The sequence below is a fragment of the Janthinobacterium sp. BJB304 genome (assembly GCF_002735765.1).
Classification (GTDB): domain Bacteria; phylum Pseudomonadota; class Gammaproteobacteria; order Burkholderiales; family Burkholderiaceae_D; genus Janthinobacterium.
This window is the reverse complement of record NZ_PDZN01000007.1, coordinates 113595-228694: the sequence shown is the minus strand read 5'-3', so window position 1 is coordinate 228694 and position 115100 is coordinate 113595. Positions and strand designations below refer to the sequence as shown.

Below are 115100 nucleotides of genomic sequence, written 5' to 3'. Positions count from 1 at the left end.
GAGTACTGGCCCACCAGGCGCGAACCCTGCGGGATCAGCCGCCATTTGCCCGTCGCGGTGTCGAACACGTCCTGGCTGACCTGGGCGACGATCTGGCCCGGCAGGTCGGAATTGACGCCGGAAATGAGGACGGCCGGGACGATGAAGCCGGCGCGCAGTTCATACGGCGAGCGGGGCGCTTCCGCACGGGAATCGAGACGCCAGCGGTCGCCCTGGCCTTGGACGTCGAACTGGCGGTAGTCCTTGCCGCCCGCCGCCGGTTCGGCTGGCGGCACGGGCCTGGTCGCGGTGTCTCCCAAGCTTGCCGCCTGCAGCTGCTGCAGCCGGGCCAGGTAGGCTGCGGCAGGGTTGTCGCGGCCCTGCGCATCGGCCTGCTGCTGCAGCGCCGCCATCTGCGTCAGGGCTTCCTCGCGGCTGAGCGGGACGCCGCCAGGCGCGGAGCCGGCGCTGCGCGGGGCAGCGGCCTGCACCGTGGTGCGCGAGCGGACCGCTTCGTCGAGCTGGCGCAGCTTGTCCATGCGGCTGCGTTCGCGTTCTTCCATGCCGCGCTGCTCTTCCAGCGGCAGCGCGCCGCCGGGCGGCCTCGGCGGAGCTTCGAGGTCGTCGGGGCGCGCCACGATGATGGCGCCGGGCGGGGGGATTTCTGGCATTGGCGGGGCCGCTGCCTTTGCTGGCGCGACGAAACCGTCCTTTTCGCTGCCCGCGATCTCGCTGGCGAACATGCTGGTGCTGCCTGCCTTGGCTTCCAGCTGGTCAGCCGGGCGGTTTTGCTGGGCCGAGCGGTCCCAGGCTACCAGGGCCATCACCAGCAGGAAGACGCCCATGGCGCCGCCAACCAGGTAGACGGGCAGGTTGTTGACCCTCCTCACACCGCTTTTCCTGCGGACGCTGCCGGGCGAGGCCTCCGGCGACATGTCTTCATCGGCGCTCATTCCGCTGTCTCCCTGCGTATCCACGCGCTGGCCGGGCGCGCCAGGCCGCCTTGCAGCAGATAGGCGCGCGTCAGCGATTCGCCGCCCGCATACAGGGTCAGGCGGACCAGGTCCGGCTCGGCAGCCATGTCCAGCACGTAGCGCAGCGCGGTGGCGCCGGCTGCCGGTGGCAGCGGCGGTGCGGCGGGCGGCGTCTGGCTGCTGAATTCCCCGATGGCGTAGCCCTGCGACCGCAGCCGCTCCAGCAATTCCATGCCGAAGCCGTCCTGTGCCGCATGCTGCAGCGCAAAGCGCGTGCGTGCAGGCGGATAGCTGGCGATGAGCCGCGCGGCAGCATCGGCGGCGATGCCGTTTTCCTGCGCTGGCACCGGCGCGGCCAGCAGGTTGCCGTAGACGGACGCGTCAGCCATGCGGTTTGCCGCGCAGCCAGCAAGGCAGGCCAGCAGGAGGTACGTAAAAATCAGGCGTGCAAGCATCAGGGCGCGCATGCTATTTCTCCCGCGTGATGGTGATCTTGTCCTGCGTGCGGCCGGCGCCGGCTATCAGGATGGCCTTGTCGAAGACCGTATCGACGATGTAGCGGTCGCCCTGCAGGCGGTAGTTCACCATGGCCGTTTCATCTTCGCTGAACAGGCCGCCGTCCCTGCGTACTACCAGCAGGGTGGGTGCTTCCGTCTGCGCCATCGCCTGCGGTATCTGGATGATGGTCTTGCTGCCGTTGTTGTACACGCGGACGGGTTTCCAGGGGGCGGACCCCGTCACGGCATAGGCGAAACTGAGGTCGCCCAGGTATTCGCCGGTCTGCGCGATGGTGCGTTCCTGCTTTTCCCTGCTATCGCGGGTCTTGATGGCGTCCCATTTGGCGGCCGCATCTTCGACATAGGTGAAGGCGATGCGCGGCATGAACTCGCTGCGGTGTGAGCGCAGGCGGAAGTGGTAGGTGCGCCTGCTGGTGGTGACGATCAGCGAGGTTTCCAGCCCCACGTCGAGTGGCTTGATGATGAGGTGCTGGACTTCGGCGGGGCCGCTGCCCGTGATGGCCGGTTCCACGGTCCAGCGTGCCGTGTCGCCGAGGTGGATGGAATTGACCTGTTCGCCCGCCTGCAACTCGATATCGCATACCTGCAGCACGGCGCACACGATGCCGGGCTGCTGCGCGCCAAACAGGAAGCGGATTGCGCCGTCTTCCCCCGGCACGGGCTGCATGCCCGTCCCGCTGCCGGTGCGCCAGCGCTGCGCGATGGCGATCGCGTCTTTTTCCTGCCTGGTCAGTACCAGGTCTTTGCCCGAGAAATAGCTGTCGGCGACGCTCTTGCCGTCTGGCGCGGCCTGGGCCGCAGCCTGGACGGCGGCGAGTGCCAGCATCAGCACAATGGGGATGGGTTGCATGGCTGGCCTCCTCAGAGCTGTTTTGCCCAAGAAAAATCGCGGACATAGATGCCCAGCGGGTTGTTGCGCAGTTGTTCTTCCGTGGTCTGGGGCGTGGCGGCCACGGTGTACACGGTGAGCAGCGCGCGCATGCGGAATGGCGGCGCCTTCAATACGCCCTGGCGGTCGCGCACCGTTTCCGTCCAGTCCACCTGCCAGGTATCGGCCGTCTGCGGCAAGGCGGAGATGATCTCTGTGCTGACGGTTTCCCTGGCGGCCCGCTTGAGCGGGCTGCTTTCATCGGTGCCGTTCAGCCATTCGTTGGCCTTGGCCGTCGCCGGGTCATTGGCCGCCAGCATCGAATACAGCCGGTAGACGGCCTTGCGCTGCAGCGCGATGTCCGGCGTGACCAGGCGCGCGTCGCCCACGAACGACGCGACGGCGGCGCGCACCACGCGCTGGTCTGCTGCCGCTGCCTGCTGCGCCGGTGCTACCGCCACCGGCTGACCCAGCTTGTCGACCTCGACCACATAGGGCACGAAGCGGGACTGGCTGGCGACATGGACCATGCCGCCGACAGCAGCGAGGGCGACCAGCAGCGACAGCACGGCCAGCAGCTGCCAGGCCTGGCGCGAGGACGCGGCCTGGGCTGCGTGGTCGTTCCAGGTGCGCCGCGCGGAAAGGTAGGGATTGTCGCTTTCGCCGCTGCGCCGCCCGCCGTCAAGGAATCCGTCCTGTGCAGGCGCCTTGCGGCTTCCGGCCGTGCGCAGCGATCTGAATATGCGGGCAAGGTTCATGCTGCGCCTCCATAGTCGTTGAGGTTCAGTCCCCGGCTGGCCAGCCATGCGCCGGTCCACGCAGCGCCGTGCCTGGCCTCCAGCGCCTTGACAGCCGCCACCGACTCCTTGTCCGTGGCACCGACGAAGGCCATGGCCAGCGGCCCGAGCGCCAGGTCGTACAAGCGGCGCCCGTGCTCGGAGACATAGTAGTACTGGCGCTTCGGGATGGCCGTGGCGAGGATGTCGATTTGGCGCGCGTTCAGGCCCATGCGGCGGTACAGCGCCGCCGTGTCTTCGTCGCGCGCATACACGTTGGGCAGGAAAATCTTGGTGGCCGTCGATTCCACCATGACGTCGAGGATGCCCGAGCTGGCCGCGTCGGACAGGCTTTGCGTGGCCATCAGCACCAGGCAATTGGCCTTGGCCAGCACTTTCAGCCAGACGCGGATGCGGGAGCGGAAGGCGGGGTGGCCCAGTGCGAGCCATGCCTCGTCGAGGATGATGGCGGCGGGCTGGCCCTGCAGGCTGCGCTCGATGCGGCGGAACAGGTACAGCAGGGTGGGGAGCGCATATTTTTCACCCATGCCCATCAGTTCCTCGATCTCGAAGACGGTAAAGTCGGACAGCGACAGGCCATCGTCCTCGGCGTCGAGCAGGTGACCCATGCTGCCGTCGACCGTGTACGGACGTATCGCCTGGCGCACGGCTTCATCCTGGATCGTCAGCGCGAATTCGGACATGGTCTTTGCGCCGCTGGCATGCATGCTCATGATGGCGTTGCCGATTTCATTGCGCTGGGCAGGCGAGGTGTCGACATTGTTCAGGGCCAGGATCGTGTCGATCCAATCCATGGCCCAAGCGCGGTCGCTGCGCGTGGCGAGGAACTGCAGCGGACAGAAGGCGAGGCTGTCGCCGTCGCCCGCCACCGTAAAGTGGCTGCCGCCCATGGCTTTGGCCAGCGGATACATGGCCATGCCCTTGTCGAACACATACACCGACATGCCCTGGTAGCGGCGCAGTTGCGTGGCGATCAGGCCTAGATGCGCCGATTTCCCGCTGCGCGTGGGACCGAACATCAGCGCGTGGCCCAGGTCGCGCACATGCAGGTTCAGGCGGAATGGCGTGTCGCCGTGCGTCACGCAGTGCATCAGGGCGGGCGCCAGCGGCGGATACAGGGGGCAGGGCGCCTTGTCCAGTCCTGTCCAGATGGTGCTCGTGGGGAGCAGGTCGGCCAGGTTCATGGTGTTGATCAGCGGGCGTCGCACGTTTTCCACGCCGTGCCCGGGCAGGCTGCCCAAGTAGGCATCCATGGTGTTGACCGATTCCACCCGCGCCGCGAAGCCGGTGCGGTTGATGGCTTTTTCGACCTGGCGCGCGGCGGCGTCAAGCCTGTCCCGGTCCTCGTCCATCAGGATCACCACGCTGGTGTAGTAGCCCTGTGCCACCAGGCCGCTGTTGACCTCTGCGATGGCCGCCTCCGCATCGGCCACCATCGACAGCGCATCCTGGTCCACGGGGCCGGTGCTGGTGTTGAATACCTGGTCGAAGAAGCCGCGTATCTTCTGCCGCCACTTCTTGCGGAACTTGTCGAGGTGCCTGACCGCTTCGTGGGCGTCCATGAAGACGAAGCGCGAAGACCAGCGGTACTCGCATGCCAGTTCGCCCAGCGCGGTGAGGATGCCGGGCGTGGACTCCTGCGGAAAGCCCTCGATGGCGACCGCCTGGATGAATTTGCGGCCGATGCGGGGAACGACGCCGCCGAACAGTTCCTGGCCACCGATGACGGCATCCAGGTACATGGGATTGCGGGGAAGGATGACCGGATGGTTAAGGCCCGTGACGCAGAACTGCAGCCAGCGCAGCAACGCGTCGTGCGTGGTGCTGCCGCCATCTTCTCCAACCACCTGTACGCCGCGCAGGCGCTCGAGCGCCACGGCCGACGACAGGCGCGATTCGATGCTGGCGCACTCGCGGCTGAAGAAATCGATCAGGCCCTGCGTGCGCGCCCTGTGGCCGGGCGTGGCCGCTTCGTCGTCGAACATCAGTTCGACAAACCTGCTCTGTGCCAGCAGCGGCGGAAGATAGGTGGCGCTGAGGACGAAGTAGCCTTCATACATGGTGCCCATGCTTTCGAACAGGCGGCGGCGCTCTTCATCGATGGCGGCGGAAACCGGGTCCGGGAAGTGGGACAGGCCCGCTGGCGCATAGCCGGGCGCGGGCCGCCGCACCGCGTCGACGTGGATCATCCAGCCGCTGCCCAGCCCCGACAGGGCCTGGTTGATGCGGAAGGAGACCAGTTCGCGCTGTTCTTCCGTGCTGCTGGCGTTGTCCCCGCCACGGTAGATCCAGGCCGCCATGAAGGCGCCGTTCTTGCCGACGATGATGCCATCGTCGACCATGGCGGCATAGTTCAGCAGGTCGGCCAGCCCTGCATCGCGCGAGCGGTGCTTTTTTAGGCGCATGCCGGCGCCAGCCGAGCGGATGCGCGCGTACAGGATGGACAGCATCAGGCAGCCGCACGCCGCCATGGCGATGGAAATCGTCTCGGTCATTTGTACTGCCTCCCCTGGCTGCCCGTATTGACGCGGAATGGCGTGCTGCGCGCGGCATAGTAGCGCCGGTAGCGGCGGTGGCGCAGGTATACCTGGCGCAGCCGGGGATCGTGCGCCGCCATCAGGCGGCAGGCGAACAGGGCGCCCGTCCACAGCAGCAGCCCCACCACCGATGCCCGCAGCTCCTGCGCGCTGAAAATGAGCGCGAAGGCCAGGAGGCCGGAAAACATGACGAGTTCCCGGTCCCCGCCCATGAACAGGTTATGCCGGTTGCCTGCCCGGCGGATGGGGATGGCACGCAGGGCCATGGCTATGCCATCCGCGTGCCGGTGCACAGAACGGCATGGCGGATGCCGCCACACAGCATGTCGCCTGCCGCAGCGATTTCTGCGCCGCGCCCGAAGAAGGTGCTCATCACGTTTTGCGCACCCACCAGCAGCGCCATCACCAGCACGATGAAGATCAGGGTACGGAAGAAGCCATTCAGGTCGCCGCCGAAAATGAGCACGCCGCCGGCGATAACGATGCCGATGATGGACAGTGCAAAGGCCACGGGGCCGGTGACGGAGTTGCGCAGGTTTTCCAGCCAGCTTTCATAGGGCAGCGAGCCGCCGGTGCCGGCAGCGGCATGGGCCTGGTGCGGCAAGGACAGGAACAGCAGGATAATGACGGCAGCGCACAGCCAGACCTGCGCCTTGGCGTGCATGGGGCCCGGCGGGCCAGGCAGGTATGTAAGCATCGGGAGCTCCTCAGAGTAGGTGGGTGAGATAGCGGCCGTCCGCGTAGCCGGAAACCTCGAGGATTTCCTGCACGCGGCGGCCAGCGGGGGTACGGGCGATATGCACGACCATGTGGACCACCTCGCCGATGAGTGGCTCAATGTCGGCCGGGGCCGATGCGTTGCGGGTAATGAGGGACTTGAGGCGCACCAGGCCAGCCGCCGGATTGTTCGCATGCAGGGTGGCGGCACCGCCCTCGTGGCCCGTATTCCAGGCGTCGAGCAGGTCCAGCGCCTCGGGGCCGCGCACCTCGCCGACCAGGATACGGTCGGGACGCATGCGCAGGGCGGCTTTCAGCAGGGCTGTCATGGAGACGTCGAAGGAGGTGTGGTACTGCACGAAGTTCTCGGCAGCGCACTGGATTTCTCCCGTGTCTTCGATGATGAAGACGCGTTCGCCGGGATCGCAGGCCACCATTTCGTTGATGATGGCGTTGACCAGTGTGGTCTTGCCGGAGCCGGTGCCGCCCGTGACGAGGATGTTACGGTGGCCAGCCACCGCCTGCCGCAGGATGCTGCAGTGGTGTGCTGTCATGGTGCCGGCAGCGGCATACTCGTCCAGCGTGTAGATTGCCACGGCCTTCTTGCGGATGGCAAAGGTGGGCGAGGGGACGACGGGGGGCAGCTGGCCGGCGAAGCGGGAGCCATCGAGCGGCAGTTCGCCTTCCAGCAGGGGCTTGCCGCGCGTGACTTCCTTGCCATGGTAGCCCGCCACGGTCTTCACGATGGCCTCGGCCTGCGCCGCGCGCAGGGTGCCGATGCACTGCATCCGTTCGCCGAGCCGCTCCTGCCACAGCCTGCCATCTGCATTGAGCATGACTTCCACCGTGCGCGGATCGTTCAGCGCGGCCATCAGGAGGGGACCCATGTCGCGTTCCAGCTTGCGCCGGGCCCGGTCCTTCAGCGTGGAAAAGTCTTCGGTTTCAGCCATGATCGGTATACCCCTGTTGCATTTATGCCATGCCGCATATGCAAAGGATATATCGTAAAAAATCGGCTGAATTAGACCTAGCGCAAACCCTATCGGCAAATTTCTTGATGAGTTCGGTGTTTAGTGCGCGTATTGCTTGACTATTTCACGCAGGATATGGATTTCCGGCGCATTTTGCGCCTTGGGCGCTACCTGGCATCAGCCGTCTTCCGGTTTGGCGCCAGTGATATGCTTGCGGTTCGCATCATTCCACTGGCGCACCTGGAACGCCTGGTATTCCGTGAGCACGGCTGCCACGCGCACATAGCCGGGAGGCAGGCTGCTCGGCGCCTTGCCGCCAGCGAGCATGTCCAGCGATTCCTGGTCCAGGTCGGTAATTTCTAGCAGGGCAGGAAGCGCGACGTCGAGCGCCCTGGCGATCGACTCCATGATCTTGAGCGAAGGATTGGCCTTGCCGTTAGTCAGGTCGGACAGGAACGACACCGACATGCCCGCACGGTCGGACAGTTCGTTCTTGGAGATGCCCAGTTCGTCGAGCACGCGCAGGACGTTGGTGAAAAAGATTTGGTTGTACACAGATAGTCCGAGCCTCACGGGGATTTGGTAAAATGTATCTTAGTTCGCTGGCGTCGGGTAGCCCCTTCGGAATGTGGTTGAGTAACATCTTCACCTAGGCACTTAGGCACTTAGGTGCCATTTCTGAAAAGGGGGGAGGCATCCATTCCATTACCTCAGTGCTCGTAGTGCATTGTCCTCACGACGGCACGCCCTTTGGTTGTTAAATTAAATGAAGATGAATTCTTGGCATGGTGACACCTTACAGTAAAAGGTGCTGCACTTGGTTTTAGAGGCGGGCCTTCCTGTCATATCAATTAGACTCTTGGGTTGCTCAGCGCTATTTTCTGCTTAAGAATTCGTACTCGATCGGAATGCTAAAGTTCTCCCTAAGCAATTTCAAGTACAGCTCGCCTTCTGCGGTCATCTTCGCGGGCCCAACTATAATTAGTTTGTCAGCAGTGTCTGTTTTCCCCTGCCAGTAAGCGTATTCGAGCAACTGCGGGAGGGCTTGACGGATGCACGCCTTGATGGTGCGAGCTGTCTTGATCTCATAAAACCAGCAGAATTTCATAGTTCTCACGACCAGATCAATAGTAGTACCCGCACCAGTCGGCACTTCGGTCCCTACACACTCTTTGCCAAACTTTCCTGAGAGAGACTCAAAAAGCATGTTCTGCATCTTGTTATGAAGTAAATCCGCCGTCGTTCCTAGCTTGCTAGGTTTGACCCCCACCTTACCGGTTTTCTTCGGATTATGGCCACTTTTAAAGACGAATTCATGAGAAACGGGCGTGTCGCTTGCATTTTCGAAGAACGAAAGGTCAACCTCGGCTGTAGCGCGAATATCGCCAGTAGTTAACCAGTTTGCGAATTGCTCAGCGGTAATTGAAAAAACATGGTGGAACTCAAACGCCAACATTTCATCAACTGGGGACCCAACGCTATCCCAAGCCGCCGCCTTTAGCTTTAACACCAACAATTCGATGGCAAGTTCGTGTAGCCCAGGAATGTGAAACAGCTTGGTGAGGTCATACCGAACATGATTCTCTGAATGAGCTGTCGTGTATCCAAGTTCCTCTAACGTGTGAGCAAAATTTGTGAATGCCTTACCACCTAAGTGCTGATCTCGAACGATTGTGCCGGAAAACGCAACAGTCTCATCAGTACTGCGGATCATCGCGTTAATGAGTTGATAATGGCTAAAAATGATTCCGATGAGCACCAAGGCCGAAACAGTTTCGCTACCGCGCGCTCGCGCCTTATCCCAAAGGCCCGGCACCACTTGACCGCGCGCTGACAAATTTTTCTTTGCCTGCGCAAGTTCAATATTGACACCATCGACTGATCCCCACACATGATCAAGAACTTGAGTCGAATCGAAATCTTCAAAGAGTATAGCTAGCTTGTGTGCGCCGTGCTTGGTCAGTGATACACGAAGTAGAGTGAGGTTGGTCGGCATTATTTTCCTGAAAGAAAGGGCTCGCCGGAAATATAGCATTTTATTTGCACAGATAGTTACGAGGGGCGGTTCAACCTAGGGAGCCACTGATTTATTCACCGGGCACAGTTCCGTGCTGCGAGCTGACCAGAGACAATAACGCTACCCTTAACGCCCGCGATCCATCATGCAAAAGTGCTTCTCCGACTTCGGATACGCTGCAAAGAAGAAACTGACGCGGCGCGACCGCTTCTTGGCCGAGATCGACAACGTGACGCAGTGGGGGCAAACTAAACAAACTGATCGAGCCGCTCTATCCGAAGGTCGATGGTGCCGTCCGGCTACCAATCGGATTGGCGCGCATGCTGCGCATGTACGCGGCCCTGCAATGCTTCGGCTTGTCTGACGAAGGCGTTGAAGACGCTATCTATGACAGTCAGTCCATTCGCGCCATTGTCGGCATCGATCTGAGCCGCGAGTCAGCGCCGGACGCAACTACTTTGCTGAAGATCGCCTCCTGCTGGAAGCCAACGGGCTGACGCGCCAGATTTTCGACACAACCAACGGGCACTTGTCCGAGAAGCGGCTGATGATGCGTGAAGGTAACCATCGTCGACGCCACGCTGATCGCCGCACCGCCGCCGACGAAGTACAAGGACGGTAAGCGCGATCCTGACATGGACCAGTCGAAAAAAGGCAATGACCGGCACTTCGTCATGAAGGCCGATGTTGGCGTCGATGCATCTTCCGGTCTGGTGCTAACGTCACCGGCACCGCTGGCAACATTGCCGAGGTTACGCAAGCGCATGCGCTGCTGCATGGTGACGAGACCGACGTGTTCAGCGACGCCGGCTATCAGGGTGTGGGAAAGCGGCCGGAGAACATTGAATCGGCCCGGAAATTTCGGAGGCCGTTTCGTGTGAGTCAGGTGATATAGCTTGCTCGGAAAGTTGTCGGTAATAGTTTGCTGCAGCTTCGGCCGGCGGTATATAGCCAAGTGGTTCGACTAAGCGTCGATGATTGAACCATGTGGCCCATTCGAGGGGCGCCAGGTCGACGGCCTCGCGCGTCTTCCATGGAGCGCGGCGATGTATCAGCGTCGCTTTGTACAGGTCGTTATTGGTCTCGGCCAGCGCGTTGTGGTAGCTGTCGCCCTGACTGCCAACAAAGGGCTCAAACCCGGCTTCGGCCAGGCGCTCGCTGTAGCGAATGGAAACGTATTGCGAGCCTCTGTCACTGTGATGAATCAAGACGTCGTCACGTTCGGGTTGGCAGGCGTACAGCGCCTGTTCCAAGGTATCCAAGACGAAGTCGGTGCGCATCGAACTGCTGACACGCCAGGCAACGATGCGTCGTGCAAAGACATCAATCACAAAAGCCACATAGACAAGGCCTTGCCAGATCGAGACGTAGGTGAAATCGGAGACCCAGAGTTGATTGGGTCGCTGTGCCTTGAACTGGCGATGGACCCGATCCAGACTGCAACGTACGGCCGCATTGGGGACGGTGGTCTTCACGACCTTACCCCGCATCACGCCGCGCAAGCCAGCGCGGCGCATCAAACGTTCGACGGAGCAGTGGGCGATCTCGATGCATTCGCGGCACAGCTAGAGCTAGACTTTCTCCGCGCCATAAACCTGCATATTGGCTTGCCAGACGCGTTCAATTTGACCAGCCAACACCTCACCGCTCTTTGCGCGCACACAGCGCAAAGCTGGATTGCGCCGCTGCACGGCGTAACGCCAATAGCCGGACGGGGAGATCTGCAAGAATTTGCAAATCGACGCGACCTCTTACGCTGGCGGTGCTGGTCGATGAACGTACCCACGATTTGAAGCGGCGGTTGAGCTCCGCTTGGGCGAAAAACGCGCTGGCCAGGCGAAGGATTTCGTTCGTCTTGCGTAGCTCCTTGACTTCGCGCTCCAGCGCTTTGAGGTGCTCATTTTCGGCTGTGGTGGTGCCTCACGCCCTTGATATGGAGAGACCCTTCTGGAATTGAATCCGGTTGACTGGCGTGATGGCTCTCCCGTTGATTCTATCAAACAAGTTGTACAGCGGGCAGCGATCATAGTTCTGATCTTAGAGCATAATCAGGTTGATTTATGGCTTCGATTGTTAACGGATTCCGTGTACTGTAGAATGGTCGTTTTTGTTGTGCAATTTGAAGGTAAAGATGTCTGTTTTTGTCAACAATCATGTGGTCTCAGCATGCGACGATGGAGAGCGTGTTACCACCAATACGATGACGCGCATGCCCCGAAATTATCCTCAGGTTATCAAGTACATGGGGTCGAAGGCGGCCATACTGCCATTTATTGCCTCTGAGCTTTCTAAGGTACATGCTGCTGGACGTCCTCTTGTCGACCTGTTCGCTGGCGCTTGCGCTATTTCTGGTGGGTTTGGGCACGTTAGCAAGATCATTTCGAACGACATTCAGGAGTATTCGGCTGTTGTCGCCAGTACGTATCTGAAGCGGGCCAATCGGATCGGAAGATTTGACATTGTTGCGTTGGCGGCTGATATCGCTAACGCTAATCTTAGTGCATTGCCCGATGACGTACGCTATCCCGCAGAAAGCACACTCGCCGAGTTCAATGCTATCGAACAGCGGAATCGTGAGCTTTTGCACAAGGAATTCGCTTACTCGCATCATTTATTTACTCGTGTCTATTCGGGCACTTGGTGGAGCGCAGCTCAGTGTGTATGGATCGACGCGATTCGCGAAGTGCTGGACGATCTAAAAGACAAAGGACAAATTGACAAAGCCGATTTTGACTTCGGCCTCACTTGTCTCATGCATGCGATGGCATACACCAGTCAAGGAACAGGACACTATGCCCAATATCGTGATGCCAAGACCGAAGCGGGTATGGCCGACATCAATAAGTATCGATGCGCGTCTGTGCCTAGAATTTTTCAGAAAAAATTCGATTCGTTGCTGAGCTGGAATTTGGCGAACGTTGTAGATCTTGACCATCAGCTCGTGGCGATGGACTACAGGGAGTGTTTGGCAGGCCTATCACCATCTGTAGTGTACGCCGATCCTCCTTATGCCTTTGTCCATTACAGCCGCTTCTACCATGCCATGGAAACGGTAGTGAAGTATGATTACCCAGAAATTCAACATATCAAAAGCGAGATCGTGAAAGGGCGCTATCGAGTTGACCGACATCAGTCACCGTTTTGTATTGGTACGCAAGTGAAGGGCGCGTTCGTTGACCTGTTTCTCGGAGTAAAAGATTCTGGCAGTGACCTGCTGTTGTCTTACTCGAATACAGGAATGTTGGGTATCGATAATTTGAAAGCGCTCGCTCTGGAATCTCTCGGCTCTGAATACGATGTTTGGTTTGACCACATGGAACATACCCACATGACCATGGGACGGCGCGACGATAGATCGCGGCAAGTTCGTGAATCGCTGATTGTTGCAAAAAAACGGTAGCACTGCGCCGAACTTTTCTGCGTGTGCGGTCCCTACCAAATGCAGCCATCGAGTGGTAACAGCAAACTGTTCGCTTTCATCACGCGATAAAACCGTTTGTGATTGATTGCTGGCAGGCCCATCAAGGCGCGCGTGCGGTTGACCAGAGCGCCAGCCCGGCGATAGCCATAGGTCGGCAGCGCTGTAATCTCGGCGCGCACGGCGTCGACCAGGATGGCGTCGGCAGGCTGGTGGAACGTCTGAGTGGTGCGCCCGTCGATCCAGTCCGCGGGGCGAACCAGCAGCTGGATGACGTGTGAGCGCGCTACGCCAAGGGCAGAGCAGACCGGCTTCACTGGTCGTCCTTGCCCGACAAGGGCGAGCGCGCAATCCACTTTTTTTCGCGAGCGAACTCGACTGCCTCCTTCAGGATTTCCGCCTCCATCGTTTTCTTGCCGAGCATGCGCTGCAACTGGGCTATCTGTGCGCGCGCAGCGGCCAGTTCGCTCGCCGGTACCACCGATTCGCCAGCAGTGACCGCCGTTAGCGCGCCTTCCCGTTCGAGCTTGCGCCAGTTGAATAGCTGGCTTGCACCGACGCCGTGCTTGCGCGCCACCAGCGATACGTTCATGCCTGGCTCGTAAGTCTCGCGTACCAAGGCTGCTTTTTCCTCCGCAGACCAGCGCCTGCGGCGCTCCTGATTCACCGTCACCACCTCGATTGTTTGCTTGTTCCTAGTCATATGCACAGTCCTATTCCTAGCCGTAAGAATAACGCATAGGCTCTGTCTGGTGAATCAGGGGGCTATTTCAACAATCCGCTCGTCATGGTTTACGAACGACCAGCTTCAGATTCAGTTTACGCATGTCGCGCAGTGTGATTCTATAAATGCTTTCTAGTCATGTTGATCTACAAAAGAATACTTTTTGGCTCTCGTGTTCTAAGCGCTTTGCACAAGCGCAGTGCCATCTTCCGTACGTCCGTAGAGATGAAGGTAGCTAGTAGTGATGCCTGCGTTACGGCATTTGCGAAGGAAATAGCCAGCTTGTTCCATATCGTGTGTTGATACGATGATTTGATAGCCTTGGGACCTGATGAGATTGCGCACGACGTCGATAAATGCTGCTGCATGGATGCTATCGTTATGATGTAACGGGTCGTCCATCAATAGGCCTTTCCATCTGCTCCATGGGTAGGTGGCAGAGGCGCCGAACAGTAGGCAGAGACTCGTCGCAGCAAGTTGTCCTTCGCTCATATATAGCAGCGGATTCTTTGGCGCGCCTTTCCTCTCGGGTTGGAAACTCAGGAGCGCTTGAGCGGTGGTCGCGCTGGCAATGGCGCTCAAATTCACTTGATGGCTGCGATCAGACATGAGAGCTGCGCAAAACTTTTCGGTGTTGGCGTTGAGCGGGTCACTGACTGTATTGCGGATGTCCGTAGCTTTTTGCTTCAACTGACTCATCAAATGGGTGCGCTTCTGCCGCACAGTCGACAGCATATCCTGCCGCTTCTTCACTCCTGCCAGTTGGGTGGTTAGCTGCCCAATCACGCTGTCTATGTCCTTAGCCTGATGCTGGTCACATTCGGCCTTCAGTGTTGTCTCAAGTTGTTGAAGTTCCGCATTTGCTAGGTAACGACGGTACCCTTCCAGTAGAATGCTATGTTCTTGGGAAATACGCAGTAGACGTACGCTCCTAATTTCGTGTGACTCGTCGATACGACGTACGGCCTCAGGAAGCGGGGTGTTTTCATAACCCTGTCTGGTCCAACGCTCTGCCAGATCCTTTTCGACCTGATTAAACGAAGTAATTTGGGTGTCTATTCCATCTAGGCGCTCTAGCTTCTCGGCCAAGCGGACTTTTAACGAAGCCTCGTTGGCTTCCGCTGCATCGAGCTTTGCTTGAGACTCTAGGACATTCTGAGAAGAATGCTGCAACGTAGAGTCGATTTCCGACACCATAACTTGTAGCTGCTCGGCAGTCCTTCCCGAATTTGGCCAACTGCGAAGTTGCTCCAGTTCACGCTCCAGGTTCACCAAAACGGGGGCAAGTTTGTCTCGTTCGGAAATTGTCTCTTGCTGTAAATCGCTAAGTCGTTGGATTTCCGTCCGAACCGCTATTGCATCAGGATTCGAAGATATGGCTGAGACTAAGTCCTTAGTCTCTTTTTCATTTTGATCTCTTGCAGCTGTTAGTGTCGGCAGGAACGCGCGAATCTCCAGACCGGAAAGTATGGGCGCTCCCCTCAATGTATTCTCTAGCTGATCAGCGGAGAGAACAAGTGTAGTAAGCTCTTCGTGCCTCTTTTGAAGTCTAGCTAGGCTGGCGTTCAAATCAAAGATCTTCTGCTGAGTTGCGTTGATTTTTTCAGCTTGCCTTGATATTTTTTCTTCGATATTGACTAACCGCTCATCTGAATCATTCGCTTGCTGCGTAGCGAGTTCTTTTAATTGTCCCGTAAGCGCGAACGTAGTTTGGCAGACTGGGCAAATGCAATCTTCTTCACGCAGGGCTGCCGCAATCTGCGCTACACCTGCAGCAATGGCGTTGCTAACCGCGATCGCAGTCTCTTTCTGAAGCTTAAAATTATTTTCGTCAGCCTGAAGATGAGTTAGGATTTGGCGTTGCTCGTCCAGGGAAGCCCTATTCGTAGCCTCAGATGCGGGAAGTGATATGAGTTCGAGACGCGCAGCGCTACGCAGCACATCCTCCCTAAGCAGCCCCTCAGACTGAACAAAGAGAGCTTTGAGAGCTGCACTTCGTTCGAGGAGTTGCGCATGCTGACTGCGGCGGAGCTCAAGTGTTTCTAGGATTGCTTTATTGGTCGTAACAAATTCTGCGTATTCACTGTGTTTTGCCGTTAGATCGTTTGAATGGCGGATCGATGCTTGCAACCTCTCCGTCAACGTTAAGATTTGGCGATTTCGATCAACCTCGGCGATTAGTGCATCGCGAGCGTTTTGTTGGGTTGTATTCCGGTCGACGAGCGATTGATGGTCACTTGCAGTCAAGGTGATTTGGATTGAGGCCGCTGTCGCTGTTGCTTCCGCAGCGCCGTACTCATGAGCCGCTATCGCTCGCTCTTGGCGCAGCGATGTCTGTTTCGTCACCGAGTCGGAATAGTTCTGCGCTAGGCTGGTCCACTGTATCAATTGCGTGCGTTCATTTGCCAACTGCTGTTCGGCAGCCTCCATGTTTATGCGCTGACTTTGCAAGATACCATCAATGTCTATGGCCTCTGAGTCCGGACTATCTTGGGTTGTCGCTGTAGTTCGCAGTTCGATAGCTAGTTCGGCGTTAACGCGCTCGCAACGCGATTGCACCTCGTCAGGCGCCAAGATTTCATCCGCTCTTTCCAAGCCACGTTTGACGCGCAGTTGTTCTTGCATGTCTTGGATACGCTTGATGTCTTCTTGTAACTTCGCTTCATCCCGTAAGAAATTTTCCTTAACTCGCTCGAACCCCAAGTCGGTTTGTTTTCGACCTAATGTACCCTCGACTTTCCAAAGCGACTGCAGTCCTGCGGGACCTTCTAATAGCGCCCAGCGCTGCTTGCCGTCGAGATGGACAAACATTTGACGGGATGACTGTCCCAAGAAATGTGTTAGTTGTAAACAGTCCGCGATGCTACTCACTCCGCGCCATTTTTCTGCGGTGAGCCATTGGTTCACATTCGCGGCAGAGGTATTGCTGATTATTGCCTTGGTTTGGCTACGATAAATATGCGCTGCATCGTTGAACCACAACTCGACCTCTGGCTTTTTGCCTAATGCAGCCTTTTTTTCGGGCGCTTTCGCATCCATGCTATCCAGACGGCGTAGCTCGCCCGTGAGCCCCCATTCGATCGCATCGAACAGTGTGCTCTTACCGAGTCCATTTGGTCCTACTATAACCGTTAGTCCTGGACCAGCGGGGAAGGTCACCTCTCTCTCACTATTGTAAGAACGAAAGCCCTTCAACTTTAATTTTTCAAGATAGACGTTGGTCACGATGGTTCGTCCATTTCTATGCTCAATAGTTTGAGAACAAGATCCTCTCCCTGGAGGTCGTCATCAAGAAGAACTTCTTGCCATCCTGTCGGCATCGAGACTTGTTTCGTAAGCAGTTGCAACGCATCTGCACGCGTCTCGTCATCATCTGCTACAGTCCATGGGCGTGCTAGAAATGTTGTGCCAATAAAGGCGTCGAAATTTTCGCCTTCTTCATCCGGAAGCCAGACATGTTTGCGAGCCAATCTGTCATCACGCTCAATCTCTGCTGCTAGAGTGTTCCAATCAGAACTGTCTGCACTTCCGTATGGCGCCGCCAGCATGACGTATAGATCGCTTGCAGGAACTGCTTTCAGTGACTTTCTCATTTCTAAGACGTTATTCAGTATCTTATCTACCTCATCTAGTATTTCTTGTCGGTTGCACTCAGCAGGGAGTTTGCTAGTCCAGACAGCGTGGAAGTCCAGCCAAATCGTTGGGGCATTTTTGTCCTGAACGACTGTGTTGCAACCTGCTGCTTTCGCGGCATTCACTATCAAATTTTCGAATGATTCAAACATCTAGTGGCTCCGTTCTGCTTGGTACCTTGAGTGCGGCCAAGCGCGATTTTCGAACTGTTTCTTGTTTAAAGTAGAATTCGCTAACTCGCTGAGCTCCGCCCGCGAGAGCGTCTAGAAATTCGTCTTCTGCAGTCAACGCAATTGGGAGTATCTGAGCGAATGCATGGTCTTCGGTTCCGTCAGCGCGCGTTATTGGCGTGGATCTCTCGTATAGTTGGAGCAAGGATGTCGGTAGGTACGGTAAGAACACGACGTCTGATTTCCATTCAACGGACTTGGCAAATCGCCGCAGGTCTTGTTGGTCGCGTTTCGAAATACCGCATGCATGGCCTGAGAGTTCTGCCACGTTCAGATTTCCGATATCCCGCGCCTGTGGGGTAGTGGGTATGCCTGCAGCATCTAGTGCCAGTCCAAATAGAGTGGCGCGAAGAAGTTCTTGACGGATGCTCGTGCAAAATCCAATGCTCACAAAATTTGATTCAGTGACAAGCGCGTTGGCATTAACGTCGAAAACTCTGCTCAGAAAGTGCTGCAGTAAAGCAGCATCGGTTCGAAGCAAGGGTTCCCATTTCCCCCATCGGGTCCACATCTCGCTTTTAAGATTGGCCTCGATTTTTTCACCAATCTCAGTCGCTTTGTCATTCTTGAGGCAGTCGTATAGTTCATCGCTAAGCCACTCCAATATTTTTTTATCGAGCGCCTTGTGTATCAAGCTAGCTAATTCGGCCTTGTCAAATTCTTTCCAGGTGGCGGGGCAACTATCCTCTTCGGAGCTGGTGTCGAACTGAATGGGGGTGTCGGGTTGTCGATGGACGCTTTCCAATTTTTTCAATCCACGTGCCCAGGCATCTCCGTCAGGAATTCGAAGAGATCTCAAGTTGGCATAAGCGCTTAATCGAAGCAATGCATCGTCAGCTGGTCCAAGCTCGCGCAACTTAGACGTAATCGACATTCGCAATTGCCCCTGTTTCATTGGGTTGATATCCCATAACTGGCTGACCTCGGAAGGAGTGAGTGAGCCGGACCATTGGATGCGTCCGGACTCAGTTACTCGTAGAAGAATGCGGGGAGAGCGCATATCCACGTGAGGAGAGCGTTCTAGTGCGGCCTGGACTTGTGGAAAGCATTTGGCGATTTCGAAAATCGGGACGGCATGTAAGGTATTCCCATTTTGGGAGTCCTCTATAAGTAACCCAATTGCACTTTCGGAATCATCAGCTGTCTTTCTTGCGACGACCCCGCCTGACGCTCCTTGCAAGCCACTTGTTTGTTGTCCGCCGGAAGTACTTATCGTCGTGCTGTCTGAGCGCATTGAAACAGTCTTGAGATTCAGTGTCCCTTTAGTCCCGTTGTAAGGGTGGGCTGGATCTGTGACTGTACAGAAGACGCTTATGCCCTCTGGTGACGCGGATGCTGAGGCTGCAGGGTGTCCGTGGAGTGCTAGTTCATCATTTAGAGCCACAGCGCTACGCGACAGGCTTATTACGAGGGCATCAAAGTTAGCAAGACTTGTTTTCAATCTAAGTAAAGCGACGTCAATCCGTTCCACAGTCGCGACGATATCCACTTCCACGTGAATGGAGTGGCCATGGAACGCAAGAAATAGTTCATCACGAGCTACCCCATCATCACTTTGAACACAGTGAAGAGCAGTTAAAGCATATTCCCCGCAGATCAGCCATGCAGAGCCTTGGTGAGTGGTGCCAGCCATTAAGCGGGCGACTTTGCGTGCCAACATCATTTAGACATCGAGTATTGTTTGAGTTCTGCGCTCACGACGTGATCGTCATCAAGCGTGATGTCCGCATAAGATAGGCGGCGTACAAGGTATTTTTCTAGCCGGCTCGCTTTAAGGTCGTCTAAGAAATTCCGGAAATCGGCACCAGCAGTTGCGCCAGGCTCGAGTAAACTCAATGGAATCTGCATTGTGTCGGTCCAAGTCCCTGTGTTTATGTAGATGGCGGAACGCTTGTCTAGAGCGATGATCTCCCGCTTAGGTAAATGGGTGTGGCCAAAAACTACGCAGCTGAATTTTCCCTCAATAGCGAGTTCTTCTGCAGCGTTGCGATACGGTGAAACCTCTCGTGACTCATCGCGTGAGAGCTTGCCTCGCCATGCATTCAACCCCAAGCGAAGGAGTTCGTCACGTGCGCCAGCAGTTTGATCCGAGAAGAGGCTAGATTTCCCGTCGATGTAACTCTTGATGTTTGTGCTGAGCTCTCGCAGTTTGTTCAAAGAGTCTGCGGCACTGAGCTCTCCACCACATGTAGCTTGCACAGAGAACTTCGCAGCTGCCTGAGCGCCGATCAACTGTTGCAGAGCCGCCGCAAGCGTCGGCATAGCAACCTGATTCTGCGCCGACAGTTGAGCAGCCTTGGATGGTTCTGCCGCAGTAACATATTTGTTAGTGGTTTTGAAGCCTGCTCGCAAAGTAGCTTGCAGTGCGTGCTGAAGGCTTGGGTGCAGTGCCAGCAAGATAGGAAGTACCGCCTCACTCTCGGGCTTCAGGAGGTCTACAAATCGGTATTTTCGCTTGATCTCGTTGATCACCTTTATCACCATGAATGAGCCTGGTGGTGGGGTGAACTCATCCGACCTACGCTGTTGCATGCGTTTTCCCAAGCCTCGAGAAAGCATGGAACGCTCTTGGCGTAAGGCGCTGTGGTCGATTATGTTCCAATTGTCGTAGCGGTTGCCGTGTTCGATAAGCAGATCGCCCATCACGTACGCTTCTCCATCGTAAATGAACCTAAAACGCCCAGTTCCGCCTAGTTGGCGTTCAAGATAACGTCGGACTGCCGGTAAAGATAATTCGACGTCGTGATTCCCCAGCAGTAACGTCAAGTTTTGGCCTGCTTGTAGCAAGGAAGCCATAGCTTCAAAGGGCCCGTAGTCACTGTTGTTTTTAGTTCTGTCAATGATGAGTTTGAGTTTTTCAAGAGCGAGCGCCTCGTCTGACGTCCATGGCGACGCCGCGTTTCCATCTCCGTAGTCATCCTCCATCAAGAAGTCGACGATATCTCCATTGATGACCAACTCGACAGAGCTTGGCCCCTTCGCCTGGTCACGGGCCCAGTCAATAAAACTGGTTAGCTCGGGATAAGCGTGGCAAATCTGCGACCCCATTGGGCCTGAGTCGGTATGAGGGCGCCCACCAAGATGCAAGTCTGAAATGACGAATAGTCGCATTTTGCAAGTTGTAGTTAGTAAATTTTCATCCTAACACTTTTCTTGTCTATTGGGAAAGTGGCTAGATCATCTTCGTCTCCATCTTAGTCGTATAGTTTGGTCAAGGCTTCCGTGTAGCGCTTCCCACTCATGACTTCTCCTTTGCCTAAATTATGGCTCAGGAGTGTCTACAATGGTCGTGGCGATTCACTGCTGCGATCCGACCTGAGACAATAACTGTATCGCCACCGTCCGCCATCGACCATGCAAAAGAGCTTCTTCGACCTTGAATATGCTGCCAAGAAGAAACTGACGCGGCGCGACCGGTTTCTGGGCGAGATCGATAGCGTGACGCCTTGGGGTAAGTTGCATAAAGCCGTGGAGTCGTTCTATCCGAAGGCCGAGGGGGCCGGCCGTCCGCTAATCGGACTGGCGCGCACGCTGCGCATGTACGTGGCCCAGCAATGCTTCGTTTTGTCGGACGAAGGTATCGAAGACGCGACCTACGACAGCTAGTCCATTCGTGCTTTCGTCGGCATCGACTTGGGCCGCTAATCGGCGCCGGACGCGACGACTTTGCTGAAGTTCCGCCACCTGCTTGAGGCCAACGGGCTGACGCGCCAGATCTTCGACACGATCAACGGGCACTTGACCGAGAAAGGCTTGATGATGCGCGAAGGCACATCGTCGATGCCAGGCTGATCGCCGCGCTACCGTCAACCAAGAACAAGGATGGCAATCGTGATCCGGACATGCATCAGTCGAAGAAAGGCAACGACTGGCACTTTGGCGTGAAGGCCCCTGTCGGCGTCGATGCCGCTTCTGGCCTGGTGGATACGATCATCGGCACGGCCGGCAACTTCGCCGATGTAACCCAGGCGCACGCGTTGCTGCACGGCGACGAGACCGCCGCGCTCGGCGACGCCAGCTATCAGGGCGTGACAAAACGCTCCGAAAACATCGGCAAATCGGTGACATGGCGCGTGGCCATGAACTGTTCCAAACGTAAGGCGCTGCCTAATACTGGGGCGCCTGATGGAAAAGCTGGAGCATCTGAAGGCCAGCGTTCGTGCGAAAGTTGAGCATCCGTTTCATGTCGTCAAGAACCTGTTCGGTCATCGTAAAACGCGCTATCGCGGCTTGGTCAAGAATACTGCACAGCTTTCTACCTTGTTCGCCTTTGCCAACCTGATACTGGCCGGAAGGCATTTTACGGTCACTGAATCCCGTAATCCATCTTGACTGCAGAAAGACGCGCAGCATCGCGTCAAATTGAACGAAAAACGGGCTTGAATGGCGTGCCTGTGACCACTCAACGCGCCAACCTCGTTAGAAAACCGAATTGATCAGCGCTTCCCTAAGAAGAGCTGTATGATTTTACGAATAGGTGACAACCAGCTTGTAAATTTCCGATAGGTAGCAACGCGCTGAATCCTTCCATAGCATCCATGTGCGCTTTTAATCGCTGCCCTCTGATTAACAAATAACCGGACAACTACAATGGACAATTTGTCCGATACACCACTTGAATTCGACCTTAACAAGCTTTTGGAGCCTCCAGAAGTACGCAATTATCTTGCCTATGAGCCGAAGATTGGGAGTTTGCCTTTTGGTCAGGTCTCGTGGCAGACCTTTGAAAAACTGAGTGCCCGGCTGCTGGAGGCGACAGCTGTCGGGCGTCTAGTGCAAGCTTTTGTCTACGGAGGTCCTGGGCAGGCTCAATACGGAATTGATGTGGTCGCATTGACATCTGGCTCTAGCAAGCAGACAGTCATGCAATGCAAGCATGTCCAGAAAGTAAATCGAGGGCAGCTACGAGAGTGGGTCGCAATGTTCATATCTAAGAAGAAGCTTGGTGATGCTGATCGTTATATCTTATGTCTTCTATACCCAATCGAGAACGATAACAACTTGGTTGAAGAATGGAGTGCGCAAGTTGAGTTGCTAGAAAAAGAGGGCGTCTACGCTGAGCTGTGGAGCGAGAACAAGCTAAATGCCCTGTTGCGTGATCAGCCGGTGCTGGTAACAGAATTTTTTGGTGATAAGATCGCCTCCAATTTCTGTACGTCGGTACCGGTCCCCGATAAACGAGATGCGTCGAAGCCCCTGCTTGAACAATATCGAAAGTGGGTTATTGATGCGAATGACCATTTTTTCGTACCGGGAATTAAACGGAAGATTCCGCTAGCACATCTGCTGCCTATGAGCCTGCAGCCTCGAGAGTTGGAGACCGACACCATTGAAGATGCCGCTACCGCTCTGGAGCGCTATCATAAAGGTATCAAGCGTCCAATATACCGGGGTGAGTTTGATGCAATCTGGACCGCTCGCTTTAAAAGGCTTGCGGTTGTTGTCGCGGGACCGGGTTTAGGAAAGTCAACGTTGATTAGGCAACTGGCCGTCCAGTATGCCATGGACGGATATTTTGTTCTTAGTGTTGCTCTGCAACCTATCGCGGCTGCAATGACAGACGGTGGAGTATTCACGGATTTGCTTTTCAACCACGCACTTAATACATCGCCTTTGCGCCTAAGCAAGTCTGCAAGTTTTGCCGGATTGCAATTGGTTATTTTAGCTGATGGCTTAGACGAGTGCGGAGTTGAGCACAGTAAGGTTGCTAAGCAGCTTAACGACTTTGCATTGGGGCACCCAACTATCCGCCTAGTTGTAACCACAAGGCCAATTGGATATACAACTGGTGAGTTGTCAGATTGGGATCACTACACACTACTGGCTCCAAGGAAGGAGGAGGGCACCCGAAACCTTGCAAAGCTTGTACGCTCGCTTCAGGACCATAGTGCTTCCGAAATGGATAAGTTGAATACAAGTTCTAGTTCGGGCGGAACTTTTCATCCTAGCGACGCGATAGCTATTAGTCCGCAGCTTCTTTGCATGTCTGCATCGCTTGTATGTAGACGCCAAGCTTTGGCGAGTACGCGACTTGGACTTTATTCGCAACTAACCAGTCTATTTAAGCGGCCACCGGAAGGCAAAGCTGACACCTACGATACGATACTGAACATTGTAGGCTGGAAAGTGCTAAACAAACCGTTAATATTGTTTAATGAGCTAGTCGACCAAACTACGAAGTTCTTGAAGCCGCTTTTGGAAAAGCCCCCATTGGTTCTGAAAGAAGAGGTTAGACAAGCGATCGCGCATTGGGAGCGAGTCGGATTAGTCGAAAGAGTATTCCACGGCGAAATGGAGCTACTGACATTCATTCATAAGACGTTCTGCGAGTTCACCGCCTCCAGATTGTTGGCAGAGTATCCGGAGGATCTGACAGAGGAGATTATCGACTCACCCGACAAAAAGGAAGTTGTCGATTTTGCCGTTGGCCAGGGCCTAGCCGATCATTTGATTGCGCTGTTCCTGAAGAGGCACATTGAAGGCCAGCCTGCACAGCTGCCAAGTGCTCTTGCTTTGCTTGGCCAACAGGAAATAGCCGTGTCAGAAAAATCAGCACGAAAGTTGTTAGTGCTTTCGTGGAAGGCAGTTGAGGAAGGTTGCGCAGAAAAATTTATTATTGGACTCTCACTTGCCGAACTTGGTGGCAGGGCCTTCCACTTTGTTAAGACGATAGCTGAAGTAAACTGTCAGGCAAGCCAGCCACACGTTAGGCTCATAGCCTGGGCTATCGTGGTTAATGATCCAGGTCGCTTCAAATATGCTGACTTGTTTGGAGTATTGACAGACTTACTATCCTCTATAGCTCCGTTCGATGTTATTGATCTCTTCAATAAAAGAGATCGAAGTGATCAAAAATTAGTGCAAATTGTTGCGCTGGCAGTAATTAAAATAGAACCCATTGAGACTGTAAAAACGGTAGCGGATTGGGTGTTTCAACATAATTCCCTTCGAACCATTAGCTTTATGATAGATGTAAATCGTATTTTGCGTGCGCGTAATATGGAGGAAATTCCCTTTCCCTTCGGTAATGAGACGGAAAAAAAAAGTGCTCCGTACGCTACCCTGACTCCAATAGGGCCGACATTTATAGATGGCGGTATTCAAGCATGTCGAGAAATTTCTGAAGCGTTCGTGCCTGAAAGCTCGTTGGTAAAGGTGGCGCCCGTCGTGGAATCATCACTAATAGAATTCGCAGCTCTCATGCGTGCGGCTGGCTACGATGAAGTTCCGGTTTCGGATTTCTATGCTTGGCTAGAACCGCACGATGTACAAGCAGCCCAGGCGACGATGCAAGCAGTTGCAATGTTGACCTCGCTTAATTTAGAAAAATTGGCCTTAGATGCGCAGGTGATTCAGCATCGCATAAACGCTGGTTTAGAAACCTCAATTCTAAGGATTTTACCTTCCGTTGATGTGGGTATTCCTCGATGGCATATGGCTCCTTCTGTACCACTCAATCGCGAGGCTGTAATGCGAGGTCTTGCCCATCCATCCTTTTGGATTGCAAAGCTGGCGAGCTGCATTTTTGAATACCTTCCCATATCGAAAGAGCAGCTTGAAGTACTGTTGGACACTGCGAATGGTAATGCGATTGCTTACATCATTCAACTTGCCTCTAAGAATTGCAAGGAAGATATGATTCCTATGTTAAATAAGCGGCTTTGCAGAAGTCCCCTTGGAGATGTTAGTCCGATCTTCCATTTATTCTGCCAGCTGCCAATGCCGGTATCACAGAGCATGTTAAATAAGGCAGAAATATGCGTATGCTCAGATGATCAGAATACAGCTCAGGCAGCCGCCGACCTACTCCATCATTGGGCGGAGAAAGGTGTGCCAGTAGACTTGGAGGTGGTTACTAAAGCCATTGAACACTGGGGTGGAGATGACGGAATGAATAGTTTGATGATTTCTCCTATCGGAGCACTTATCTCGCTTCGGGAAACGCTTAAGGTCACATCGAGAAACCTCGGCCAAGATACTTGAGGCTGAGTAAAATCCTGATATCGAACCAAGCCAGCGAGTACCGTCACTATGAAACCCCGGCTCAGTCTGTTTGCCTAGCATGAGCGTGAGGATCGGCGCGCTAAGCTGAGTGAGCCATTGTTGGGCCTGGCTGAGCATGGGGACTTCGAGGCGTTGGCGGCGCGTATTGATGCCGCTGCACCGCGCCCTTCGCGTGTAAAGGGCGGTCGTCCGGCGTACCCGACGGCACGGATGATTAAGATTCTGGTGCTGCAACAGCTTTACAGCCTTGCCTATGACACGCTGGAATACCAATTGCTGGACCGCCGCAGCTTCCTGCGTTTCTTGGATATGACCGAGAGCAGTAGCATCCCCCACTCCAAAACTATACGGCAGTTTCGTGATCGTCTGGCGCAGGCTTGCTTGGGCAATCAGGTCTTCGGGCAGGTCCAGCAACAGCTTCTGTCGCAGGGCTACAGGAGTGTTGAAGATGAAACAGAAACCACGTATTTATTACACCGAGACGCAGAAGGCCTTGATGTGGGAACGGTGGAAGCAAGGCGATTCTCTGCAGATGATAGCCCAGCTATTTGATCGGAATCACTCATCGATACAGCGGATTCTGGCCGAGTCTGGTGGCATACGGCCAGCGCCGCGATGCCGTTCCAGACTGGCGCTGACACTGGCCGAGCGCGAGGAGGTCTCGCGCGCCATCGTTACCGGCGTATCCATTCGCGCACTTGCCAGGCGCCTTGGACGCGCACCATCGACCATCAGTAGGGAACTCAGGCGCAATGGTGGCCGCGAAGCATATCGTGCGATTCAGGCGGATCAGCATGCTTGGGATCAGGCGCGTCGCCCCAAACCTTGTAAGCTGACGGAGAGTCGCATGCTGGCCAACATGGTTGCCAGCAAGCTCCAATTGCAGTGGTCGCCGGAACAGATTGCTGGCTGGCTCAAGCAGCTGTTCACGAACCACGAGGATCGCCGGGCATAAACGCTTTACATTGGCCACCGACATCCAGGTCTACTTCTGCGATCCACAGAATCCATGGCAGCGCGGCTCAAATGAAAATACCAACGGCCTGTTGCGCCAGTATTTCCCCAAGGGATTGGATATTTCCTCGTATTCGCAAGAGCAACTCGACGCGGTAGCCAGACGACTCAACGAGCGCCCCAGGAAGACGCTACACTACCAAACACCGGCTCAACGATTTGAACAGTGTGTTACGTTGACCGATTGAATCCGCAACGTCGTGCCGATATTCACTAGGTATTCCTGTCACTTCGCTGCATACCCATCTGCTGGCGATATATTTACGGGTTTTGTTAGTCGCGCTAAAGTACGAGTTTTGCTAACGCGCCGGCGGCAACGTCTCCTCGCAGATGGCCATAGTATTTTTCGATCATTGCTACCGAGGTGCCGCTAATCTGTGCAACGGTCAGCAGATCCAGTCCACCGTGAACCAAGTCGGTGATTGCCGCGTGTCGAAGGGAGTAGGCGACGGTGTTTGATGGTAGTCCCGCGTCTTTGGCTGCGGCCTTGAGCGGATGTTTCCAGGAGTCTTTATTCCATGCGCTTCCATCAGCACGGGCAAGGAGCGGTGCGGTGCTTGGTCGATCCTGCACACACTCCCTAAGAAATTGGGAAATTTCTGGCGGAATTTTAAATTTCCTGACTGTCCCGCTCTTGTCTGTGCCGATTTTCAATATTTCGAATTTGGTGTCGAAATCAGCAACGAGCAGGGCGGCAAGTGCGCCTGGTCTTAGTGGCAGCATAGACAACCCTTTGATGAACTGCGCCAGGTCTGGCGGTGCCATGCGAATCAAATCTTTTCGCTGATTGCGGTCTAGATAAAGTTCACGCCGTTTGGTGACGTTCTTGAAGGCCGCCAGTGGGATGCGCCAGGCGAAGTCGCTGTTCACCTTTCCATCAGAAAGTGCTTGATTGAGTGCTGCGCGTATGGCCGCTATGTCTCGATTGACGGTATCTTTGGATCGTGCGCGGGTGATTGCCGACTTGCCGACCTTAACTGGGGCGGCTACCATGCGATTTCGAAAGGAGTGGATATGTTCCCGCGTGAGCTTTGTTAGTTCAATCCGGTGAACCGGGTCAATGGCGACCCAGCGACGATATCGTGCGTCAAGATCGTCGGCGGCCTTGTTACCCTTCAGTTCTCTAATTTTTGTTGTGTACGCATTGCAGGCGTCCATCACTGTGCTACTCTCAGTTGATCCCCCTTGATGAAGATGAGTAATCCATTTTTTAGCCGTATCGACAGCTCTATCAAAACGTTCGAACGCCGGAAATTGCTCAAGCGAACCTAATGATTTTTGCAGTTGTTTGCGGTTCTCTGAGCGGTACCGGATCATCCAAGTGCCAGTTGTCCCGCTCGTCATCTTGCGAAAGCCGACGAACAATCCCTGGCTGATCCGTTGCCAATATGGATCGCGTCGGCCAGCTAACTTGCCGCGTGCAGTGACGGTGTCGATTCTGTCGCCCATGCTACTTTCCGGTGGACACCTACAGGGGAAAAGGGTAGCGAAAAAATGCCCCTTGTCGCTGGCAGGAGTATGAAAAAAGTATGAAAAACTATAGCGCATTTTGACGGATTTCGTCGGACGAAAATCAAGCTTTTCCCTATGAGAGAGTGGTCCACCGATGTCCAGTAAAGTCCGCTAGTTCGACATTCACACTGCAGGGGTCGCAAGTTCGAAACTTGCACTTCCCACCAAGAATTCGCAATACAATCAAGTACTTATATTAAAGCCGACACATTTATGTAGTCGGCTTTTTTATTGGGTGTAATTTTCGGGTGTAATTTACTTTGCCACCACCAGAGTGGATAGCTTGTCCAGCGTGAGGCGCTGAGCATCCACCTGCAGGTGTGCGTAGCGCTGTGTTGTTTGCACATTGGCATGGCCGAGAATTTTGCTGATCGTATAGAGGTCCACGCCCAAGCCCAGCATGATGCTCGCACAAGAATGGCGCAGATCGTGGAAATTTACGTGGGGCATGCCAGCCTTCACGCGTGCCCGGCGCCACGAAGACTGCACACCGTACAACGTCATCTCCAACGGAAAATACTTCAACCATGGCCGTAAGGCCGGGATGATAGGCGCCACGCGCATCCGGAGTGTTTTAGTATTGCTGGCAGGGAAGGTAATCGAGTCCTTTCCAATATGCTCACGCTGGATCTGGAACAGTTCACCTCGGCGCGCGCCAGTCAGCAGTGCCGCCCATATCGCGGCCTGCGCAATCGGCGTGCAGAAGGATGCGATCTTCCTCACTTGCTCAACCGTGAGAAACACCTCGCGCTTGTTGTTGACGGCCACGTTATCGATCCGCAAGCCATAGTTTTCAGGAATGAGGCGCTGGCGCCATGCCAGCTGCAAGCCTTTTTTTGCGCAGGCCAATGACCGGTTCACCGTCGCTGGCGCATAGGCCGGCTCCAGTTTGCCGGTTTTCTTATTTGGTATGAGCTTGATCATGTTCACCACCTCGATTGTTTGCTTGTTCCTAGTCATATGCACAGTCCTATTCCTATCCGTAAGAATAACGCATAGGCTGTGTCTGGTGAATCAAGGGGCTATTTCAATTTGTACTACTTTCAAGGAGTTCGTATGGATATCTCATCATTATCACTGGCCGAGTTAAAAAAGCTCGAAGCGCAAGCAATTCAAGAAATCAAGAGTCGCAAAAAAGACGAGATGGAAAAAGCCCGTGCGGAAATGCTGGCGATTGCACAACGGGTCGGCGTACCGCTGACCGAGTTAATCGCTGGCGCACCAAAAAATGCAGCGAAGGGAGAGAAAAAAGTTGTGGCTGCTCTGTATCGCAACCCTGACAATCAAGAACAGCAATGGAGCGGTCGAGGCCGCCAACCACTGTGGGTCAAGTCGTGGTTGGAGAAGCATCAATCGCTTGACGGAGTCCGTATTTAACTTGGATCTCCTTAGGTTTCAGGATGGCTTGTGCCTACACCATGCCATTTCGCGCATCGGTAAGCTGTTTTAGACTTTCCTCTTCTGCTAGGTAATGATTGGATTCTTTAGTAGAGTCGAAAAATACTTGAACTTGGTGATGCATTAGCAATGCAGGTTATGTCGTCATGAGCCGCTTGAAAAATATCGCTGATTTCTACTGTTGAGCTTCAGGCCATTTGCCTCCATCTGTTGAAGCTGCCCAAAATGTTGCCATTCGTGTGCAAGATCTAACCTGGTCATCGTCTCTGGATGGTATTCAAACACCTTCCCGGGTGAAAACTCCCCTCTTGCCTGAAGCAGAGGATTCGCATTCACTTCGTACCCCGCACGGCGCAACACATCCATTTTTTGTGCAAAGCTAGAGGATTCAATAGCTGGGGCATCCAGAACTGCCCCCCCGTTTTTGACATGTCATCGCCATTCATTCGCTGCCATCGCATTACATCGGGATTCGACGGAGCAGGCAACTTTACATATACCTGTTCATCATCGCCAAATCGTATTGGCGTGAACTCACCATTCTTCAATGCGGAAGGCGCAGCGCCATTTGCCCCAACCTTTCCCAGCAAATTAACGGCTTTCACTTCAGTTTGCTCTAGCGCCAGAGTTCCCAAGCGAGGTCCTGGAGGCACCGCATACATCCGAAGAGCAGATTTATCCAGCACCGTATGAAAGACGGATGCGAGACGGATGCGGCACTAATCAGCACTGCACGCCACAGGGCGGTACCAGATTGCACATTGACCGTACCCGGCCGTATTTTGGAGAGAGGACTCTTCTAGTCCTGGCCTGTAGTTTTACTCCTGCAACTATGCCGCGCGGCATTGCATTTCAAATGGCCGAATCTACAGTCCAGAGGTCTTGATGGGTCACTTCACGCGACCTGGGCTACAGTAATTCGCAATTTGAAATCCCATAGCAATCGCTGATTGCTCCGCTTCGCCCTCCGTTTCTTTGTGCTCATAACAAGAGAAATGTTGATCCAAATATCCTTGCTTCGTCAGTAAAAGTTGCCCTTGCCAGCAACCTTCTGGGAGTCGATGCGCAAAGGCTGAAATCGTAAAGCCGTTGTGGAAGGTGGGGTTTCTATAAGTCATGTTGTCCTGGCTATTCGTGTGGAGATTGGATAAGCGTTCCAATCTGTCACTTTTAGGTGTTTTGTGGCAGAGGAAACGCTTGAAACATCATTGTCGAAAAATGGTAGCATTTTTGGCAATCAAATAAATGACCGGATAGTGACGAAAACATGAGGAAATTTGACATCTATTTGATATTAATCAATTTTCTATTAGGTAAATAGTGATTGGTGGGAGAAGACCACTACTTCGGTATGCTTGTATGACTGCGGAATCATGACTTGGAGTGCAGTGTCTTCGTCAAGACCTTAAAGTCACTAACTCATTCTCAATAATCGAGTATCTGGTCTGATAGCACTTTGGAGGAGTTTTTTTGAGTAAGGTCGTAGGCAGTTGCAAAGAAGAGACACATCATGCAGACCGTCTTTGATTGGCTTGTCGTTGATGGTCGATAATGCATATCGACCAGTTAAGACGATTCAGAAGTGGTAATTTGATGTTGAGGAACACGTTATATTGGCGTACGTGGGAATATATATTCGCACTTCCCAATGCCTCAGTTAAAGGCTATCCGTTGCAATTTTCTTGACGAATGCTATTTTTCTGAAGTATCTCAATGTGACAAGCTACTTGTCATACGCAATGCGCTCCCAGTCTTCAAGATCCTCTGGTATTCCAAGGATAGTGAGATCGATGCCAGACGAATGACTAAAGGTGTAACCATGTGCCAAGTCCGCTGCGGCCTGTTCGGGCGAATGATAGTTTCCCAGTTTTTCATTGCAGAACACGGCATAGAATCGCCCCGTGGTTGCGTGAAAATCGATCTGAGCCAGTCCTTTTCGGGTCCCAAATATGTATATGGTTTGCATGTCGATTCTTTTAATGATTGATGAGCACTGCCTGCAATTAACCCGAGAAATTTGAACTTGCCAGTTCTGCGGACTTGGTCTCCATCGGGTTGGCCCAGTTTTCTTCGCTTCCTGGGAAGCTATCGAATCTATGGCGAATCATCAAAATATTATTGCATTTTAGGCTGACTTGGTATGGTTTTCCATTGAGAAAGCTGTAACTGGAAAGTTCATAGAACGCCGCTAGGGCAGTGCCACAGTCAGATGTCTTTGTTGTGAACCATTGAAAAGTAAATTTCCTCAAGGTGGACAGGTAAACATAATAAATAGGTTTCTTTAGGTTTCTTGCAGATCGATAACGCTTAACATTATTCTTCTTGTTTTTTGCGGAGCTACGGGAGCGGGGGAAGGATTGTACAGGTAATCCTGTGTCAATAATGGATAAAATTGCCCCACTATATACGAGCTCATGAGCGTATGCCGATGCTTCGATTTGCGCACCACGAAATGATTTGAAGGTGCTTGGTGTATCAATCGTCAAGGCTGGTTCAATGGTAGCGCATGTGTCGCCTCTCTTTGAGAGTAGAATCCTTCCTTTGTAACGGTATTCAGAGGTAAGTATGGCGCAGATGTGAAAAACGTAGCCATCTAAATGATGTTCGTGCGTAAATTCCATGGCAGGCATCTCCTTGATGGTATTGTGCAGTGATAAACTTCACCTCGGGAAATAATGCAAACAAGCTTGACGTAGATCAATACAGCCAATGTCCAGTTAATCACTTCCTCGCCTACATGTGCTAGCGGAAATGAAATTCAGCGACTGGAGTTGTTAGCTATTATTGCGGATGTTGAGCAATGCTACATAACGTCAATGCAATGGGCCGTGTTGCGCTGGCGTCTATGGGTGCTAGCGGATCGCCGCGGAGGAATATCATTCCAATGAGGGGGCGTAGCACTCATGGAGCTGAATCAAAAGCAGGCCGTTAACTGGTAACTCCGATAAGATGGCATCCACCGGCTTCCTCGCGCTACTCATGGCTTATGCGTCCATGGTGCTTCGCCCATGGCACGTGCTCCCTCGACAGTGGAACCTAAATGCTCTAATACCTACATTAAAGTCGTTGCTAGCTCGGCAACTAGCCTTGTATCTCAAACGAGGTTGAATCAAGTTCTTCCAACTTGCCCATGGTTCCACGATCAAAGTACTCAGCTTGCTGACCAAGGCGGTCGCGCAGTTGCGTTAGATAGTCGATGCGAAAACGTCGCAGGATGTAGTCACGGAAGTTGTCTTGTTCCAGCTTGCGCCATGCCTGTTTTCGCTTGATGCTCGAATGCTCTGTCGCTACAGCGAAGCGATCTTGCGAAATCCTGGCATTGCTAGAAGTCAGGCGCGTATAGCCATAGCGGTCCATGTGCTTGCCAGCCATTGTTTCAATGAGGTTAATTTCATGCTCGGAGAGTTGTTGCTTGAATTTTTCGATGTTGCCGGCAATCGGTGGAAAGCAGTTGGAAGACCATAGTGACGAAAGCTGGGCAATCTGCCTGGCTTCTTGCGAATTGGTCACGTCGAGCATCTGGGGCAGGAAGTCAATACCGAGAAAGCGGCATATAGTCTCTAGTGTGGCCTGTTGCTGTAGCAAGAAGTCTTCATAGCGTATTGTCAGCACGCGGTGCGGATGGCTGCACATGACTTGATCTGCCGCCTGATGTGCTGCCACCCACGCTTGGGTGTTAAGCAAGGTATCAAAATCGTGAATGATTGCACGGTTCATTGATGCCACCTGTGCACGGGGATCGCGTACGACATTTATGAACAGCATCTCAGGATAGAGTTTCATGAGGTCGTCAGTGTAATGCACGCTATCGAGCGCTTTGTCCATCACTACCTGAGCATGTTGTCGCTCACCGGCCTGGAGTAGTAACTCCCATCCCACGCGATGAATACTGCGCGGCTGGTGACGCCCTGCCTCGAAAATTTCCACAGGGTCAAACACCACGCCAGGCCACTTGACCATGCTGACTGTTTGCAGGCCTACCACATCCACAACTAGCTGGAAGTAGTTTCGGTCGTCCTGCAGGTCACCATATAGGTCGAGCAGCGGCATCATGTCGACGATATGCAAAGGGTATGGGGAAAAGAACTGCGGCGACATATTTAGCCGAAGGCGCAGTGCATGGCTACCGCAGCGGCGCAGCGGGATCATCATGACCGGGCGCGGACGTGGAGCGCTTGTGGATTTGTTTGCGATCAGGAATGTCATTTTTACCTCAAGAAACCTGCCAGCAGGCCAGTACTGTGTCTATGATGATCGAGGTGGAACTGTTGCAAAAAAATAGACCGAAGCAAATTGCGTTAGGACATACTCGCTACAGTGAAGGCTTTTCTGTTGAATGCATCGTGTAGAGCATGTTCGCCAAAGAGTCAGACAAAACGCTGGGACAGATGCTGAAACAGGCGCTCACAAGACTCTTCTTGCGACAGCCTGCTGGTGTCCAGCGCCAGTGTTGGTGCCAGCGGCTCCTCGTAAGGAGCAGAAATGCCAGTGAATTCCTGAATCACTCCGGCACGCGCTTTTTTGTAAAGTCCTTTTGGATCCCGCTCTTCGCAGACAGTGCACGGCGTACTAATATATGTTTCGATAAAGTTATGTGCGCCAATGATCTGGCGTGCCATCTCCCGGTCACGGCTCAGCGGCGAGATGAAAGCACAGATGACAATCAGGCCAGCGTCGTTCATCAAGCGGGCCACTTCGGCGGTGCGGCGAATATTCTCCTGTCTGTCACTGGGGGAAAAACCTAGATCGCAGTTGAGGTGGTGGCGCATATTGTCGCCATCAAGTACATATGCCAAGTGCCCCGCACCTACCAGCCGGCTTTCCAGTGCACACGCCATCGTCGATTTTCCGGCCCCGCTGAGTCCAGTCAACCACACCGTCGCAGCGCGCTGGCCCATTTGGCGGTGACGCGTCTCCTGTGTCACTTGACGGGTATGCCAAAAGACATGGGGCGCAATACTACCTGCATTGCGGGCCTTTTCCATTTGATTTCCCCTTGACCTATTGATTAGAATTGTTGCCATTCTGATTCAAGCGTCTTATATTGGCCTGCGCGGCTGGTCGTCGCTGGTATCAAAGGGGGCTTCGGCATCACAGGGGGCACCATCCCAGTGACGGGTTGTCGCACTGGATGTAATGCAGGGAATCGGGAGTCAAGCTGAAAAACGCGCACTACATCATTCAAGCAGTGGACCTGCTCCTGCAACGCCTGCGCAGCGGCGGCGGCTTCCTCCACCAGCGCCGCATTCTGTTGCGTTACGTTGTCCATTTGCATTATTGCCATGTTGATCTGTTCGATGCCGGACGATTGTTCCTGACTGGCCGACATCATCTCTGACATGATGTCGGTGACGCGTTTGACGCTGACTACGACCTCGTGCATTGTAGTGCCGGCTTGGTCGACTAGTTTATTGCCCGCCTGCACCTTCTCTACCGAGTCACCGATCAGGTCCTTGATTTCCTTTGCCGCCGTCGCCGAGCGCTGTGCCAGGCTGCGCACCTCGGCAGCAACCACTGCAAAGCCGCGTCCTAGTTCGCCCGCCCGAGCCGCCTCCACTGCCGCGTTGAGCGCCAGGATATTCGTTTGAAAGGCGATGCCGTCAATGACGGCAATGATGTCGACGATCTTGCGCGCCGAGATATCAATGGCGGCCATCGTGTGGACGACTTGGGCTACCACCGTCCCTCCCTGGGAGGCGATACTCGAGGCGGCCGCGGCTAGTTCGTTGGCCTGATGGGCATGGTCGGCGTTCAAGCGCACGGTGCTTGTTAATTCTTCCATTGACGATGCCGTTTCCTCCAGTGTGCTGGCCTGCTGCTCTGTGCGTGAGGATAGATCCAGATTACCCATAGCAATTTGTCCCGCGGCTGTGGCGATGGTTTCGGTGCTCATGTGGACTTGTTGAACAATTTGGCCCAGGCTATCGCGCATAGATCGCATGGCAAATAGCAGGCTGTGCGTGTCTCCGCTGCGGGTATTGATGCGAACAGCAAGATTGCCGTCCGCGATCTGGCTGGCAATTTCGACAGCCTCTGCAGGTTCGCAACCCAGTTGTTTGCTGATGCCAGTTGTAATCAATACAGCGGCAACCAGGCTCGCGATCAGAGCTAGCGAACCGATACTCAGCATCATCACCCTGGCCTGGACATACGCAGCTTCAGCTATCGCTGTGCCTTCGTTGTTCTGACTCTCCTCTACTGCGATAAGCTTGCGCATCAACTCCCACCAACGTTTCTGTATCGGTCGGAACTCATAGCGCAGGAGTTGGTAGGCTTCGTCTTGTTTTTGTGCCAGGGCCAATGCAGAGGCGCGCTGGACAAAGGGAGTCGCAAGTAAGGATTGTTTCTTAATCTGCTCGAGTAGCTCTATTTCTTCGGCAGAGGTACTCTCCAGGCGCTCGAACATGCGGCTCAAATTCCCCTGAGCGGCTTCATATCTTTTTTCCTGTTCAGATATGCGCTCAACTTCGAGCTGAATCTCTTTTTCATTCTTTAGCAGGATCAGATTGCGTACGGCCAGGGCGCGCTCAGTCACACTGAGATCCATGGTTTGGGCCAGTCTGGTTTCGACGTTGTTGACCTTGGTGGCTTCGTTCATTCGGTTCTGTATCTGCTGCATACTGTTCAGCCCGAGTGCGATCACCAGGATGAGCAATAGGGCTATCAAACCGAAACCGAGGCCAAGGCGAGTCGCTATTTTCAGATGTCTAAATGACATAACTTCTCCTAAATGCCTTGATTCCTACTCCAAATTGATGCGGATTTATCAGCAGGTGCAAGTCGATCATATTGGTCGGGGAGGGGCGGAAAGTCTCACATAATCACTTTCAACAAATGCGCAACAAAAAAAAATAAATCTGCGCTGTCTTTGATATTTAACATGGCGCACCAGAGGAATGACAACTCAAACTCAGGTAGAAGACAGAGTCGATGCACTCTATGTTTTTATTTCTAGTGGTTACTTTTCGTGATTATTCACATTAACGAGTACGGCATTTAACACTGAAAACATCGGCGAAAAAAGGAGGGGCTATGTCTGATATCGATGGTTTGGTACAAGATTCAAGTAGTTTTAGCCTGCGGAGATTTTCACTGGTGCCCATGGCGATTGTATTCGTTGTCTTGGTTTGCCTTTCCATTCTTGTGGTTCAGCTAGGAATGATTTGGCGGGCAAGGAACGTCGAGCTGGCCCAGGCGGGTCAAGCTAGCTCAAACCTGGCACATGCCATTGCACAGCATGCATATGACACGATCAAAGAAGCCGATACACTATTGGTTGGCTTGGTGGAGCGAATTGAAATAGATGGTGTATCTGAGATCGAGTTGAATCGCATTCACACTCTTCTGGTCACGCGAGTAACTGAATTGCCCCAACTGCATGGAATATTTGTCTATGATAAAAAAGGCAACTGGTTGGTGAATTCCCAGAAAGTTTTGCTTAAAAATTTAAATAATTCTGATCGTGAATATTTTGAATATCATCGAACGCACAGTAATCGCGGTCCATATATTGGTCCTCCTGTGCGCAGCAAATCGACGGGTGAGTGGATTATCACAGTATCTCGCAGAATTAACCTTCCAGATGGAAATTTTGGTGGCGTGGCACTTGCCACCATTAATATGACATACTTCAGATCATTTTATGATCTATTTTCTATAGGCGATAGGGGTGCGATTTTCATCGCCAATGAAAGAGGAATATTGTTATTAAGAAGGCCATTCGATGCCAGCAAATTGGGGCGAGATATCTCAAAGTTACCATTGTTTCATGACTATTTGCCGAAATCAGATAGCGGAACAGCAGTGATAAAATCCGGGCAAGATGGCGTTGTTCGGATAAATAGCTATCGAAGAATAGAGGAGTATCCATTAGTTGTCTCTGCCGCTTTGTCGCAGGATGAGATTCTGGAAAATTGGTTCAGCGATGCATGCATACAAGTTTCTGCGGGAGGCGTATTGGTCTTGCTCATCGGATTTCTTGGATATCGGATGATCAGGCAAATTGACTTGCGATCGAAAATTGCAGTAAAACTCGAGGAAACGAGCAATGAACTAAAAATATCGAATGATATTCTGGCACATCTTGTCATGCAAGATGGACTGACCGGCTTGGCGAATCGACGGTATTTTGACGAAGCGTTGGCAGAGGAGTTTAATCGTGCACAGCGCGGGGAAAGCACCCTTGGATTGCTGATGATCGATGTAGATTTTTTCAAACAATATAACGATATCTATGGTCATGTCGCTGGCGACGAGTGCCTGAAGAAAATTGCTCATACGCTTACCATGGCCATGCGCCGAGCAGGCGATGTTGCTGCACGTTATGGCGGCGAAGAATTTGTGGTCTTATTGCCAGGAACGGATATTGTTGGCGTAGTCGCTGTTGCTGAAAGTATTCGGCTTGCAGTCGAAGCTTTAGGCATCCCGCATAGCGGTAACCCACTTGATGTTGTAACAGTAAGTATCGGTGTGGAAGCATTTTCACCAATTCACCTGGAGAATGAGGCAGTTGAATTGGTCGAGTCCGCCGATAAGGCACTGTACAAGGCCAAGGAGTCGGGGCGTAATAAAGTATGCCATCTTGGGCAGTCGGAGACGGTGTTTCTTTTTGTGAATTGAATATTTCTTGAATTGGGTGGGAAGGGGCGATATTTTATGGCTTGCCACTTGCAATAATTGCACTTAATTTATTTATTCCATGAAGTGAATGGAGATATATGAATTTGAAGAAAATATTTATTGGATTAATGTTGATGTATTGATGTCGAGATTTTTGGTTGTTTTAAGTAAATGCAAAGAAATAGCATAGTTGTAAATTTTTATTATTGAACTATATTGAAACGTCCAGCATGACATTTTGGTGTGGCAGTTGATCGTGAGGTGTTGGGCTGTGGGGGGGCGTACTGTTTCTTGGTGAACCATTTTTATTTGGAAATATCATTCTTTCCAGTAATTAAAAGGAGAGTCAGGCTATGAATGCAATGTTGGAAAAGAAATCCTGGGATAAACCGGACGAAGTCCGCCCATTCAAAGATGGCGCAGGTCAGATGGCTGTCTTCACGCTTGGCAACCAGACAATGGGGCGTGGCGAATTTGAACCTGGCTGGCGCTGGAGTCTGCACGTAAAACCGATAGCAGGTACAGATTCCTGCCAAGCAACTCATACCGGCATGGTCCTCGAAGGACGAATGATCGTTAAAATGAACGATGGGTCTGAAATGGAGTATGGACCTGGTGATGTTTTTTATATGCCACCAGGGCACGATGCCTGGGTAGTTGGCAGTCAGCGTTGCGTATTGTTTGATGTAACAGGCGTCGCAAAGTACGCCAAACCACAATAGTGCCTGCCGGGTTCGAGTACCCGCTTCACTACTCTGCGTCATTTGGAAGTATTCGCTGGCCCTGGAATGCCTTCTTCCTCAAGAACCAGGGCTGCTGTCTTTGCGGCCTGAAGTTAGCCAACTCGGCAGTTGAGTTGTTTACTGATCGCTTGCCATTCCTCATGCAGGTCAAGAGGTACATGATTGCGTGCCGGAACCGTTTCAAGCTGGTTTCGACCGAGTCGGAAACACCATTTTCTCATTTTTTTTCATTCCAAATTTCCATATCCCCACCAAATTGCTGTCATCAACACGATTTTCAATAGAAAATATGTGGCTAGTATGGCAATGGTGCGGCGGAAGAAAATTTGTTTTTTCTTATTGAGCTTGTTATACGGAAATTGCATGGTTGTTGCTAAAAGAACTTTCCTGCATGAATCATTGATGTAGATCATACGTTCGCAGTGACGTTGTGCACACCCAGCGATACAGTATTCATTCACCTGCAATACAGACGGCATGTGCTGATCCAATGTATTGCATCGCGCGAGTGGTAACGCTATGTCATGAAAGGAATGCTCTCCATGCTTACGGATATCTGGGTAGTTCGGAACGGCAGTGATTATCTTTTGTTGCACGGCCATTTGCGCTTGGCTACCACCTTGGTGGGGGAGGGCGCCGCCTATGTCGAGGTCAAGCATGAGGGACTCGTCAAAATCACACGTGGACCCGGGTGCTTCCAGGTAGATTCCGGCCATGGATTGCTACCGCTTAGTGTCACATTGGCCGATATTCATGGCTACAGATAGATCCCGCGCATGATTGTGCTATTCAGATGCCGCAAACGAAAGATAGTTTCTCCGCCTGCAGCCGTGGATAAGTGACTTGAACGAGGCCGGCGCATCCGTGGGCAGGTCTGACTTGTTTTTGCCTATCGATGTCACTTGAGCATCGAGTACTCGGTGTTGCTATCCTTTTACGTTGCTTTTGATAGGAAGCATGCCTCAGTCAGTGGCTCCCCCTGCAGCGGCCTTTTGCTGTATCTGCTACCTGGCCGCCCCTACAGAAAAGACAGCTTGTCAGCGCCGGGAGGTGCTGCCTCGGCTGCTCTGATGTCTACGTGCGCGGGCCCATCACCCAGAACTCGTGCGCAGAACGGCACGCCTACAGTCCGTATCGAGGAATCTGATGCGTTTGCGATTCAGATACAGTTCAGTCTCAGGTGAGGAAATCTACCAGCACGGAAGGACGTTGTTGATGCATTTATGCATGAAAGGTCCGGTTAGTGTCTTGGTGCCTTTTTGGAAATTTTGTTATTGTTATATGAATTATTGTTAAAAATATTTCCAGTGAAAATTAAAAGATGATTTGCGATAGATCAATACGTGTGTTTTCTGCAAGTATCTAATGAGGTTGACTATTGATCTATGTCAAGACTGATATGCTGCATTTGACAGATGGATATCAGCGATATCGCAGAACGTCGATCTGATCTGTCAAAGTAATTGTGAAATATTTCAAATAAATTCATTTTCTTCGTAGTTATTTTTATGTTAATCTTATTAATTGTTAAATAATATTATTCATTATGGAAATTTATTGCGATATTTTAAATATGGGTTAATATAATTAATGCATCAATTATTGTATACTGTCATCACTTTCATGTGGGAGATTGGAAAGTATTGAAGGGGGTAAATATTTGTTAGCCAAGGGAAAAATTGAAGACACATGGGAATTTGATCGCTTAACTGTTGTATTTTTTTCAGTCTAAAATATATCACCTGATCTATCTTTGTGTTATTGTTTAGTTAATTAAAATTTGATAATCCTCAACTTCGCGTCCTGATTGCCGGTCATCCAAGATGGCACCGGCATGTAGCGAAACATCATAGGGGACACTTGTCAAATATATGAATAAATGGCGAAATAGATACTTGGCGACACCCTTTCAGATAGACCAGTATTGGAAAATACTACGTCAACAGGCTGAGCGGCAACTTAAACTGGGGCAGGGAGCGTCTGGTTCGGCGGATCAGGCGCTGTTATCCATGAAGTTGCAAAAAATGCATCATGAGTTGAGCGTGCAAAAGATCGAACTCGAAATGCAGAACGAAGATCTATGCCGCACCCAGGAGCAGCTGAGGAGTACCAGCGAGCTATATTGCCATTTGTATGAGCAGGCCCCGGTCGGCTACATCAGTATGGATGCCACTGGTGTGATCATCCATTCGAACCTGACAGCCTCAAGTTTGTTAGCGGTCTCTCCGCAGACGCTGCTGGGGCAGCCGTTCACGCGCTTCATCTTCGAGGATGACCAGGATATCTTTTATTTCTTGCGGCGGCGCCTGTTCGACGGTGATACGTCCTGTTCCTCTGTGCTGCGCATGAGAAGGGAAGGCGCGGACCCGTTCTGGGCAATGCTGGAGGCCAAGGTTACGCAAAAGCACTTTGCGCCCGGCGTCGTATTGTTGGTTTTGAACGATATCAATGAACGTACCGTGGCCGCCACGAAGTTGCGCACCAGCGAGGAACGTTTTCGCGGGGCGTTTGAAAACTCTTCTGTCGGCATGATTATGGCAGATATGCATGGCACCTGGATCAAGGTTAACCAGGCGCTGTGCGAGATGCTGGGCTACTCCGAGCCGCAGCTTTTAACAATGGGATATCTTGGTCTGACGCATCCTGACGATCTGACTGCCAGCATAGAGCATGCGCAGCGCCTGTACCGCGGTGAGTTGTCTCATTATCGTATCGAGAAGCGTTACTTGCACAGGGATGGTCATGCAGTCTGGACTGTACTGAGCGCTACTCTGCTGCGTGACGCATCTGGGCATGCCCAGCAGTATGTCGGTATGGTGGAGGATATCAGCATCCGCAAGCTGGCATTGCGTGCGCTGGAACTATCGCATGAGAAACTGCGAAAGCTCGTTGCACATCAAGAACATACCAAGGAGCAAGAGCGGATTCGAATCGCGCGGGAAATGCATGATGAATTAGGCAGTGTCTTGAGCGGTATCAAGGCGCAGATATCGGTTGCCCTTTTTCAGGATCAACAGAATGGGGGAGCACTGCAGTCCAGACTGACGGATGCCTGTACCTTGCTCGACACCGCAGCCGACACCGTGCGCAAGGTGATCACCGAATTACGGCCCAGTGTTCTTGATCAACTCGGTGTATGGGCGGCACTGGAGTGGCATGCTGCAGAGGTAGCCTCGAGAGCAGGGCTGGTATGCCAGGTTTGTATTGATACGGAAACGGCTTTGTTGGACATCGATCCTGAGCGCAGCACGGCATTGTTTCGTATCCTGCAGGAGGCGTTGACCAACGTCTTACGTCACGCAAACGCGACGCAGGTCAATATTCGTATCCATCATGAACAGGGAGCGATCACTCTGGAAATAGAGGATGATGGCAAGGGGATTGACATGGATATCCTATCAACATCCAGCTCATGGGGGCTAACAGGCATGGCCGAACGAGCACGCCATTTTGGCGGCGATATCCGCTTCATTCCTCTCGAACATGGAACACTCGTTATGTTGCGCTTGCCATTGCAGGTGGACATATGACATCCCGGAAAATTCGCGTCTTGCTTGTGGATGACCATATTGTCGCTCGTAAAGGCATTCGTTTGATGCTTGGCATGGATGACGGCATAGATGTCGCGGGGGAGGCCGAGACTGCGCATGCTGCGCTGGATTTGCTACAGTCGCAACCGTTCGACGTCGCGATCATCGATATCGGCTTGTCGGATCAAAATGGTTTGCAGTTGCTCAAACGCCTGCGGCGCGAGTGGCCACGTCTTGCCGTGTTGATGCTGTCCATGTATGCCGAGACAGTGTATGCAGTGCGGGCATTGCGGTATGGTGCAGCCGGTTACTTGACCAAGAACAGCAGTGCCGCAGTCCTGGTCGGGGCAGTATACAAGGCCGCGGCCGGGGGGAAATACATTACCCCGGCTGTGACGGAGAAGATTGCAAATATGATTGGTGGCAGCGCGCTGAGCTGCTATGAGAAGTTGTCGGACCGGGAGTTGGAAGTATTGCGTTTGCTGGCGGCAGGTGAAGATCTCGGCAGCATCGCGCAGATGTTGCATTTGAGTCCCAATACTATTGCTACCTATCGAACCCGCTTGCTGGAAAAAACGGGCGCCAAGAATAATGTGCAACTTACCCGCTTTGCCATAGAAAATGGCATAGGCCCGTCAATTCTCGGCGATAGCTAGATGGGTAATGGATGACATCCTTCACCTGGAATGACGCCATCTGTGATGCCGCCCAAATGCGACTACGGTTGAGCATAACTGTATGAAGCGCTTGGCAATGCCTGGGGCAGATTCAGATGTTGGGCCAGCGCGAAGGCGATACAGTGACTTGAAATGCAAGCTGATGGTGGTGTGCGTATCGGCGCGCCGCGCTTGAAGGCAGGATGGTATGAGGGTTCAATGATTGGCCGTTGCTTTTGAGCTGAGGGGCTGTCTTGCCTTGGCTTTGCGCAACAATGTTGTGGCGATATCTTGCCCTTCGATGTCGTCGTCGTTGGCGATTGTTTCGATGGCGCCGTAATCGCATATACGCAGATTCTTGCCATCTGTGTCAATCCAGCCATTTTTCCTGAACTTCGACATCAAGCGGCTGATGCTTTCCATGGTCAGCCCCATATAGTTGCCTATGTCTTCGCGTGACATGAGTACTTGAAAGTGGCTACTTGAGTATCCTCTCGCGGCATAGCGCGCTGACAGGTCAAGCAGGAAAATGGCGAAACGCTGTTCGGCCCTGCTACCCAGGAAGCGCATAATGCGTTGCTCGCGATTAATTTCATCGCTCAGCATCCTGTGGAAGTGCTGCTGCAGTACCGGGACTTCAGCGCATAGTTCTTGCAGGCGCAGGAAAGGAACTTCACAAACTTCGCTGTCTTCGAGCGCCATGGCATTGTTGTCCTGGAAACCGCTGCTGATCGCGCTCATCCCAAGTAACTCACCAGCCATATGGAAGCCGGTGACATGCTGTTTTCCACGCATATTATCCTGAAATGTCTTGAACTGGCCGCAATGAATAATATACAAGTTTTGAAATGGTTCGCCGACACGGAAGAGCAGATCGTTCCGTTCTATCCAGCGACGTTTGCCGATGATCTTGTCGAGTTGCGTTATATAGCGCTCATCCAAACCGGACGGTAGACAACGAATCCGGGAGCTGCATTTAGCGCACGTACTGGTTGGAGAATGGGAGGTCTCTCGTAACGAGAGCAAAGTGTGGAATGTGTTCATTTACTTCCCCAGTCCTGGCAAGTGGTGTCAAGGAGTTGATTTTTCTTCTGATTCCCTCTTGACATAGTATGTGCGCGGATGTGTTCGCCCGATATAAGATAAAGACCTAGCTTTGCGTAGTGATTTATCTGGTGCGTTGATGTGGGGGATCACCTACGGACGGCAAACAGCGGGCACCAGATTTCATGACTGTTCATCGCTCCGATGTTTTGCTGGACCAACTTGATTGTCCTTGCATGCATGTCCTTCCGATGGCATGGAAGCATCCGTTGACGTGGTTGCCAGTTCAGCGGAAAATAAAATGCTGTTTTTCACTGAATGGATGCGGGCTATGGAAGCGGAAGGCATTCGTGTGCTGTTGGTTGACGATCATGCCATAGTGCGCAATGGCGTCGGCTTAATGCTGAGCATGGCACCAGACATCCGCATCGGCGGCGAAGCAAGGAATTTTCAGGAAGCCGTTGAGCGTGTCGCCAGCGAGGAATTTGACGTTGCCCTGGTGGATATCGTCATGCCTGGCAAGAACGGCCTGGAGCTCTTGAAATCGTTGCGTGTCGTGAAGCCCGGCATGGCCGTACTGATGCTGAGCACATATTCAGAGGAAGTCTACGCCTTGCGTGCACTGCGCCTGGGAGCGGCAGGTTACCTGACCAAGGATGTGTCGACGGGCATCTTGATCGAGGCAGTGCGCAAGGCGGCATCCGGTGGCCGGTATATCAGCGCAGCGTTGACGGAGCGGCTGACAACGCTGATCGGCAAGAAGGGGGCGAGCGGGGCGCATGAGGCGTTATCGGAGCGTGAAATGGAGGTTTTCCTGCTGATTGCCGCAGGCGAATCGCTGGTACGCATCGGGGCAATGCTGCAGCTGAGCCCCAATACTGTGACGAGTTACCGTGCGCGCATTCTGAGCAAGATGGAGATGTCTTGCAACGCTGAATTGACGCGCTATGCGCTGGAGCATGGCATGCTGTAAGCGGGAATGGTGTCGCAGGAGTACCGTGATATCAGGCTACCATTTTTTCGATGGAAATACCGCCGCTCATTGTCTGCTCCATGAGCGCCAGCCGACGTGTGGCGCATTACTTTTCCATCAGCACTCATGGAGAGCTGAAGAGGAGACGTCTCCTTGGGCGTGGCTGTGCATCACGGCGGAAGACGCTTTTGATGGGGACGCTGCTCCCTAGCGCCGGATCTGGTTGGATTACGCAGCGCGGAGCACCAGTACCGGCACCGGACTGTGTAACAATACTTTGTGGGTTTCGCTCCCTAGCAACACGTCTTTCATGCCGAACTTGCTATGGGGTGCCATCGCGATCAAGTCGCAGCCATTTTCCTTGGCAGCGTCGAGTATTTTCTGATGAGGGTGATCGGAGCGTTTCAGAATAGTGGTGCATTCGACACCAGCTTCGCGTGCACGCTCAGTGATGAAATTGAGTATCCTGCCACCAGCGGCGACACTATCTTCCAGGTAGCTGCCACGCGTCGCTTCGAGCATGTCGGGATCCGGAGTCAAGACGTGAAAGTCGGGTACTACATGTATGCCGGTGATGCGGGCGCCACAGGAGCATGCCAGCGCGATGGCTGAAAGAATGGCCGGCCTGGAAGCTGGCAAGCCATCGGTGGGGACGAGTATGTGTTTGAACATATTGCTCACCTTCTATTTTTGACGGGGAATGAGAATGTGGCGCTGATACTCTGGCACAACCATGATCAGGATCAATCCAACGTGCATTGACAACCGTAATAGTTGTCCATCGTATGTCAATGCTCATTCATGGTGCCATGGCGATGTTTCCGATACTCAGAATGTTGCATGTGCCAGTGTGCTTTCAGGCGTCGCCTGAGATGGAGCATATTGCCCCGCAGCGATCTGCTTCAAGGCTGGCATGTCGAGCAACTGAAGATGACGATGTCTCACTGACAGGATGCCAAGCCGCTGCAGGCGGCTTAGCAGTCTGGCGATGGTTGCATGGGTCAGACTTAGATAATCCGCAACTTCTTTACGCGATAACACGAGGTCCAGGTATGGCCCCTTGCCATTTTGTTGTGTCTCTTTCCAAACCAGCTGCAACAGGAACTGAGCGAACTTTTGTTCTGCGTGGTGATATCTGAGCAGGAGAGTAAGGTCTTGCAGTCGAGCCAGTTCCTTGCTCAGCATCTGTTCCAGGCGCAAGAACAGTCCAGGAAAGTGCTGGCCCGTTTCTACCAGCTGTACATAAGAAAACTCGCATACTATGCTGTCGCAGACAGCTGTCGTGGTATCCGTATAGTGCTTAAGGCTAATGCTGTCGAGTCCCAACAAGTCGCCATTACCTGACAGTCTGGTAATGCACTGCTCTCCTCGATGGTCCAATTGATAGGATTTAAACTGGCCATGGCGAATGGCATACAGGCGCCCCAGTACCGGTTCATGTATGCTTTGCAGGGTTGCCCCCCGCCGTAGGTGATGCTGCTGCAGTATGAATCCTTCGACCTTGGCGCAGTCCGTATCGTTCATGCCTGCAGGCAAACATCGTTCGCGGGCGTGGCAATCGAGGCATGAGAAGGGCTTCGTCCCGTCATCAGTGAGATGGGCTGCCGTGGACATGTGTCAACTCCCCATAGAGTGGCTAAGCGAGCGGTTGCCAGTCGCCAGCGCCATTTGTTCAAGTGCTGGCAGATCCGTGATAACGATGTCCCGGTTTTCAAGCAAAATGAGGCCCGCCAGTTTGAAATGGTGCAGGAGTCTGCTGACACTTTCCGGGGCAAGGTGCAGATAGTTGGCGATGTCGGGGCGTGACATCGGCAAGCGATAGCGTGTCGGCGCGTCGCCCTGTTGACCATACTGCCGGGCAAGACGTAGCAAGAAGGTGGCGAGGCGCTGTTCCGCAGGACTGCGATATAGTTGTAGAGAGGTATTGCGGATATCCAGAATATTTTGACGGATGAGACTATGGAACAAGAGCGGCTGCTGGCGCAACGTGGCGTAGCCAATCTCGCACACTTCACTGTCCTCCATCGCGATGGCCGTACAAAGATGTTTTGTCTGCCCAATACTATCGAGTGCCAGGAAGTCGCCGCATACAGGAAAGCAGGTGATTTTTTGTGCACCAGTTCCATCGGCGCGGTAGTGCTTGAAACTTCCGTAGCGTACGGCAAATACGCATTCGGCAACGGGATCGCCGGCACGATACAGGAACGCCTTGCGTCGTACCCGGTTGCAGCGACCATCGATTCGCTCACTGTCAAATTGACGCACGCCGAAGGCGCGAGCCGAATGGGCGGCGGGGGCTGTGTCGTTGTGCATCATTCCTCCTGGGCAGGCGAGTCAACTATACTGACCCTGTGTTGATGTGGCGCTTGACGGGAACAGTTCGTGCATCCGCGGCGGCGGGCAGGCGGCTATTGTTACTCTATTTGTTCGGCGCACTGACTGCGCCAAGCGCCTGTTGCAGACCTTGCGCCTGATTGTTGCTCACATGGTCGCTGAGCACGTCGTTGGCCGACAACTTCCTGTGATAGTAAGCATCTGTCATTTTTTCATCGTAGCGGATGTCATCCACGCTCACGGCTGCCACATCGGCAAAGATCCCTCTTGCGCTTGACCAGGCAATCACGTCTCCTTTGCCAATTGACCCGCGGGCAACCCTTTTCCAATTGGCGACAGTTAGTCCCGTATCGGCACCCATGGAGAAATTATTTCGCTGCGTGAACCGCTGAATGGCCTTGTCATTGAGCAGGACGAAAGCGAATGGTCCCGCTACTGCACCTACTTGCAGTCCGACACTGAGCTCTCCCAGAGTAAAAAATGCGGGGGAGCTCCATTTTCCGTCCTCGCGTTTGCGCAACAGGACGCCGGTACCGCCGCTCGCGCCGATGGCCAGTGCAGCGCGGCGGTAGGATGGAAGAATGAATATGCCCGTCGACCACTGTATTGCTTCGGCCATCACAGGATCTTTCGCCAAAATGACGATGGCAGTGCGTGCCTCATCTACATGCCGATTTGCCGCTGCTTCAAGCTGTGCTGCTGCTCTGTCCAGTTCCGTCGCGCGGGTATCCACCTGCTGGGATTGAACGATGGCCGGCGAACTGGCGAGCAAGGCGCCGCAAAGCAGTATCCCGACAGGTTTAATGTTGATAATCATGGCCGTTCTCCTGCTGACGTGTAGATAACTCCTTGCACACTACAGCCGGGCACAGGTTGCTTGCCATGATCTACATCAAGGTACCAAGGGAATATTTTTGCATAAGTAAAGCAATGCCCATGATTGTCCAAGGAATCTGGATGAGTATTCTGTGCATGTTGCAAGACTAAATTGTTTGTCTGCGATCGATTGCTGACATTTTTGACGAAGATCATTTGTCAAACAGACAAACAGTAGCTGGCGATTTATATTGAAACATGACGGACGAGAATGTCGCGTTCGCGTTAATGAGCAGTCAATAGCTTGACTAAGGAGAAGGAACCATGGCAAACCATCTGACCCATTTCGATCCGTTCCGCGACCTGGCCAGCATCGATTCCCTGCGCAACATAGATGACTTCTTCCGGGACATGGGTTTCAAACATGCACTCAAGGATTTTGTGCGGCCATCCCAGATTCGGATCGACGTCACTGAAAGTGACCAAGCGTATCGCGTCAAGGCCGAACTGCCAGGTTTTAAACTGGAAGAAATATCCGTGGATATCGATGGCAATCGCGTTTCGATCTCTGCTGAGACGAAGCAGGAGAACTCGGAGACGGAGGGCGAGACGATGCTTCGTCGTGAGCGTTACGTCGGGCAATATTTCCGCAGTTTTTCGCTGGGACAAGATATCGATGACGCCAAGTCCGTTGCCAAGTATCGTGACGGTGTGCTTGAGTTGACACTGCCGAAACGAAAAAATAGTGCGGTGAAGAAATTGATCATTGGTTCTTGATGAGAAATATACCAGTCATGCGCGCAGTTATGCATGTGCACTAGCCTTGATGGACTATCGTCTGCAGTGCAAAATGGGGAGTAAGGTATGCGCGCGCTGGTGTATGAAGTTCCAGGCAATCCGGTACTGTGGAACAAGCCAATTCCAGTAATACGGTTTCCGACTGATGCTATCGTCCGGATAAGCAAGACCACGATCTGCGGAACTGATTTGGATATCCTGAAAGGGAAAGTGCCCACTTGCCTTCCGGGCACAACCTTGGGCCATGAGGGCATAGGCGTGATTGATTCGGTGGGCAGCGCTGTCACGGGTTTTCGCCCCGGTGATGGTGTGCTGATTTCCTGTATCAGTTCCTGTGGCCGTTGCGAGTACTGTCAGCGTGGCATGAGTTCGCACTGTGTCGATGGGGGCTGGATCCTGGGGCATAAAATTGATGGCACTCAGGCCGAGTATGTGCGGATTCCTTTTGCGGACACGAGTCTGTACAGGATTCCACCCGATGTCGATGAAGATTCCTTGGTCATGCTTAGCGAAATTTTGCCAACAGGTTTCGAATGTGGCGTGCTCAATGGCAATATCCAGCCTGGCAGCAGCGTTGCGATCGTGGGGGCCGGTCCTGTCGGCCTGGCCGCATTGATGACCGCCCAGTTTTTCGCTCCATCCAGCATTATCATGGTCGATGTTGATCCACATCGTCTTGAAATGAGTCGCCAGTTTGCTGCAAGTCACACGGTGCGGGCAGTTGAGCGCGCAGCCGTCATCGCAGTATTGGGGCTGACCGGTGGACGCGGCGTTGACACGGCGATAGAGGCGGTCGGGACTCCCGCCACGTTCAAATTGTGTGCAGATATCGTTGCGCCTGGCGGTACAGTCGCCAATGTGGGGGTGCATTATTGGCCGGCAGATTTGCATCTGGAACAACTTTGGTCGAAAAATATTACTATCACTACTCGTCTGGTGGACACCACCACCATCCCACAGTTGTTGATGGCGGTGCAGTCCGGACGACTCGATGTATCAGGTCTGATTACACACCGCTTTATGCTGAAGGACATCGTCGACGCCTATGCATTGTTTGCTGATGCGCTTGGTGCACGGGTATTGAAAGTCATTATTGCGGCCAATCATGTATGTTGAGCGGATACTCACCAACATGTTTGACACACCATCGCGCCTTGGCTGCCCGGGCGTCTGCGGCAATCGGCGGAACGGTCGTGTAGCGTGAAATGGAGGCGAGGTGAGTAGAACTGTGCAGGAGAGTGAGCTTTTGCCATTGATGGGACCGGCCTCGTTTGAACTGGATGCCGACATCAATGTACTGGGTATGGCCCTGATTGAAATACTGAAGCTGCGCGGTTCGCAGCGCGAATTCAGCGAACGCGAGCTCTCGTGGTACAGGCTCTCGCGTTTACTGTGGGCCGCAAACGGCTGCAATCGTGAGACTTCAGGCCATAGAACTGCACCTTCTGTCTGTAATGCGCAGGAAATTGATATTTATATTGCGATGGCAAGTGGTCTATACCGCTATGATGCGCAGGCGCCGGCACTGATGCAGCAAAGTTCCGTCGATATGCGGGCGTTGACCGGCAAGCAGGATTTCGTTGCCAGGGCTCCGGTCAATCTGCTTTATGTCGCCAATTTGTCGCGCATGCCTCCCGAGGAGCAGGCCAAACAGTTACTCTTTGCCGCACTTGATGTCGGCCATATCAGTCAGAATGTTTACCTGTTTTGCGCCGCAGAAGGATTGGCTGCCGTTGCGCGCGGATGGTTTGATCAAGAAGAGCTTGCTGAAGCCATGGCATTGACGGCGGGACAGCATGTGATGCTGGCGCAATCTGTTGGCTATCCTCTGGTTTCGCAGGCGCTGTCGCCGCCTGCCTCTCTGTGAGAAAATGCAAGCATGCACGCAGTTACCGAGCAAGTGCTTAGTGCGACAACAGCAGCGGTACTCTGCTCTGGCTTAGCAAGCTATGCGTGGTGCCACCCAGTATCCATTCATGGAAGCGGCTACGGCCATACGCACCCGCGACAATCAGGTCAGCCCCACTATTCAGCGCGCGACTACACAGAGTGGTAGCAGACTCAGTGACATTGTCGTGGCAGTTCACTTCAACCGGGATCCCGTGGCGAAGCAGATAGCGCGCCAGGTCCGCTCCAGGCTCGTCGCCGTGCTGCTTCCCCACATGTGGATTGAGTACCATAATCTGCACACGTTGAGCGCGCAGCAACAGGGGCATGGCTCCAGCTACAGCGCGGCTCGCTTCAGGACTTGCATTCCAGCCAATGACGATGGAGCGCCCGGGAACTGCTACCGGCCCATCGCCATCCGGGATAACCAGCAGGGGCCGGGGGCTGTGCATTGCGAGATACCCGGGCAGCCGTGTGGACCAGATGAGGCCTGGATCGCTCAGATCGCTTTGGCCAGTCACAATCAGGTCGCAATAGAGCGACTGCAGTATCAATGCGTCGGCAGCATGACTGTCTTGAAAACGCGTTTCGTACGACGCCACGCCCAAGCGGCGACAATGACCATCGAATTGCCGAAGTTGTTCCTGGGCTGCTTTGCGCATCGGTTCATAGTCGAATTGCAACAGGGGAGTGAGTGCCGCTACACCATACACAATATAGTCGAGTTGCGCGCCACCGCTGGCTGCCGTGCCGATCAGGTGGGCCCCATATTCCTGCGCCAGTGCGGCCGCGACTTCCAGGCGTCGTTCAAAGCCGGAAAACTGGTCGGCATACATGAGAATGGTTTTGTACATGGCCGACTCCCGGGAAGGTTGCATTCGAACGGTAGGACCAAGTTACTTGATTCATGTTGCGTTGTCAGGGTATTAATTGATCCTGATCATGTAATATTGACATTTAATGCCTTTCCGGAAGAATGGCCACGTCCGTCAGTTCTACACAGATCGTATACGTGGGCATGCCGTTGGGGCGATCATGACAAGCTGGCGCACTGCCAGTGTCGTGCCCCGGACAGGCAGTGCGCGTCGTGGCGGGGCGTTAGCGCTGCTGAAGCGCCATCCTCGCATTGCGTAGTTTCAGGCGCTTTATCCACCAACCGTAGTCGCACAGTTTTTCGGCGCTTTCCGCTTGCTCTTGCTTGCGCCTGGTGAATTCCCGTATTGTGATGTTACATGGCGGTAGGACGTGCTGCGCCACACAGTATGCCCATACAACTTCGATTGGTTCACGCTCCAGCAATTCTTCGCAGATCAGTGCATGCCGTAGCGCTTCATCTACTGTCACGTCCGTGTATTCCGCCTCGGTGCAAAGGGAAACTGCGCCGTGTACACGTTGTCCAATGTCGACTGGACGGACAGTATCGTGAGGCAAGTGCGAGCAGGCGTTCATATTCTCGATAACCGCCGGGAGCCGCGCTGCAGGACCAGCGGGGAAGATCATGCGTGTTGGATTGGTTGCATGTCTAGGATACGGCAATTTTTTGCAACTCGTCAGAGTAGTCGGATACCGTTGCATTGGCACTTTCCAGTATGGAGTTTTGCATGTCAAGCATGATCTTGAACAAGTTTGACCGGTAAACATTGTTGGCCGAAACATGTGGTTTCAGATAACCAAATCCCAATTCGCAACGGCGAGCCAGACTACAGTTTTGCATGCACAGCAGCATGGTGTCTATGTTGGCCTCCGACAATTCCTGAGCGTAGCGGATATTCAGACGAGATATCTCGGTACTACAGTCGAGCGTGTGCTGCGCTATCGCGTTGTAGCGATTCATCAGGGAATGCTTCGTGTCCTGGTGGAGTTGTTCGGGCGTGTTGGTGTTTACATCAGGCATAGTTTTCTCCAGATTGGTCGGTCGTGACATGAAAAAACGGTATCAAAGTAGTGAGGTGTCAACTGATTTAGTTTAGGGGTTCAAGTTGAAAATAGAAAAAGTACAAATGACATTTATCAAACGGCTGGGTAATTTCTATTGAGGAGGCCGCTCATGTTGCATTGTTGGATAACGCGATCCGTGTCCGTTACCAGCAGCCCTAGTGAGACATCAGCACCGGCAGTGTCATCGACCGCAGCAGCGTGCGCGTGGCGCCGCCAAGCACTATTTCATTCCAGCGAGGATGGCCATAAGCGCCCATCACCAGAAGGTCGGCATTCAGCTTTTCCGTCAGTGATAGCAGGGCTTCACCCACTGACATACCGAGTGCGGCCGTGTGTGCCAAGACCTGGACCTGAATATCATGGCGCGCAAGAAATATGGCAATATCGGCACCAGGTTTTCCCGCATGGATGCTGGACTGTGGAGATGGATTGAGCATGACTAAAGTGACGCGCTGGCTGTGGCGTAGCAGCGGCAGCGCATCGGCGACGGCGCGGGTGGCCGCCCGGCTGCCGTCCCAGGCGACCAGCGCGTGCTGATCCAGATGCAGGTAGGTGCCCGTGCATGGCACAATCAGGACCGGCCTGCCGGAATGAAGGGCCACATGTTCGGGCAAATCCGGGGGCAGGCCGCTGTCGTCGTGGTCTGCGCTGCTTTGGCTCAGCACGAGCAAGTCGGCCTGCCGTGCCTGCAGTATCAGGTTCGTTTGGATATCATGGTCGCTCAAGCGTCGCTCGCAGGATACATCGAGAGATCGGGAATGGGTGTCAAAGCGCTCGAGTGCTCCTATTATGCGGCGGCTGGCCTCATACAGGTTCGACAGTGGCGCCGTTGCAGTACCGATCAGGTGGGCCTGCTGACTGCGGGCAATTATGCCTGCCAATACGGTACGTTCGTGAGCCTGAGGCGTTGCATCAACATGGACAACGATCGTTTTATAGTTCATGGCGGGCACCTGTTGGATGGATGAAGGCAGCCTAACAAATTCCGCGCGAAAAAATCATGATTTACATCATGTAGTTCCCCACAATTAATGACGTCGTGGGTCAAGTGACTTCAAACAAATCGGTGTGGCCGAAACCCAGTTCATAGTTCAGTACGGAGATCACGCTGGGAGTGATGCGCACAAATACCAAGCCGGGCCACGGTGGCGCAGCGTTTGCATTGATGAGCTGTCGCAGTTGTGGGAAATGAAACAGCAACAGGTCGGCTACATGTGCCGTTTCGTCGGCCTCATGGACAAGGATGGCATTGCCTGCCATCGACAGGCCCCGGATATGATCCCAGTCCTGATAGGGTGGGGTAATGGTCAGAGAGACCTTGTCATGTTGGCGGATATTGTGCGCCTTTTGACTGCCCAGACCAATGCACGAATACAGGATCAGATCGTCATGCACATAATTAATCACGGTCGCTTGCGGATAGCCATCCGGGCGCAGGGTGGCCAATGTCAGATCGTGCGCGGCGTCCAGCAGATCCAGAATGCGCTGGTGGTGGGGTGGGTCCAGTGGCGTCATGGCTGCTCCCGGAAGCAATGCATATGCGGCGCCAGGCGCCAGACCTTTCATATTAGGAAAGTGCAGCATGCTTTGCAACTTGCCGGGCCGTGATTACGCAATTAAAAACTATTTCTGGAGGGACGGCAGAGTTAACTTCGGCAAGATGGGGCACGCTCGAGTGGACTTTGTACTCGTTATGTTGATGCTTATCAAATCCATCCACAGACGATCCTTTGCTTGACCGTTAAAGTGAACGGGTCGTAGCTGGCAAATGCTGCTCTTTCTTGTTTAAGGTGTGTCATGAACCAACGTATCCATGAACTGCAGGCCAGGATCAGACAGCTGGAACACGAACTTGAGCAGGAGGTGAGGTTCCAGCGCAAGTCAGTCAACGGCGGATTGACGCCGTGCCGACTTTTGCTGGCACGTACGGGATACGACCAGTGGCAGCGCCAGAGGACTGGGCTGATCCCCTACCTGAGGCAAGTGCAATGGCGCCATATCGTGTTGCTTTCGCTCGTCTATATGCCAGTCATTCCGTTGTTTTTGCTGGATCTGGCGGTCAGTCTCTACCAGCTTGCCTGTGCCCCCCTGTGTCGTATCCCCCGCGTGCGACGTTATGACTTTTTTGTGTATGACCGCAACGATCAGGCGTATTTGAATGTGCTGGAGATGCTCAATTGCCAGTACTACGCCTACGCCACTGGCTTACTCGCGTATGTGCGTGAAGTAGTGGTTCGTACCGAGCAGTACTGGTATACGATCAACCATCCGGCGAGTATCGCACTCATGCATGCCCGTTCCGGGCAGGGCATTGATTATGGCGATGCGGCTGCCTATCCCGGGGAACTGGATCCTGCTTGCCGACCTCGCTAAACGAGGGACGTGATGACCTGGAAAAAACGGTTGTCATTTGTGAGCCGGCGTTCATACTGCCGGTCTGATGTGGTCAATACTCCTCTTCGCATGTCCTGACCATGAGCAAGGTACGAAAGTGGTTAAGACCAAGTTGTTATTGATGGTATTTTCGATGGTATCGAACAACAATAGCTCAAAAAATCCAAGAAAAATCGGTAACTTGACTACCTTATTGATAATCGAGTGCGAATTATTTAAATCAAGATCTGTGGAAGTTTCGCCGATGTTCAAGTCTGTGAGATTTTCTGAAGCGCACTGATTCTGGCCAGAAACATGAGCAGTCGATGCCTGTAATGGAAATGCTGAACATTGCCAAAATACCTATGAGGTTTTATTTTTTTAGCTTCATATGCTTGTGATACTTTCGGTAAAACTTGGGCAAACTTGGGGCAATGGAAGATGGCTTCAGATCGCTTTAGCGCAAAAGATACCGAAAGTTACCAATTTTTCCCGTGCGCTGTCGTAGGCTATTGTGATCTATGGTTACTTTGTTTCTAATTCGAAACTTGCACTTCCCACCAAATTTTTCGTTTGTATTCAATGACTCAGGATGTCATCTTTTGTCTGAATAGGAACTTGGGGCAAACTTGGGGCAATAGGATTTTCCTCCTGATCTTGCCCCCGTATATCAAGCAGGATTACGCCTATCATATCTCTTCCTTGCTCTCAAAGCCTAAGCCACGCATGTCGTCTGCTATCGGCCGGGCGGAAACGGTCGGTCGCGACCTTCAGCAGTCCCTGCAAGTTCATATTTTTATCTGGACGAACAATAAAGTCGGACATCCTAGACGGCACATTTTGCATTGCAGCGCCAGTGCCGTCAGAGCCCCGCCAGACGGGATATCAATCTGCCCGGCCCAAGGCGCCTCGTTCCACCGAGCGGCGGGCGTCTCCCGTGTTAATCCGTGTCAACTTGGCGGATTGCGCGCCGTGACGATCCATGCCGCGCCGTCGATCATCACCGAGCGCTCGCCGGGGCGGCCCGCGAAGACGGTACGGACGGCGACCGCAGCACGGGCACGGATCTCATCGGGCTGAGCGGCGATTACGCGCGACAGCGGGCCGACCTCGAGCGCCATCTTCACCGCGTCGTCGATCGCAGCGTCCCGCGTTCCGCCCTCGCCGAACGGGACGGAAGCATCGAAGGGTGCGATAGCGATATCGGTGAAACCGGCTGCCGTCAGGATGCGCGTCACCCGATCCCGCTCGCCGAACGAAAACGGGCCGGGCGCTTCGGGATCGGGCGGCGCGGTCAGCGCGACGATGCCCTGTATCGCGCCCATCGGCAGGCGCATCCATTCGTTCTCGGCCGCGCCGCGCCAGCAGACGAAAGCGACCCGCCCGCCCGGCCGCAGCGCGCGTCGCATATGGGCGAACGCCCCTATTGGATCGCCGAAGAACATCCCCCCGAAACGCGAGAACAGGATGTCGAACGCGCCTTCGGGCAACTCGGCACTGCTGGCGTCGGCTACCAGGAACTGGGCCGGCGTATGTTGTGGCGTAAGCGTGCGTGCGCGGCCGATCAGCGCTTCGGATATGTCCACGCCCAGCACTTGCCCCTGCGCGCCGACGCGGGCGGCCAGAGCCAGACTCGACGCGCCTGCGCCGCAGCCGACGTCCAGCACGCGCTCGCCCGTCGCGGGCGCGGCGGCTTCGATCGCGGCTTGGCCGAACACCGCCACCATGGCATCAAGCCGGGCCTGGTTTGCGACCCAGCGCTCTCCGCTTTGATCCTTCCAGTCGGCGACCTGATAGGCATTTTGCTCTGTCATGCTATCTCCTTGTTCTGATTTGTTCTTGACTAGACCCCTTTTGTCGAGGCCGGGGGGAATGACACGAGTCGGCCCCACGCCGCGATCCGTTCCGCGATCGCCTCGGGGGCCTCGATGTGTAGGAAGTGGTCGACGTCGGGGGACGACCTCCATCGCGTGCCGTGCGGCGAACCGATGGCCGTCCTCGACCTGCGCGGAGAGGATCTCATGAACGTGAGTGGGTGAGGAATTGCGAGCGCGGCCGCGCGTTCGATCTGCTCCGCCGCCAACCCCGACAGCAGCGCTCCCGGATAGATGACGGGCGGAGGGATGCGTACACCGGCGCTGTCGGGTTCGATGGCCATGCTCATCACAAATCTGTGCTTTCAGACCAGCATCGACTGCTGAGCGGAGATACCCGCCGTTGCGCCCTGCGATATTGCCGTGGTGACCGAGGCCATGGCTGGGTTTGCAAGATCGCCGGCGGCGTAGATGCCGGGTATGCTGGTTTCGCGGCGCTCGTCGACCTTGAGGGCGATGCCCAGGGGTGTATTGACTGTAGCGAGGCCCAGTGATTCATGCAGGCTTGCGGACGGCTTGTTGCGCGGATGCGCGAACAGGATGTCGACCGCGACATTGGTGGCGGTATCGAGCTTGACAGTGGCATTTTGGCCTCCGTGTCGGGCGATTTCCGTGATCCTGCCATCGACGATAGGTATGTTGCGGCGCGCCAGATCGGCCCGGATATCGGGTGGAATGTCGTGACCATCGGCGAAGACCGTCAGCGTCTCGGTCCAATCGTGGTACAGCCTGACATAATTGTGCGACTGCGGACCGGACCAGACGAGGCCCCAATGCTGGCCGGCGACTTCAAAGCCGTCGCAATAGGGGCAGGGCACAATGGATGTGCCCCAGCCTTCGGCGAAGCCCGGGACATCAGGCATTTGATCGACGACGCCATAGCTCAGGATCAGGCGACGTGCCCTTAGGCTTTCGTTATCGTCAGTGACGACGCAGAAATCGTCGATTGCACCGGAGATGCTGTCGGCACGGGCAGTGACCAGCCTGATCGTTGGATAGCGCGCCAACTGCTGCCGCGCCTCGACCAGGATGTCCAGCGGCGGCTTGTGATCGTGGCCGAGCAGACCATGCGAATGGCCGGCAAAGCGGTTGCGCGGCCGGCAACTGTCGAGGACCGTGACCTTGCGGCGGGCACGGCCGAGCTGCAGGGCGGCGGCGAGGCCGGCAAAGCTGCCGCCGATGATGATGACGTCATTCATGGTGATGGACTCCATGTGTGGATGAAGGGTGGGCAGGGCTTGGCGCGCAATAACCTGCTTAATGGGTTTGCACCTTTTGGATACTATGTGGTATCCTAATTAAAGAATTGGATACTGTCAAGTACTGGAATTTTTATGACTGAAAAAAATCAGGGCCGGCGCGGCCGGCCAACCAACGAGGCGCTTGGCCAAACGATCGCCGACGCCGCGTGCGAGCTTTTTGTGGAATTGGGTTTTCAAGCGACGACAATGGACAAGGTCGCCAAGCGGGCGAAGATATCCAAGCTAAGCATCTATCGGCACTTCGAGAACAAGGAGGCGCTGTTTAGCGCGGCCATCGCGGCCCGCTGCCATCAGTTTGCACCACAGGCCCTGTTTGAAGGCGTAGACGGTTCGGCCGAGGATCAGCTCATGGCGGTGGGATCATCTCTGCTTCACACGTTCTTGAACCCGGACGTCCGTCGTATCGAAGCCATGATCATGGCCGACAAGACGAATCAACAGTCGCTAAGCAAGCTACAATACGAAGCAGGCCCCGCCCATGTCATCGCCCAAATCGAGGCCCTGTTGCGTCAGTTTCACGCGAGGGCGGTTCTGAACGTGCCCGACCCTCTCCTGTCCGCCCGCTTGTTTGCCGCGCTGTTAAAGGGATCCGATCTGCTGATCATCGCACGCTTCAATGAAGCGATAGCGGAGGACAACAGCGAAATCGAATCCTATTGCCGGTCCGCAGTCGCCATGTTCATCGCCGCGCACGGTGGCAACGATCATGCGGGCGGATGCAGCTGATTGCTCCGGGCAGTTCATAGTAGCGGGAGGGGGGGCTTGGTGGTGCGAAAACTTGCCAGACAGTGCCAGGCTGAAAACGAAAGCAGCCCGCATTTAGGCGGGCTGAGAGGTGCTTTAGTGCTCTTTGGTGTCGGCTTATGCCTGACGCGGGACCATCCCACTCGATTACTGTTTGACTGACGGGTACATTAAACCACTGCACTGACTCGTTTGCCTCATCCGAAGTCGGGTAACTTATCTGAATGGCTGTTGACGAAGATGAGGCGAGCGAATTCGTTCGACAAATAGACCTAGATCGCGTGCGATGGCAATCGACCATTCGCATTTCGAGGGTACTCCGATGTACATGTAGTAGTCGTAGCCAAAGTGGACACACGCCTTGCCTGGCACGACGAGTTTTCCCCAGGCCTCTTCGCGAAGGACGGTAATCCCCCATTTTTAGATTGCACTAAAAGTAGAGGTTAAGCGGCCATGGCAAGCTTCTGTTTTGGCGTGATACCGTCAGGTGCCATGTCGCGCCGGCCGTGAGCGCAACTCCACCGCCATCGTGCAAAGTGCCCGATCTGGCCGAGCGCACGAAGCAGATGACGGGCTAGTTTATCTTAGCCAACGGTGCTGTTATAGCTCTCAGAAGCAGGTGCTCTGCTGTTGCCTCAGCCAGCTATGCAATCCTTCGCCGGCGATCATGGCTAGGGAAGGCCTGCTTTTGCGTGAGCGTGGCAGGAGTCTCTGCGGGGCAGGGGACATAGACAGGCCAGAACCGACCTCGTCGGTGGATTAGGCTGCTACGAGATCGCACGCGAGGAACTTGCTAGAACACCCAGACCCAACACGACCCATCGTTTTTTCATCTTTCAAGAACTATGAATCAGAAGAGTTTAAGCGACGGATGGCAATTCCCCCCTTCCAAAATGAGTGTCAGCAACTGGATTGCGAATTAAACGGTGGTCACGAGACGCTACCTTAGCCGTAAAAAATAATCCCCTTGAAAAATCGTCTTAACATTTTCTTCGGAGTCAAACATGAAAGTGATCTCTGGAAATTCAGAAAAACCATAGCGGACTTTGGTGGCATTCAGTTCATGAACGAATTTTCGCTGCAACCATTCATTAATGCCGTTTTCTTGATTCCATTGTACATCAATGTCATTTTGATAAAAAAATAAAACCACCAGTTCTCTATCCCACTCCTCTGACGTAGTAATCAATTCAGTATTCTTGAAGCTCACCCCTTTCAAGCGAGCAGCTAGAATAACTTCGTTCAGCGCAAGCTCAATGGCAGAATACGGTGGATATGGATGCTTCATATTGCTCCAAACTACGACGATGGCAAGTTACCAAATAAGAAAAATTGGAATGTGGCTCACCGCTGTGTACCACACCTTACTCGGTTCAGTCTCATTCACCAATATCGATGCCAAGACAAGAGAGACTAAGAAGGCCTAAGAAAATCTCCGAATATATCGCCAGAAAATAAGTATGCAGGCAAGCGAGAGAAACTCCTGGTGGATATCAGCACGGCGTTCGTAGCGGATGGGTAATCGGCGGAAGCGGTGTAATCAGCCCAGCGTGCATTCGACCACCCAGCGCCATTTACCCAGGCGATCGCGCGACTCAATGTGATTGCACAGCAACGCTTTACCCGCGCCCTGGCTCACATACATAAGCGATGACAAACGATTCGTATGGCTGCAGGCTGATGTGGTCGGTCAAGCTGTCACGGTGGGCATAGTTGCTGATCAAGCCTTGCCCGGCAATGCCGCTCAGCGTTGCCGGCAAATCCAGTTCGACGTGTTCGCCGGAGAAGTTGTTCACGACAACCAGCTGTTGGCTTCCCAAGCTGCGCCGGTAGGCGAATACCTGCGGGTGCTGCTCCAGCAACGGCAGGTATTTTCCGTAAACCATGACATCCCAGTGCTTGCGCAGTTCGATCAGCTTCTGGTAGTGGAAAAAGACCGAATCGGGTTGTTCCAGCGCGGCCGCGACGTTGATCTCGGGGTAGTTTGGATTTAACTTTAGCCATGGCGTGCCAGTACTGAAGCCGGCGTTGTGTGTGCTGTTCCACTGCATTGGTGTGCGTGCATTGTCCCGCCCGTTGGCGTGGATGCCGGCCATCATCGTCTCCGGTGACACGCCGGCGGTCGTGCGTTCGTGGTAGAGGTTGAGCGATTCGATGTCGCGATAGTCGTCGATGGAATCGAAACGGACATTGGTCATGCCTATTTCCTCGCCTTGATAGACGTAGGGGGTGCCCTTGAGAAAATGTAGCGCGGTGGCCAGCATCTTGGCCGACTCGACCCGGTAACGGCCGGGGTCACCGTATTTGGATACGGCGCGCGGCAGGTCGTGGTTATTCCAGAACAGCGAATTCCAGCCGGCATCGGCCAACTCGGTCTGCCATTTACTGATGACCTGCTTGAACTCGATCAGATCGAACGGCCGCGGCTTCCATTTTCCCTCCTTGGCATCGTGGGTCATGGTGATGTGCTCAAACTGGAAGACCATCGACAGCTCCTGGCGCGCCGGGTCGGAATACAGCTTGGCGGTCTCCGGGGTGGCGCTCCACGTCTCGCCCACCGACAATACATCGCGTGCGGCCAAGGTCGCTTGGTGCATTTGCTGCAGCAGCGGGTGCAGTTGCGCGCCGTTGGCGATAATCTGCTGGTCGACCTGTTTGCCGATGAGATCGATCACATCCATACGGAAGCCGCCGATGCCCTTGTCCAACCACCAGTTCATCATGCGATGCACCTCTTCCTGCACCTGGGAATTTTCCCAGTTCAGGTCCGGCTGTCGTTTCGAGAACAGATGGAAGTAATATTCACCGCTGGCGGCATCGTATTCCCATGCACTCCCGCCAAAATACGAACGTTGCTGGTCGGGCGGGGAGCCATCGGCGCCTGCATTGCGCCAGATGTAGTAGTCACGGTAGGGGCTATCCTTGGATTTCTTCGCCTCGACGAACCAAGCATGCTCGTCAGAGGTGTGGTTGACCACAAGATCCATCAGGATACGGATGTTGCGCTTGGCCGCCTCTGCGATCAACTGCTCCATCTCGGCCAATGTGCCGAATTCAGCGGCGATATCCTGATAGTCGGAGATGTCATAGCCGTTATCGTCCATCGGCGACCGGTACACCGGCGACAGCCAGATCAGATTGATTCCCAGATGTTGCAGGTAGTCCAGTCTGCCGATGATGCCGGCCAGATCACCGACCCCATCGTGATTGCTGTCTTGAAAACTGCGTGGGTAGATCTGATACACGACGGCGTTATGCCACCATTTCTTATCCAACATGATTATCTTTCTCGCTTATGGATTGGCAGCACTGTCTTGCAACGTGCCAAGGGATCGCCCGGAGGAGGGCAGATCCGATCTCGTCGTTGGGTCAGGCCGCTTTGAGATCTCACATCAGGTGCCTGGCAGGACACTCTGGCCACTCACACGATCCATCGGTTTTTCATCTTTCAAGAACCACGGATCAGGAGAGTCTAAGCCAATAGTGGCGATTCACCGCGTATTTCCCCGTGAGCTGCACCACTCCATCTACCGCAACTTTTCAGCAAGGTAGTGATCTGGCTGTTTATCGCGCTTGCTTGCGGACTCGGCGCAATCCAAGGCTTTTTTGGGGATGGCTTCGAGGCCTTGATGCGCGAGTTCCAGCAGCTCTATTTCGACGGTGCTGCCATTTTGCATGGACAGGCGCTTCACTGCGGAGGCAAGCACGGGGGGAAGTTCCAGAAAATTCAGGATTAGCGCCCCTCCGGCTGGCACTGGCGGTTCGATTTGCGTGCCTCTGGCTATGGGCAACGTTCCATGTACGAGCCAGGCCGTGCTAACGCCGAGGGCCGCGGCAATCTTCTCTGCCGCGTCCATTAGCAGGTTGGCCTTGCCTGATTCATAGCGATACAGTTGCGTGGGATTGATACCCGCCAGTTCGGCAAGCAGCACTTGTGAGATACGAAGATTCTCGCGGCAGCTTTTGAGGCGTTCAGAAACATGGGTGTTGCCAGACATACATATTGCCTTTCAATATACAACGTTCGTGAATGACGGGTTGTGACGCAGCTGTCTCCACAATGATGAAGGAACGAAGAGCGCTTTGCCAGCCACAGCCTGGTCAACCGCAATGATTTTACCGCCTGGGAGCCGCCTTGTTTCGCATTCCTTCCGGTTGGCCTGCATCAATGGCAGCGGCCAGGCAGGTGGCTAGGCATACACGGCCTGCAATGGGGGCGACGACTGCAAGGTGAGCGCCGCCATGCCGGCGCCAATGGCATCTACCGCCAGCGCAGGCCACAGCGGTGCCGGGTTGGTGGATGGGGAACGGACCAGCAGCATGCTCAGGTCCGCGCCGCTGCCAGGCGCCGGGGTCAGCGTGTACGCATAGGTGCGGGGAACGATCTCGGTGCCAGCCTCGGCCATCGACGTCAAGCGCGGGCCAGAGCGTGATGAACTGTGCCAGCGCGGCGAACAGGGCGTCGACATTGCCGGCGTCGGCCTGGTGACCCGGCGCGTCGCCCACAGCGGTGCCGACGTTAGCGCCATGTACGGTTTCTTCGTGGATGGGAATCTCGGTAGTTTCAAGCAGAACTGTCATCTCGCTAGCCGGTTGGCACTGGCGAGATTGGGCAGGCTGGTGGCGCGAGCACATGATGTGTCGGCTTTTTTATTGCCTGAAGAGATGGGGACGGTTGGCAACGCAACCGTCCCTTACCGTTAATGCGACAGCACCGAATCGCGCGACCTGTGCCCGAGGTAAGGCAGCAAGCTGATTAATCCAAGCACTGCCAGCGCGACGCCGACCCACAGTGGGGAGCGCAAGCCGTAGCCGGCGGCAATGCCGAGGCCGCCGAGCCATGAGCCGGCGCCCAGGCCGATGTTGATGACGGAGGTATGGACGGTGTTGACCAGCGGCCCGGGATGAGCGGTCTTCATCACGCGGGCGATGATGGCGGGATTCATCGACATGCCCACGAGGCCTGTGACGACCAGCAAGGCGACGCTGATGGCCTTGTCGTGCGCAAAGACCGCGAACAGCGCCAGGCTGATGCTCAGGATGACCATGCCCCAGACCATGATGAGCGTGGTGTAGCGGTCCGCATAACGACCGACCACGCCATTGCCCACCACGTTCGCGATGCCGTAGACGCCCAGCAGCCAAGGGATCGAAGACGCTGGAAAGCCGGTAATTTCCGTCAGGATGGCCGCAAAGTAGCTGAACGCCGCGAAAATCGCACCGATGATGAGGCCGCTGCTGGCATACGCTGCCCACAGGTGGCGGTTGCGGAACTCCCCCAGTTCGTTGCCGAGGCTGACGATTTCGGAAGGCTTGGCGCGCGGCACCAGCACGGTGATCAGCGCCAGGCACAAGAGCGCCAGCAGTACCACCAGCCAGAAGCTGGCGCGCCATCCCAGGTGCTGGTCGATGAGCGTGGCGACCGGCACGCCGACCACCGAAGCGAGCATGAGGCCGCCGATCACGACGGCGGCGGCGCGTCCGCGCGCGTTGGGGTTGACGATGTCGGCACAAATGGCCAGGGACAAGCCAAAGCAGGTGGCGGCCGCCACGCCCGTGACTACCCGCGCGATGGCCAGGATGTCATAGCTGGTGGCGGACGCGGCGACGGATTGGGCAAGGATATAAAAGCCCAGCAGCCACAGCAGTCCCTTCTTGTTCGGCACGCGCAGTTTGAGCAAGGCAATGGTGCTCAGCGGCCCGCCGATGACCATGCCCATGGCATAGAGCGAGATCAGGTAGCCGATCCGTGTCACCGGTTCGTCCATGGCCAGGGCCAGCGACGGCATCATGCCCGCCACCATGAATTCGGATGTCGTTAACGAAAAGATCGTCAACCCCAGAATGTAAACAACCAGCGGCATAGCAATATCCTTCGAGATTAATAACTAAAACACTCGCCAGGCGGGCGCGCGCCCGGGCCGCATGGGGCTCGGGCGCGCGCCACATCCTGGTCAGGTGTTGCAAGACGTAAAGACGCTGTCCGGAATGTCGCCGACTAGCAGGTTGGGGAAGTCGCGTACCGAAAGGTGCTGCGGGTCATTGCCGGTGACCATGCGCAGCAGGCGGTTGCCGCCGGCCTCCAGGTAAAAGACCGATGGCGGCTTGCCTGCACGCTCGACTACCCAGGCGTCCGCCTCCTGGCCCAGCACGGTGTGGCGGCCGTCGTGACGCGCGCCGCCGTCCAGCAGCACGGCTTGCGGCAGGAACAAGTCATGGAACGGCGTGACCTCGTCGGCCAGCGCCGTGCCCTGCAGCTGCTCGCCAGTTGCCTCCGCCTGCCTTGCGTAGGCCACTTTCTGCTTGCGGCTTTGTTCGCGCCTGGCATCGCCGATTTCCGACATCCACAGCAGGTGCCCATGTTCCTTTTCCGACCAGGGATTGAACAGGCCATCGATGCGGCAGATGTTGCGTGCATAGTCGAACCAGCAATAGCCGGACGTGACTTGGTCGTCCTCCTGCATCGGTGTCCAGTAGGAGATATAGGCGCTGCTCCATTGCAGCGGCAGCAGCGGCGGGGCGAGGTGTGTCGGCATGGCAGCTCCCTAGCGGCCCAGCGCGTAGCCAAGGCTGGCCATCAGCGCTTCCTGCAGCGACGGCAAGTCCTTGCGGCGCGCGTCGAAGCTGGCGGTCAGCTCTTCATTGCTCAGTCCGATACGCTCGCCCACGCTTTCAAACCACAGACGGCTGCTGTTGGCGTGGTCCTTGAACAATTGCATCAGGGGCACGGTGCGCGCGTTGAAGCTGTCCAGGGCGGCCGCCGCGCCGGCTTCAGTATGGAGGATCTTGACCAGCAGCAGGGCTGCCACCACCGCCATGGTGGTGCCATGGCCGATGGAAAAATGCCCCGATTGCAGCGCATCGCCGAGCAGGACGAACTTGCCGTCGCAGGCCCGGTCGCGGCTGAGGGTCATGAAGTTGCGCCAGCCCTGGCCCGCTTGGCTCTGCAACCCGTGCTCACCGAGTTCGGTTTTGAAGGTTTGGGCGATATACGCGGCAGCATCGCGCTCGGACAGCGCTTCCAGCCCCGCCTTGGCGTAGGTCTCTTCGCTGCATTCGACAATAAAGGTGCTCATCGTGTCCGAGTATTTATAGGCATGGCCGATGAAAATCCCTTGGTCATTGCTGCGGAACACCAGGTTCATCTGGTCGAACAGCTGGGTGGTGCCGTACCAGATGTATTTGTTGCGGCCGAAATCGATGTGCGGCGCCAGCGCGGGCGGCAAGTCCAGCGATTTGTAGTTGACGCCATTCGACACCACCACCAGGTCGTACTCGGCTGCCAGCTGCGCCGAGTCCGCTGGCGACGTTTCGTAGCGGATGTCGATGCCGGCCGCCACGCACTTGGCGCGCAAGGCCTGCACCAGGGCCTGGCGTCCCACGCCGCACAGGGTCACGCCGGTGCTCATCAGGTTGGGCTGGTCGTGATGCACGAGCTTGAATTCTTCCAGGAACTGCGGATTGAGCCGTTCCGGCTGCTCCAGGTAGGAGAGCGGATTGGCTGGATGGCGCGGCGGCCGTCCCGGCAGCACCACGCCCCAGCCCAGTACTTCTTCCGGGGTATTTTTTTCCGTAATGCTGATCTTCCAGCCGGGTTGGGCTTGTTTCATCTGACTGGCAAAGATCAGTCCTGCGGGTCCTGCGCCGATAATGAGAATGTTCATTAATTTACCCTTCCAAGTTTGTACCAAACGTTTTGTTTCTTCTGGATTTGCTGCAGTTCATCGTAGGGAACCGATGTGAAGTACAGTTTCTCCGCCATGTCGGGCGGATAAACACGGGGGAATTTCTTGTGCATGTAGCGCGTATAGCGCGTCTGCAGGAAGAAAATCAGATTCGGATTGCTCAGTGCTTCATAGTTGGCGATCGCCATGTCCTGCATGGCGTCCGCCTGCACCTTGCGCTGCTGCGTGAATTCGGACAGGGCGGGGCCCAGGGCATTGCCGTGCTTTTCCAGCAGGGAAACGAAGACGTGGACATCTTCCAGCGCCATGTTCATGCCTTGTCCGAGGAAGGGGGCGGTGGCATGCGCCGCATCGCCGATCAGCAGGATATTGGCCTTGTAATGGAAGGTGCTGGAGCGGACATTGATGAGGTCGTTGCTGGGCAGCGCCATGAACTGCTCCAGCATCTCCTGGCGGCGGTCCGGCGGCAGGGTGCCGAAGTAGCGGCTGAAGAAGTCGGCCATGGCTTCGCGGTTCAGCGTGCCCAGGCTCGGTGTGCCGGTGTAGGGCAGGCACAGGGCAAAGCTGATGCTGCCGTCCGGAATGGTGGCCGCGCGACCGGCAAACAGCCCCTTGGAATCCATGCCGAAGAAGTACAGCAAATCCTTCCTGAAACCCAGGTCCGCCGCGTTCGGCAACACCAAGGTTTTGTAGCCATGGCGGAAGTAACTCTGCCTGAACTCGAAGCGGCGCACGCCGCTTTGCATGGCGCGCCGTACCGCGGAGTGGGCGCCATCGGCGCCAATGATCAGATCGCCATCCAGCTGCCGTACGGCGCCGTCCGGGGCCTGGATCAGTACGCTCTTTCTTTCCAGGTCGACATCCAGGCATTTATGCTCAAAGTAATACTTCACCTCGTGCTTGACGGCATGCCGGTTCAGCAGGCGCTGGAAGGCCGTGCGGTCCAGCGACAGGGGAAACAGGCCTTCGAGCGGGGTCAGCTCGCGTATGCGGTGCCGGCCGCCCACGCTGAACGCCATGCCGACGATGGGTTCGCCGCACTGGTCGAGCTCCTGTTTATTGATGCCGGCTCCCAGGGCGGCCTTGATGCCGCGCACGGTCATGCTCACGCCGATGGCGCGCGAGTTGACCGGGTCGGCGTTTGCGGCATTCTCCAGCAGCGGATCGCCGCGTTTTTCGACAACGTGGACATCGTGTCCCCGTTGCGCCAGATAAATGGCGCTGAGGCTACCTGCCAGGCCTCCGCCGACGATAATGATTTTATGCATTTCAGGCCTCTCTTGACATCTTTCCCCGAGATAAATCGGTAAGTTGCTGATTGAAAAACTCCAACATGTCTATCGGTGCCATGCCGATGACATCGCTCTCAAGGCTGCGCGCGTACTGCGCCAGCGCCAGGCATTTCTGCGCCAGCATGTCGCAGCCCAGGCTGTAGTCGCTGCTGACCCGGCTGCCGACCGGCTCGGGTACGGGCGGTCCCGCATGGCGGCCGGGCACGCCCGATGGCATGTTCATCAGGGCCGCCGACAGGGGACGCAACAGGCCGGTCATGATGTCGATCGAGGCGTTCATCAGGCGCGAGCGGCGCAGGCTGCCCAGCGGCTGCTGCGCGAAATGGTGCGCCATCAGCAGGAAGGTCAGTTCGTAGCAACCCTGATACAGCCGCATCAGCGCGCGCGCCTTCGGGTCGGTCACCACGCTGCAGTCCGCGCGCGCTTCCAGCACGGGATTCTTCAGCGCCGGCAGGGCCGGCTCGAACGGCTTTTCGCAGGCTGAAAACTTGCCGGCGACGGCACGCAGGCGGTGGAAATGGGACGAGGCGAAATGTGGCGAATCGACGGCCACGCCTTCGCCCTGCTCGGTGACGAAGTCGATGGCGAACAGCGCGCTGTCGCGGTCGGACACTTCCAGCTGATAGCCGGGATAGGCGCGGTTGGTCAGCTCTTTCAGGAACAGATGGTGTTCGCCGCCGCGCTTGCCGCCGCCGTTCTCGAACAGGCCGGGCAGCTCGGCCAGGGCCTGGCGGATCGCGATATAGAAGGTGGCAATCGATTTGCCCGGCGTGGGAAGGTAGTCGGGCCATTCGAAACGCACGAAGCGGGCCAGCACGTGTTCGGAAAATGGCTCGAAAGCGAATTCCGTGTCCAGGCCGAAACGCTGGCGCGCCTGCTGGCCCAGCACCGGGGTGCCGCTATAAAACGGTTCGCCCAGCGCCATCAACACGTTGTTGACTAATAAGTAGTGAATCATTTCTTCATGGGCGATTTCCAGCAGCGCGCCGCGCGTACCGCTGTTGCGGCGCCGGTCTTCGCCGCCGCAGGCCAGTTCCAGCTCGGCCGGCAGCCAGCGGCCGGCCCGCACCAGCGCCGCCCCTTGCGCATAGTTGGGAATCGAATACGCGGCATACAGGTATTGCAGCATGAGCGACAATTCCAGGTCGATGGCCTTTTTCAGCTCGTCGATCAGCTCCGCCTTGCAGCCGATGACATGCTGTGCCGCCGGTTGCGGCAGCGCCGCCTTGGCCTTTGCCTCGACTTGGGCCAGGTATTTCAGGAACAGGCGCGACTTCGGCAGCGACAGTTCGCGGGTGCTGGGCATGTAATAGCTCTTGTCGCGGTTCTGCGGATCGCACATCTGCCACATCAGGCGCGAATACGTTTCGCACTTGCACTGGTCCGCCAGGCTGAAGACCTTGTCCGACATGAAGGGATACACGAGCTCGTAGTAGCTCATCACATGCCGGTAGAGGAAGACGTAGTCGACCTGTTCGGCCGGTACGTCGTCGAGGTCCCAGTCGTCGGGCAGCACGCGCACGCCGAGGTACTGTTTGTCGTTGCCAGCCGCCAGCACGATCCTGGTCGCGCCCGGCTGGCGCCCCGTCAGGGTCAGCGCCGTGTAGCCGTGCCCGTGCGGCGACGGCTGCTGCTGCACGGCCAGCAGCGCACCGTCCTCGGCCTGCGCCGAGAGGTCTGCGGGTGCCGCCAGCGCGCCGCGGAAGCGGCTTTGTACGGTGATCGTCTGCGGAAATGCCTCATGCTTTTTCCGGTTCGGCGCTTCCAGGTACAGCTGGTTGCTGTCCGATTGCAGCACCCAGTCGGCTTCTTCCCACTGCGCCTGCGCGCTGCCCAGGCTGAGCGAACCCGAGGCGGCGGCATGTTGCAGCGGCACGTCGAAGACGCCGTGATGGCGCCAATAGTCGCGGTACAGCGGTTCCGGAATGCGGGCCAGCACGGTGCCGTCAGCATCCTGCAGCAGCAGGTCGCCCAGCGCCTGCTTGCCGCCCAAGGCATGCGTCGGATGCTGTTCCGAGACGGCGCCCGTGCCGCGCGTGGTGAACGGAATGGCGGTCGGCATGTTGAACGAGACGCGGTCCGCATGTACTTTTACCAGCACCGGCCCCAGGCTGCCCTGGCGCGGCTGCAGCAGGCGGCCGGCCGGATAGGTGGCCAGCTCGTCGCGCCGCCACAGGCCGATGCTGCCGGCCAGATCGTAGAAAACGGGCGAGTCGGGTTTTTGCGGCGTGGACATATTGAACAGGCAATACTGCACCGTCAGTCCCTGCACCTCGTCGTCGTCCAGGGCTTGCTGCAAGGCATGCATGCTGGCCGGCAGCGCGAGGTCCGCATTGAACAGGAAATGCGGGTCCCCCTTTGCCACGGAAAACTGGAACAGCCTGGAGCGGCCGAATTCATCATCCAGGAAATGCCCGCTGCGTTCCGTGATATGGCCGCTGCCGAGCCAGCGCACCGAATGCGCCTGCGCGATGTCGGCGGTGAACAAGGTGGGCGTGTTTGGCGCGGCCAGTTTGTCGCTCAAGGTGAACTGGCCGGCGTAGATCAGCGTGGTGTCCGGCTGGGCCGGGTTGTTGTCGATCCACCTGGCGCGGTTGAACGTCGTACGCAGATACTCGTTGTAGTGGCCCCACAGCGCCAGCTTGGCGCCCACCAGCGCGTCTTGCGTATCGACCTCGCCATCGCGCAGCTGGACGCCCGTGATCCTCGCGTTCTCCCACGAGAAATGATTGTTGCCGCAAAAGTTATAACCCGCCGCCTGGCTGAAGATACCGTCCGGATCGGGCTTGCCCTCCGCATTGAAACGGGGGGCAAGCTGTTTCAGGTGCGCATGGAATTCGGCGGGGGGCCGGCTCAGGTCGACAGCTTCGCCCGCCATCGATACCGCATTCGTGGCGATATCGATGTTGCCATGCGTATTGCGATTCCCGGTCGGCACATTGGCGCGGGCAAAACCCCGAAAATGCAGGCGGGGGAAGTCAAGTAGGCTCATGCGTGCTCGGTCGAGGAAGTGATGAAGGTATCGTTGGCGGCGGCGACGTCTTCCAGCTGAGCTAGCCGTTGCAGCAACAGGCCGCTGGCTTGCTGGGCACTGATCAGGCTGCCTTCCATCCAGCCGCAATGCGCGGTATACGCATCCGAACAGGAAATGATACCGTCCCGGTGCAGCAGGACGGCCGGGTGCTCGGCTTCCGGCTCCACGCAAAATTCGACGCCATGTGGCCAGAACTTGTGAAAGTGCGCCTTGATCTGCGGCAGCGGCTGACCGTCGAGCGGCAGCACTTCTTCCAGGTGGCTGCGGACACGCTCCAGGTACACGTCTTCACCGAGCTCGAGGCTGTCCCGCCAGTAGGCGGCGCTTTTGCTGTCGGTATAGAACAGCACATATTTGTCGCTCTTGAAGTAGATCTTGCGCAGGGGATTTGCCGCCATCAGCACCTTGTCGGTCAGCCCGAGCGCGTCCCACCAGGCCGTCTCGAACGTCAGGAAGCCCTTGAACAGGGGCAGCGAGTCGTACTGGAACGGACTCCAGGCGTGCGGGAAATCCAGGTTCAGGCGCGGCATGGCGGACGGCGGGATGGCCATCACCAGATGGCGTGTGCGGTGCATCTGCGTATCGCCCTGGTGGCTGAAGGCGAGCACATGGTCGGCACCGGATTTCTCAACGGACAGCAGACGATGTTCGAGCCGGAATTCCACTCCGGCGGCCTGGGCCTGGTGCTGCAACTGGCACAGCAACTCGTGATAGCCGTCGGTCGCATAGCGCCACTGGTTGGCGGCGTTTTCCGTAAAATGCTGCGTTTCCGGGTGCTTCTTGATGATGTCGTAGGCCATGGCCGCCGACACCATCGGCAGCAGCAAGGCGTCATAGCCGGTCGCCTTGATGATGTGGGTGGCCTTGGCGGCGCCCAGGTAGTGGCTGACGAACGCGAGGAAGGAGTCATTCGGCTGCTCTTTCAGCATCGGGCTCAGGTCATCCAGTGTTGCCTTCAGCTCTTCCAGCACGCTATCGTGGGAGATGACTTCGGTGAACGGGTAGACCGCATGCGGCAATCCGCTACCCTGCATGAGTTGCTGGAAATGCGGATGCAGTTGCGGCGAGTAGCGGGCGGCGCCGAGTTCGGCGATTTCCTCGCCATCTATTTTCCGCGACTGGATGCGGCCGCCGACGGTGGCATTCAGGTCGAAGACGCGGATGCGCAGCTTCCTGCCGGCGGCGCCGTCGATCAGCCGATTGGCGCAAGTCAAGCCGCCTATGCCGGCGCCAACGATGCAAATATCAGAATACGTGCTCATACGAAATTCCTTTTTAACGTTCATTAATCAAAAAGCTGCAAATCGCTAGCAAAAGTTTCCCCGGCACGTGCAGGCAAGGGAGGGGGAACGCTGGGTGTTACCGCACTTGGCGAGCGTTTTCGGCTGGGGAATGAAGAGCCTGGCGAGAACTGGCGTTGTGTCTGGAATGGTCGATTCTTGGCAGCAGAGTTTCTGTTTCAAATCAAAGATGGCACCGACAGTAGCCCAGGTATCGGGCAGTCAATTTGATAAATATCAATGTAGTTGTCGTTCGGTGTGGCGTCCTTATCGACGCAGCCAGGCAGGCGGGATGGCGGCGGCAGTGCGCCGGGCAGTGGCAGGGTGGTATGGAAGGCGGTGCGGTGCGGCTTATCGAGCCGCTGGGGGGAGTGTCGCCGTTTGCCGAAGGCGCCAGGACCGGCAGTGGGTCCTGGCGCCTTCGGCGCTGGCTTAGTCTGCTTCTTGCTATTTTTATTATTTCTGACTTTGCGGCTGGCGCGCAGTGCATGCGCCAGCCGGGCGATGCCCGATGCCGGCGCCCGTCAAAAATCTACGGCGGCCGACAGTTGCACGCTGCGGGGCGCCGATTGCGAGACGGTGCCATACGAGGCCACGCCGGCCCAGTAATGGCGGTCGAACGCGTTCATCAGCCCGCCGCGCAAGGTCGTCGCCTTGCCGGCGAAGGCCGTGCGGTAGCGCAAGCCCAGGTCCACCTTGGTCCATGACGGCACCGATTGCAGATTCGTCTGGTCGACAAACTGTTTGCTCGTGTAGCTGACGGCGCCCGTGGCCGTCAGGCCCGGCCAGTACGGCATCTCCCATTCGCCGCCCAGGTTGGCCATGGACGTCGGCACGCCCACGGGGCGCTTGCCCATGGTGGCGGCGCTGTTGGTTTTTACGAGGCGGCCGTCCAGCAGGGTGATGCCGGCCAGCAGGCGCACGGTCTTGCTGGCGGCGCCGGACAGGTTCAGTTCCAGGCCCCGGTTGCGCTGCTCGCTGTCCATACTGTAGACCTTGCCATACAGCTGGCCGCTGGGTTTAGTCACCTGGAACACGGCCAGGGTCGCCAGCACCACGCCGAAATCGGCCTTGGTGCCCACTTCATACTGCTTGCTCTTGTAGGGCGCGAAGACCTGGCCAGCGTTGTCGGCGATGTTCGGCGCGATATCGCCCTTGCTCAAACCTTCGATATAGTTTGCGTACAGCGACACGTGGCGCAGCGGCTTGACGACGATGCCGGCCAGCGGCGTCAGGGCGCCCTGCTTGTAGCGCGTGGTGAGCACGCCGCTGGTGGCGTGGTAGTTTTTCGATTCGACCAGCTGGCGGCGCACGCCCAGGGTCAGCAGCACGCGCTGGTCCAGCATGTCCAGCGTATCGGCCATGGCCAGGCTGGAGAGGGTGGAGGCGGACAGCTTCGGCGCGTGCGCCGGCGCGCCAATGCCGGGATCGGGCACGGCCACGGGGTGGTAGATATTCGAGGCGATGACCTTGCCGGATTTGCTCACGCTGCCAAATTCGTCCTGGTAGACATTGCCCATCACGACCAGTGCATGCTCGACGCCGCCCGTGCGAAAGCGCGTGCGCGCGCCCGTGTCGCCGCTGGCGCGCCGCACGCGGAATTTCCAGTTCATGGGCGTGACCGTCATGTCGCCAGCCGCGCTGGTGATGGTCGGCGTCTGGTCCGAATAGCGCGACACGTCGGAGCGCGTGCCGCCCACGTCGGCAAACACCGTGACGTTGTCGTTCAAGTCATATTCGACCTTGCCCAGGGTGGCCAGGTCGTTGGACTTCCACCAGCCCCAGGATTGGGCGATGTTGCGGCGGCCATCGGGCGCTGCCGGCACAGGCAGGCGCGCGGCCACGAGGAAGGGGCGCGTGGGTGCGTCGATCCACTGGTATTGCTCGATCACGTCGAGCGAGGCGCGCAGCCGCTGTCCCTGGTAATCGAGGGCGACGGCCGCCACTTCCGCGCGCGACGTCTGGTGGTCGAGCGGCGTGTGGCCCTGGCGGTGCAAGCCGTTGAAGCGGATGCCGAAGCGCCGCTCCGCGCCAAAGCGGCGGCTGACGTCGATGGCCGCGCCAGCCTGCGAGCCTGCACCGAAATCGACGGTCAGGCGCGTCAGGTCGCGCGGCAAGGAGCGTTTCGGCACGGCGTTGACGACGCCGCCCACGCCGCCATTTGGCGACATGCCGTACAGCAGGGCGGCCGGCCCCTTGAGCACTTCGACGCTCTGCAGATACTCCGTAAATAAATGGTAGTTGGGCGAGACGCCATACACGCCGTCGAACGCCACTTCGCTCAGATTGCCCTCGTTGAGGGGAAAGCCGCGGATGAAGAAGGAGTCCGTGACGCCGCCGATCTGGCCCGTGAAGCGCGTGGACGGGTCGCCGCCCAGCACCTCGGCCAGGGTGAGCGCCTGCTGGTCCAGCATGCGCTGGCTGGTGTAGCTGTTGACGCTGAACGGCGTATCGAGCAAGTCTTTTTCGCCCAGCAGGCCGGCGCGCGCGCTTTTGGCGATCTGTCCGCCGGCATCCGCTTCGGCCTGGCCATTCACCAGCACGGTGGCGAGCGGGGTGGATGCATCGGCCGCCGCCTGGGCGATCGCCTGCGGCGTCACGCAGGCAACGAGCAGACCGGCGAGGATCAGCCGGGTGGTGAGGTGGGGATGGGGGAGTGGGGACTGTGGAATGGGCATCGAGGGCGAGCGTATAAAGTTAGTAGGGAGGAATTGCATGCACGATATTATAAATGAGAATCATTACTATTTATAATAATTGGAATAGTCATTGCTGCCACGCTCATGTCCATGCCGCGCGCGTGCCTGGAGGGCATTTCAGCGTGGAAAATGGTCATCCTGGGCCTTCAGATTCGGATATTTGCTGTCTTATATAAGATTCGTCGCCATCGGATACACAAACAGCGGCAGGACAGTCTAAAATACGCGGTGGGCAAGCACGGCGTCACCGCCGGCACACTAGCCGTCCAAAGCAAGGCTAACCGTCCTGTGTTTGGAATGAAGAAAGTTAACCACCAGGCATCACCGCATACAAGGGAATGAACATGGCAACACAAAAATCCAAAATCATCTACACGCTGACTGACGAGGCGCCGCTGCTCGCGACGTATTCCCTGCTGCCGATTATCAAAAAATTCACCGCGCCGGCTGGCGTGGACGTGGTGTCCAGCGATATTTCGGTGGCGGCACGTGTACTGGCTGAATTTCCCGAATTCCTGACGGACGCGCAAAAAGTTCCGAATACCCTGGCTGAACTGGGCAAATTGACCCAGAATCCGGACACCAACATCATCAAGCTGCCGAACATCAGCGCCTCGCAAGGCCAGCTGATCGCTTGCGTGCGCGAACTGCAAGGCCGTGGCTACAAGCTGCCCGACTATCCGGAAGATGCGAAGACCGAAGAAGAAAAAGCCTTGAAGGCCCGCTACGGCAAGTGCATCGGCAGCTCGGTCAACCCGGTCCTGCGTGAAGGCAATTCCGACCGCCGCGCACCGAAGGCCGTCAAAGAATATGCGCGCAAGCACCCGCATTCGATGGGCGAGTGGAGCCAGTCGTCGCAAACCCACGTCTCGCACATGCACCATGGCGACTTCTACCACGGCGAAAAATCGCTGACCCTGGAAAAAGCGCGCGATGTCAAGATGGAACTGGTCACGGCCTCGGGCAAGACCATCGTGCTGAAACCGAAGGTTTCCCTGCAAGCGGGCGAGATCATCGACAGCATGTTCATGAGCAAGAAAGCACTGCTGGAGTTCTACGAGAAGGAAATCGACGACGCCTTCAAGACGGGCGTGATGTTCTCGCTGCACGTCAAGGCCACCATGATGAAGGTCTCGCACCCGATCGTCTTCGGCCACTGCGTGCGCATCTTCTACAAGGACGCGTTCGCCAAGCACGCCGAACTGTTCGACAAGCTGGGCGTGAATGTCAACAATGGCATGAGCAACCTGTACGACAAGATCGAGACCCTGCCAGCGTCGCAAAAAGATGAAGTATTGAAAGATTTGCACGCCTGCCACGCGCATCGTCCGGAACTGGCCATGGTCGACTCGGCCAAGGGCATCACCAACTTCCATTCGCCGAACGACATCATCGTCGACGCGTCGATGCCTGCCATGATCCGTATCGGCGGCAAGATGTGGGGCGCCGACGGCCGTCCGAAAGACGTCAAGGCAGTCATGCCGGAATCGACTTTCGCACGCATCTACCAGGAAATGATCGGCTTCTGCAAATGGCATGGCAACTTCGATCCGAAGACCATGGGCACCGTGCCGAACGTGGGCCTGATGGCGCAGCAAGCGGAAGAATACGGTTCGCACGACAAGACGTTTGAAGTGCCTGAAGGCGGCACCGCCAACATCACGGACCTGGAAACGGGCGAAGTGCTGCTGACGCAAACGGTGGAAGAGGGCGATATCTGGCGCATGTGCCAGGTCAAGGACGCGCCGATCCGCGACTGGGTCAAGCTGGCCGTCACGCGCGCGCGCAACTCGGGCATGCCTGCCGTGTTCTGGCTCGATTCCTACCGTCCGCACGAGAACGAAGTCATCAAGAAGGTACAGGTTTACCTGAAGGAGCACGACACCAAGGGCCTGGACATCCAGATCATGTCGCAGACGCGCGCCATGCGCTACACGCTGGAACGCGCCTTCCGCGGCCTGGACACCATTTCCGTAACCGGCAACATCCTGCGCGACTACCTGACCGATCTGTTCCCGATCCTGGAACTGGGCACGTCCGCCAAGATGCTGTCGATCGTGCCATTGATGGCCGGTGGCGGCATGTACGAAACGGGCGCCGGCGGTTCGGCACCGAAACACGTCAAGCAGCTGGTGGAAGAAAACCATCTGCGCTGGGATTCGCTGGGCGAGTTCCTGGCGCTGGCCGTGTCGCTGGAAGACATGGGCATCAAGACGGGCAATGCGAAAGCCAAGATCCTCGCAAAAACCCTCGACGAAGCCACCGGCAAACTGCTGGACAACAACAAGTCGCCATCGCCACGCACCGGCGAGCTGGACAACCGCGGCAGCCATTTCTACCTGGCCATGTACTGGGCGCAAGCCCTGGCAGCGCAGAAGGACGATGCGGAACTGGCGGCGCACTTCGCGCCAGTGGCAAAAGCCCTGGCGGACAACGAAGAAAAGATCGTTGCCGAGCTGAAAGCAGTGCAAGGCAAGGAAACGGATATCGGCGGTTACTACCTGCCGGATCCCGCGAAGACGGAAGCGGTCATGCGTCCTAGCGCCAGCCTGAATGCCGTGCTCGACACCATCTGATGCAGTCCTGACAGGCAATAGGTTCTTTACTGCCTGACAAAAAAAACGCCGCCGGAAGCGATTCCGGTGGCGTTTTTCATTTTCCCTGCATCTTACTGGCCCTGCATCTTACTGGTAGTGCTTGTAAACACTGGTGCTGCCATTGCTCTTGACCAGCAAGACGTCGTATGCATCCTTGCGCGGCCCTTCCATGCCTGGCGAGCCCATCGGCATTGCCGGCACGGCCAGGCCCTTCGCCTTGGGTTTTTCGCGCAGCAGCTGCTTGATGTCGCTGGCCGGCACATGGCCTTCGATGGCGTAGCCGTTGACGAGGCCCGTGTGGCAGGAGCCGAGCGCGTCGGGAATGCCGGCCAGCTTGCGGTATTGCGCCGGCATCTCGACGTTTTTCGCGCGCACCGTGAAACCGTTCGCTTCCAGGTGCTTGATCCATTCGGAACAGCAGCCGCACGAGGCGCTCTTGTAGACTTCAATGACGGGCAGGGCCGCCATGGCGAACGTGGGCAAGCCCAGCATGGCGGCGAAGGCGCCGCGCAGTATGTAATGTTTGATCATGTGTCGCTTTCAGACGGAATAGGGCTATCGTGGCCACCGCGGTGGCCTGCTTGGGACGAGCTTGGAATTTAAGCGGAAAGCGGCCGCGGGGGCCGGCGCGGGCCATCGGGAATGAATCCCGGCAGCAAGGTATCCGTTGCAGCGGCGACGCGTTGCGCACCCGTGCCGGCGGCGGCAGGCAGGGAGAGGCCGGGCGGCATCAAGGCGCCCAGGCAAAAGCTGGAACAGGCGCCGCACGCGGCATGCTTGGCAGGGGTCTTGTTTTCTTCCGGCGTGCCGGCGCTGTCCGTGATGGCGGATGACTGCACGGCGTGATGCTGGCAAGCCGCTGCCATCGTGGCGGCAGGCAATGCCGCAAGCGGCGCGCACGCCCGCATGGCGCCCGCCGCCTGCAGCGGCACCGCCGCGATCAGCAGCAGGATCAGCCATGTTTTGAAGAGTCTTAGCATCGCCGGAAAGTATAGCATGCGGGTACTGTCGCCAGGGCAGGCTAGCGCGAGGCGGCGGCAAGCATCTTCGATGCATACATGGCCCGGTCCGCATGGCGCAACAGCAGTTGCATGGTATCGCCGTCTTCCGGATAGTGGGCCACGCCGATGCTGACGGTGATCCGCAATTGCTGTCCGTTACCCAGGTGCAGCGGCGCGGCCAGGGCCGCGTGGATCTTTTGCTCGATCAGGCTGACATCGGCCGGTGTGACATTGCTTTCCAGAAGCACGACGAATTCATCGCCGCCCATCCTGGCCAGCGTGTCTGTTTCGCGCATGCAATCGCGCAGGCGGTTCGCCACCGTTTGCAGCAGCAGGTCGCCACAGGCATGGCCGTGGTCGTCGTTGACGCGCTTGAAGTTGTTCAAGTCCAGGAACAGCAGCGACAGCCGGCCTTCCTGGCGGTGTGCGCGCGCGAACGCCGTGTGGAGGCGGTCGTGGAACAGGCGGCGGTTCGGCAAACGGGTCAGTTCATCATGCATGGCCATGAACTGCATTTGCGTCTGCAACTGCCGGCGCTCGATGGCGGTCGCTAGTTGCTTTGCGACAAATTGCAGCAAATCCTGGTCTTGTGCCGTGCCGATGACGGCATCCTGGCCGCCTTGCAAGGCCAGCGCGCCGATGCTGCCCATCGAGGAATACAGGGGCACGGCAAGCCAGCACGAGGACAGGGCGCCAGCCGCCGTTTGCAGCGCCGGCGGCAGGCCGGCCAGTTGTCCCGCCTGCAGCAGCAAGGGGCGGCCGCTGCGCAGGACTTCGTCGCACAGCAGGCTGGCCAGGGACGGCGTCGGCTGCGGCACGCTGTCGTCGGCATGGCAGGTCATCAAAGGCTGTGCGCCATGTTCGTCCTGCAGCAGCAAGGTCAGGCTGCGCGCAGGCAAGTGCTCGCCGATGATGTGCTGTATGCGGTACAGCAAGGCGGGCAAGTCCTGTGTCGCCTGCATGGCTTCAGAGATGGCGTACAGCGCAGCCTGCTTCGCCTGCGCCTGTTTCAGCAAGGTGATGTCGCGCGCCACGGCCACGCGTAGCTGGTCGGCGGCGGACCAGCGGGCCGACCACATGATGTGGGCAAGGCTGCCATCCTTGCGCAGGTAGCGGTTTTCAAAGTGCGTCTGCGCATGGCCATCCATGATGGCGCGCGCGGCGGCCAGGGTGCGGGCGCGGTCGGCGGGGGCGACCATGTCGAGCATGAGCTTGCCGATCATTTCCTGCTGCGTGTAGCCGAAGATGCGTTCGCAGGCGGCGCTGACGAACACGAAGCGCCCGTCCACGTCAACCATGCACACGGCATCAAGCAGCAAATCGGTGAAACTGGCGACCGGCGCGCTAATCATATGTTTCATATGCCCACCATTCTAGTGGACATTACCGATCGATATTGAAATTGTTGTTTTTAGGGATAAGTGACTGGGCAGCGCGACTTGCCCGGGAGGCAATGGCGGCGGCATGCCCAAGCTTGTCACCTAGAAAGAACTATCAGGCAAGCAGCTGCTCGCCAGGCGCAGGAGGGCAGCCTGGAACTGGCGATGGCCAGGCTTTAATCACTGACGACAAACGCGCCCTGGTCGAGTTGATCCAGCGTGACGATGGTGCTGCTGCCCTGCGCGCCGCTGGCCTGGCTGAGCCGTGCATGCAGCTGGGCCAGATAGTCGGCGCGGCAGCGGCGCAGCACGTAATCGCGGAAGTTATCCTGTTCCAAGGCGTGCCAGGCGCGTTCGCGTCCTTGCGCCGAGCGCTTGCCGGCCAGCTCGATCAGCGCGGGCGTGATGTTGGCGTCGCCGCGGCTCAGGCGCGCGTAGCCGTAGCGGTCCATATACGGGCCGGTGAGCGTTTCGATGAGGTTGATGTCATCGTCCGATAGTTGCTGCCTGAATTTGTCGATGTTGGCCGCGATCGGCGCATAGCAGTTGGCCGACCAGAGCGATGACAACTGCGCGATTTGCCGCGCCTCCGCCGACGCGGCCACGTCCAGCATTTGCGGCAGGAAGGCGATGCCGAGAAAATCACATACCGTTTCCAGCGTCTCTTGTTGCCGCGACAGGAAATCTTCATAGCGTATCGTCAGCACGCGCTGCGGATAGCGTTGCACGACATGGTCGACTGCCGCATGGGCGGCCAGCCAGGTCCTGGCATTGAGCAGCGTGTCGAAATCGTGGATGATGGCGCGGTTCATCGACGCCACTTGCGCGCGCGGATCGCGCACCACGTTCAGGAACAGCATGTCGGGATATAGCCGCACGATGTCGTCGGCGTAGTGCACGCTGTCGAGCGACTTGTCCATCACCACCTGCGCCTGGCGGCGTTCGCCCGCGCGCAGCAGCAGCTCCCATGCCACGCGGTGGATGCTGCGCGGCTGGCCGCGCAGCGTCTCGAACACTTCCACCGGATCGAAGACGACCCCGGGCCACTTGACCATGCTGGCCGCCGCCAGGCCCACCACATCGACCACCAGGCGAAAGTAGGCGCGGTCATCGCGCAAGTCGCCGTACAGGGGCAGCAGCGGCATCATGTCAACCAGGTGCAGTGGATACGGCGAATAAAACTGCGGCGACAGGTTCAGGCGCAGGCGCAGGGCATGGCTGCCGCAGCGGCGCAAGGGGATCATCATGACGGGGCGCGGGCCGTGGCCGGGATGGTGGCTGCTGATCATCTCATCATTCCTCGAAAAAGGTGGCCGCGCGGCATCAGATGAAGTGCGGGCACAGTTGCTGGAACAGCCGCTCGCAGGCCTGTTCCAGCGACAGCACGCCCGTGTCCAGCATAAGCGCAGGCGCCAGCGGTGCCTCGTAGGGCGCGGAGACGCCCGTAAATGCAGGGATCAGTCCGGCTCGCGCTTTTTTGTACAGTCCCTTGGGGTCGCGTTCCTCGCATAGCGCGCTCGGCGTGCTGATATAGGCTTCGATAAAACTGTCGCTGCCGATGATCTGGCGCGCCATCTCGCGGTCGCTGCGCAGCGGCGAGATGAAGGCGCAGATGACCATCATGCCGGCATCGTTCATCAGCCTGGCCACGACGGCGCTGCGGCGGATGTTTTCCTGGCGATCGCGGGGAGAGAAACCCAGGTCTCCGTTCAGGTGGTGCCGCATATTGTCGCCATCGAGCACGCAGCTCAGGTGACCCTCTGCCAGCAGCCGCCTTTCCAGCGCGTACGCCAGCGTCGACTTGCCTGCGCCGCTCAGGCCGGTCAGCCACAGTGTCGCGCCTTGCTGACCGGCCAGCTGGCCCCGTTGTTCCTTGCCGATATGGCTTGCATGCGGGAAGATGTGCGTCGCTACCACTTCGCCCGCAGCGGCGATCTGTTCCAGTTTACCCACGTGTGCCACTCCCCCGTTGCCGGCTCAAAACTGTTCCCACTCGATTTCGCTGGGCTTGGCGACGGCCGGACGGGCCGGCTTTGCCGTGGCGGGCGCGCGCCGTACTGCCGGCGGCGGTGGCTGACGGCTGACCAGGCGCAGTCCCGCATCGCGGCCGCCAGCGATGTTGCCCACGCGGAAGACGCTGACGACATCGTTCAGGCTGTTGACCTGTTCCTGCATCGCTTGCGCTGCGGCGGCGGCTTCTTCGACCAGTGCCGCATTTTGCTGCGTCACATTGTCCATTTGCGTCACGGCCATATTGATTTGCTCGATGCCAGCGGATTGTTCCTGGCTGGCGGACATCATTTCAGACATGATGCCGGTGACGCGCTTGACGCTGGCGACCACCTCGTGCATGGTCGATCCTGCCTGTTCGACCAGCCGGTTGCCGGCCTGGACCTTGTCGACCGAGTCGCCGATCAGGTCCTTGATTTCCTTGGCTGCGGCGGCCGAGCGCTGCGCCAGATTGCGCACCTCGGTGGCCACCACGGCAAAGCCGCGCCCCTGTTCCCCGGCACGGGCCGCCTCGACCGCCGCGTTCAGCGCCAGGATATTCGTCTGGAAGGCGATGCCGTCGATGACGGCGATGATGTCGACGATCTTGCGCGCCGAGACATCGATGGCCGCCATGGTGTCGACCACCTGCGCCACCACGGCGCCGCCCTTGGTGGCGACATTGGAGGCCGATTCGACCAGCCCGTTGGCCTGGCGTGCATGGTCGGTGTTGATGCGCACGGTGCTGGTTAGTTCTTCCATGGATGAAGCGGTTTGCTCCAGCGTACTGGCCTGCTGTTCCGTGCGCGAAGACAAGTCCAGGTTGCCCATGGCGATCTGGCCTGCCGCCGTGGCGATGGTCTCGGTGCTGGCGTGAACTTGCTGGACGATCTGCGCCAGGCTGTCGCGCATCGATTGCATGGCGTGCAGCAGGCTGTGCGTGTCGCCGGGGCGGGTATGAATGGGCACGGCCAGGTTGCCGCTGGCAATCTGCCCGGCGATCGCCGCCGCTTCGTCGGGCTCGCAACCGAGTTGGCGCGTCACGCTGCGCGTGATCAGCACGGCGGCCAGCAGGCTGGTGATGAGGGCCAGCGAGCCGATGCTCAGCATCACCAGGCGCGCCTGGCTGTAGGCCGCCTCGGCCATGCTGGAGGCCTCGTTATTCTGCTTTTCCTCGACGGCGATCAAGGTGCGCAGCAATTCCCACCAGCGCTTTTGCACGGGGCGGAATTCATAGCGCAGCAGTTTGTAGGCATCGTCCTGCTTGTGCTCCAGCGCCAGCGCGGCGGCCCGCTGAATGAAGGGCGCCGCCAGGTCGCTTTGTGTGCGGATCTGTTCGAGCAGGCTTTTTTCTTCGCTCGAGGTGCCTTCCAGCTTGGCGAACATTTCCCCCAGCTTTTGCTGGGCAGCGGCGTATTTTTTTTCCTGCTCCGCGATGCGCGCGACCTCGATCTGGATCTCTTTCTCCTCCTTCAGCAAAATCAGATTGCGCAGCGCCAGCGCCCGCTCGGTCACTGTCAAGTCCATAGTCTGGGCCAGCCTGGTTTCGACGTTGTTGACCTTGGTCGCCTCATCCATGCGGTCCTGGATTTGTCGCATGCTGGTCAGCCCCAGCGCGATGACCAGCAACAGGAACAGGGCGACCAGGCCAAAGCCCATGCCGAGCCGCTTGGCGATGGTTAAGTGCATAAATTTCATATTGCCTCCTTAAGGCCGTGCTTGCGGTTCCGAATAAGCATATGCAGCTTTATCACGAAGCACTCAGCGATCATATTGATTGCGGGCGGGCGAAATATCACACTTAGTCACTTTCAGCATTTGAGCAACAGTGGAAATTTACTTGTGGCAACTGTTCAAATTGAGTTAGATGGCGAACACCTGCGAACGCTGGCATGGCGGCGGAGCGTGATTTGTATCAAGAATGAAAAATTTTCATGCTCCTTTGCGCTCATGATTTCACATTTCACGTCGTTATAGCAGTGTCTGCTTAGCGCTTGAGATGCGACCCATCCCTTGCTCTGAGAAAACATGGCAGTACTCGACGGCTACCAGTTATCAAAAAATGAAAGTTATGCATACTTTACCTAACCACCCACCTTCGTTTAGCAAGGCATAAGACCCATGACCTCCGTCTCCTCGATCCCGAGCTGGAATCCAAGTCCCTCACGCGCGCCCAATGCCGCTGCCACCAAGGCGGATGCCACGCCGTCTCCGGCGCCGAGTCCGTCCTCCATTGTTGACATCGGGGCGACGCAAGCCGTCGCGCAGCTGCTGCCTTCGCCGACGATATGGGAAAGCGCGACCCGCAACAAGGTGAGCGAGGCGATGACAAAGAGTTTCTCTTCGCATGCGTTTGGCGGCCGCTTCAGCGGCCTGGGCGCGGCCATGCTGGGGCAGGCCAAGCTGGGCAACTACAATTTCTCGCAGGCGATGCGGCAGCCGCCGCCGAGCACCACGCCGAATGTCTATGCGGCGTCCGGCATCGCGCCGGGCAGCCTGCATGGCAATGGCGAAGACAAGGTTACCCTCAGCATCACGACCAAAAGCGGCGTGGAAGTCAAGCTGTCACTCGACAGCCAGGGCGACGGCCTGGCCGTGAGCATGACGACCAGTGGCGACCTCAGCGACGCTGAAGCCAGCGCCCTGGGCGACCTGGCGAAGGGTTTTCAGGACGCCATCGATGGCATGGGACGGGATACGCCGAAAATCAAGCTGGAAGGCTTGATGCAGTTCGACCAGCAGTTGCTGGCATCGGTGAAACTGCATGCGGAAGTCAAGGTGCGCGGCGAGATAGAGGGCGTGCAAACCCTGGATTTCCAGGCCGATGGCGCGCAGCGCAAGGTCAGCTTCAGCGGCGAGGCCGGCAGCCTGGACCTGAAGGTCGACGCCAGCCAACTCAATACCCTGGGCAGCCGCGAACGGCAAGCCAAGGCGCTGGGCAGCTACATGAAGCAGTTCGACCAGGCGGCGTCGCGCGGCCACGGCGACGCGGGCCTGGTGGCCATGCTCAAGGATAGCTTTACGGCCTTGCACAGCAATACCGCCGCGCCGCAAGCGGCCACGGACACACCCGAGACGGGCAAGTGGCGCCTGGCGGCCGAGGACAAGTCCATCCTGACGGGGCTGGCCGATTTCAGCGCCTCCGTATCGCAGGCCGTGAAATTCAGCAATCCCATGCGCAGTTCGGAAAAGGATGGCTACAATTATGAAGTGTCGCAAAAGACGCTGCAGGCCGGCGCCAGCCAGGACGAGCGGTCAGTCAGGCAGCAGCAGCAATCGAAGCTGAGCGCCAGCTTCCATGAGACCCTCGTCCCCGGCGTGCCGCTGCGCCTGACGGACAGCACGGAATCGCAGAACTATACGTATCATCAGATCGAGGATACGGCCAGCAGCGATGCGCAGGTGGCCTACAAGGATGGCAAGATGGTGAAGGCGAGCTTGCGGCAGGAGGGCAAGCAGTCCGAGCATGTCATGAAGTATTTCCTGGCCAAGCTGGAATCGGACAAGACCATACCAGGCAATTATTCCGTGCTGCGCGATTTGCTGCCCGTGCTGGGACCGTACCGGACCGGAGAGCTCGGCATGACGCCCGAGAAGAAGGCGGAGCAGCGCCAGCAGGCGATGCTGACCTTGAGCGACGATGTGCTGCTGCAATCGTATGCGGGCCAGACCGTCAGCATGTGGCGAACCGATGCACAGCCGGAAGAGGGCGGAGCCGCCGTCGCGTAGACATGACCGCGCGTCCATGCAAAAAGCCCGTCTGCGAAGACGGGCTTTTTGTTTGCTTGTTGCTTGGCTGGATGCGGCGCAAAACAGCCTATGCCTTGGCCTTGTTTTGCTTGATCCAGTAGCCGACGCCCAGCGCGGCCAGCCACACGGGAATCAGGTAGACGGAGATGCGCAGGCCCGGCGTCAGGTACATGATCACCAGGATGCCGGCCAGGAACACCAGGCACAGGTAGTTGGTGAACGGGTAGCCCAGGCTCTGGAACAGGGTCGTCTTGCCCTCGGCCTTCTTTTGCGCGCGGAAACGCAAATGGATCCAGCTGATCATGGCCCAGTTGATGATCAGCGCCGACACGACAAGGCCCATCAGCACTTCGAACGCTTCGCCCGGCATGAAGTAATTGACCACCACGCAGGCGCCCGTCGCCAGCGCGGACACGCCCAGCGCCACCAGCGGCACGCCGCGGCGGTTCAGGTGCAGCAGCGCGCGCGGCGCATTGCCTTGCTTGGCCAGGCCGAACAGCATGCGCGTGTTGCAGTACACGCCGCTGTTGTAGACGGAGAGTGCCGCCGTCAGCACCACCACGTTCAGGGCCGTGGCCACCAGGTTGCTGTCGAGCGCATGGAAGATCAGGACAAAAGGGCTGCCGCCGGTGACGACGTTTTGCCACGGGTACAGCGACAGCAGGATGCCGAGCGCGCCGATGTAAAAGATCAGGATACGGTAGATGGCCTGGTTGGTGGCGCGCGGAATCGTCGTGCTCGGATCATCCGCCTCGGCCGCCGTGATGCCTACCAGCTCCAGGCCGCCGAACGAGAACATGATGACGGCCATGGCCATCACCAGCCCCTGCCAGCCATTCGGGAAAAAGCCGCCGTGCTGCCACAGGTTGGCCACGGACGCCTGCGGCCCCGCGTCGCCGGAAGCGAGCAGATACGCGCCGAAGACGATCATGCCGATGATGGCGACCACCTTGATGATGGCGAACCAGAATTCCATCTCGCCAAACGCTTTGACATTGAGCAAACTGATGGCGTTGATGGCGCAAAAGAAGATCAGCGCCGAAACCCAGGTCGGCACGCCGGGCCACCAGTACTGCACGTAGATGCCGACGGCCGTCAGCTCGGCCATGCTGACGAGCACATACAGTACCCAGTAATTCCAGCCCGACAGGAAGCCGGGCAGGTGGCCGCAGTATTTGTCGGCGAAATAGCTGAAGGAGCCGGCGACGGGTTCGTCGACCACCATCTCGCCCAGCTGGCGCATGATCAAAAAGGCGATGACGCCGGCAATGCCATAGCCGAGCAGCACGGAAGGGCCGGCCATCTTGATTGTTTGCGCGATGCCCAGAAACAGGCCGGTGCCGATGGCGCCGCCCAGGGCGATGAGCTGGATGTGGCGGCTTTTCAGGCCGCGCTTGAGCTCTTGTGGTTCGGTATTCCCGACTGCCGTCATATGTTTTATCCTGTTTTTACGGGGCTGAGGTCGCTGATTCTAAAGCATGCACGGGCAAATCAGGAGCGAAATGCATGTTGCACTGCGGAGGCGCAAGAAAAGCCCCGCATCTTCGCCGAACGGCGCGCAAAACGGCAGCCCGGGCGACGCTTGACGCGGCCGCCGCGACGATGGCCGGTTCGTACACGGCCAGGAACTCGGGCGGCAGGCGGCGCGCGCGGCCGCTGCTCAATTCGATGCAGATCAAGTCCCAGCGTCCGCGCACGACGGTGGCGCCGTCGCTGTCGCGGATCAGCTGGAAGCGCCGTTCCATGCTGGAACGCCCATCGCTGGCGCACAGCCAGGTGGCCAGGGTCAGCGCTTCGCCGGCCCGCGTCGGCAGCAGGTAGTCGTATTCGCCGCGGCGGATCGCCATGGCACGGTCCAGGCGCCGGTAATCGTCGAGGTCCAGCCCCAGTGTGGCCGAGTGGTGCCAGGCGATATGCTCGCACCAGTGCACGTAGACGGCGTTGTTGGTGTGCTGCAAGCCGTCGATGTCGCCCGGTTCGGGCGTGACGGGCAGGATGTGGGCGTGCGGATAATCCCAGTTCAAGAGCGCTCCTTTCGATGCGGTGGCGGCTGATTGTACGTGCTTGCGGTGTTTCCTTGTTTCCTGTCCGCAGCGCACGTCTGGAAAACACTGTTTTTCACATTGATGTATGATGCATCATAATTTTAAAAGATCAAAAACACGCATGAATCAGCAATTGGACACTCTGCAGCACGTCAACCTGGGCAAGTCCGTGTACGCCATGCTGCGCGACGCGCTGGCGGCCGGGCGTTTCCAGCCGAATGACCGCCTGCGCATCCGCGAGCTGGCGCTGCAGCTCGGTACCAGCGTGACGCCCGTGCGCGACGCGATGCTGCAACTGGTGCAGGAAGAGGCGCTGGTGCTGCGCTCGCTGCGCGATTTCCGCGTGCCCGTGCTCAGCGTGGCGCGCTACCTGGAAATCCGCGCGCTGCGGCTGGAACTGGAAGGGCTGGGCGCGTTCGAGGCGGCGCAGCGCATCGACGACGCCACCCTGGCCGACCTGGAGCGCCTGCTGCAGGCGAACGAAGAGGCGATTGCGCGGCACGACTTGCCGGCGGCCCTGCAATGCAACCAGGCGTTTCACCTGGGCCTGGCGCAGGCGGCCGGCATGCCGACGTTAAAACGCTTCGTCGACCACCTGTGGATGCAGACGGCGCCCCTGATCGCCGCCGGCTACGCCAGCTTTTCGCCCGACATGCGCGTCGGCCACCACCACGCCATCATCGCCGCGCTGCGCCAGCGCGACGGGGCGGCTGCGCGGCGCGCCATCGAACAGGACATTCTCGACGGCGGCACGCAGATGCTGGCGTATGTGATGCGCCAGGAGCGCATCCACGCCGGCGCAACACAACTAGACAAGGAAGCACATGACGCAGAACACGCACAAGACTGAACAGAAGATTGAACAGAAAACGGCCATCGTCACGGGCGCCAGCCGCGGCATCGGCCACGCCGTGGCCGAGCGCTTCCGCAGCCTGGGCTGGCGCGTGATCACCGTCTCGCGCAGCCCGATTCCGGGCGGCTGCCCGCGCAGCCAGGAGCACAACACGCATGTGTGCATGGATCTGTCGGACCTGAGCCAGATCGGGCAGATGGTCGACACCCTGCGTCCCATGCTGGGCGACTCTAAATTGCACGCGCTGGTGAACAACGCGGGCGTGTCGCCGAAGGGGCCGGGCGGCTCGCGCGTCAATTCGCTGACCACCGACATGCAGACGTGGCAGGAGATGTACAACACGAATTTCTTTGCGCCGCTGGCCCTGACGCGCGGCTTTGCGCAGGAATTGTCGAATGCGCACGGCGCCGTCGTGAACCTGTGCTCGATCGCCGGCTACCGCGTGCACCCGTTCGCCGGCTCCGCCTACGCCAGCTCGAAGGCGGCGCTGGCGTCGCTGACGCGCGAAATGGCCAACGACATGGCGCCGCTGAACGTGCGCGTGAATGCCATCGCGCCGGGCGAGATCGACACGGCGATTCTGTCGCCGGGCACCTCGCACATCGTCGACACGCAAATCCCCCTGCGCCGCCTGGGCACGACGGCCGAAGTGGCGGATCTGGTGGAGTTCCTGTGCAGCGAGCGCGCCTCGTACATCACGGGCGCGGAAATTCCCATCGACGGCGGCCAGCGTATTTAATCCAGGAGGAAGATCATGAGCAAACATATCGGCATCGTCGGCTGCTCGGCCGAAGGCGCGGCCCTGTGCTACCGCACGATTTGCGAAGAGGGCGCGCATGCGCTGGGAGCGTATGAACATCCGGAAGTCACGCTGCACACGCCGCCGCTGGCGCGCTATGTGGCTTGCCTGAATGCGGGCGACCTGGCCGGCGTGGCCGAACTGATGCTGGCGTCGGCGCACAAGCTTGCCGCGGCGGGCGCCGATTTCTTGATCTGCCCCGACAACACCATCCACCAGGCATTCGCGCTGGTGGCACCTCGCTCGCCGCTGCCCTGGCTGCATATCGCCGATGTGGTGGCCAGCGAGGCGGCCGCGCGCGGCTACCAGCGCGTGGGATTGACGGGCACGCGCTGGCTGGTCGACAGCGCCGTGTATCCGGACAGGCTGGCCGCGCGCGGCATCGATTGTGTGCGGCCGGGCGAAGACGAGCGCAGCGAAATCAACCGCATCATCATGGAAGAACTGGTGCCGGGCGTGATCCGGCCGAAAAGCGTCACCCGCTTCCAGGCCGTCATCGCCGGCTTGCGTGAGCAGGGCTGCGACGCCGTCATCCTTGGCTGCACGGAAATCCCGCTGATCATCGGCGACGCCAATTCGCCGCTGCCGACGCTCGATTCCACGCGCTTGCTGGCGCGCGCCGCCTTGCGCCGGGCGCTGGACGCCTGACTATTTGTCCAGCTGCGCCTGCAGGGCCGCCACCACCAGCGCGTGATCGTCCGCCTGCGCCAGGCCGGACACGGTGACCGTGCCGACCAGTCCCACGCCGCGTATCAGCAGGGGAAACGCGCCGCCGTGGCCCGCGTACTCGATGTCATCGAGGTACTTCACGTCTTCGAAGGTGCTGCCCCGGCTTTTATACGAGATGCCCATGTAGTAGGAGCTGCGGCAAAAGCGCTGCACCGTGTTGTTTTTGCGGCGTATCCAGTCCGCCTGGTCCGCCGTGGCGCCCGTCATGGCGTGGTGGAACAGCACCTGGCCGTTGCGCGTGATGTTGACGGTGACGGCCTTGCCCCGCTTGCGCACTTCCTCGACGATCCACAGGCCCACGGCCAGCGCCGCGTCGTTGTCGAAGCGTTCGAATTGCAGGGATTCTTCCTGCTGCGCCAGGGTTTGCAGCAAATCGGCGTAATGATCCATCGTGGAGGCGGGTGGTAGTGGCTGGAAGCGCTACTGTAGCGCACCATGGGGGCTTTTTGTGTAATACGGCTAAAATAGGCGGCATGAACCTGTCCCTGTTTGCCGATGAGGACGACGTCCCGGCCGGACCGGTGCCGCTGGTGCCTGGCTCGTCCGCGTCGGTCCTGCTGCGCCGTTTTGCGCTGCCGTATCTGCCCGAGCTGCTGCCGGCGCTGGACGCCATCGTGCTGTCCGCGCCCCTGCGCCACATGGCCACGCCGGGCGGTTTGCGCATGTCCGTAGCCATGAGCAATTGCGGCCCCCTGGGCTGGGTCACGGATGGGCGCGGCTACCGCTATGCGCGGCTCGATCCCGCCAGCGGTTTGCCCTGGCCGCCCATGCCGCCCGTGTTCCTGCGCCTGGCGCAGCAGGCGGCGCTGGCGGCCGGCTATCCGGGCTTCACGCCCGACGCCTGCCTGGTCAACCGCTATGCGCCCGGCGCGCGCATGACCCTGCACCAGGACCGCGACGAATGCGATTTCAACGCGCCCATCGTTTCCGTCTCGCTCGGTTTGCCCGCCACCTTTTTGTTCGGCGGCGCCGAGCGCAGCGACAAGGCGGCCCGCATCGCGCTGCTGCATGGCGACGTGGTGGTGTGGGGCGGCGCCGACCGCCTGCGCTTCCACGGCGTGGCGCCGCTGAAGGAGGGCGAGCACGCGGTGCTGGGCGCGCAGCGCATCAATTTGACGTTTCGCAAGGCTGCCTGAGCTGGCGCCACGGCGTGGCCGGCTTGACGATGTAGTGCGCATGCACATGGCGCCACGGAATGGCCAGGTAGACCAGCACCACGAACGCGCATTCAAACGCGGTTGCCGCGGTGGCGGGATCGATCTGGCCGTTCAGCCATTGCGGCAGCGGCACGAGCAGCAGCCAGATGGTCTTCCACAGCGCCTCCCACAGCAGCAGGGGCAGCATCTGCAGCGGATAGCGCAAGCCCAGCAAACATAGCAGCGAAAACGCGGCCAGCATGCAGTTGACGGTGCCCCGCGCCAGTTCCCACGGCGCGTGCGGCGTGACGACGCCGGGCCACAGCACGCTGCCCAGCCCCAGGACAACCAGCAGATACATGGCGCGCAGCGCATACAGACGGGCGGTCGATACGGTATTCATGGTGCTCTCCTGCTTGTGGGTTGGCAGCGTCAGGGTTTACTCGACTTCCTTGAGGATGGTCTCCAGGCTGCCCAGGCGCGCCTGGATCTGCGCCACGGAGGCGTTCAATACGGCCAGCGACGCTGCCGTTTCCGCCTGCGCGGCGGCCATGGACCTGGCCAGTTCCTGGTAGGCGCCGTCCTGCGCCAGCCGGGCGCGCGCCTGCACGATACCGGACGTATATTTGAAGGCGAAGATGATGACGGCGGCCGTGCAGGGGAAGAAGAAGGCGGCGAAAAAGATATTTTCAGACATGATGACCTCTACAGTTCAGGATTAATCGGCATTGGGAGTGAGCGAGGACGCCGCGGCGGCGATGCTGGCCGGCGTCAGCAGCAATTCAAATGGGCTGGCCTCGAAGTAATTAAGGGCCTTGCCGTCATGCGACAGTTCCAGCTGGCTGGTGACGAGTCCCGCGTGTTCCAGCTTTTGCAGGTGCAAATGCAGTAGGGGCCGGCTGATGCCCAGGTCGCGCGCCAGCTGGCTGATGTAGTTGCGCCCGCCGCTGGCCAGCGCCGCGATGATGCGCAGCCGGTGCGGATTGTCGAGCGCCGCCAGCATGGCCAGCAAGCGCTCGCCGGTGGGACGGGGTGTATTTGTATCTGTCATGTGTCAACATTATCTGACATGTGTTAGCGAGTCAAGATAAATCATTTGCCGCATTAATGCAAGATACTTGCAAATACGGCGATTTTTCTCCATGATATGCAACTTGTTTGCATATGGAGCCTTGATCATGAAGCGCGATTCCCTTTCTTCGCCCCTGCCCGACGTGGCGGCCGGCCCCCATCTTGGTCACCCCTTGCCATTGGAATGGGTCGGTATGCAGGGCATCGCCTTGCCGCTGTGGCTGGAAGAGGGCGGGCAGGCGCAGCAAGTGCATGCCTGGGCCGACGTGCACGTCGATCTGCCCGATCCGCGCGTGAAGGGTATCCATATGTCGCGCCTGTATCTGCTGCTCGACGCGTTTGCCGCCGCGCAGCCGCTCGATGCGGGCGCCCTGGCCGCCGTGCTGCGGCGCATGGTGGACAGTCACGCCGACTGCGGCAGCACGCAGGCGCGCATCGCGCTGGCGTTTCCCGTGCTGCGGCGCCAGCCGGCGCTGCTGACGGCTGGGCTGGCGGGATGGAAATCGTATCCCGTGCGCCTGCATGCCAGTGTTTCTCCGCAAGGTTTTGCCCTGTCCCTGACGGTGGAGATCGGCTATTCGTCGACCTGTCCGTGCTCGGCGGCGCTGGCGCGGCAATTGCTGGCCGAGGCCTTTGCGGCGCAGTTCGGTAAAGGCGGCATCGACGGCGCAGCCGCCAGCGACTGGCTGCAGGAACACGCGAGCCTGGCCACGCCGCACAGCCAGCGCAGCACGGCGACGGTGACCGTGCCATTGACGCAGCAGGCGGAGCTGGACTTGTTTCCCCTGATCGACCTGGTGGAAGCGGCGCTGGCGACACCCTTGCAGACGGCCGTGAAACGGGCCGACGAACAGGCGTTTGCGCGCTTGAATGGTGCTAATCTGATGTATGTGGAAGACGCGGCCCGCCGCGTGCAGGCGGCGCTGGCGCCGCATCATGCGCAGGCGCGTGTTACCGTACGGCATATGGAAAGCCTGCATCCGCACGATGCCGTGGCACAGGCGGGCCAGCTTGCCTGAGCTTTTCACTCAACCACCGTGGAGGAAGACCGCATGCCGGAGAACATCACGCAGGAGCCGGGCGAAGACAGCCTGGAAGAGGAACTGGAGCGCGAGCGGCGCGAGCATGCGCTGATCGACGAGGAGAAGCTGGGCATGGACGAGCTGGAAGAGGAACATTTGAAGCGGGAACGCCAGCCGGGCGCGCCGGCGGGGCGCTAATGCGCATGCACTGCATCAGCGCTGGCATCGCGTCGCGCCGCCCGGTACAATTTCGCTTTGTCATTCTCCCTCAGCCCCGGAGGCCCATGAAATATCGCGCATTGTTCCAGTTTGTCCTCGGCCTGACAGGCGCCGTCCTGGCCGGCTCGCAAGCTCATTCCGCCACCATCTGCACCGCCATGGCCGATGCCAAGACAGGCGCCGTCCTGCTGCAGGAGGGCAATTGCATCGACCGCGTTACCCCCGCGTCCACGTTCAAGATCGCGCTCAGCCTGATGGGCTATGACGCCGGCTTCCTCAAGGACGAGCACAAGCCCAGCTTGCCATTCCGCCAGGGCTATGTGGACTGGGGTGGCGAAGCGTGGCGCCAGGATACGGACCCGTCGCGCTGGATGCAGTATTCGGTCGTCTGGTATTCGCAGCAGATCACACAGGCGCTGGGCGCCGAGCGCTTCCAGAAATATGCCAAGGCATTGCGCTATGGCAATGCGGATGTGTCGGGCGACCCGGGCAAGGACAACAGCCTGGAGCGCTCGTGGATCAGCTCTTCGCTGAAGATATCTCCGCTGGAACAGCTGGGTTTCTTGCGCAAGCTGGTCAACGATCAATTGCCCGTCACGAAACAGGCGATGGAGCAGACGCGACGCCTGACGCGCCTGGCGGACGTGGGCGGCTGGCAAGTGCATGGCAAGACGGGCGCCGCCTTCCCGCGCAAGCCTGACGGCAGCTTCGACGAAGCGCATGGCTACGGCTGGTTCGTGGGATGGGCCAGCAAGGGCGGGCGCAGCATCGTGTTCGCGCGCCTGGTGCAGGATGAGCAGAAGGGCTTGCCATCGGCGGGCTTGCGTACGCGCGAAGCCATGCTGAAAGAATTGCCGGCCCTGCTGGAGCAGGCGCAGAAGTGACGGCCAGCATCGTCGTCGCCACCTTCATCGCCACCGAGGGCGAGTACCTGGAAGCCGTCATCGAGGTGGGCGGCCAGCGCCTGCACGTGATGGACGAGTTCGGTGGCGGGCAACTGGCCGCCGGCACGCAAGTCCAGCTCGAACTGTGGCCCATGGCCAGCGAAATCGACGACTGGGATGCCATTTTCCGCGCCAATCCTGGCCGGGAAAAGCGCCTGGTACGCCTCGATGGCTGGCGCTACCTGGCGCTCGGCGTCGTCACCCAGGTCGATCCCGTCGTCTGCGATTGCGGCCTGCTGCAGCTGGAAAACCCGTTTGCGACGCATGACGGGCGCTGCGTGGGCGCGTATGTCGGCGTCACCTTGGCGCGCCTCGATGCTTGCCTGGCGTAAATTCCGGCCCGCTTTGTTGCCCGCCCTATATACTTGCTGAAACGGATTTCCCGGCATCAGACAAGGTTACAAGCATGGCATCAGGCATGGAGCAGTTTCAGGAAAAAGCACGGCAGGCGTTCATACGGGCGCGCGCGCAGGCAGTGCGCGTGGCCGGAGTGGCATGGGTCAAGGCAGTGGCGCTGTACCGGCGCGGCCACGCGCACTTGATGACCTTGCCGCCCGTGCGGCGCGCGCTGGTGCTGGCCTTATGGTCGTTTCTGGCCCTGCTGGCGCTGGTGATCCTGTACATGCTGTTGCTGATTCCCCTGACACCGAGCATCCACGACCTGCGCCAGGCGCGCGCGGCCGCGCCGACCACCATGGTCAGCGCCGATGGCAAGGAACTGGCCCGCTTCGACCAGGGCTTGCAGGAGCGGGTCACGTTAAAGCAGATTTCGCCGAACGTGATCAGTGCGCTGATCTCGACGGAAGACCACCGTTTCTATGAACACCACGGCATCGACTTCACGCGCACGGCCGGCGCCATCCTGCATACGGCAGGGGGCAACCCGCAAGGCGGTTCCACCATCACGCAGCAGCTGGCGCGCAATATGTTCCCGGAGGAAATCGGCCGCTCGCGCAACCTGAACCGCAAGCTCAAGGAATTGATCACGGCCCTGAAAATCGAGGCCACCTACAGCAAGACGGAAATCCTGGAAGCCTACCTGAACACGGTTCCTTTCCTGTACAACACCTACGGCATCGAAATGGCGGCCCGCACCTATTTCGACAAACCCGCCTCGCGTCTCGACATCCTGGAAAGCGCCACCCTGGTCGGCATGCTCAAGGGCACGAATTACTACAATCCCGTCGGCAATCCCGAACGCTCCCTGCAGCGGCGCAACGTGGTGCTGGGCCAGATGCGCAAGCACGACGTCATCGACGAGGCGCGCTACAAGCAGCTGATCAAGCGACCGCTGCGCCTGCATTTCGAGCGCCAGAGCGAGCGGGCGCAGTCGGACAGCCATTTCACGGCCTATGTGCGCAAATGGCTGATCGAGTGGGCCGACGAGAACGACTACAACCTGGAACTCGATGCGCTGGTGGTGCACACCACGCTCGACTACGACTTGCAGCAGGCGGCCGAGCGCGCCGTCGAGCGCCAGGCGAATGCCTTGCAGGCGATCGCCGACGTGGAATGGAGCCGCGCCGGCGTGCCGTCGTCCACGTCGACGGGCATGTACGCGGGCATGCAGGGCGGCACCGTGCCCTTCGATTATTTCTGGAAATCGCATCCGGCGCTGCTGGACGCCTTCGTGCGCGAGTCGGGCGACTACCGCAAGCTGACGGCGGCCGGCGGCACGCCCGAAGCGGCGCTGGCGCAGCTGAAGGGCGACCGCGCCTTCATGGCGGCCCTGCGCAAGTCGAAGACACGGCTGGAAGCGGGCTTTGCGGCCATGGACCCGGCCACGGGCGCCGTGCGCGCCTGGGTGGGCAGCCGCGACTTTGCACGCGAACAGTTCGACCACGTGTCGCAGGCGGCGCGCCAGCCCGGTTCCACCTTCAAACCCATCGTGTACGGCGCGGCGCTGGAAAAGGGCTTAAGCCCTGAGCACGTCTACCGCGATGCCGTGATGGACATCAAGGCGGCCGACGGCACGAAATGGCGCCCGACGGACATGAGCGGCACGACGGGCCGCGACATGACCATGCGCGACGGCCTTGTTTATTCAAAGAACACGATCACGGCGCAAGTGATGCAGGACGTCGGCTTGCCGCCGATCATCAAGCTGGCGCGCGCGCTCGGCATCCGCGACAGCAAGCTGGAAAAAGTGCCGTCCTTGGCGCTGGGCACCAGTCCCGTCACCTTATTGGAAATGGTCAACGCCTACGCCAGCATCGCGGCCCAGGGCGAGGCCCGTTTGCCGTTCGTCGTCACGCACATCACCGACCGCGAAGGCAAAGTCATCGCCCGCTTCGGCGAAGACAAGCCCAAGCGCGCCATGCAGGCCGAATCGGCCGCCACCCTGACGGACATGATGCGCGGCGTCATCGACCGCGGCACGGGCACGGCCATCCGCAGCCGCTTCGGCATCCGTTCCGACGTGGCCGGCAAGAGCGGCACCACGCAAAACAATGCGGACGGCTGGTTCATCCTGATGCACCCGCAACTCGTCGGCGGCGCCTGGGTCGGTTTCAACGACGCGCGCGTCACCATGCGCAGCAATTACTGGGGCCAGGGCGGCCACAACGCCGTGCTGGTGGTGGGCGACTTCTTCAAGACGGCGCTCGACACGGGCAAGCTGTCGCGCGACGCCATCTTCCCCGGCGGCAAGCCACCGCCGCCGCTGCGCCATGTGGAACCTGTCGAGGAACCGCAGGATGAGCCGGTCGAAGAGCCGGGCGATCTGCTGCAGGAAGGCGCGCCGCCCGCGCCGCTGGCCGTGCCGGCGGAAGAGGGCGGGCAGGAAGCGCATGGCAAGGCCGTGCCGGAGCCCGTTCCGGCCCCGTTGCCGCAGCCCGTGCCTGTTCCGCAAGGCTAAGCGGCAGCCTACAGGACGACGATTGTGACTATCGCATTCAGGCATGGCGACACGCTTGGCGACATCGGCTACGAGGTGCTGCTGCATTCGCTGCTGTCCACCGTGGCCGTGCGCCTGGAGGGGGGCGAGTGGGGCGCGCGCTTTCCCTGCATCATGCTCAAGCTGTGCCGGGGGCGCCTGGACGCCGCCGATGCCGCTGCGGCCTGCGCCGAGTGGCGGGACCTGCAGGCTGGCCTCGCCGTCTTGCCGCCGGGGCAGGTGGTGTGGGATTTCAATGACCTTGCCAGCCGGCCGCCGTGGGGCGAAGCTATCGGCCCACGGGTCACTTCCATGGCGGACTACCACGTCACTACTGGCGGCCTGCCCCTGCTCGACGTCATGGGCGATTGCCTTGCCGCCTTGAGCGCCTCGGGCGGCACGCTGGAGATCATTCCTTTTGACGGGCTGGCGCCGTTTTACTATGTCAATTAATACAGGACCAAGATGACAGCGAAGCCCACCTTGCGCCTGATCCTCGGTGACCAGCTCAATACGCAGCACCGCTGGTTTACCGACGTCGACGACGCCACCATCTACGTCTTGATGGAAGTGCGGCAAGAAACCGATTATGTGCTGCATCACGCGCAGAAAATCCTGGCGATCTTCGCTGCCATGCGCGACTTTGCGCGCCAGCTGCGCGAGGATGGCCACGCCGTGCATTACATCGCCATCGGCGACGTGGCCAGCACGCGCTCGATACCGGAGAATATCGAAGCGCTGATTCGCCACTATGACGCCGGCGCCGTCGAATACCAGGCGCCCGACGAGTGGCGCCTCGACCAGCAGCTCTACCAGGCCGGACGGCGCTCGGCCATCCCCTGGCTGATGGTCGACAGCGAGCATTTCTATACGGCCCGCCACGAGGCGGCCGATATTTTCGCCGGGCGCAAGCAGTGGCTGATGGAGTTTTTCTACCGCCAGATGCGCAGCGCGCATCAGGTGTTGATGGAAGACGCGAAAAAACCCGTCGGCGGCCAGTGGAATTTCGATCACGATAACCGCAAGCCCTGGCGCGGCACGCCCGCCGAGCCGCAAGACCCGCGCACCGTGCATGACCATTCCCGTCTATGGGAAAGCATCGTCGCCGCCGGCGTGAAAAGCTTCGGCGCGCCCCATGCGGACCGGCTGGCGTGGGCGCTGAACCGGGACGAGGCGCTGCAGCAGCTCGATGCCTTCATCGAGCGGGCCTTGCCGCATTTTGGCGATTTCCAGGATGCCATGAGCAGCAAGGCCTGGCGCTTGTTCCACTCCCTGCTGTCGTTCGCGCTGAACGTGAAAATGCTGAACCCGCGCGAAGTCGTCGGCAGGGCGCAGGCCGCCTACCACGCCGGCCACGCTCCCCTGGCCGCGGTCGAGGGCTTCATCCGCCAGATCCTTGGCTGGCGCGAATATGTGCGCGGCGTCTACTGGACGCAGATGCCCGGTTATGCGGAAAAGAATTTCTTTGGCCATGCGCGTGCGCTGCCCTCCTGGTTCTGGGACGGCAAGACGAGGATGCATTGTTTGTCGCAGGCGATCACGCAGTCGCTGGAACAGGCGCACGCGCACCACATCCAGCGCCTGATGGTAATCGGCAACTTCGCGCTGCTGGCCGGCCTCGATCCGGCGAGGGTCCACGGCTGGTACCTGGGCATTTACATCGATGCCTTCGAATGGGTGGAACTGCCCAATACCGTCGGCATGAGCCAGTTCGCCGACGGCGGCCTGCTGCCCACCAAGCCATATGTCTCCAGCGCCGCGTATATCGACCGCATGGGCGATTATTGCAAGGAATGCCATTACGACAAGAAGGCGCGCATCGGCGAGCGCGCCTGTCCGTTCAATGCCCTGTACTGGGATTTTTTCCACCGCAACGCGGCCACGCTGGAGCGCAATCCCCGCATCGGCATGGCGTATCGTCAGCTGGAAAAAATGGACGAGGAAACAGTCGCCGCTTTCCGCCAGCAGGCTGGCGCCATGCTGGACAGGCTTGATGCGCTGTAAGGCAGGGCAATGGGGCAGGCGATACGGCTAGACGGTATTGCGCCGCAAGCCCGCTTCCCGCACGAACACTTGCAGCGCGGGCATGGTTTGCTGGTGCAGCGTTTTCAGTTCCGCTTGCAGCGCGGGCGTGATGGACAGGCTGCCGTTCGCTTGCTCGCGCACGGGCAAGCCCAGCGCTTGCGCCATTTCAACCGGGTAGTTCGTGAAGTCGCCATACGGACGCTTGCCGTCGACGGACGGGGTGGGCCAGTAGCCTTCGGCCAGGTAGTCTTCCGCGCCCATGCCCAGCATTTCCAGCGACAGCCATGATTGCTTGCGCAGCAGCTGCAGGTGGCGCGTGGTAAATATGAACGGCGCCTTGCCGTAGGCATAGCTGCCCGGCTTCAGGTCGGCCATCTGCATGAAGTGGGGCAGCAGTTGCGACGCTTCCATCAGGCGCTGCGCGGCCAGCGCCGCATCCTTGCTGGCGATGGCCTGCATGGCCAGTGCCAGCGTATCGCCTTTGCCCAGCGGGTATGCCGGATTGAGCATGGGCGCGCCGCTTTCCACGGGCGACCAGCCGATATTGAAACGCCGTATCAGCGCCAGATGCTGCACATTGAGCACCTTGGGCAGCGGTGCGTCGAGGGTGGCCACGATGCGCTGGCGCACGGCGCGGGGCAGGTCGTTGTCTGCCGCGCGCGCAAGCACGGGCGAGCACAGCAGGACGCCGGCGACGCGCAGCAGCTGGCGCCGCAGGGGTTGGCTCAGCCGTTGCATCACGGCGCCGTCAAGTCCTGGCGCTGGAATTCGATGCGGTTTTCCTGGTAGGTCCACTTGGTGTAGGGGCCGAACACGCGCCGGTTTTCCTTGCTGTCGGCATTCGATTGCTCGCGCTTCATGCGCCGCACGAGGGCGGTATCGACCAGCGGTTCGGTCGTCGTGCCGAACACTTCGTGCCGCACGCTTTGCTTGGCGTCGGCGCCGCGCGAAATGATGGTGAGCTTGCGCGTGGCGGGATCGAAGTACAGGCGCATGGCAAACGTGTTCATGTCCTGCAGGTACAGGCCATCGTCGCGCTGCTGGGCGTAGAAATAATCGCCGCAGACGGCCTTCGGCTCGCGTTTCCACTCGCAGGACAGGACGATCAGCAGGTGATGCTCATCGAGTTGCTTGACCGAGATGCGTCCCTTGGAATAGCCCCAGTTACTGGGCGGCACGGTCTTCGACGAGAGCAGATTGTATTCGCCCACCAGCTTGGTCAGGGGAAGGGGCGCTTGGGCGAAGGCGCCGGCGCAGAGAGTCAAGGCGGCTGCCGCTGTGGCGCCGCGTAGGCAGGAAAATGGAGTCATGATGGCCATAAAGAAAAGTTGCCATATTATAGATGGCAACTTGCCAAGATGGCCGCGCGCTTGCGCAGCGCGCCGCTTGTTACTTCAGCTTGCTCAATTCCGCCACGTCGATCTTGACGACCTTGCCCTCGGTGGCGGCCACGAGTGCATGGAAGTGGGGCGTCGCGTAGTGCGCCGTCAGGGCCGCGTTGTTCGTCCATTCTTCCAGCATGATGAAGCGCGTGGGAATCTTGTTGTCGAGGTGCAGTTCGTAGCGCAGGCAGCCGCTTTCCGCGCGGCTCGGCGGCACGACGGCTTCCAGGGCGGCGCGCACGGCGTCGATATGTTGAGGTTGGGCATCGATGGTGGCGACGACGGTCAGGGTCATGGTGGTCCTTGTAAAGTGGTGGGGCGGATGCAGCTTAGCGCATCTTGCCCTTTCTTGTCCGCCATGCCCAGTCTGGTTGCGCCGAAACAGTTTCCGCCGCAGCCAGATAATCAAGCTGATCCTACGCCGCCTGCAGCGCGCCGATCTGCTCGAAGGCCGCCGTCATGGCCTGCGCCCTGGCTGCGTCGCTGACCTTGACGCCTTCGGCGCGCACGATCTCGATCTGCTTGATGCCGAGGAAGCCGAGGAAGGCGCGCAGATGGCTTTCCTGGTGTTCCAGGGCGGCCATCGGCGTGTCGGCGCCGTAGTAGCCGCCGCGCGTCGAGGCGATGATCACGCGCTTGGCTCCCAGCAAGCCTTCCGGGCCATTGGCGCCGTACTGGAAGGTCTTGCCGGGCACTGCCAGCGCGTCGAGCCACGATTTGAGCTGGCTGGGGATGGCGAAGTTGTACATGGGCGCGCCGATGACGATGACGTCGGCGGCCAGCACTTGCTCCAGCGCAGCGGCAAGGATTTCCCCCTCGGCGGCACCGGGTGCGGCCGTAAATTGCGGCAAGGGCTGGGCGGCCAGGTCGCGATAGTGGACGGTAGCGCCGGGCGCGGCCGCTTGCAGGCGGGCGGCGATGGCGGCGCTCAGTTGGCGGCTGACGGAATGCTCGCCAAGGACGCTGGAATCGATATGCAGGATGTTCATGGTTGCCTTCTTGGATGGTATGATCGGGTGGTATGTTTTTGTAACCGGGTTAAATATAGTGACTATCAAATGAACGCACAAGAAGGCACTTTTTCCACACTGGGGCACACGGATGTGACCATGAGCGAGGTGGCCGCGCGCGGGGCCGAGCTGGAAAAGCGCATGCGCGACCATGGCGGCCATGCGGGCGTGGCGGACTCGTGCCGCCCGATCACGGATATCCTGACCCGCGTGGGCGACAAATGGAGCGTGATGGTGGTGATGTTGCTGGGCAATGGCACCAAGCGCTTCAACGAGATGCGCCGCCTGATCGGCGGCATTTCGCAGCGCATGCTGACTTTGACCCTGCGCGGCCTGGAGCGCGACGGTCTCGTCACGCGCACGGTGTTTCCCACCGTGCCGCCGCGCGTCGACTATGCGCTGACGGACCTTGGGCGTTCGCTATTGATTCCCATCAGCGCGCTGGGCGCCTGGGCCTACGGCCACCGCGACGCCATCGATGCGGCGCGGCTGGCGTTCGATGCGAGGGCCGATGCGGGCGCGGCGCCAGGCAGTCAGGCCAGCTCAGTTAAGCTAGATGAATGACGGCCAGCATGTCGCAGCCATCCGCATCCATGCCTTTTTCCACGAAACCCATGCTGGCATAGAACTGTTTCGCGTTGGCATTGCCGGGCTTGTAGCAGATTTCGATGCTGCGCGCATCCGGGCGGGCGCGGATTTCCGCCAGCGCCAGGGCGAGGGCGGCGCGGCCATGGCCTTGCCCTTGGCGCCGGTGGTCGATCATGAAGCGCCAGATCTGGTAGTGGCCGGGCGGGTCGTCGGCGTCGGGCGAGACGAACATCAGGAAGCCGATCACCTCTTCGTCGCCATACACGGCGCGCGTATGCAGGATGGCGGGATGGAAACTCGCTTGCGCGATGGAATAGTCGTTGCTGGCCAGGTAGTCGCGCTGCTGCGGCAACAGGGGCAAGTCGCTGACGAGGTCGAAATTGTCGACGGTGACGGGGCGCAGGCTGATAAGCATAGTGGACGGCAATGAAGGGCAATGCCTGGCAGTATGGGGAAAAATTACTCAATTGGCAATACTGTTCCACCACCCGCATCAAACGGCGGTGGAACACCGAGGGCACGGCGGCTGTGGCTCGGGCCGCCATCACATTTACCTGGCAGCGACCGCCTCGGCCCCGGCCTGCGGCGCCTGCCAGCCGCCGCCCAGCGCCCGGTACGCGGCGACTGCCGCGCGCGCCGACGCCGTTTGCGCCTGCGTGCGCGCGTCCCTTGCACGCAGCAGCCTCGTATCGGCCTGCAGTACATCAAGCCGGCTGGTGACGCCTTTCTCGTAGGCTGCCAGCGAAGCGTCGCGGGCGCGCTCAAGCGCCTCTACGCCATGCGCCAGTAAATTGGCCTGTTCTTCATGGCGCAGCAGAGCCGAGCAGGCGTTTTCCACGTCTTCGGCAGCATGCAGCGCGGCGAGCCGGTAGGCCGCCAGCAGCTCGGCTTCCTGGCCACGCGAAGCCTCGATCTGCGCATCGATGCGGCCGAAATCGAACAGGCGCCAGCGCAGGCCCAGCATGCCGGCGGCCTGGCCGGAGCCGCTGCCGAACAGGGCGCCGCCGGCCGTGGCGCTGCCAAACAAGGCGCCAAAATTGAATTTCGGGTAGTACTCGGCAACAGCCGCGCCGGTGCGCGCGCTGGCCGCGGCGAGGCGCCGCTCGGCGGCGATCAGGTCGGGCCGGCGCCGCAGCAGTTCGCCTGGCGAGCCGCCGGCCGTGATACGCGGCGCGCGCGCCATCACGCCGGCGGCGGCCATTTCATCGCCGTAGGTGCCGGGTGCCGCGCCCAGCATCACGTCGAGCGCATGCAGCGCCACCTCGCGCGCCGTGTCCAGGCCGGGCACGGCGGCGCGCGCCTGCGCCAGCGATGCTTCGGCCTGCCGCAGCGCCGGCTCGTTCGCCAATCCCTTGTCGTATAGCAGTGTGGCGAGTTCCAGCAGCGCCGCGTCGGTGTCGACCTGCCGGCGCGCGAGGTCGAGCCGCGCCTGCAGGCCCTGGATGGACAGGTAAAGGTCCGCCGTTTGCGCCGCCACGGCCAGGCGCGTTGCGGCCCAGCCAGCCTCGCTGGCCTCGTAATCGGCGCGCGCCGCCTCACGTTCGCGGCGCAGGCCGCCGAACAGGTCGAGTTCCCACGACGCCTGCAGGTTCAATTCACGCGCGCTGCCGGCGCGGTCATGGCCTGGCGTGGCGCTCAAGACCTTGCCCAGCGGCGTTTGCACCGACTGGTAGGCGCGCGCCGCCTGACCGCCAATGCTGGCCGACGGCAGCAGCGCGGCGTCTGCCGCCCCGGTGGCGGCGCGCGCCTGCCTGACCCTGGCCTGCGCCTGCTCCAGGTCGAGGTTTTGCGCCAGCGCCACCGTTACCAGACGGGTCAGGCGCGGATCGCCGAACGCTGTCCACCACTGCCGCAGTTCGGCAGCGTCCGTGTCCTGGCGCGCGCCGAGCGCCGCCTGGTGCAGATACTGCGCCGCTAGCGGTGCTTCGGGCCGGCGGTAGTCCAGGCCAGCAGTGCAGCCGGTGGCGGCCAGGCTGGCGGCGATCAGTAGAAAGGGGAGGCGCAGGCGTGGCAGTGGCATGGTGGTCTTCCAGTTCAAAAAAGAAATAATGTGTGACTATAATACATATTGGTCACTTATTGTGCATTCCGTCGCGGCGCGTTAAGCTGTGGCCATGAATTCCACCACACCCGACACACCAAGCCCTGCGCGCGGCCCGGCCGGCCACGACGTGCGCGACCAGATCGTTGCCGCCGCCACCGATTACTTCAGCCGCTACGGCTATGAAAAGACGACGGTCTCCGACCTGGCCAGGGCGATCGGCTTTTCCAAGGCCTATATCTATAAATTCTTCGAGTCCAAGCAAGCCATCGGCGAGCATATCTGCGCCAGCTGCCTGCGCCAGATCGAAACCGAGGTGAGAAACGCGGTGGCGGCGGCCGGCCAGCCGCCAGAGCAGCTGCGGCGCATGTTCCGGACCAGCGTCGAGGCCAGCTTGCGGCTGTTTTTCCAGGACCGCAAGCTGTACGACATCGCCGCCTCGGCCGCCACCGGGCGCTGGCCTGCCGTGCAGGCCTACGAGCTGGCGATGGGCGCCTTGCTGCAGGATATCTTGCGGCAGGGACGCAAGACGGGCGACTTTGAACGCAAGACGCCGCTCGACGAAACGGCCAGCGCGATCTATCTGGTGATGCGCCCCTACGTCAATCCCTTGCTGCTGCAGCACAGCGTCGACAGCAGCGAAACGGCGGTGCTGCAACTGTCCAGCCTGGTGCTGCGCAGCCTGTCGCCATAGTTTTGCACTAATTTGTGACCATTGACTTATTTGGTCACTGGTACCAGAATGAGAACCCTGATCACTCATTCATGGGATTCTTATGCGCTGGCGCCGCCTCGCTTCATCTGTAGTCATCTCCACCTTGCCCCTGGCCTTGAGCGCCTGCGCCGACAAGGCGCAGGCCGATCCGCGCACCGCCACGCCGCTGGTGCGCGCCGTCCCGGTGCAGGGCGCCGAAGCGGGCACGCGCAGCTTTACGGGCGTGGTCGCGCCGCGCGTGCAAAGCGACCTCGGTTTCCGCGTGGCCGGCAAGGTGCGCGAACGGCTGGTCGACGCCGGCCAGGCCGTGCGCCGTGGCCAGCCATTGTTGCGCCTCGACGCCGACGACCTGCAACTGCTGGCGCAGGCGCGGCAGGAGTCCGTCACGGCCGACCGCGCCCGCGCGCGCCAGGCGGCGGACGAGGAAGCGCGCTACCGCGACTTGCGCGGCACCGGCGCCATCTCGGCATCCAATTACGACCAGGTGAAGGCGGCGGCTGACGCGGCCGGCGCCCAATTGAAAGCGTCCGAAGCCCTGGCCGGGGTGGCGCGCAATGCGTTGCAGTACGCGGTGCTGCTGGCCGACGCCGACGGTGTCGTGATGGACACCCTGGCCGAACCGGGCCAGGTAGTCGCGGCCGGGCAGGTGGTGGTGCGCCTGGCCCATGACGGCCGGCGCGAAGCGGCGATCCAGCTGCCGGAAACCGTGCGCCCCGCGCTCGGCTCCAAGGGCCAGGCCACCCTGTTCGGCAGGCCGGGTGCCAGCGTGCCGGCCACCTTGCGCCAGCTGGCGCAGACGGCGGACCGGCAAACGCGTACTTTCGAGGCGCGCTATGTGCTCGACGCGGCGCTCTCAAGCGCGCCGCTGGGCGCCACCGTCACCCTGCGCCTGCCCGGCGCGCATGCCGCCAGCGGCACTGTGCAAGTGCCGCTGGCGGCCCTGCACGATGCGGGCAAGGGGCAGGGCGTGTGGGTGATCGCCGGTACGCCGGCGCAAGTGACCTGGCGGCCGGTGAAGGTGCAGGGGCTGCACGATGACGGCGCCGACGTCAGCGGCCTGAAGGCGGGCGAACGCATCGTCGCGCTGGGCGCCCATCTGCTGCACCAGGGAGAGCGGGTCAGGGTCGAACCGGCGCCAGTGGCCGCCGGCGCGGGAGCGCATCCATGAGCGCGGCGGGCTTCAACCTGTCGGCGCTGGCCGTGCGCGAGCGTTCCGTCACCCTGTTCCTGATCTGTCTCATTTCGCTGGCCGGCCTGCTGTCGTTCTTCAAGCTGGGGCGCGCGGAAGACCCGGCCTTCACGGTCAAGGTGATGACCATCGTCACCGCCTGGCCTGGCGCCAGCGCGCGCGAAATGCAGGACCAGGTGGCCGACAAGATCGAAAAGCGCCTGCAGGAGCTGCGCTGGTATGAACGGGCCGAGACCTACACCAGGCCCGGCCTGGCTTTCACGACCCTGACACTGCTCGACAGCACGCCGCCCGGGCAGGTGCAGGCCGAGTTTTACCAGGCGCGCAAGAAGGCCGGCGACGAGGCGGCCAATTTGCCGGCCGGCGTGATCGGCCCCATGATCAATGACGAATACGCGGACGTCACCTTTGCCCTGTATGCGCTGAAAGCCAAAGGCGAGCCGCAGCGCCTGCTGGTGCGCGAGGCGGAAACCTTGCGCCAGCGGCTGCTGCACGTGGCGGGCGTCAAAAAGGTCAATATCATCGGCGAGCAGGCCGAACGCATCTACGTGGAGTTTTCGCAGGAACGCCTGGCCACCCTGGGCGTGCGGGCGCAGGACGTGTTCGCGGCACTGCACGGCCAGAATGCCCTCACGCCGGCCGGCTCGGTCGAAACGCGCGGGCCGCAGGTGTCCATCCGCCTCGACGGTGCGCTCGACGCGCTGCAAAAGATCCGCGATACGCCCGTGGTGGTGCAGGGGCGCACCTTGGCCCTGTCCGATATCGCCACCGTGCGCCGTGGCCAGGAAGACCCGGCCAGTTTCATGGTGCGCAATGGCGGCGAGCCGGCGCTGCTGCTGGGCGTGGTCATGCGCGACGGCTGGAACGGGCTGGACCTGGGCAAGGCGCTGGACGGGGAAGTGACGGCCATCGGTGCCGCCATGCCGCTGGGCATGAGCCTGGCCAAGGTTACCGATCAGGCCGTTAATATCAGCGCGGCCGTCGATGAATTCATGCTCAAGTTTCTTGCCGCGCTGCTGGTGGTGATGCTGGTGTGCTTTATCAGCATGGGCTGGCGCGTCGGCATCGTGGTGGCCGCCGCCGTGCCGCTGACCCTGGCCGTCGTGTTCATCGTGATGGCCGCGACAGGCAAGAATTTCGACCGCATCACCCTCGGTTCCCTGATCCTGGGCCTCGGCCTGCTGGTGGACGATGCCATCATCGCCATCGAAATGATGGTCGTGAAAATGGAAGAGGGCTACAGCCGCATCGCCGCCTCCGCCTACGCCTGGAGCCATACGGCCGCGCCCATGCTGGCGGGTACCCTGGTAACGGCCGTCGGCTTCATGCCCAACGGCTTTGCCCGCTCCAGCGCCGGCGAATACACGAGCAATATGTTCTGGATCGTCGGCATCGCGCTGATCGCGTCATGGGTGGTGGCGGTGGTGTTTACGCCCTACCTGGGCGTGAAGCTGCTGCCCGAGCTGAAACAGGTCGCCGGCGGCCATGATGCGCTGTACGACACGCCGCGTTACCACCGCTTTCGCCGCCTGCTGGGGCGCGTGATCGCCCGCAAATGGCTGGTGTTCTGCACCGTGATCGGCCTGTTCGTGCTGGCCGTGCTGGGCATGGCCGTCGTCAAGAAACAGTTCTTCCCGATCTCGGACCGCCCTGAAGTGCTGATCGAAGTGCAGCTGCCCTATGGCAGCGCGATCGGACAGACCAGCGGCGCGGCGGCGAAAGTGGAAGCCTGGCTGGCGCGCCAGCCCGAAGCGAAGATCGTCACGGCCTATGTGGGCCAGGGCGCCCCGCGCTTTTACCTGGCGATGGGGCCGGAATTGCCCGATCCTTCGTTTGCCAAGATCGTCGTGCGCACCGACAGCCAGCTGGCGCGCGACAGCCTCAAGCAGCGCTTGCGCGTGGCCGTTGCCTCCGGCCTGGCGCCGGAGGCGCGCGTGCGCGTCACGCAACTGGTGTTCGGCCCGTACTCGCCGTTTCCCGTCGCCTACCGGGTCAGCGGCCCCGATCCCGAGGTGTTGCGCGGCATCGCCGACGAGGTGCGGCGCGTGATGCAGGCCAGCCCGATGATGCGTACCGTCAATACCGATTGGGGCACGCGCACGCCCACCCTGCATTTCAGCCTGCAGCAGGACCGCTTGCAGGCGATGGGCCTGACGTCGGCCGCCGTGGCGCAGCAGCTGCAGTTCCTGCTCAGCGGCGTGCCCGTCACCGCCGTGCGCGAAGATATCCGCACGGTGCAGGTGGTGGCGCGCGCGGCAGGCGACGTGCGGCTGGACCCGGCGCGCATCGCCGACCTGACCCTGGCCGGCGCGAATGGCGAACGCATCGCGCTGTCGCAGGTGGGCAGCGTCGAGGTGCGCTCGGAAGAACCCGTGATGCGCCGGCGCGACCGCCAGCCGACGATTACCGTGCGCGGCGACATCGCCGACGGCATGCAGCCGCCCGACGTCTCGGGCGCCATCACGGCGCAGCTGCAAGCCGTCATCGACAAGCTGCCGGCCGGCTACCGCATCGAGCAGGCCGGCTCCATCGAGGAATCGGCGAAGGCAACGCAAGCGATGCTGCCGCTGTTCCCCATCATGCTGGCGCTGACCCTGCTGATGATCATCCTGCAGGTGCGCTCGATCTCGGCGATGGTGATGGTGTTCCTGACCAGCCCGTTGGGCCTGATCGGCGTCGTGCCCACCTTGCTGCTGTTCCAGCAGCCGTTCGGCATCAATGCGCTGGTCGGCCTGATCGCGCTGTCGGGCATCCTGATGCGCAATACCCTGATCCTGATCGGCCAGATCCACCAGAACGAGGCGGCCGGCCTGGCGCCGTTTGACGCCGTGGTCGAAGCGACCGTGCAGCGCGCGCGTCCCGTGATCCTCACGGCGCTGGCGGCCATCCTGGCCTTTATTCCGCTGACCCATTCGGTATTCTGGGGCACCTTGGCCTATACCCTGATCGGCGGCACGTTTGCCGGCACGGTGCTGACCTTGGTTTTCCTGCCGGCCATGTACGCGATCTGGTTCAGGATACGGCCGCAGGCTGTATAGCTTGAATAGCGGGCCGGAGACGCGAGCCTGAGAAAATGCCGATGGCGGCGTTGCGGCTTCCTTGCCGTACTTGTGTACTGTCTGCGTCGCCGCGCCTTGCCCCCGACATTTTTCAGGTCCGCTTGGCCCGGGGAGCCTGTCTTTCTGACTTGGGCCGTTTCGTGGTTTGGCGGTTTGCTTGTTTGCTTGTTTCTTGTTGCTTGTCTCTTTCTCTAGGCTCCGGCGGCATCCTGCCGGTAGCGCGCCGGCGGCAGTTCGAACTGGTTCTTGAAGAAGCGGGTAAATGCGCTTTGCGAGGAAAAACCCAGGCGGTCGCCGATTTCCGCCACGCTCAGGCTCGTTTCGCACAGCAAACGGCGCGATTCGCGGCTTTTCGCGCGCAATTCCAGCGCGCGGAACGAGGTCTGTTCCTGCTGCAGCTGGCGCTGCAAGGTCCAGCGGTTCATCGCCAGACCGTCGCACAGGGCCGGCAGCAGCGCGGCGCCGTCGGCGTCCCCGGCGCCTTGCCGGCCCAGCAAATCGATGATCGCCTGCTCCACGCGGGCGGAAAACAGCTGCGCCCCCTGCAGCTGCTGCAACTGTCCCTGCGCGTGCCGCAGCGCGTGCGGCGCCAGCATGGCGTTGAACTGGGCGAAGGGCCGGTCCAGCGCCGGCGCGTCGAACGTCAGGGTATTGCGCGCCTGGCCGAAGGTGACGGCGGCGCCGAAGCATTCGGCAATGGCCGGCGCGAACCACGGCGCCTTGCCCTGGAAGCCGGCATGGAAGGCGGTGGGTGTGCCGTCGTCGTAGGCGCGCGCCACCAGCGACAGCATGCGGAAATTGGCCAGCGCCTGCATGGCGCCCCCCAGCTGGCAGAATTCGGACAGGTATTCGATCTCGATGCGCGTGCCGTTCTCGCTCATCAGCATGAAGTCGAATTCGCCGATCAGGCCCCGCAAGTGCAGCAGCTCGTGCAGCGCGCTGCGCAGGGTGGGGCGGTTGAAGCAGACGTGGGCGATGCCCGAGTAATGCGCGAACCAGTGCGTCACGTCGAGGTCGAGCAGGCCGCGGTGCTGCGGCAGCTGCTGGGCGTAGGCCGTCATGCGCCGGTGCCGCTCGGCGTTGATGCGGCCGCCCGGCTCGTCCAGCTGCGCCGGCGTGATGCCCGTCTGGCGAAAAAAGTCGGCGGGGTCGTGGCCATCGGCCTGCATGGCGCGCGCGCATTGCTGCGCGATGCGGTTCGAAACCGTGCGCGTGTCGGGTTTGTGCAAGGCTGCCTCCTGCTTGTTGTAGTAATTTTTCACAAATATTAGCACTTTGTAGGAGATTGTTGGTTGTTGTGCCATCTAACCAAAAATTGTTCTCGCGGGTATAAAACGCGTGCTGCGCAGTCAAGAAACTCACGCATTCTCACGCTATATTGTTTTCGGCCGGCCTTGCTGCCGTGCCTTGATACCTACAAAAACAGTCTTGGAGATAATGATGAATTGCACTTTGAAACCGATGGCCCGCGTGGTCGCCGGCTGCGTCGCCACGCTTGCCCTGGCCGCTTGCGGCAACAACCACACCGGCAGCGAGGGATACACGCAGCCCGTGTTCGGCGCCACTACCTACACCCAGTTGAAAGTCGACGGCTATACCTTCAAGGACATGAACCGCAACGGCAAGATCGACCCGTACGAAGACTGGCGCCTGCCGGCCGAGGCGCGCGCGGACGACCTGTTGTCGCGCATGAGCCTCGATGAAAAAACGGGCCTGATGATGCACGGCACCGCGCCCACTGTGGCCGACCCCACCGGCATCGGCCAGGGCGGCGCCTACGATTTGACGGCGCTGCAAGACCTGATCGTCAAGCAATACGTCAACACCTTCATCACCCGCATGGCGGGCGACACGGCCAATATGGCGGCCCAGTACAACAAGGTGCAGGCCCTGAGCGAAACTTCACGCCACGGCATTCCCGTCTCCATCAGCACGGACCCGCGCCACCATTTCCAGTACACGGTGGGCGCCAGCGCGGCTACCTCCGGCTTCTCGCAGTGGCCGGAAACCCTGGGCCTGGCCGCCATCGGCGACGACGCGCTGGTGCGCCGCTTCGGCGACATCGCGCGCCAGGAATACCTGGCCGTCGGCATCACGCAGGCGCTGTCGCCGCAGGCGGACCTGGCCACCGAGCCGCGCTGGTCGCGCATCAACGGCACTTTCGGCGAAGACGCGGACCTGGCCAAGCGCATGGTGCAGCACTATATCGAGGGTTTTCAGGATGGCAATACGGGCTTGCATGACGGCAGCGTGGTGGCCGTCGTCAAGCACTGGGTCGGCTATGGCGCCACGAAAGAGGGCTTCGACGGCCACAATTACTATGGCCGCTACATGACCTACCCGGGCAACAACTTCGCTTACCACGTCAAACCGTTCGAGGGCGCCTTCACGGCCAAGGCGGCTTCCGTCATGCCGACCTACGCTCTGCCTGACGGGAACATCACCATCGACGGCATCACCCTGGAGCAGGTGGCGGCCGGTTTCAGCAAGACCATGCTGACGGATCTGCTGCGCGGCAAATACGGTTTTGACGGCGTGATCCTGTCCGACTGGGGCATCACGTCCGACTGCGACGCCAACTGCCGCAACGGCACGGCGCCGGGCGTGGCGCCTTCCTTCATCGGCTTCGGCACGCCGTGGGGCATGGAAGACGCCACCAAGGCCGAGCGCTACGTGAAGGCCGTGACGGCGGGGATGGACCAGTTTGGCGGCGTGACGGAAGCGCCGTATCTGACGCAAGCCGTGCAACGGGGCCAGCTGACGGAAGCGCGCATCGACGCGTCGGCGCGGCGCATCCTGATCCAGAAATTCAAGCAGGGCCTGTTCGAGCATCCGTTCGTCGATGCAGCCAAGGCGGCCGCCACCGTGGGCAAGGCGGAATTTGTCGAGGCGGGCCTGGAAGCCCAGCGCCGCTCGCTGGTCTTGCTGGAAAACAAGGACAAGGTCTTGCCGCTGGCGGCCAGCGTCAAGAAGGTCTACCTGTACGGCATCGATGCGGCCGTGGCGCAGCAGTATGGCTACACGGTGGTCGCCACGCCGCAGGAAGCGGACGTGGCCCTGCTGCGCGTGGCCGCGCCCTATGAAACCCTGCACCCGAACTATATCTTCGGCAGCATGCAGCACGAGGGGCGCCTCGATTACGTCGACGGCAATGCCGACTACGAGGCGATCAAGAACGCGGCGAAATTCGCGCCGAAGACGGTGGTCACCGTGTACCTGGACCGTCCGGCCATCCTCGGCAATGTGCAGGACAAGGCCAGCGCCATCGTCGCCAACTTCGGCGTGAGCGACGGCGCGCTGTTCGATGTCCTGACGGGCAAGGCCAAGCCGCAGGGCAAGCTGCCGTTCGAGCTGCCGTCGTCGATGGCCGAAGTGCAGGTGCAGAAATCGGACGTGCCGTATGACACGGCCCATCCGCTGTACAAGTTCGGCTACGGGCTGGCTTACTAAACCGTCTCTGTTGTCAACGCACGGAAATCCAGCTGCGCTCCCGTGCGGAGCGCAGCGCGGCGTCGATCAGCCGGTCCACCTCGTAGCCGTCGCGGAAGGTGGGCCAGACGGGCGTGCCGCTGGCGATGGCCTGCAGAAAATCGCGCGCTTCGATGACGATCTGCTCGTTGTACCCGGTGCCGTGCCCCGCGCCCTGGCTGAACGCCAGGTAGTCGGGGTGGGCGGGCCCCATCAGCAGGCGCTGGAAACCCTGGCGCTGCGCGGGGCGGCCGGCGTCGTACAGCCACAGTGCATTCTGGTCTTCCTGGTCGAAGGCGATCGCGCCTTTGGTCCCCGTGATGCGGTAGGTGTAGCCCATTTTGCGGCCGGCCGCCACGCGGCTGAAGGTGAGGGCGCCGAGCGCGCCGCTGGCAAAGCGCAGCATCACATTGCCCTGGTCGTCGTTTTCCACTGCTTCCATGCCGTGCCGGCCTTGCCGCTGCGCGTGCACGGTATTCATGTCGGCCACCAGCGCGTCGACGGGGCCGCCCAGGCGCAGGGCCAGGTTGAGCAGGTGCGAGCCCACGTCGGCCAGCGCGCCGGCGCGCGTTGCCGTCGCCTCGCGCGTGCGCCACGAAGCGGGCGCGCGCGGATCGTGCAGGTAGTCTTCCACGTGTTCGGCGGCGACGTGGATGATCTCGCCGATCTCTCCCGATTCGATGATCTGCCGCGCCAGCTGGCTGGCGGGCGTGCGGATGTAGTTATAGCCGACCATATTGGCCACGCCCGCGCTTTCCGCCGCCTGCGCCAGTTGCAGGGATTCGGCGGCCGTCATGCCCAGCGGCTTTTCGCAAAACACGGGCTTACCCAGGGCCAGCGCCGCCAGCACGATGTCCTTGTGTGTGGCCGGCGGCGTGGCGACGATGACGGCGTCGATGGCGGGATCGCCCACCAGCGCGCGCCAGTCGCCCGTGGAGCGGTTCCAGCCCAGTTCCTGCGCGCTGCGGGCGGCGCCTTCTGCGCTGCTGGTGCCGATGCATTCGCACACGGGGTTCAGGGCCGTGTGAAAAATGCTGCGCACAGTTTTATAGGCGATGGTGTGGGCTTTGCCCATGTAGCCGGCGCCGATCAGGCCGATGTTGATGTCTTGCATATGCGGGTACTCCGTTCGTGTCGCGGTGAGGGATTCAGGCTTGCTGGCGCCAGGCATGGCTGTCCAGCGCGTCGAGGAAGCGCGCAGCGGGCCAGTCCTGCGCCAGCGCTTCGTGCATCAGCTGCTGCTGCGTGGGCGGCGCCATGCCGGCGATGGGCTGGTCGCGGTCGAGGTTGCTGGGGAATGCATAGCCTTCGGCGCAGGCGGCCACCGCGTGGCGCACGCCGTCGTCATCGAGGGTGCCCCGGGAGCGCAGCGCCTGCAGGGCCGGATACAGGGCGGCGCTCATGGCGCGGCGGTCCAGCGCTTCCATGGCGCGCCCGAACGGCGACGACACTTGCAGCAGGTTGGCCATGCGGCGGATGTCGGACGAGCGGTTATGCCCGGCCGCGTGGAAGAGGGCGGGGTTGAAGAACACGGCGTCGCCTTTGGACAGGGGCAGCTGCACGCAATGCTGCGCAAAGTAGTCGCGGAACGGCCGCTGCTGCCAGGCGAGAAAACCGGCGCGGTAGCGCTGCGACCCGGGCAGGTACAGGGTGGGGCCCGATGCCAGCGGCATGTCGCAGTGGGCGACGGCGCCCTGCAAGGTCAAGAGGGCCGTCATCTGGTGCACGGGCGCGGGGTAGGCGGCGCAGCTGGCGGCGCTCTGGAAGCCCAGGTGATAGTCGCGGTGCGGCGCCTGGGCTGCTCCGCCCGGGTTGACGACATTCACTTGCGCCGTCATCTGGTAGGCGGGCCCGAGCCAGGCCTCGGCGATCCACGCGAAGACGGGGTGGGCGTAATAGCGCGCGAATGCCTCGGGTGCCCGCAGACACAGTTTTTGCTGGGCGTTCCAGATGCGGTCATTCGCGCCAGCCTTGGCAAAATGGTCGCCGCCCGCCTGGCCGCTCGCATGCTGTTCGGCGATCAGCGCGCGAAACACGCCGCTTACCTGTTCCAGCGTGTCCATGTCGGCGACGGCGCGTTGCAGCACGATGACGCCCGGACCATCCATCAGCGCCCGGCCCCATTCGGCCTGCAGCGCGCGCAGCGACACCGCACTGGTGGCTAGCGCGCGCACCCGGTCGCAGTCGTAGACGAGAATGTTTTCTTTCACCGCTGCGGCGTGGGGATAGTCGGCCAGCGCCGTGCATAGGCTGACGGTGGCGATGAAGTCTTGCAGATCGCAGTTTTCTGATGCCAGCCAGAAGGGGCTGGGCGGCGCTGCG

Annotated in this window: 97 protein-coding genes, 6 pseudogenes and 1 other annotated feature (2 of these 104 cut by a window edge); of the genes and pseudogenes, 35 read left to right on the top strand and 68 right to left on the bottom strand. The window is 58.6% G+C overall.

Going from position 1 to position 115100, the window contains the following annotated elements; all coding sequences use genetic code 11:
* The 10 genes from CSQ95_RS10910 to CSQ95_RS10865 all read right to left on the bottom strand — a co-directional run.
* Window positions 1-932 carry the 5' portion of a TrbI/VirB10 family protein gene (locus CSQ95_RS10910; protein WP_099409510.1) on the bottom strand. It extends 421 nt beyond the left edge of the window, so 932 of the gene's 1353 nt are visible here — the first part of the coding sequence; it begins with the start codon at window positions 930-932; its stop codon lies off the left edge, out of view.
* A complete protein-coding gene (locus CSQ95_RS10905; protein ID WP_099409509.1) occupies window positions 929-1420 on the bottom strand; it encodes a conjugal transfer protein TrbH in 492 nt (163 codons plus the stop codon). The genes CSQ95_RS10910 and CSQ95_RS10905 overlap by 4 nt, the downstream gene beginning before the upstream one ends.
* A gap of 1 nt (window position 1421) precedes the next feature.
* Window positions 1422-2321, bottom strand: a complete 900-nt coding sequence (trbG, locus tag CSQ95_RS10900; protein WP_099409508.1) for a P-type conjugative transfer protein TrbG — start codon at window positions 2319-2321, stop codon at window positions 1422-1424.
* Between the two features lie 11 nt (window positions 2322-2332).
* Entirely contained in the window at window positions 2333-3097 is a 765-nt protein-coding gene (locus CSQ95_RS10895) for a VirB8/TrbF family protein (protein WP_092800425.1), read from the bottom strand.
* Complete coding sequence (locus CSQ95_RS10890) at window positions 3094-5631, bottom strand: VirB4 family type IV secretion/conjugal transfer ATPase (RefSeq protein ID WP_099409507.1); 2538 nt, start codon at window positions 5629-5631, stop codon at window positions 3094-3096. Before CSQ95_RS10890 ends, CSQ95_RS10895 begins: the two co-directional genes overlap by 4 nt.
* Window positions 5628-5939 (bottom strand): conjugal transfer protein TrbD, encoded by a 312-nt coding sequence (locus CSQ95_RS10885; RefSeq protein ID WP_092605191.1) that lies wholly within the window; start codon window positions 5937-5939, stop codon window positions 5628-5630. The genes CSQ95_RS10890 and CSQ95_RS10885 overlap by 4 nt, the downstream gene beginning before the upstream one ends.
* Window positions 5940-5941: 2 nt before the next feature.
* Window positions 5942-6337, bottom strand: a complete 396-nt coding sequence (trbC, locus tag CSQ95_RS10880; protein WP_099409555.1) for a conjugal transfer system pilin TrbC — start codon at window positions 6335-6337, stop codon at window positions 5942-5944.
* Between the two features lie 43 nt (window positions 6338-6380).
* A complete protein-coding gene (gene trbB, locus CSQ95_RS10875) occupies window positions 6381-7340 on the bottom strand; it encodes a P-type conjugative transfer ATPase TrbB (protein WP_099409506.1) in 960 nt (319 codons plus the stop codon).
* Window positions 7341-7538: 198 nt separating this feature from the next.
* Window positions 7539-7916, bottom strand: coding sequence for a transcriptional regulator (locus CSQ95_RS10870; RefSeq protein WP_092800440.1), 378 nt, complete (start codon window positions 7914-7916; stop codon window positions 7539-7541).
* Window positions 7917-8235: 319 nt separating this feature from the next.
* Window positions 8236-9357 (bottom strand): hypothetical protein, encoded by a 1122-nt coding sequence (locus CSQ95_RS10865; RefSeq protein WP_099409505.1) that lies wholly within the window; start codon window positions 9355-9357, stop codon window positions 8236-8238.
* Window positions 9358-9523: 166 nt separating this feature from the next.
* On the opposite strand from CSQ95_RS10865, the pseudogene CSQ95_RS10860 reads away from it, so the two are divergent.
* Window positions 9524-10225: pseudogene (locus tag CSQ95_RS10860) on the top strand (IS5 family transposase); the annotation flags it as partial.
* A gap of 43 nt (window positions 10226-10268) precedes the next feature.
* Here CSQ95_RS10860 and CSQ95_RS10855 read toward each other — a convergent pair.
* Window positions 10269-11298 (bottom strand): annotated as a pseudogene (locus CSQ95_RS10855) (IS3 family transposase); the annotation flags it as partial.
* Window positions 11091-11206, bottom strand: a sequence feature (AL1L pseudoknot). (Overlaps the previous pseudogene by 116 nt.)
* Window positions 11299-11509: 211 nt before the next feature.
* Between CSQ95_RS10855 and CSQ95_RS10850 the strand changes: the two are divergent.
* Complete coding sequence (locus CSQ95_RS10850; RefSeq protein ID WP_257218019.1) at window positions 11510-12778, top strand: DNA adenine methylase; 1269 nt, start codon at window positions 11510-11512, stop codon at window positions 12776-12778.
* Window positions 12779-12831: 53 nt separating this feature from the next.
* On the opposite strand, the pseudogene CSQ95_RS30035 reads toward CSQ95_RS10850, so the two are convergent.
* From CSQ95_RS30035 to CSQ95_RS10820, 5 genes and pseudogenes are all read right to left on the bottom strand, one after another.
* Window positions 12832-13499 (bottom strand): annotated as a pseudogene (locus CSQ95_RS30035) (transposase); the annotation flags it as partial.
* A 198-nt stretch (window positions 13500-13697) separates the two neighbouring features.
* Window positions 13698-16745, bottom strand: coding sequence for an AAA family ATPase (locus tag CSQ95_RS10835; protein ID WP_180279023.1), 3048 nt, complete (start codon window positions 16743-16745; stop codon window positions 13698-13700).
* Window positions 16742-17305: an ABC-three component system middle component 1 gene (locus tag CSQ95_RS10830; RefSeq protein WP_099409502.1), complete on the bottom strand. Its 564-nt coding sequence runs from the start codon at window positions 17303-17305 to the stop codon at window positions 16742-16744. The genes CSQ95_RS10835 and CSQ95_RS10830 overlap by 4 nt, the downstream gene beginning before the upstream one ends.
* Window positions 17298-19046, bottom strand: a complete 1749-nt coding sequence (locus CSQ95_RS10825) for an ABC-three component system protein (protein ID WP_099409501.1) — start codon at window positions 19044-19046, stop codon at window positions 17298-17300. The genes CSQ95_RS10830 and CSQ95_RS10825 overlap by 8 nt, the downstream gene beginning before the upstream one ends.
* Window positions 19043-20494, bottom strand: coding sequence for a metallophosphoesterase (locus CSQ95_RS10820; RefSeq protein ID WP_099409500.1), 1452 nt, complete (start codon window positions 20492-20494; stop codon window positions 19043-19045). Before CSQ95_RS10820 ends, CSQ95_RS10825 begins: the two co-directional genes overlap by 4 nt.
* Window positions 20495-20737: 243 nt before the next feature.
* On the opposite strand from CSQ95_RS10820, the pseudogene CSQ95_RS10815 reads away from it, so the two are divergent.
* From CSQ95_RS10815 to CSQ95_RS10800, 4 genes and pseudogenes are all read left to right on the top strand, one after another.
* A pseudogene (locus CSQ95_RS10815) lies at window positions 20738-21715 on the top strand (IS5 family transposase).
* 258 nt (window positions 21716-21973) lie between these two features.
* A complete protein-coding gene (locus CSQ95_RS10810) occupies window positions 21974-25366 on the top strand; it encodes a restriction endonuclease (RefSeq protein ID WP_099409499.1) in 3393 nt (1130 codons plus the stop codon).
* Between the two features lie 120 nt (window positions 25367-25486).
* On the top strand, window positions 25487-25939 hold the full coding sequence (locus CSQ95_RS10805; protein WP_143449941.1) for a transposase: 453 nt from the start codon (window positions 25487-25489) through the stop codon (window positions 25937-25939).
* Window positions 25836-26589 (top strand): annotated as a pseudogene (locus CSQ95_RS10800) (IS30 family transposase). Before CSQ95_RS10805 ends, CSQ95_RS10800 begins: the two are co-directional and overlap by 104 nt.
* A gap of 94 nt (window positions 26590-26683) precedes the next feature.
* Here CSQ95_RS10800 and CSQ95_RS10795 read toward each other — a convergent pair.
* Together CSQ95_RS10795 and CSQ95_RS10790 are read right to left on the bottom strand one after the other, a co-directional pair.
* Entirely contained in the window at window positions 26684-27850 is a 1167-nt protein-coding gene (locus CSQ95_RS10795) for a site-specific integrase (protein WP_180279022.1), read from the bottom strand.
* 318 nt (window positions 27851-28168) lie between these two features.
* Window positions 28169-28837, bottom strand: a complete 669-nt coding sequence (locus CSQ95_RS10790; protein WP_257218018.1) for a site-specific integrase — start codon at window positions 28835-28837, stop codon at window positions 28169-28171.
* A 132-nt stretch (window positions 28838-28969) separates the two neighbouring features.
* Between CSQ95_RS10790 and CSQ95_RS10785 the strand changes: the two genes are divergently transcribed.
* Complete coding sequence (locus CSQ95_RS10785; RefSeq protein ID WP_099409495.1) at window positions 28970-29290, top strand: H-NS family nucleoid-associated regulatory protein; 321 nt, start codon at window positions 28970-28972, stop codon at window positions 29288-29290.
* A gap of 1744 nt (window positions 29291-31034) precedes the next feature.
* On the opposite strand, the gene CSQ95_RS10780 is transcribed toward CSQ95_RS10785, so the two are convergent.
* From CSQ95_RS10780 to CSQ95_RS10765, 5 genes are all read right to left on the bottom strand, one after another.
* A complete protein-coding gene (locus CSQ95_RS10780; protein ID WP_099409494.1) occupies window positions 31035-31277 on the bottom strand; it encodes a hypothetical protein in 243 nt (80 codons plus the stop codon).
* 37 nt (window positions 31278-31314) lie between these two features.
* Window positions 31315-31932, bottom strand: coding sequence for a hypothetical protein (locus CSQ95_RS29065; protein ID WP_143449940.1), 618 nt, complete (start codon window positions 31930-31932; stop codon window positions 31315-31317).
* 460 nt (window positions 31933-32392) lie between these two features.
* Window positions 32393-33517, bottom strand: coding sequence for a sulfotransferase (locus CSQ95_RS10775; protein WP_099409493.1), 1125 nt, complete (start codon window positions 33515-33517; stop codon window positions 32393-32395).
* A 161-nt stretch (window positions 33518-33678) separates the two neighbouring features.
* On the bottom strand, window positions 33679-34296 hold the full coding sequence (gene cysC / locus CSQ95_RS10770) for an adenylyl-sulfate kinase (RefSeq protein WP_099409492.1): 618 nt from the start codon (window positions 34294-34296) through the stop codon (window positions 33679-33681).
* Between the two features lie 23 nt (window positions 34297-34319).
* Window positions 34320-36029: a methyl-accepting chemotaxis protein gene (locus CSQ95_RS10765; RefSeq protein ID WP_099409491.1), complete on the bottom strand. Its 1710-nt coding sequence runs from the start codon at window positions 36027-36029 to the stop codon at window positions 34320-34322.
* Between the two features lie 314 nt (window positions 36030-36343).
* Here CSQ95_RS10765 and CSQ95_RS10760 point away from each other — a divergent pair, with 314 nt between their 5' ends.
* Window positions 36344-37930 (top strand): sensor domain-containing diguanylate cyclase, encoded by a 1587-nt coding sequence (locus tag CSQ95_RS10760; protein WP_180279021.1) that lies wholly within the window; start codon window positions 36344-36346, stop codon window positions 37928-37930.
* Window positions 37931-38283: 353 nt separating this feature from the next.
* Window positions 38284-38652 carry a cupin domain-containing protein gene (locus CSQ95_RS10755; protein WP_099409490.1) on the top strand — a complete coding sequence of 123 codons (369 nt, stop codon included), beginning with the start codon at window positions 38284-38286 and terminating at the stop codon, window positions 38650-38652.
* 248 nt (window positions 38653-38900) lie between these two features.
* Here the strand turns inward: CSQ95_RS10755 and CSQ95_RS29060 are convergent, their stop codons facing one another.
* Complete coding sequence (locus tag CSQ95_RS29060; protein WP_143449939.1) at window positions 38901-39332, bottom strand: hypothetical protein; 432 nt, start codon at window positions 39330-39332, stop codon at window positions 38901-38903.
* A gap of 1350 nt (window positions 39333-40682) precedes the next feature.
* On the opposite strand from CSQ95_RS29060, the gene CSQ95_RS10745 reads away from it, so the two are divergent.
* Both CSQ95_RS10745 and CSQ95_RS10740 read left to right on the top strand, forming a co-directional pair.
* Complete coding sequence (locus tag CSQ95_RS10745) at window positions 40683-42203, top strand: PAS domain S-box protein (protein ID WP_180279020.1); 1521 nt, start codon at window positions 40683-40685, stop codon at window positions 42201-42203.
* Window positions 42200-42859, top strand: a complete 660-nt coding sequence (locus CSQ95_RS10740) for a response regulator transcription factor (RefSeq protein WP_099409487.1) — start codon at window positions 42200-42202, stop codon at window positions 42857-42859. Before CSQ95_RS10745 ends, CSQ95_RS10740 begins: the two co-directional genes overlap by 4 nt.
* Window positions 42860-43075: 216 nt before the next feature.
* Here the strand turns inward: CSQ95_RS10740 and CSQ95_RS10735 are convergent, their stop codons facing one another.
* Window positions 43076-43903, bottom strand: coding sequence for a helix-turn-helix domain-containing protein (locus tag CSQ95_RS10735; RefSeq protein ID WP_099409486.1), 828 nt, complete (start codon window positions 43901-43903; stop codon window positions 43076-43078).
* A gap of 256 nt (window positions 43904-44159) precedes the next feature.
* Between CSQ95_RS10735 and CSQ95_RS10730 the strand changes: the two genes are divergently transcribed.
* Complete coding sequence (locus CSQ95_RS10730) at window positions 44160-44876, top strand: response regulator transcription factor (RefSeq protein WP_257218017.1); 717 nt, start codon at window positions 44160-44162, stop codon at window positions 44874-44876.
* Window positions 44877-45104: 228 nt separating this feature from the next.
* On the opposite strand, the gene CSQ95_RS10725 is transcribed toward CSQ95_RS10730, so the two are convergent.
* The 4 genes from CSQ95_RS10725 to CSQ95_RS10710 form a co-directional block, all read right to left on the bottom strand.
* Window positions 45105-45548, bottom strand: coding sequence for a universal stress protein (locus CSQ95_RS10725; protein ID WP_099409485.1), 444 nt, complete (start codon window positions 45546-45548; stop codon window positions 45105-45107).
* 156 nt (window positions 45549-45704) lie between these two features.
* On the bottom strand, window positions 45705-46490 hold the full coding sequence (locus CSQ95_RS10720) for a Crp/Fnr family transcriptional regulator (protein WP_099409484.1): 786 nt from the start codon (window positions 46488-46490) through the stop codon (window positions 45705-45707).
* A gap of 3 nt (window positions 46491-46493) precedes the next feature.
* The gene (locus CSQ95_RS10715; RefSeq protein WP_218963603.1) at window positions 46494-47189 is read right to left on the bottom strand and encodes a helix-turn-helix domain-containing protein; all 696 of its coding nucleotides are present in this window, start codon (window positions 47187-47189) and stop codon (window positions 46494-46496) included.
* 106 nt (window positions 47190-47295) lie between these two features.
* Window positions 47296-48027, bottom strand: coding sequence for a lipid-binding SYLF domain-containing protein (locus CSQ95_RS10710; RefSeq protein ID WP_099409482.1), 732 nt, complete (start codon window positions 48025-48027; stop codon window positions 47296-47298).
* A 323-nt stretch (window positions 48028-48350) separates the two neighbouring features.
* On the opposite strand from CSQ95_RS10710, the gene CSQ95_RS10705 reads away from it, so the two are divergent.
* From CSQ95_RS10705 to CSQ95_RS10695, 3 genes are all read left to right on the top strand, one after another.
* Window positions 48351-48803, top strand: coding sequence for an Hsp20/alpha crystallin family protein (locus CSQ95_RS10705; protein ID WP_099409481.1), 453 nt, complete (start codon window positions 48351-48353; stop codon window positions 48801-48803).
* Window positions 48804-48890: 87 nt separating this feature from the next.
* Complete coding sequence (locus CSQ95_RS10700; RefSeq protein WP_099409480.1) at window positions 48891-49940, top strand: zinc-dependent alcohol dehydrogenase family protein; 1050 nt, start codon at window positions 48891-48893, stop codon at window positions 49938-49940.
* A gap of 100 nt (window positions 49941-50040) precedes the next feature.
* Window positions 50041-50691, top strand: a complete 651-nt coding sequence (locus tag CSQ95_RS10695; RefSeq protein WP_257218016.1) for a SagB/ThcOx family dehydrogenase — start codon at window positions 50041-50043, stop codon at window positions 50689-50691.
* Between the two features lie 37 nt (window positions 50692-50728).
* On the opposite strand, the gene CSQ95_RS10690 is transcribed toward CSQ95_RS10695, so the two are convergent.
* The 4 genes from CSQ95_RS10690 to CSQ95_RS10670 form a co-directional block, all read right to left on the bottom strand.
* Window positions 50729-51565 (bottom strand): universal stress protein, encoded by an 837-nt coding sequence (locus CSQ95_RS10690; RefSeq protein WP_180279019.1) that lies wholly within the window; start codon window positions 51563-51565, stop codon window positions 50729-50731.
* 668 nt (window positions 51566-52233) lie between these two features.
* Entirely contained in the window at window positions 52234-52605 is a 372-nt protein-coding gene (locus CSQ95_RS10680; protein WP_099409477.1) for a hypothetical protein, read from the bottom strand.
* A 199-nt stretch (window positions 52606-52804) separates the two neighbouring features.
* Complete coding sequence (locus CSQ95_RS10675; RefSeq protein ID WP_099409476.1) at window positions 52805-53593, bottom strand: universal stress protein; 789 nt, start codon at window positions 53591-53593, stop codon at window positions 52805-52807.
* A gap of 100 nt (window positions 53594-53693) precedes the next feature.
* Window positions 53694-54164, bottom strand: coding sequence for a pyridoxamine 5'-phosphate oxidase family protein (locus CSQ95_RS10670; RefSeq protein WP_099409475.1), 471 nt, complete (start codon window positions 54162-54164; stop codon window positions 53694-53696).
* A gap of 282 nt (window positions 54165-54446) precedes the next feature.
* On the opposite strand from CSQ95_RS10670, the gene CSQ95_RS10665 reads away from it, so the two are divergent.
* Entirely contained in the window at window positions 54447-55022 is a 576-nt protein-coding gene (locus tag CSQ95_RS10665; RefSeq protein ID WP_099409474.1) for a hypothetical protein, read from the top strand.
* Between the two features lie 950 nt (window positions 55023-55972).
* On the opposite strand, the gene CSQ95_RS10660 is transcribed toward CSQ95_RS10665, so the two are convergent.
* Entirely contained in the window at window positions 55973-56836 is an 864-nt protein-coding gene (locus CSQ95_RS10660; protein WP_099409473.1) for a methyltransferase domain-containing protein, read from the bottom strand.
* 365 nt (window positions 56837-57201) lie between these two features.
* Window positions 57202-58095, bottom strand: a complete 894-nt coding sequence (locus tag CSQ95_RS10645; protein ID WP_099409550.1) for an NAD(P)/FAD-dependent oxidoreductase — start codon at window positions 58093-58095, stop codon at window positions 57202-57204.
* Window positions 58096-58230: 135 nt separating this feature from the next.
* On the opposite strand from CSQ95_RS10645, the gene CSQ95_RS10640 reads away from it, so the two are divergent.
* Entirely contained in the window at window positions 58231-58884 is a 654-nt protein-coding gene (locus tag CSQ95_RS10640) for a TetR/AcrR family transcriptional regulator (RefSeq protein WP_099409472.1), read from the top strand.
* Window positions 58885-59842: 958 nt separating this feature from the next.
* Here the strand turns inward: CSQ95_RS10640 and CSQ95_RS29055 are convergent.
* From CSQ95_RS29055 to CSQ95_RS10585, 12 genes and pseudogenes are all read right to left on the bottom strand, one after another.
* Window positions 59843-60190: a hypothetical protein gene (locus tag CSQ95_RS29055; protein ID WP_143449938.1), complete on the bottom strand. Its 348-nt coding sequence runs from the start codon at window positions 60188-60190 to the stop codon at window positions 59843-59845.
* Window positions 60191-60325: 135 nt separating this feature from the next.
* Window positions 60326-60484, bottom strand: a pseudogene (locus CSQ95_RS30030) (transposase); the annotation flags it as partial.
* A gap of 37 nt (window positions 60485-60521) precedes the next feature.
* Window positions 60522-62180: an alpha-glucosidase gene (locus CSQ95_RS10635; RefSeq protein ID WP_306532448.1), complete on the bottom strand. Its 1659-nt coding sequence runs from the start codon at window positions 62178-62180 to the stop codon at window positions 60522-60524.
* 249 nt (window positions 62181-62429) lie between these two features.
* A complete protein-coding gene (locus CSQ95_RS10630) occupies window positions 62430-62900 on the bottom strand; it encodes a helix-turn-helix domain-containing protein (protein WP_099409470.1) in 471 nt (156 codons plus the stop codon).
* 192 nt (window positions 62901-63092) lie between these two features.
* Window positions 63093-63431 (bottom strand): hypothetical protein, encoded by a 339-nt coding sequence (locus tag CSQ95_RS29050; RefSeq protein WP_143449937.1) that lies wholly within the window; start codon window positions 63429-63431, stop codon window positions 63093-63095.
* A 171-nt stretch (window positions 63432-63602) separates the two neighbouring features.
* Entirely contained in the window at window positions 63603-64766 is a 1164-nt protein-coding gene (locus tag CSQ95_RS10615; RefSeq protein WP_099409467.1) for an MFS transporter, read from the bottom strand.
* Window positions 64767-64856: 90 nt separating this feature from the next.
* Window positions 64857-65438, bottom strand: a complete 582-nt coding sequence (gene vioE / locus CSQ95_RS10610; protein ID WP_099409466.1) for a violacein biosynthesis enzyme VioE — start codon at window positions 65436-65438, stop codon at window positions 64857-64859.
* A gap of 9 nt (window positions 65439-65447) precedes the next feature.
* The gene (locus tag CSQ95_RS10605; RefSeq protein WP_218963602.1) at window positions 65448-66512 is read right to left on the bottom strand and encodes a tryptophan hydroxylase; all 1065 of its coding nucleotides are present in this window, start codon (window positions 66510-66512) and stop codon (window positions 65448-65450) included.
* Between the two features lie 53 nt (window positions 66513-66565).
* Window positions 66566-67855 (bottom strand): NAD(P)/FAD-dependent oxidoreductase, encoded by a 1290-nt coding sequence (locus tag CSQ95_RS10600; protein ID WP_099409464.1) that lies wholly within the window; start codon window positions 67853-67855, stop codon window positions 66566-66568.
* Between the two features lies 1 nt (window position 67856).
* Window positions 67857-70871: an iminophenyl-pyruvate dimer synthase VioB gene (gene vioB, locus CSQ95_RS10595; RefSeq protein WP_099409463.1), complete on the bottom strand. Its 3015-nt coding sequence runs from the start codon at window positions 70869-70871 to the stop codon at window positions 67857-67859.
* The gene (locus CSQ95_RS10590) at window positions 70868-72175 is read right to left on the bottom strand and encodes an FAD-dependent oxidoreductase (protein ID WP_099409462.1); all 1308 of its coding nucleotides are present in this window, start codon (window positions 72173-72175) and stop codon (window positions 70868-70870) included. The genes vioB and CSQ95_RS10590 overlap by 4 nt, the downstream gene beginning before the upstream one ends.
* 542 nt (window positions 72176-72717) lie before the next feature.
* Window positions 72718-74871, bottom strand: a complete 2154-nt coding sequence (locus CSQ95_RS10585) for a TonB-dependent siderophore receptor (RefSeq protein WP_099409461.1) — start codon at window positions 74869-74871, stop codon at window positions 72718-72720.
* A 365-nt stretch (window positions 74872-75236) separates the two neighbouring features.
* Between CSQ95_RS10585 and CSQ95_RS10575 the strand changes: the two genes are divergently transcribed.
* On the top strand, window positions 75237-77468 hold the full coding sequence (locus CSQ95_RS10575) for an NADP-dependent isocitrate dehydrogenase (protein ID WP_099409459.1): 2232 nt from the start codon (window positions 75237-75239) through the stop codon (window positions 77466-77468).
* Between the two features lie 108 nt (window positions 77469-77576).
* Here CSQ95_RS10575 and CSQ95_RS10570 read toward each other — a convergent pair whose 3' ends face one another.
* The 6 genes from CSQ95_RS10570 to CSQ95_RS10545 form a co-directional block, all read right to left on the bottom strand.
* Window positions 77577-78020: a DUF411 domain-containing protein gene (locus CSQ95_RS10570; RefSeq protein ID WP_070218523.1), complete on the bottom strand. Its 444-nt coding sequence runs from the start codon at window positions 78018-78020 to the stop codon at window positions 77577-77579.
* A gap of 68 nt (window positions 78021-78088) precedes the next feature.
* Complete coding sequence (locus CSQ95_RS10565) at window positions 78089-78469, bottom strand: hypothetical protein (RefSeq protein WP_099409458.1); 381 nt, start codon at window positions 78467-78469, stop codon at window positions 78089-78091.
* Window positions 78470-78510: 41 nt separating this feature from the next.
* Entirely contained in the window at window positions 78511-79851 is a 1341-nt protein-coding gene (locus CSQ95_RS10560; RefSeq protein ID WP_099409457.1) for a diguanylate cyclase domain-containing protein, read from the bottom strand.
* A gap of 194 nt (window positions 79852-80045) precedes the next feature.
* Window positions 80046-81158 carry a sulfotransferase gene (locus tag CSQ95_RS10555; RefSeq protein WP_099409456.1) on the bottom strand — a complete coding sequence of 371 codons (1113 nt, stop codon included), beginning with the start codon at window positions 81156-81158 and terminating at the stop codon, window positions 80046-80048.
* Between the two features lie 34 nt (window positions 81159-81192).
* On the bottom strand, window positions 81193-81822 hold the full coding sequence (gene cysC / locus CSQ95_RS10550) for an adenylyl-sulfate kinase (RefSeq protein ID WP_099409455.1): 630 nt from the start codon (window positions 81820-81822) through the stop codon (window positions 81193-81195).
* A 24-nt stretch (window positions 81823-81846) separates the two neighbouring features.
* On the bottom strand, window positions 81847-83556 hold the full coding sequence (locus CSQ95_RS10545; protein WP_175444826.1) for a methyl-accepting chemotaxis protein: 1710 nt from the start codon (window positions 83554-83556) through the stop codon (window positions 81847-81849).
* Window positions 83557-83979: 423 nt separating this feature from the next.
* On the opposite strand from CSQ95_RS10545, the gene CSQ95_RS10540 reads away from it, so the two are divergent.
* Window positions 83980-85587, top strand: a complete 1608-nt coding sequence (locus tag CSQ95_RS10540) for a hypothetical protein (RefSeq protein WP_143449936.1) — start codon at window positions 83980-83982, stop codon at window positions 85585-85587.
* Between the two features lie 88 nt (window positions 85588-85675).
* On the opposite strand, the gene CSQ95_RS10535 is transcribed toward CSQ95_RS10540, so the two are convergent.
* Window positions 85676-87040 (bottom strand): amino acid permease, encoded by a 1365-nt coding sequence (locus CSQ95_RS10535; RefSeq protein ID WP_070291489.1) that lies wholly within the window; start codon window positions 87038-87040, stop codon window positions 85676-85678.
* Between the two features lie 16 nt (window positions 87041-87056).
* Window positions 87057-87632 (bottom strand): thioesterase family protein, encoded by a 576-nt coding sequence (locus tag CSQ95_RS10530; protein WP_099409453.1) that lies wholly within the window; start codon window positions 87630-87632, stop codon window positions 87057-87059.
* A gap of 142 nt (window positions 87633-87774) precedes the next feature.
* On the opposite strand from CSQ95_RS10530, the gene CSQ95_RS10525 reads away from it, so the two are divergent.
* The 3 genes from CSQ95_RS10525 to CSQ95_RS10515 are packed head-to-tail and all read left to right on the top strand — an operon-like array spanning window position 87775 to window position 89953.
* A complete protein-coding gene (locus CSQ95_RS10525) occupies window positions 87775-88503 on the top strand; it encodes a GntR family transcriptional regulator (RefSeq protein ID WP_099409452.1) in 729 nt (242 codons plus the stop codon).
* Entirely contained in the window at window positions 88478-89245 is a 768-nt protein-coding gene (locus CSQ95_RS10520) for an SDR family NAD(P)-dependent oxidoreductase (protein ID WP_083287408.1), read from the top strand. The genes CSQ95_RS10525 and CSQ95_RS10520 overlap by 26 nt, the downstream gene beginning before the upstream one ends.
* Window positions 89246-89260: 15 nt before the next feature.
* Window positions 89261-89953, top strand: coding sequence for an aspartate/glutamate racemase family protein (locus tag CSQ95_RS10515; protein WP_070218513.1), 693 nt, complete (start codon window positions 89261-89263; stop codon window positions 89951-89953).
* Here the strand turns inward: CSQ95_RS10515 and CSQ95_RS10510 are convergent, their stop codons facing one another.
* The gene (locus tag CSQ95_RS10510; RefSeq protein ID WP_099409451.1) at window positions 89954-90424 is read right to left on the bottom strand and encodes a heme-degrading domain-containing protein; all 471 of its coding nucleotides are present in this window, start codon (window positions 90422-90424) and stop codon (window positions 89954-89956) included.
* A gap of 83 nt (window positions 90425-90507) precedes the next feature.
* Here CSQ95_RS10510 and alkB point away from each other — a divergent pair, with 83 nt between their 5' ends.
* Window positions 90508-91170: a DNA oxidative demethylase AlkB gene (gene alkB, locus CSQ95_RS10505; RefSeq protein WP_099409450.1), complete on the top strand. Its 663-nt coding sequence runs from the start codon at window positions 90508-90510 to the stop codon at window positions 91168-91170.
* On the opposite strand, the gene CSQ95_RS10500 is transcribed toward alkB, so the two are convergent.
* The 3 genes from CSQ95_RS10500 to CSQ95_RS10490 are packed head-to-tail and all read right to left on the bottom strand — an operon-like array spanning window position 91142 to window position 92221.
* Window positions 91142-91573 carry a hypothetical protein gene (locus CSQ95_RS10500; protein WP_180279018.1) on the bottom strand — a complete coding sequence of 144 codons (432 nt, stop codon included), beginning with the start codon at window positions 91571-91573 and terminating at the stop codon, window positions 91142-91144. The genes alkB and CSQ95_RS10500 overlap by 29 nt on opposite strands.
* Before the next feature lie 36 nt (window positions 91574-91609).
* Window positions 91610-91867 (bottom strand): hypothetical protein, encoded by a 258-nt coding sequence (locus CSQ95_RS10495; protein WP_070291483.1) that lies wholly within the window; start codon window positions 91865-91867, stop codon window positions 91610-91612.
* Between the two features lie 21 nt (window positions 91868-91888).
* Window positions 91889-92221: a winged helix-turn-helix domain-containing protein gene (locus CSQ95_RS10490; protein ID WP_099409449.1), complete on the bottom strand. Its 333-nt coding sequence runs from the start codon at window positions 92219-92221 to the stop codon at window positions 91889-91891.
* A 127-nt stretch (window positions 92222-92348) separates the two neighbouring features.
* Here CSQ95_RS10490 and folE2 point away from each other — a divergent pair, with 127 nt between their 5' ends.
* From folE2 to CSQ95_RS10460, 7 genes are all read left to right on the top strand, one after another.
* Window positions 92349-93260, top strand: a complete 912-nt coding sequence (folE2, locus tag CSQ95_RS10485) for a GTP cyclohydrolase FolE2 (RefSeq protein WP_218963600.1) — start codon at window positions 92349-92351, stop codon at window positions 93258-93260.
* 33 nt (window positions 93261-93293) lie between these two features.
* A complete protein-coding gene (locus CSQ95_RS29665; RefSeq protein ID WP_175445233.1) occupies window positions 93294-93461 on the top strand; it encodes a hypothetical protein in 168 nt (55 codons plus the stop codon).
* 86 nt (window positions 93462-93547) lie between these two features.
* Window positions 93548-94366 carry a class D beta-lactamase gene (gene blaOXA / locus CSQ95_RS10480; protein WP_099409448.1) on the top strand — a complete coding sequence of 273 codons (819 nt, stop codon included), beginning with the start codon at window positions 93548-93550 and terminating at the stop codon, window positions 94364-94366.
* Entirely contained in the window at window positions 94363-94758 is a 396-nt protein-coding gene (locus CSQ95_RS10475) for a hypothetical protein (protein WP_099409447.1), read from the top strand. The genes blaOXA and CSQ95_RS10475 overlap by 4 nt, the downstream gene beginning before the upstream one ends.
* Window positions 94759-94832: 74 nt before the next feature.
* The gene (locus tag CSQ95_RS10470) at window positions 94833-97283 is read left to right on the top strand and encodes a penicillin-binding protein 1A (RefSeq protein ID WP_099409446.1); all 2451 of its coding nucleotides are present in this window, start codon (window positions 94833-94835) and stop codon (window positions 97281-97283) included.
* 24 nt (window positions 97284-97307) lie between these two features.
* Entirely contained in the window at window positions 97308-97754 is a 447-nt protein-coding gene (locus CSQ95_RS10465) for an Imm70 family immunity protein (protein ID WP_180279017.1), read from the top strand.
* Window positions 97755-97766: 12 nt separating this feature from the next.
* Window positions 97767-99305 (top strand): cryptochrome/photolyase family protein, encoded by a 1539-nt coding sequence (locus CSQ95_RS10460; protein WP_099409444.1) that lies wholly within the window; start codon window positions 97767-97769, stop codon window positions 99303-99305.
* Window positions 99306-99332: 27 nt separating this feature from the next.
* Here the strand turns inward: CSQ95_RS10460 and CSQ95_RS10455 are convergent, their stop codons facing one another.
* From CSQ95_RS10455 to CSQ95_RS10440, 4 genes are all read right to left on the bottom strand, one after another.
* Window positions 99333-100064 (bottom strand): hypothetical protein, encoded by a 732-nt coding sequence (locus CSQ95_RS10455; RefSeq protein ID WP_099409443.1) that lies wholly within the window; start codon window positions 100062-100064, stop codon window positions 99333-99335.
* Window positions 100064-100591, bottom strand: coding sequence for a hypothetical protein (locus CSQ95_RS10450; RefSeq protein ID WP_230502814.1), 528 nt, complete (start codon window positions 100589-100591; stop codon window positions 100064-100066). Before CSQ95_RS10450 ends, CSQ95_RS10455 begins: the two co-directional genes overlap by 1 nt.
* 124 nt (window positions 100592-100715) lie before the next feature.
* Window positions 100716-101003: a putative quinol monooxygenase gene (locus CSQ95_RS10445; protein ID WP_099409442.1), complete on the bottom strand. Its 288-nt coding sequence runs from the start codon at window positions 101001-101003 to the stop codon at window positions 100716-100718.
* A gap of 121 nt (window positions 101004-101124) precedes the next feature.
* Window positions 101125-101697: an FMN-dependent NADH-azoreductase gene (locus CSQ95_RS10440; protein WP_099409441.1), complete on the bottom strand. Its 573-nt coding sequence runs from the start codon at window positions 101695-101697 to the stop codon at window positions 101125-101127.
* A 162-nt stretch (window positions 101698-101859) separates the two neighbouring features.
* Between CSQ95_RS10440 and CSQ95_RS10435 the strand changes: the two genes are divergently transcribed.
* Window positions 101860-102282: a helix-turn-helix domain-containing protein gene (locus CSQ95_RS10435; protein ID WP_099409546.1), complete on the top strand. Its 423-nt coding sequence runs from the start codon at window positions 101860-101862 to the stop codon at window positions 102280-102282.
* Here the strand turns inward: CSQ95_RS10435 and CSQ95_RS10430 are convergent.
* Window positions 102266-102721, bottom strand: coding sequence for a GNAT family N-acetyltransferase (locus CSQ95_RS10430; protein ID WP_099409440.1), 456 nt, complete (start codon window positions 102719-102721; stop codon window positions 102266-102268). The genes CSQ95_RS10435 and CSQ95_RS10430 overlap by 17 nt on opposite strands.
* 135 nt (window positions 102722-102856) lie before the next feature.
* A complete protein-coding gene (locus CSQ95_RS10425; protein ID WP_099409439.1) occupies window positions 102857-104326 on the bottom strand; it encodes an efflux transporter outer membrane subunit in 1470 nt (489 codons plus the stop codon).
* Window positions 104327-104420: 94 nt separating this feature from the next.
* Here CSQ95_RS10425 and CSQ95_RS10420 point away from each other — a divergent pair, with 94 nt between their 5' ends.
* The 3 genes from CSQ95_RS10420 to CSQ95_RS10410 all read left to right on the top strand — a co-directional run bounded on the left by CSQ95_RS10420 (window position 104421) and on the right by CSQ95_RS10410 (window position 109289).
* Window positions 104421-105041 (top strand): TetR/AcrR family transcriptional regulator, encoded by a 621-nt coding sequence (locus tag CSQ95_RS10420; RefSeq protein WP_099409438.1) that lies wholly within the window; start codon window positions 104421-104423, stop codon window positions 105039-105041.
* 82 nt (window positions 105042-105123) lie between these two features.
* Complete coding sequence (locus tag CSQ95_RS10415) at window positions 105124-106230, top strand: efflux RND transporter periplasmic adaptor subunit (RefSeq protein WP_099409437.1); 1107 nt, start codon at window positions 105124-105126, stop codon at window positions 106228-106230.
* Window positions 106227-109289, top strand: coding sequence for an efflux RND transporter permease subunit (locus CSQ95_RS10410; protein WP_099409436.1), 3063 nt, complete (start codon window positions 106227-106229; stop codon window positions 109287-109289). The genes CSQ95_RS10415 and CSQ95_RS10410 overlap by 4 nt, the downstream gene beginning before the upstream one ends.
* A gap of 212 nt (window positions 109290-109501) precedes the next feature.
* Here CSQ95_RS10410 and CSQ95_RS10405 read toward each other — a convergent pair whose 3' ends face one another.
* Complete coding sequence (locus CSQ95_RS10405; protein ID WP_162995682.1) at window positions 109502-110539, bottom strand: AraC family transcriptional regulator; 1038 nt, start codon at window positions 110537-110539, stop codon at window positions 109502-109504.
* A gap of 208 nt (window positions 110540-110747) precedes the next feature.
* Between CSQ95_RS10405 and CSQ95_RS10400 the strand changes: the two genes are divergently transcribed.
* A complete protein-coding gene (locus CSQ95_RS10400) occupies window positions 110748-112760 on the top strand; it encodes a glycoside hydrolase family 3 protein (RefSeq protein ID WP_218963599.1) in 2013 nt (670 codons plus the stop codon).
* Between the two features lie 13 nt (window positions 112761-112773).
* On the opposite strand, the gene CSQ95_RS10395 is transcribed toward CSQ95_RS10400, so the two are convergent.
* Window positions 112774-113892, bottom strand: coding sequence for a Gfo/Idh/MocA family protein (locus tag CSQ95_RS10395; RefSeq protein ID WP_099409433.1), 1119 nt, complete (start codon window positions 113890-113892; stop codon window positions 112774-112776).
* A 34-nt stretch (window positions 113893-113926) separates the two neighbouring features.
* Window positions 113927-115100: the 3' portion of a phytanoyl-CoA dioxygenase family protein gene (locus CSQ95_RS10390; protein WP_099409432.1), read on the bottom strand. 20 nt of this gene lie beyond the right edge of the window; 1174 of the gene's 1194 nt are visible here — the last part of the coding sequence; its start codon lies beyond the right edge, outside the window; its stop codon occupies window positions 113927-113929.

What these genes read in the sequence shown, in the direction of transcription:
- CSQ95_RS10905 (WP_099409509.1), bottom strand. Translation starts at nt 1,420, where the DNA reads ATGCGCGCCCTGATGCTTGCACGCCTGATTTTTACGTACCTCCTGCTG.
- trbG (WP_099409508.1), bottom strand. Translation starts at nt 2,321, where the DNA reads ATGCAACCCATCCCCATTGTGCTGATGCTGGCACTCGCCGCCGTCCAG.
- CSQ95_RS10895 (WP_092800425.1), bottom strand. Translation starts at nt 3,097, where the DNA reads ATGAACCTTGCCCGCATATTCAGATCGCTGCGCACGGCCGGAAGCCGC.
- CSQ95_RS10890 (WP_099409507.1), bottom strand. Translation starts at nt 5,631, where the DNA reads ATGACCGAGACGATTTCCATCGCCATGGCGGCGTGCGGCTGCCTGATG.
- CSQ95_RS10885 (WP_092605191.1), bottom strand. Translation starts at nt 5,939, where the DNA reads ATGGCCCTGCGTGCCATCCCCATCCGCCGGGCAGGCAACCGGCATAAC.
- trbC (WP_099409555.1), bottom strand. Translation starts at nt 6,337, where the DNA reads ATGCACGCCAAGGCGCAGGTCTGGCTGTGCGCTGCCGTCATTATCCTG.
- trbB (WP_099409506.1), bottom strand. Translation starts at nt 7,340, where the DNA reads ATGGCTGAAACCGAAGACTTTTCCACGCTGAAGGACCGGGCCCGGCGC.
- CSQ95_RS10865 (WP_099409505.1), bottom strand. Translation starts at nt 9,357, where the DNA reads ATGCCGACCAACCTCACTCTACTTCGTGTATCACTGACCAAGCACGGC.
- CSQ95_RS10850 (WP_257218019.1), top strand. Translation starts at nt 11,510, where the DNA reads ATGTCTGTTTTTGTCAACAATCATGTGGTCTCAGCATGCGACGATGGA.
- CSQ95_RS10830 (WP_099409502.1), bottom strand. Translation starts at nt 17,305, where the DNA reads ATGTTTGAATCATTCGAAAATTTGATAGTGAATGCCGCGAAAGCAGCA.
- CSQ95_RS10825 (WP_099409501.1), bottom strand. Translation starts at nt 19,046, where the DNA reads ATGATGTTGGCACGCAAAGTCGCCCGCTTAATGGCTGGCACCACTCAC.
- CSQ95_RS10820 (WP_099409500.1), bottom strand. Translation starts at nt 20,494, where the DNA reads ATGCGACTATTCGTCATTTCAGACTTGCATCTTGGTGGGCGCCCTCAT.
- CSQ95_RS10810 (WP_099409499.1), top strand. Translation starts at nt 21,974, where the DNA reads ATGGACAATTTGTCCGATACACCACTTGAATTCGACCTTAACAAGCTT.
- CSQ95_RS10795 (WP_180279022.1), bottom strand. Translation starts at nt 27,850, where the DNA reads ATGGGCGACAGAATCGACACCGTCACTGCACGCGGCAAGTTAGCTGGC.
- CSQ95_RS10790 (WP_257218018.1), bottom strand. Translation starts at nt 28,837, where the DNA reads ATGATCAAGCTCATACCAAATAAGAAAACCGGCAAACTGGAGCCGGCC.
- CSQ95_RS10785 (WP_099409495.1), top strand. Translation starts at nt 28,970, where the DNA reads ATGGATATCTCATCATTATCACTGGCCGAGTTAAAAAAGCTCGAAGCG.
- CSQ95_RS10780 (WP_099409494.1), bottom strand. Translation starts at nt 31,277, where the DNA reads ATGCAAACCATATACATATTTGGGACCCGAAAAGGACTGGCTCAGATC.
- CSQ95_RS29065 (WP_143449940.1), bottom strand. Translation starts at nt 31,932, where the DNA reads ATGGAATTTACGCACGAACATCATTTAGATGGCTACGTTTTTCACATC.
- CSQ95_RS10775 (WP_099409493.1), bottom strand. Translation starts at nt 33,517, where the DNA reads ATGACATTCCTGATCGCAAACAAATCCACAAGCGCTCCACGTCCGCGC.
- cysC (WP_099409492.1), bottom strand. Translation starts at nt 34,296, where the DNA reads ATGGAAAAGGCCCGCAATGCAGGTAGTATTGCGCCCCATGTCTTTTGG.
- CSQ95_RS10765 (WP_099409491.1), bottom strand. Translation starts at nt 36,029, where the DNA reads ATGTCATTTAGACATCTGAAAATAGCGACTCGCCTTGGCCTCGGTTTC.
- CSQ95_RS10760 (WP_180279021.1), top strand. Translation starts at nt 36,344, where the DNA reads ATGTCTGATATCGATGGTTTGGTACAAGATTCAAGTAGTTTTAGCCTG.
- CSQ95_RS10755 (WP_099409490.1), top strand. Translation starts at nt 38,284, where the DNA reads ATGAATGCAATGTTGGAAAAGAAATCCTGGGATAAACCGGACGAAGTC.
- CSQ95_RS29060 (WP_143449939.1), bottom strand. Translation starts at nt 39,332, where the DNA reads ATGCTTGACCTCGACATAGGCGGCGCCCTCCCCCACCAAGGTGGTAGC.
- CSQ95_RS10745 (WP_180279020.1), top strand. Translation starts at nt 40,683, where the DNA reads ATGAAGTTGCAAAAAATGCATCATGAGTTGAGCGTGCAAAAGATCGAA.
- CSQ95_RS10740 (WP_099409487.1), top strand. Translation starts at nt 42,200, where the DNA reads ATGACATCCCGGAAAATTCGCGTCTTGCTTGTGGATGACCATATTGTC.
- CSQ95_RS10735 (WP_099409486.1), bottom strand. Translation starts at nt 43,903, where the DNA reads ATGAACACATTCCACACTTTGCTCTCGTTACGAGAGACCTCCCATTCT.
- CSQ95_RS10730 (WP_257218017.1), top strand. Translation starts at nt 44,160, where the DNA reads ATGGAAGCATCCGTTGACGTGGTTGCCAGTTCAGCGGAAAATAAAATG.
- CSQ95_RS10725 (WP_099409485.1), bottom strand. Translation starts at nt 45,548, where the DNA reads ATGTTCAAACACATACTCGTCCCCACCGATGGCTTGCCAGCTTCCAGG.
- CSQ95_RS10720 (WP_099409484.1), bottom strand. Translation starts at nt 46,490, where the DNA reads ATGTCCACGGCAGCCCATCTCACTGATGACGGGACGAAGCCCTTCTCA.
- CSQ95_RS10715 (WP_218963603.1), bottom strand. Translation starts at nt 47,189, where the DNA reads ATGCACAACGACACAGCCCCCGCCGCCCATTCGGCTCGCGCCTTCGGC.
- CSQ95_RS10710 (WP_099409482.1), bottom strand. Translation starts at nt 48,027, where the DNA reads ATGATTATCAACATTAAACCTGTCGGGATACTGCTTTGCGGCGCCTTG.
- CSQ95_RS10705 (WP_099409481.1), top strand. Translation starts at nt 48,351, where the DNA reads ATGGCAAACCATCTGACCCATTTCGATCCGTTCCGCGACCTGGCCAGC.
- CSQ95_RS10700 (WP_099409480.1), top strand. Translation starts at nt 48,891, where the DNA reads ATGCGCGCGCTGGTGTATGAAGTTCCAGGCAATCCGGTACTGTGGAAC.
- CSQ95_RS10690 (WP_180279019.1), bottom strand. Translation starts at nt 51,565, where the DNA reads ATGTACAAAACCATTCTCATGTATGCCGACCAGTTTTCCGGCTTTGAA.
- CSQ95_RS10680 (WP_099409477.1), bottom strand. Translation starts at nt 52,605, where the DNA reads ATGCCTGATGTAAACACCAACACGCCCGAACAACTCCACCAGGACACG.
- CSQ95_RS10675 (WP_099409476.1), bottom strand. Translation starts at nt 53,593, where the DNA reads ATGAACTATAAAACGATCGTTGTCCATGTTGATGCAACGCCTCAGGCT.
- CSQ95_RS10670 (WP_099409475.1), bottom strand. Translation starts at nt 54,164, where the DNA reads ATGACGCCACTGGACCCACCCCACCACCAGCGCATTCTGGATCTGCTG.
- CSQ95_RS10665 (WP_099409474.1), top strand. Translation starts at nt 54,447, where the DNA reads ATGAACCAACGTATCCATGAACTGCAGGCCAGGATCAGACAGCTGGAA.
- CSQ95_RS10660 (WP_099409473.1), bottom strand. Translation starts at nt 56,836, where the DNA reads ATGACAGAGCAAAATGCCTATCAGGTCGCCGACTGGAAGGATCAAAGC.
- CSQ95_RS10645 (WP_099409550.1), bottom strand. Translation starts at nt 58,095, where the DNA reads ATGAATGACGTCATCATCATCGGCGGCAGCTTTGCCGGCCTCGCCGCC.
- CSQ95_RS10640 (WP_099409472.1), top strand. Translation starts at nt 58,231, where the DNA reads ATGACTGAAAAAAATCAGGGCCGGCGCGGCCGGCCAACCAACGAGGCG.
- CSQ95_RS29055 (WP_143449938.1), bottom strand. Translation starts at nt 60,190, where the DNA reads ATGAAGCATCCATATCCACCGTATTCTGCCATTGAGCTTGCGCTGAAC.
- CSQ95_RS10635 (WP_306532448.1), bottom strand. Translation starts at nt 62,180, where the DNA reads ATGTTGGATAAGAAATGGTGGCATAACGCCGTCGTGTATCAGATCTAC.
- CSQ95_RS10630 (WP_099409470.1), bottom strand. Translation starts at nt 62,900, where the DNA reads ATGTCTGGCAACACCCATGTTTCTGAACGCCTCAAAAGCTGCCGCGAG.
- CSQ95_RS29050 (WP_143449937.1), bottom strand. Translation starts at nt 63,431, where the DNA reads ATGGCGCTAACGTCGGCACCGCTGTGGGCGACGCGCCGGGTCACCAGG.
- CSQ95_RS10615 (WP_099409467.1), bottom strand. Translation starts at nt 64,766, where the DNA reads ATGCCGCTGGTTGTTTACATTCTGGGGTTGACGATCTTTTCGTTAACG.
- vioE (WP_099409466.1), bottom strand. Translation starts at nt 65,438, where the DNA reads ATGCCGACACACCTCGCCCCGCCGCTGCTGCCGCTGCAATGGAGCAGC.
- CSQ95_RS10605 (WP_218963602.1), bottom strand. Translation starts at nt 66,512, where the DNA reads ATGAAACAAGCCCAACCCGGCTGGAAGATCAGCATTACGGAAAAAAAT.
- CSQ95_RS10600 (WP_099409464.1), bottom strand. Translation starts at nt 67,855, where the DNA reads ATGCATAAAATCATTATCGTCGGCGGAGGCCTGGCAGGTAGCCTCAGC.
- vioB (WP_099409463.1), bottom strand. Translation starts at nt 70,871, where the DNA reads ATGAGCCTACTTGACTTCCCCCGCCTGCATTTTCGGGGTTTTGCCCGC.
- CSQ95_RS10590 (WP_099409462.1), bottom strand. Translation starts at nt 72,175, where the DNA reads ATGAGCACGTATTCTGATATTTGCATCGTTGGCGCCGGCATAGGCGGC.
- CSQ95_RS10585 (WP_099409461.1), bottom strand. Translation starts at nt 74,871, where the DNA reads ATGCCCATTCCACAGTCCCCACTCCCCCATCCCCACCTCACCACCCGG.
- CSQ95_RS10575 (WP_099409459.1), top strand. Translation starts at nt 75,237, where the DNA reads ATGGCAACACAAAAATCCAAAATCATCTACACGCTGACTGACGAGGCG.
- CSQ95_RS10570 (WP_070218523.1), bottom strand. Translation starts at nt 78,020, where the DNA reads ATGATCAAACATTACATACTGCGCGGCGCCTTCGCCGCCATGCTGGGC.
- CSQ95_RS10565 (WP_099409458.1), bottom strand. Translation starts at nt 78,469, where the DNA reads ATGCTAAGACTCTTCAAAACATGGCTGATCCTGCTGCTGATCGCGGCG.
- CSQ95_RS10560 (WP_099409457.1), bottom strand. Translation starts at nt 79,851, where the DNA reads ATGAAACATATGATTAGCGCGCCGGTCGCCAGTTTCACCGATTTGCTG.
- CSQ95_RS10555 (WP_099409456.1), bottom strand. Translation starts at nt 81,158, where the DNA reads ATGATCAGCAGCCACCATCCCGGCCACGGCCCGCGCCCCGTCATGATG.
- CSQ95_RS10545 (WP_175444826.1), bottom strand. Translation starts at nt 83,556, where the DNA reads ATGAAATTTATGCACTTAACCATCGCCAAGCGGCTCGGCATGGGCTTT.
- CSQ95_RS10540 (WP_143449936.1), top strand. Translation starts at nt 83,980, where the DNA reads ATGACCTCCGTCTCCTCGATCCCGAGCTGGAATCCAAGTCCCTCACGC.
- CSQ95_RS10535 (WP_070291489.1), bottom strand. Translation starts at nt 87,040, where the DNA reads ATGACGGCAGTCGGGAATACCGAACCACAAGAGCTCAAGCGCGGCCTG.
- CSQ95_RS10525 (WP_099409452.1), top strand. Translation starts at nt 87,775, where the DNA reads ATGAATCAGCAATTGGACACTCTGCAGCACGTCAACCTGGGCAAGTCC.
- CSQ95_RS10520 (WP_083287408.1), top strand. Translation starts at nt 88,478, where the DNA reads ATGACGCAGAACACGCACAAGACTGAACAGAAGATTGAACAGAAAACG.
- CSQ95_RS10515 (WP_070218513.1), top strand. Translation starts at nt 89,261, where the DNA reads ATGAGCAAACATATCGGCATCGTCGGCTGCTCGGCCGAAGGCGCGGCC.
- CSQ95_RS10510 (WP_099409451.1), bottom strand. Translation starts at nt 90,424, where the DNA reads ATGGATCATTACGCCGATTTGCTGCAAACCCTGGCGCAGCAGGAAGAA.
- alkB (WP_099409450.1), top strand. Translation starts at nt 90,508, where the DNA reads ATGAACCTGTCCCTGTTTGCCGATGAGGACGACGTCCCGGCCGGACCG.
- CSQ95_RS10500 (WP_180279018.1), bottom strand. Translation starts at nt 91,573, where the DNA reads ATGAATACCGTATCGACCGCCCGTCTGTATGCGCTGCGCGCCATGTAT.
- CSQ95_RS10495 (WP_070291483.1), bottom strand. Translation starts at nt 91,867, where the DNA reads ATGTCTGAAAATATCTTTTTCGCCGCCTTCTTCTTCCCCTGCACGGCC.
- CSQ95_RS10490 (WP_099409449.1), bottom strand. Translation starts at nt 92,221, where the DNA reads ATGACAGATACAAATACACCCCGTCCCACCGGCGAGCGCTTGCTGGCC.
- folE2 (WP_218963600.1), top strand. Translation starts at nt 92,349, where the DNA reads ATGAAGCGCGATTCCCTTTCTTCGCCCCTGCCCGACGTGGCGGCCGGC.
- CSQ95_RS29665 (WP_175445233.1), top strand. Translation starts at nt 93,294, where the DNA reads ATGCCGGAGAACATCACGCAGGAGCCGGGCGAAGACAGCCTGGAAGAG.
- blaOXA (WP_099409448.1), top strand. Translation starts at nt 93,548, where the DNA reads ATGAAATATCGCGCATTGTTCCAGTTTGTCCTCGGCCTGACAGGCGCC.
- CSQ95_RS10470 (WP_099409446.1), top strand. Translation starts at nt 94,833, where the DNA reads ATGGCATCAGGCATGGAGCAGTTTCAGGAAAAAGCACGGCAGGCGTTC.
- CSQ95_RS10460 (WP_099409444.1), top strand. Translation starts at nt 97,767, where the DNA reads ATGACAGCGAAGCCCACCTTGCGCCTGATCCTCGGTGACCAGCTCAAT.
- CSQ95_RS10455 (WP_099409443.1), bottom strand. Translation starts at nt 100,064, where the DNA reads ATGCAACGGCTGAGCCAACCCCTGCGGCGCCAGCTGCTGCGCGTCGCC.
- CSQ95_RS10445 (WP_099409442.1), bottom strand. Translation starts at nt 101,003, where the DNA reads ATGACCCTGACCGTCGTCGCCACCATCGATGCCCAACCTCAACATATC.
- CSQ95_RS10440 (WP_099409441.1), bottom strand. Translation starts at nt 101,697, where the DNA reads ATGAACATCCTGCATATCGATTCCAGCGTCCTTGGCGAGCATTCCGTC.
- CSQ95_RS10435 (WP_099409546.1), top strand. Translation starts at nt 101,860, where the DNA reads ATGCGCGACCATGGCGGCCATGCGGGCGTGGCGGACTCGTGCCGCCCG.
- CSQ95_RS10430 (WP_099409440.1), bottom strand. Translation starts at nt 102,721, where the DNA reads ATGCTTATCAGCCTGCGCCCCGTCACCGTCGACAATTTCGACCTCGTC.
- CSQ95_RS10425 (WP_099409439.1), bottom strand. Translation starts at nt 104,326, where the DNA reads ATGCCACTGCCACGCCTGCGCCTCCCCTTTCTACTGATCGCCGCCAGC.
- CSQ95_RS10420 (WP_099409438.1), top strand. Translation starts at nt 104,421, where the DNA reads ATGAATTCCACCACACCCGACACACCAAGCCCTGCGCGCGGCCCGGCC.
- CSQ95_RS10415 (WP_099409437.1), top strand. Translation starts at nt 105,124, where the DNA reads ATGCGCTGGCGCCGCCTCGCTTCATCTGTAGTCATCTCCACCTTGCCC.
- CSQ95_RS10410 (WP_099409436.1), top strand. Translation starts at nt 106,227, where the DNA reads ATGAGCGCGGCGGGCTTCAACCTGTCGGCGCTGGCCGTGCGCGAGCGT.
- CSQ95_RS10400 (WP_218963599.1), top strand. Translation starts at nt 110,748, where the DNA reads ATGATGAATTGCACTTTGAAACCGATGGCCCGCGTGGTCGCCGGCTGC.
- CSQ95_RS10395 (WP_099409433.1), bottom strand. Translation starts at nt 113,892, where the DNA reads ATGCAAGACATCAACATCGGCCTGATCGGCGCCGGCTACATGGGCAAA.